Annotated in this window: 99 protein-coding genes, 2 pseudogenes and 1 riboswitch (2 of these 102 cut by a window edge); of the genes and pseudogenes, 62 read left to right on the top strand and 39 right to left on the bottom strand. The window is 62.4% G+C overall.

Annotated elements, in window-relative coordinates; genetic code table 11:
- The 13 genes from bamA to pdxY form a co-directional block, all read left to right on the top strand.
- Window positions 1-86 carry the end of an outer membrane protein assembly factor BamA gene (gene bamA, locus AACQ95_RS17700; RefSeq protein WP_043134488.1) on the top strand. 2,338 nt of this gene lie to the left of the window's left edge, so only the last 86 of its 2,424 coding nucleotides appear in the window; its start codon lies off the left edge, out of view; it ends in the stop codon at window positions 84-86.
- A gap of 148 nt (window positions 87-234) precedes the next feature.
- Window positions 235-747, top strand: coding sequence for an OmpH family outer membrane protein (locus AACQ95_RS17705; RefSeq protein ID WP_042867201.1), 513 nt, complete (start codon window positions 235-237; stop codon window positions 745-747).
- Window positions 748-750: 3 nt separating this feature from the next.
- Complete coding sequence (gene lpxD / locus AACQ95_RS17710; protein WP_241279210.1) at window positions 751-1,770, top strand: UDP-3-O-(3-hydroxymyristoyl)glucosamine N-acyltransferase; 1,020 nt, start codon at window positions 751-753, stop codon at window positions 1,768-1,770.
- Window positions 1,771-1,794: 24 nt separating this feature from the next.
- Window positions 1,795-2,256, top strand: a complete 462-nt coding sequence (fabZ, locus tag AACQ95_RS17715) for a 3-hydroxyacyl-ACP dehydratase FabZ (protein WP_042038166.1) — start codon at window positions 1,795-1,797, stop codon at window positions 2,254-2,256.
- Window positions 2,257-2,261: 5 nt separating this feature from the next.
- A complete protein-coding gene (gene lpxA, locus AACQ95_RS17720) occupies window positions 2,262-3,053 on the top strand; it encodes an acyl-ACP--UDP-N-acetylglucosamine O-acyltransferase (protein WP_241279211.1) in 792 nt (263 codons plus the stop codon).
- Complete coding sequence (lpxB, locus tag AACQ95_RS17725) at window positions 3,046-4,185, top strand: lipid-A-disaccharide synthase (RefSeq protein WP_241279212.1); 1,140 nt, start codon at window positions 3,046-3,048, stop codon at window positions 4,183-4,185. The genes lpxA and lpxB overlap by 8 nt, the downstream gene beginning before the upstream one ends.
- Before the next feature lie 81 nt (window positions 4,186-4,266).
- Window positions 4,267-4,857: a ribonuclease HII gene (rnhB, locus tag AACQ95_RS17730; RefSeq protein WP_156994823.1), complete on the top strand. Its 591-nt coding sequence runs from the start codon at window positions 4,267-4,269 to the stop codon at window positions 4,855-4,857.
- A gap of 62 nt (window positions 4,858-4,919) precedes the next feature.
- Window positions 4,920-8,399 carry a DNA polymerase III subunit alpha gene (dnaE, locus tag AACQ95_RS17735; RefSeq protein WP_241279284.1) on the top strand — a complete coding sequence of 1,160 codons (3,480 nt, stop codon included), beginning with the start codon at window positions 4,920-4,922 and terminating at the stop codon, window positions 8,397-8,399.
- 16 nt (window positions 8,400-8,415) lie between these two features.
- Window positions 8,416-9,366: an acetyl-CoA carboxylase carboxyl transferase subunit alpha gene (gene accA / locus AACQ95_RS17740; RefSeq protein ID WP_241279213.1), complete on the top strand. Its 951-nt coding sequence runs from the start codon at window positions 8,416-8,418 to the stop codon at window positions 9,364-9,366.
- Window positions 9,367-9,726: 360 nt separating this feature from the next.
- Complete coding sequence (gene cadC / locus AACQ95_RS17745; protein WP_241279214.1) at window positions 9,727-11,271, top strand: lysine decarboxylation/transport transcriptional activator CadC; 1,545 nt, start codon at window positions 9,727-9,729, stop codon at window positions 11,269-11,271.
- A 745-nt stretch (window positions 11,272-12,016) separates the two neighbouring features.
- Window positions 12,017-13,351: a cadaverine/lysine antiporter gene (cadB, locus tag AACQ95_RS17750; protein WP_043554782.1), complete on the top strand. Its 1,335-nt coding sequence runs from the start codon at window positions 12,017-12,019 to the stop codon at window positions 13,349-13,351.
- A gap of 76 nt (window positions 13,352-13,427) precedes the next feature.
- Window positions 13,428-15,560, top strand: coding sequence for a lysine decarboxylase CadA (locus AACQ95_RS17755; RefSeq protein WP_241279215.1), 2,133 nt, complete (start codon window positions 13,428-13,430; stop codon window positions 15,558-15,560).
- Window positions 15,561-15,635: 75 nt separating this feature from the next.
- Window positions 15,636-16,496 carry a pyridoxal kinase PdxY gene (gene pdxY, locus AACQ95_RS17760; RefSeq protein WP_241279216.1) on the top strand — a complete coding sequence of 287 codons (861 nt, stop codon included), beginning with the start codon at window positions 15,636-15,638 and terminating at the stop codon, window positions 16,494-16,496.
- A gap of 13 nt (window positions 16,497-16,509) precedes the next feature.
- On the opposite strand, the gene AACQ95_RS17765 is transcribed toward pdxY, so the two are convergent.
- Window positions 16,510-17,931, bottom strand: a complete 1,422-nt coding sequence (locus AACQ95_RS17765; RefSeq protein WP_241279217.1) for an MATE family efflux transporter — start codon at window positions 17,929-17,931, stop codon at window positions 16,510-16,512.
- Window positions 17,932-18,037: 106 nt separating this feature from the next.
- On the bottom strand, window positions 18,038-18,946 hold the full coding sequence (locus tag AACQ95_RS17770) for a LysR family transcriptional regulator (RefSeq protein WP_241279218.1): 909 nt from the start codon (window positions 18,944-18,946) through the stop codon (window positions 18,038-18,040).
- A 504-nt stretch (window positions 18,947-19,450) separates the two neighbouring features.
- On the opposite strand from AACQ95_RS17770, the gene AACQ95_RS17775 reads away from it, so the two are divergent.
- Together AACQ95_RS17775 and yjeH are read left to right on the top strand one after the other, a co-directional pair.
- A complete protein-coding gene (locus AACQ95_RS17775; RefSeq protein ID WP_043134499.1) occupies window positions 19,451-20,746 on the top strand; it encodes an HAAAP family serine/threonine permease in 1,296 nt (431 codons plus the stop codon).
- Window positions 20,747-20,884: 138 nt separating this feature from the next.
- Window positions 20,885-22,165, top strand: coding sequence for an L-methionine/branched-chain amino acid transporter (gene yjeH, locus AACQ95_RS17780; RefSeq protein WP_241279219.1), 1,281 nt, complete (start codon window positions 20,885-20,887; stop codon window positions 22,163-22,165).
- 61 nt (window positions 22,166-22,226) lie between these two features.
- On the opposite strand, the gene AACQ95_RS17785 is transcribed toward yjeH, so the two are convergent.
- From AACQ95_RS17785 to AACQ95_RS17800, 4 genes are all read right to left on the bottom strand, one after another.
- Window positions 22,227-22,763 (bottom strand): GNAT family N-acetyltransferase, encoded by a 537-nt coding sequence (locus AACQ95_RS17785; RefSeq protein ID WP_241279220.1) that lies wholly within the window; start codon window positions 22,761-22,763, stop codon window positions 22,227-22,229.
- Between the two features lie 81 nt (window positions 22,764-22,844).
- On the bottom strand, window positions 22,845-24,578 hold the full coding sequence (locus AACQ95_RS17790) for an ABC-F family ATP-binding cassette domain-containing protein (RefSeq protein WP_241279221.1): 1,734 nt from the start codon (window positions 24,576-24,578) through the stop codon (window positions 22,845-22,847).
- A 382-nt stretch (window positions 24,579-24,960) separates the two neighbouring features.
- Window positions 24,961-25,398: a PliI family lysozyme inhibitor of I-type lysozyme gene (locus AACQ95_RS17795; protein WP_241279222.1), complete on the bottom strand. Its 438-nt coding sequence runs from the start codon at window positions 25,396-25,398 to the stop codon at window positions 24,961-24,963.
- A gap of 124 nt (window positions 25,399-25,522) precedes the next feature.
- The gene (locus tag AACQ95_RS17800; protein ID WP_241279223.1) at window positions 25,523-27,553 is read right to left on the bottom strand and encodes a M13 family metallopeptidase; all 2,031 of its coding nucleotides are present in this window, start codon (window positions 27,551-27,553) and stop codon (window positions 25,523-25,525) included.
- A gap of 129 nt (window positions 27,554-27,682) precedes the next feature.
- On the opposite strand from AACQ95_RS17800, the gene tilS reads away from it, so the two are divergent.
- Window positions 27,683-29,023 carry a tRNA lysidine(34) synthetase TilS gene (gene tilS, locus AACQ95_RS17805; protein WP_241279224.1) on the top strand — a complete coding sequence of 447 codons (1,341 nt, stop codon included), beginning with the start codon at window positions 27,683-27,685 and terminating at the stop codon, window positions 29,021-29,023.
- A gap of 67 nt (window positions 29,024-29,090) precedes the next feature.
- Here the strand turns inward: tilS and AACQ95_RS17810 are convergent, their stop codons facing one another.
- Window positions 29,091-30,011, bottom strand: a complete 921-nt coding sequence (locus AACQ95_RS17810) for a GGDEF domain-containing protein (RefSeq protein ID WP_172955400.1) — start codon at window positions 30,009-30,011, stop codon at window positions 29,091-29,093.
- A gap of 100 nt (window positions 30,012-30,111) precedes the next feature.
- On the opposite strand from AACQ95_RS17810, the gene AACQ95_RS17815 reads away from it, so the two are divergent.
- On the top strand, window positions 30,112-32,064 hold the full coding sequence (locus AACQ95_RS17815; protein WP_043554795.1) for a cation:proton antiporter domain-containing protein: 1,953 nt from the start codon (window positions 30,112-30,114) through the stop codon (window positions 32,062-32,064).
- A gap of 28 nt (window positions 32,065-32,092) precedes the next feature.
- Here AACQ95_RS17815 and AACQ95_RS17820 read toward each other — a convergent pair whose 3' ends face one another.
- From AACQ95_RS17820 to AACQ95_RS17845, 5 genes and pseudogenes are all read right to left on the bottom strand, one after another.
- Window positions 32,093-33,238: a patatin-like phospholipase family protein gene (locus tag AACQ95_RS17820; protein WP_241279225.1), complete on the bottom strand. Its 1,146-nt coding sequence runs from the start codon at window positions 33,236-33,238 to the stop codon at window positions 32,093-32,095.
- 168 nt (window positions 33,239-33,406) lie between these two features.
- Entirely contained in the window at window positions 33,407-34,276 is an 870-nt protein-coding gene (locus AACQ95_RS17825; RefSeq protein WP_241279226.1) for an alpha/beta hydrolase, read from the bottom strand.
- Between the two features lie 69 nt (window positions 34,277-34,345).
- A complete protein-coding gene (locus AACQ95_RS17830; protein WP_241279227.1) occupies window positions 34,346-34,927 on the bottom strand; it encodes a TetR/AcrR family transcriptional regulator in 582 nt (193 codons plus the stop codon).
- A gap of 198 nt (window positions 34,928-35,125) precedes the next feature.
- A pseudogene (locus tag AACQ95_RS17840) lies at window positions 35,126-35,209 on the bottom strand (DNA-binding response regulator); the annotation flags it as partial.
- A 26-nt stretch (window positions 35,210-35,235) separates the two neighbouring features.
- The gene (locus tag AACQ95_RS17845) at window positions 35,236-35,880 is read right to left on the bottom strand and encodes a response regulator transcription factor (protein ID WP_042867224.1); all 645 of its coding nucleotides are present in this window, start codon (window positions 35,878-35,880) and stop codon (window positions 35,236-35,238) included.
- Between the two features lie 158 nt (window positions 35,881-36,038).
- Here AACQ95_RS17845 and AACQ95_RS17850 point away from each other — a divergent pair, with 158 nt between their 5' ends.
- The gene (locus AACQ95_RS17850) at window positions 36,039-36,665 is read left to right on the top strand and encodes a glutathione S-transferase (RefSeq protein ID WP_103471381.1); all 627 of its coding nucleotides are present in this window, start codon (window positions 36,039-36,041) and stop codon (window positions 36,663-36,665) included.
- An 85-nt stretch (window positions 36,666-36,750) separates the two neighbouring features.
- On the opposite strand, the gene AACQ95_RS17855 is transcribed toward AACQ95_RS17850, so the two are convergent.
- From AACQ95_RS17855 to AACQ95_RS17875, 5 genes are all read right to left on the bottom strand, one after another.
- On the bottom strand, window positions 36,751-38,862 hold the full coding sequence (locus AACQ95_RS17855) for an alpha-amylase (RefSeq protein WP_241279228.1): 2,112 nt from the start codon (window positions 38,860-38,862) through the stop codon (window positions 36,751-36,753).
- Between the two features lie 208 nt (window positions 38,863-39,070).
- On the bottom strand, window positions 39,071-40,231 hold the full coding sequence (locus AACQ95_RS17860; RefSeq protein WP_043134523.1) for a membrane protein: 1,161 nt from the start codon (window positions 40,229-40,231) through the stop codon (window positions 39,071-39,073).
- Window positions 40,231-40,602 carry a GtrA family protein gene (locus tag AACQ95_RS17865; RefSeq protein ID WP_042867228.1) on the bottom strand — a complete coding sequence of 124 codons (372 nt, stop codon included), beginning with the start codon at window positions 40,600-40,602 and terminating at the stop codon, window positions 40,231-40,233. Before AACQ95_RS17865 ends, AACQ95_RS17860 begins: the two co-directional genes overlap by 1 nt.
- Window positions 40,599-41,663: a glycosyltransferase family 2 protein gene (locus tag AACQ95_RS17870; RefSeq protein WP_241279229.1), complete on the bottom strand. Its 1,065-nt coding sequence runs from the start codon at window positions 41,661-41,663 to the stop codon at window positions 40,599-40,601. The genes AACQ95_RS17865 and AACQ95_RS17870 overlap by 4 nt, the downstream gene beginning before the upstream one ends.
- A 56-nt stretch (window positions 41,664-41,719) precedes the next feature.
- Entirely contained in the window at window positions 41,720-42,265 is a 546-nt protein-coding gene (locus AACQ95_RS17875; protein ID WP_241279230.1) for a hypothetical protein, read from the bottom strand.
- 327 nt (window positions 42,266-42,592) lie between these two features.
- Between AACQ95_RS17875 and AACQ95_RS17880 the strand changes: the two genes are divergently transcribed.
- From AACQ95_RS17880 to AACQ95_RS17895, 4 genes are all read left to right on the top strand, one after another.
- Window positions 42,593-43,366: a substrate-binding periplasmic protein gene (locus AACQ95_RS17880; RefSeq protein ID WP_043554804.1), complete on the top strand. Its 774-nt coding sequence runs from the start codon at window positions 42,593-42,595 to the stop codon at window positions 43,364-43,366.
- Window positions 43,367-43,447: 81 nt separating this feature from the next.
- On the top strand, window positions 43,448-44,932 hold the full coding sequence (locus tag AACQ95_RS17885) for a L,D-transpeptidase family protein (RefSeq protein ID WP_043134529.1): 1,485 nt from the start codon (window positions 43,448-43,450) through the stop codon (window positions 44,930-44,932).
- Between the two features lie 150 nt (window positions 44,933-45,082).
- The gene (locus AACQ95_RS17890) at window positions 45,083-45,628 is read left to right on the top strand and encodes a DUF882 domain-containing protein (RefSeq protein WP_043554807.1); all 546 of its coding nucleotides are present in this window, start codon (window positions 45,083-45,085) and stop codon (window positions 45,626-45,628) included.
- 100 nt (window positions 45,629-45,728) lie between these two features.
- Window positions 45,729-45,980, top strand: a complete 252-nt coding sequence (locus AACQ95_RS17895; RefSeq protein ID WP_043134531.1) for a hypothetical protein — start codon at window positions 45,729-45,731, stop codon at window positions 45,978-45,980.
- A gap of 91 nt (window positions 45,981-46,071) precedes the next feature.
- On the opposite strand, the gene AACQ95_RS17900 is transcribed toward AACQ95_RS17895, so the two are convergent.
- Both AACQ95_RS17900 and cysZ read right to left on the bottom strand, forming a co-directional pair.
- Window positions 46,072-46,686, bottom strand: a complete 615-nt coding sequence (locus AACQ95_RS17900) for a trimeric intracellular cation channel family protein (RefSeq protein ID WP_042038201.1) — start codon at window positions 46,684-46,686, stop codon at window positions 46,072-46,074.
- Window positions 46,687-46,829: 143 nt separating this feature from the next.
- Window positions 46,830-47,594 carry a sulfate transporter CysZ gene (cysZ, locus tag AACQ95_RS17905; RefSeq protein WP_043134533.1) on the bottom strand — a complete coding sequence of 255 codons (765 nt, stop codon included), beginning with the start codon at window positions 47,592-47,594 and terminating at the stop codon, window positions 46,830-46,832.
- A 109-nt stretch (window positions 47,595-47,703) separates the two neighbouring features.
- Between cysZ and AACQ95_RS17910 the strand changes: the two genes are divergently transcribed.
- The 3 genes from AACQ95_RS17910 to ligA all read left to right on the top strand — a co-directional run bounded on the left by AACQ95_RS17910 (window position 47,704) and on the right by ligA (window position 54,326).
- Window positions 47,704-51,078, top strand: a complete 3,375-nt coding sequence (locus AACQ95_RS17910) for an AAA family ATPase (RefSeq protein ID WP_241279231.1) — start codon at window positions 47,704-47,706, stop codon at window positions 51,076-51,078.
- Window positions 51,079-51,093: 15 nt separating this feature from the next.
- A complete protein-coding gene (gene zipA / locus AACQ95_RS17915) occupies window positions 51,094-52,218 on the top strand; it encodes a cell division protein ZipA (protein WP_103471377.1) in 1,125 nt (374 codons plus the stop codon).
- A 101-nt stretch (window positions 52,219-52,319) separates the two neighbouring features.
- On the top strand, window positions 52,320-54,326 hold the full coding sequence (ligA, locus tag AACQ95_RS17920; RefSeq protein ID WP_241279232.1) for an NAD-dependent DNA ligase LigA: 2,007 nt from the start codon (window positions 52,320-52,322) through the stop codon (window positions 54,324-54,326).
- 87 nt (window positions 54,327-54,413) lie between these two features.
- On the opposite strand, the gene AACQ95_RS17925 is transcribed toward ligA, so the two are convergent.
- Window positions 54,414-55,385, bottom strand: coding sequence for an ABC transporter substrate-binding protein (locus AACQ95_RS17925; RefSeq protein WP_098984738.1), 972 nt, complete (start codon window positions 55,383-55,385; stop codon window positions 54,414-54,416).
- A gap of 443 nt (window positions 55,386-55,828) precedes the next feature.
- Here AACQ95_RS17925 and nrdD point away from each other — a divergent pair, with 443 nt between their 5' ends.
- The 4 genes from nrdD to AACQ95_RS17945 all read left to right on the top strand — a co-directional run bounded on the left by nrdD (window position 55,829) and on the right by AACQ95_RS17945 (window position 59,023).
- A complete protein-coding gene (nrdD, locus tag AACQ95_RS17930) occupies window positions 55,829-57,946 on the top strand; it encodes an anaerobic ribonucleoside-triphosphate reductase (RefSeq protein ID WP_241279233.1) in 2,118 nt (705 codons plus the stop codon).
- 91 nt (window positions 57,947-58,037) lie between these two features.
- Complete coding sequence (gene nrdG / locus AACQ95_RS17935; protein WP_043554814.1) at window positions 58,038-58,550, top strand: anaerobic ribonucleoside-triphosphate reductase-activating protein; 513 nt, start codon at window positions 58,038-58,040, stop codon at window positions 58,548-58,550.
- 91 nt (window positions 58,551-58,641) lie between these two features.
- On the top strand, window positions 58,642-58,812 hold the full coding sequence (locus AACQ95_RS17940) for a YqaE/Pmp3 family membrane protein (protein ID WP_042867241.1): 171 nt from the start codon (window positions 58,642-58,644) through the stop codon (window positions 58,810-58,812).
- Window positions 58,813-58,897: 85 nt separating this feature from the next.
- The gene (locus AACQ95_RS17945; protein WP_277604392.1) at window positions 58,898-59,023 is read left to right on the top strand and encodes a hypothetical protein; all 126 of its coding nucleotides are present in this window, start codon (window positions 58,898-58,900) and stop codon (window positions 59,021-59,023) included.
- Window positions 59,024-59,053: 30 nt separating this feature from the next.
- On the opposite strand, the gene AACQ95_RS17950 is transcribed toward AACQ95_RS17945, so the two are convergent.
- The 6 genes from AACQ95_RS17950 to slyA all read right to left on the bottom strand — a co-directional run bounded on the left by AACQ95_RS17950 (window position 59,054) and on the right by slyA (window position 64,236).
- Window positions 59,054-59,413 carry an MliC family protein gene (locus AACQ95_RS17950; protein ID WP_241279234.1) on the bottom strand — a complete coding sequence of 120 codons (360 nt, stop codon included), beginning with the start codon at window positions 59,411-59,413 and terminating at the stop codon, window positions 59,054-59,056.
- A gap of 109 nt (window positions 59,414-59,522) precedes the next feature.
- Window positions 59,523-60,395: a beta-1,6-N-acetylglucosaminyltransferase gene (locus AACQ95_RS17955; RefSeq protein WP_241279235.1), complete on the bottom strand. Its 873-nt coding sequence runs from the start codon at window positions 60,393-60,395 to the stop codon at window positions 59,523-59,525.
- 363 nt (window positions 60,396-60,758) lie between these two features.
- Window positions 60,759-61,517: a substrate-binding periplasmic protein gene (locus AACQ95_RS17960; RefSeq protein WP_103471370.1), complete on the bottom strand. Its 759-nt coding sequence runs from the start codon at window positions 61,515-61,517 to the stop codon at window positions 60,759-60,761.
- A 149-nt stretch (window positions 61,518-61,666) separates the two neighbouring features.
- Window positions 61,667-62,695 (bottom strand): DUF2955 domain-containing protein, encoded by a 1,029-nt coding sequence (locus AACQ95_RS17965; protein ID WP_043554816.1) that lies wholly within the window; start codon window positions 62,693-62,695, stop codon window positions 61,667-61,669.
- Between the two features lie 10 nt (window positions 62,696-62,705).
- Window positions 62,706-63,761 (bottom strand): HlyD family secretion protein, encoded by a 1,056-nt coding sequence (locus AACQ95_RS17970; protein WP_043554817.1) that lies wholly within the window; start codon window positions 63,759-63,761, stop codon window positions 62,706-62,708.
- Window position 63,762: 1 nt separating this feature from the next.
- The gene (gene slyA, locus AACQ95_RS17975) at window positions 63,763-64,236 is read right to left on the bottom strand and encodes a transcriptional regulator SlyA (protein ID WP_043134552.1); all 474 of its coding nucleotides are present in this window, start codon (window positions 64,234-64,236) and stop codon (window positions 63,763-63,765) included.
- Between the two features lie 317 nt (window positions 64,237-64,553).
- Between slyA and AACQ95_RS17980 the strand changes: the two genes are divergently transcribed.
- The 5 genes from AACQ95_RS17980 to AACQ95_RS18000 all read left to right on the top strand — a co-directional run bounded on the left by AACQ95_RS17980 (window position 64,554) and on the right by AACQ95_RS18000 (window position 70,439).
- Window positions 64,554-64,745 carry a hypothetical protein gene (locus tag AACQ95_RS17980; protein WP_084214009.1) on the top strand — a complete coding sequence of 64 codons (192 nt, stop codon included), beginning with the start codon at window positions 64,554-64,556 and terminating at the stop codon, window positions 64,743-64,745.
- A 543-nt stretch (window positions 64,746-65,288) separates the two neighbouring features.
- Window positions 65,289-66,596, top strand: coding sequence for a 2-hydroxycarboxylate transporter family protein (locus AACQ95_RS17985; protein ID WP_241279236.1), 1,308 nt, complete (start codon window positions 65,289-65,291; stop codon window positions 66,594-66,596).
- Window positions 66,597-66,606: 10 nt separating this feature from the next.
- Window positions 66,607-68,157 (top strand): oxaloacetate-decarboxylating malate dehydrogenase, encoded by a 1,551-nt coding sequence (maeA, locus tag AACQ95_RS17990; RefSeq protein ID WP_241279237.1) that lies wholly within the window; start codon window positions 66,607-66,609, stop codon window positions 68,155-68,157.
- A gap of 17 nt (window positions 68,158-68,174) precedes the next feature.
- Window positions 68,175-69,743, top strand: coding sequence for an ATP-binding protein (locus tag AACQ95_RS17995; protein ID WP_043554821.1), 1,569 nt, complete (start codon window positions 68,175-68,177; stop codon window positions 69,741-69,743).
- 3 nt (window positions 69,744-69,746) lie between these two features.
- Entirely contained in the window at window positions 69,747-70,439 is a 693-nt protein-coding gene (locus tag AACQ95_RS18000; RefSeq protein WP_005316875.1) for a response regulator, read from the top strand.
- 106 nt (window positions 70,440-70,545) lie between these two features.
- On the opposite strand, the gene AACQ95_RS18005 is transcribed toward AACQ95_RS18000, so the two are convergent.
- Window positions 70,546-71,454: a LysR family transcriptional regulator gene (locus AACQ95_RS18005; RefSeq protein WP_241279238.1), complete on the bottom strand. Its 909-nt coding sequence runs from the start codon at window positions 71,452-71,454 to the stop codon at window positions 70,546-70,548.
- Window positions 71,455-71,551: 97 nt separating this feature from the next.
- Between AACQ95_RS18005 and AACQ95_RS18010 the strand changes: the two genes are divergently transcribed.
- Entirely contained in the window at window positions 71,552-72,535 is a 984-nt protein-coding gene (locus AACQ95_RS18010) for an aldo/keto reductase (RefSeq protein WP_241279239.1), read from the top strand.
- 165 nt (window positions 72,536-72,700) lie between these two features.
- Here the strand turns inward: AACQ95_RS18010 and AACQ95_RS18015 are convergent, their stop codons facing one another.
- Window positions 72,701-73,600, bottom strand: coding sequence for a DMT family transporter (locus tag AACQ95_RS18015; RefSeq protein WP_241279240.1), 900 nt, complete (start codon window positions 73,598-73,600; stop codon window positions 72,701-72,703).
- A 103-nt stretch (window positions 73,601-73,703) separates the two neighbouring features.
- Here AACQ95_RS18015 and AACQ95_RS18020 point away from each other — a divergent pair, with 103 nt between their 5' ends.
- Complete coding sequence (locus tag AACQ95_RS18020; RefSeq protein ID WP_241279241.1) at window positions 73,704-74,510, top strand: AraC family transcriptional regulator; 807 nt, start codon at window positions 73,704-73,706, stop codon at window positions 74,508-74,510.
- Window positions 74,511-74,573: 63 nt separating this feature from the next.
- On the opposite strand, the gene exaC is transcribed toward AACQ95_RS18020, so the two are convergent.
- Window positions 74,574-76,091, bottom strand: a complete 1,518-nt coding sequence (gene exaC / locus AACQ95_RS18025) for an acetaldehyde dehydrogenase ExaC (protein ID WP_241279242.1) — start codon at window positions 76,089-76,091, stop codon at window positions 74,574-74,576.
- Window positions 76,092-76,397: 306 nt separating this feature from the next.
- Between exaC and AACQ95_RS18030 the strand changes: the two genes are divergently transcribed.
- The 19 genes and pseudogenes from AACQ95_RS18030 to AACQ95_RS18120 all read left to right on the top strand — a co-directional run bounded on the left by AACQ95_RS18030 (window position 76,398) and on the right by AACQ95_RS18120 (window position 95,158).
- Window positions 76,398-78,056 (top strand): sigma-54-dependent Fis family transcriptional regulator, encoded by a 1,659-nt coding sequence (locus tag AACQ95_RS18030; protein WP_241279243.1) that lies wholly within the window; start codon window positions 76,398-76,400, stop codon window positions 78,054-78,056.
- A gap of 342 nt (window positions 78,057-78,398) precedes the next feature.
- Window positions 78,399-79,709: a GGDEF domain-containing protein gene (locus tag AACQ95_RS18035; RefSeq protein WP_241279244.1), complete on the top strand. Its 1,311-nt coding sequence runs from the start codon at window positions 78,399-78,401 to the stop codon at window positions 79,707-79,709.
- 148 nt (window positions 79,710-79,857) lie between these two features.
- A complete protein-coding gene (locus AACQ95_RS18040; protein ID WP_241279245.1) occupies window positions 79,858-80,268 on the top strand; it encodes a VOC family protein in 411 nt (136 codons plus the stop codon).
- A gap of 102 nt (window positions 80,269-80,370) precedes the next feature.
- On the top strand, window positions 80,371-81,060 hold the full coding sequence (gene phoB, locus AACQ95_RS18045) for a phosphate regulon transcriptional regulator PhoB (protein ID WP_043134568.1): 690 nt from the start codon (window positions 80,371-80,373) through the stop codon (window positions 81,058-81,060).
- 8 nt (window positions 81,061-81,068) lie between these two features.
- Window positions 81,069-82,364 (top strand): phosphate regulon sensor histidine kinase PhoR, encoded by a 1,296-nt coding sequence (gene phoR, locus AACQ95_RS18050; RefSeq protein ID WP_043554831.1) that lies wholly within the window; start codon window positions 81,069-81,071, stop codon window positions 82,362-82,364.
- A 377-nt stretch (window positions 82,365-82,741) separates the two neighbouring features.
- Window positions 82,742-83,716, top strand: coding sequence for a PstS family phosphate ABC transporter substrate-binding protein (locus tag AACQ95_RS18055; protein WP_017408555.1), 975 nt, complete (start codon window positions 82,742-82,744; stop codon window positions 83,714-83,716).
- 163 nt (window positions 83,717-83,879) lie between these two features.
- Window positions 83,880-84,686 (top strand): M48 family metallopeptidase, encoded by an 807-nt coding sequence (locus AACQ95_RS18060; protein ID WP_103471359.1) that lies wholly within the window; start codon window positions 83,880-83,882, stop codon window positions 84,684-84,686.
- A complete protein-coding gene (locus AACQ95_RS18065) occupies window positions 84,674-85,180 on the top strand; it encodes a GNAT family N-acetyltransferase (RefSeq protein ID WP_241279246.1) in 507 nt (168 codons plus the stop codon). Before AACQ95_RS18060 ends, AACQ95_RS18065 begins: the two co-directional genes overlap by 13 nt.
- Before the next feature lie 110 nt (window positions 85,181-85,290).
- Window positions 85,291-86,193, top strand: coding sequence for an ROK family protein (locus tag AACQ95_RS18070; RefSeq protein ID WP_042867273.1), 903 nt, complete (start codon window positions 85,291-85,293; stop codon window positions 86,191-86,193).
- A 41-nt stretch (window positions 86,194-86,234) separates the two neighbouring features.
- Complete coding sequence (locus AACQ95_RS18075) at window positions 86,235-86,960, top strand: copper homeostasis protein CutC (RefSeq protein ID WP_241279247.1); 726 nt, start codon at window positions 86,235-86,237, stop codon at window positions 86,958-86,960.
- Between the two features lie 150 nt (window positions 86,961-87,110).
- A pseudogene (locus AACQ95_RS18080) lies at window positions 87,111-87,246 on the top strand (copper homeostasis protein CutC); the annotation flags it as partial.
- A 181-nt stretch (window positions 87,247-87,427) separates the two neighbouring features.
- Complete coding sequence (locus AACQ95_RS18085) at window positions 87,428-88,039, top strand: FKBP-type peptidyl-prolyl cis-trans isomerase (protein ID WP_043134579.1); 612 nt, start codon at window positions 87,428-87,430, stop codon at window positions 88,037-88,039.
- A 161-nt stretch (window positions 88,040-88,200) separates the two neighbouring features.
- Entirely contained in the window at window positions 88,201-89,082 is an 882-nt protein-coding gene (locus AACQ95_RS18090; RefSeq protein ID WP_103471354.1) for an ABC transporter ATP-binding protein, read from the top strand.
- A gap of 70 nt (window positions 89,083-89,152) precedes the next feature.
- Window positions 89,153-90,166, top strand: a complete 1,014-nt coding sequence (locus AACQ95_RS18095) for an ABC transporter permease (RefSeq protein ID WP_241279248.1) — start codon at window positions 89,153-89,155, stop codon at window positions 90,164-90,166.
- A complete protein-coding gene (locus tag AACQ95_RS18100) occupies window positions 90,163-90,477 on the top strand; it encodes a DUF2845 domain-containing protein (protein ID WP_043134583.1) in 315 nt (104 codons plus the stop codon). The genes AACQ95_RS18095 and AACQ95_RS18100 overlap by 4 nt, the downstream gene beginning before the upstream one ends.
- A gap of 437 nt (window positions 90,478-90,914) precedes the next feature.
- A complete protein-coding gene (locus AACQ95_RS18105; RefSeq protein WP_043134584.1) occupies window positions 90,915-91,934 on the top strand; it encodes an amino acid ABC transporter substrate-binding protein in 1,020 nt (339 codons plus the stop codon).
- 68 nt (window positions 91,935-92,002) lie between these two features.
- The gene (locus AACQ95_RS18110) at window positions 92,003-93,190 is read left to right on the top strand and encodes an amino acid ABC transporter permease (protein WP_241279249.1); all 1,188 of its coding nucleotides are present in this window, start codon (window positions 92,003-92,005) and stop codon (window positions 93,188-93,190) included.
- Between the two features lie 9 nt (window positions 93,191-93,199).
- A complete protein-coding gene (locus AACQ95_RS18115; RefSeq protein WP_043134586.1) occupies window positions 93,200-94,294 on the top strand; it encodes an amino acid ABC transporter permease in 1,095 nt (364 codons plus the stop codon).
- Between the two features lie 120 nt (window positions 94,295-94,414).
- Window positions 94,415-95,158, top strand: coding sequence for an amino acid ABC transporter ATP-binding protein (locus AACQ95_RS18120; protein WP_043134587.1), 744 nt, complete (start codon window positions 94,415-94,417; stop codon window positions 95,156-95,158).
- 108 nt (window positions 95,159-95,266) lie between these two features.
- Here the strand turns inward: AACQ95_RS18120 and AACQ95_RS18125 are convergent, their stop codons facing one another.
- Window positions 95,267-95,482 (bottom strand): DUF1107 domain-containing protein, encoded by a 216-nt coding sequence (locus AACQ95_RS18125; protein ID WP_098984719.1) that lies wholly within the window; start codon window positions 95,480-95,482, stop codon window positions 95,267-95,269.
- A 207-nt stretch (window positions 95,483-95,689) separates the two neighbouring features.
- Here AACQ95_RS18125 and yfcD point away from each other — a divergent pair, with 207 nt between their 5' ends.
- Window positions 95,690-96,172, top strand: a complete 483-nt coding sequence (yfcD, locus tag AACQ95_RS18130) for an NUDIX hydrolase YfcD (RefSeq protein WP_172955396.1) — start codon at window positions 95,690-95,692, stop codon at window positions 96,170-96,172.
- Window positions 96,173-96,238: 66 nt separating this feature from the next.
- Here yfcD and AACQ95_RS18135 read toward each other — a convergent pair whose 3' ends face one another.
- Window positions 96,239-97,165 (bottom strand): phenylacetate--CoA ligase family protein, encoded by a 927-nt coding sequence (locus tag AACQ95_RS18135; protein ID WP_043134591.1) that lies wholly within the window; start codon window positions 97,163-97,165, stop codon window positions 96,239-96,241.
- A 125-nt stretch (window positions 97,166-97,290) separates the two neighbouring features.
- Here AACQ95_RS18135 and AACQ95_RS18140 point away from each other — a divergent pair, with 125 nt between their 5' ends.
- Complete coding sequence (locus AACQ95_RS18140; protein WP_098984717.1) at window positions 97,291-97,764, top strand: peroxiredoxin; 474 nt, start codon at window positions 97,291-97,293, stop codon at window positions 97,762-97,764.
- A gap of 125 nt (window positions 97,765-97,889) precedes the next feature.
- Window positions 97,890-98,858 (top strand): calcium/sodium antiporter, encoded by a 969-nt coding sequence (locus tag AACQ95_RS18145; RefSeq protein WP_241279250.1) that lies wholly within the window; start codon window positions 97,890-97,892, stop codon window positions 98,856-98,858.
- A gap of 70 nt (window positions 98,859-98,928) precedes the next feature.
- On the opposite strand, the gene AACQ95_RS18150 is transcribed toward AACQ95_RS18145, so the two are convergent.
- Window positions 98,929-100,080 (bottom strand): type III PLP-dependent enzyme, encoded by a 1,152-nt coding sequence (locus AACQ95_RS18150; protein ID WP_043134595.1) that lies wholly within the window; start codon window positions 100,078-100,080, stop codon window positions 98,929-98,931.
- Between the two features lie 508 nt (window positions 100,081-100,588).
- A riboswitch (glycine riboswitch) is annotated at window positions 100,589-100,704 on the top strand.
- 250 nt (window positions 100,705-100,954) lie between these two features.
- On the opposite strand from AACQ95_RS18150, the gene AACQ95_RS18155 reads away from it, so the two are divergent.
- Window positions 100,955-102,331, top strand: a complete 1,377-nt coding sequence (locus tag AACQ95_RS18155) for an alanine/glycine:cation symporter family protein (RefSeq protein ID WP_241279251.1) — start codon at window positions 100,955-100,957, stop codon at window positions 102,329-102,331.
- Between the two features lie 78 nt (window positions 102,332-102,409).
- Here AACQ95_RS18155 and AACQ95_RS18160 read toward each other — a convergent pair whose 3' ends face one another.
- Window positions 102,410-103,126, bottom strand: coding sequence for a lipoyl protein ligase domain-containing protein (locus tag AACQ95_RS18160; protein ID WP_241279252.1), 717 nt, complete (start codon window positions 103,124-103,126; stop codon window positions 102,410-102,412).
- A gap of 88 nt (window positions 103,127-103,214) precedes the next feature.
- Window positions 103,215-104,612, bottom strand: coding sequence for a nucleobase:cation symporter-2 family protein (locus AACQ95_RS18165; RefSeq protein WP_241279253.1), 1,398 nt, complete (start codon window positions 104,610-104,612; stop codon window positions 103,215-103,217).
- 246 nt (window positions 104,613-104,858) lie between these two features.
- Here AACQ95_RS18165 and AACQ95_RS18170 point away from each other — a divergent pair, with 246 nt between their 5' ends.
- Window positions 104,859-105,998 (top strand): GGDEF domain-containing protein, encoded by a 1,140-nt coding sequence (locus AACQ95_RS18170; RefSeq protein WP_241279254.1) that lies wholly within the window; start codon window positions 104,859-104,861, stop codon window positions 105,996-105,998.
- A gap of 34 nt (window positions 105,999-106,032) precedes the next feature.
- On the opposite strand, the gene AACQ95_RS18175 is transcribed toward AACQ95_RS18170, so the two are convergent.
- Entirely contained in the window at window positions 106,033-106,281 is a 249-nt protein-coding gene (locus AACQ95_RS18175) for a DUF2498 family protein (protein WP_241279255.1), read from the bottom strand.
- Window positions 106,282-106,431: 150 nt separating this feature from the next.
- Window positions 106,432-107,811: an MATE family efflux transporter gene (locus AACQ95_RS18180; protein ID WP_241279256.1), complete on the bottom strand. Its 1,380-nt coding sequence runs from the start codon at window positions 107,809-107,811 to the stop codon at window positions 106,432-106,434.
- A 120-nt stretch (window positions 107,812-107,931) separates the two neighbouring features.
- On the opposite strand from AACQ95_RS18180, the gene AACQ95_RS18185 reads away from it, so the two are divergent.
- Both AACQ95_RS18185 and AACQ95_RS18190 read left to right on the top strand, forming a co-directional pair.
- Window positions 107,932-108,789 carry a helix-turn-helix transcriptional regulator gene (locus tag AACQ95_RS18185; RefSeq protein WP_241279257.1) on the top strand — a complete coding sequence of 286 codons (858 nt, stop codon included), beginning with the start codon at window positions 107,932-107,934 and terminating at the stop codon, window positions 108,787-108,789.
- Window positions 108,790-108,857: 68 nt separating this feature from the next.
- Window positions 108,858-110,552, top strand: a complete 1,695-nt coding sequence (locus AACQ95_RS18190; RefSeq protein WP_241279258.1) for an NAD-dependent malic enzyme — start codon at window positions 108,858-108,860, stop codon at window positions 110,550-110,552.
- A 122-nt stretch (window positions 110,553-110,674) separates the two neighbouring features.
- Here the strand turns inward: AACQ95_RS18190 and AACQ95_RS18195 are convergent, their stop codons facing one another.
- The 3 genes from AACQ95_RS18195 to AACQ95_RS18205 all read right to left on the bottom strand — a co-directional run.
- On the bottom strand, window positions 110,675-111,733 hold the full coding sequence (locus tag AACQ95_RS18195) for an OmpA family protein (RefSeq protein ID WP_241279259.1): 1,059 nt from the start codon (window positions 111,731-111,733) through the stop codon (window positions 110,675-110,677).
- Window positions 111,734-111,946: 213 nt separating this feature from the next.
- Window positions 111,947-112,948: a porin OmpAII gene (gene ompAII, locus AACQ95_RS18200; protein WP_043134609.1), complete on the bottom strand. Its 1,002-nt coding sequence runs from the start codon at window positions 112,946-112,948 to the stop codon at window positions 111,947-111,949.
- Window positions 112,949-113,379: 431 nt separating this feature from the next.
- Window positions 113,380-113,482, bottom strand: the 3' portion of a protein-coding gene (locus AACQ95_RS18205; RefSeq protein ID WP_241279260.1) for an OmpA family protein. The gene runs 920 nt beyond the window's last position; the window shows 103 of its 1,023 coding nt (coding positions 921-1,023); the start codon falls outside the window, past its right edge — the gene reads right to left on this strand; it ends in the stop codon at window positions 113,380-113,382.

The raw sequence follows: 113,482 nt of genomic DNA on the forward strand, positions 1-113,482 counted from the left end.
TGGTGTTCGCGATTGCCCGTCCGCTCAAGCAGTACGAGGGCGATCGCACCGAGTTCTTCTCATTCAACATCGGCCGCACCTTCTAAGGACGGACGCACCCCCACCCAGGCGGTGGGGGTATTCAATGATGGGACGCGCAGCTTGCGTGCCTCACCAGGTAACAAGTCGGTCCGGGTACCACTTGCATAATCAGGTAAATCAGGTAGCCCTCACATGAGGGAACAAGGAGTAAGTGTGAATAAAGCGTTGAAAGTAGCTGGTTTGAGTTTTGCACTGATGGCTGCCGGCATGGGCTCCGCCTTGGCCGAGACCAAGATCGCCGTGGTCGACATGGGCGAAGTATTCCAAAAGCTGCCCCAGCGTGAAGCAGTCTCCAAGAAGCTGAAAGGTGAATTCGAGCCGCGCATGCGTGAGCTGCAGAAGCTGGAATCCGACGGTCAGGCGCTGGTCGAGAAGTTCAAGAAGGATGAAGCCTTCATGAGCGCCGAGCAGAAGAAGCAGAACCAGGAGAAACTGGCCAAGCTGCAGATGGAGTTCAACCAGAAGCGTCAGGCGTTCGAACAGGACAACGGTCGCCGTCAGTCCGAAGAGCGCGGCAAGATCCTGACCAAGGTACAGGCTGCCATCGATTCCATCGCCAAGAGCAATGGTTATGATCTGGTGCTGGAGCGCAATGCCGCCCCGTATGCCGCCAGCAAGCTGGACATCTCTGCCCAGGTTATTTCTCAGGTAAGCAAGAGCAACTAATTGATGGCATTCACTCTCGCACAGCTGGCCCAGCAACTGGGGGCCCAGGTCCATGGCGACGGAACCCTGGAAATCCGCAAGGTAGCGACACTGGAAAAGGCCGGGAAGGGGGATATCACCTTCCTGTCCAATAAAAAGTACCGGCATTATCTGGAGCAGAGCGAGGCCACGGCCGTGCTCATTACAGAAGCGGATTTGCCTTTTTGTCCCACCAATGCCCTGGTGATCAAAGACCCCTATGTGGGGTTCGCCCGGGTAGCCCAACTGCTGGACACCACGCCGCAACCGGCCACGGATATCCATCCGAGCGCCGTCATCGCGGCCGACGTGCAACTGGGCGAGAGAGTGGCCATCGGGGCCAATGCGGTGATCGAATCCGGCGTCGTGCTGGGGGATGACGTGCGCATAGGTCCAGGCTGTTTTGTTGGCAAGAATACCCGACTGGGAGCTCGCTCCCGGTTGTGGGCCAACGTCACCCTGTATCACAACATCACCATGGGCACCGACTGTCTGGTTCAAGCCGGCACAGTGATCGGCGCCGATGGGTTCGGTTATGCCAACGAGCGTGGCGAGTGGATCAAGATCCCCCAGCTCGGTGGCGTGACCATAGGCAACCGGGTCGAGATCGGAGCCTGCACCACCATAGACCGGGGTGCGCTGGAAGATACCCGCATCGCGGATAACGTCATCATCGACAACCAGTGCCAGATCGCCCACAACGTCGAGATCGGTTACGGCACCGCCGTGGCCGGTGCGACCGTGATGGCTGGTAGTCTCAAGGTCGGCAAATACTGTATCATTGGCGGCGCCTCCGTCTTTAACGGGCACATGGAGATCTGCGATCAGGCCACCATTACCGGCATGGCCATGGTGATGCGACCCATTACCGAGCCCGGTGTCTACTCTTCCGGCATCCCCCTGCAAACCAATAAAGAGTGGCGCAAGACCGCCGCCCGGGTGATGCGTATCGAAGAGATGCACAAGCGGTTGAGCAAGCTTGAGAAGAAGCTGGATCAAGAATAATCACGATTGGTATAGGGTACTGTTTTGACTACTGAAAAGAAGAGCCTGGGTATCCAGGAAATCATGGATCTGCTGCCCCACCGTTATCCCTTCCTGATGGTGGACAAGGTGGAAAGCTACGAGATCAGCGACGAGCGCAAGACCCTGCGCGCCATCAAGAACGTCTCGTTCAACGAGCCGATCTTCCAGGGGCACTTCCCGGCCAAGCCGGTGTTCCCTGGCGTACTGATCCTGGAAGCCATGGCGCAGGCCACCGGTATCCTGGCGTTCACCATGGTGGGCAAGCCGTCCCCCAACGAACTCTATTACTTTGCCTCAATCGATAACGCTCGTTTCAAGCGTCCGGTCGGCCCCGGCGATCAGCTGGTGCTCGACGTGGTGTTCCTGAAAGAGCGTCGCGGTATCGCCAAGTTCACCGGTGTCGCCACCGTCGATGGTGAAGTGGTCTGTACCGCCGAGCTGATGTGCGCCAAACGCGAGGTTTAATACACGTGATCGACCAGACTGCCATCATTCACGATACCGCCATCGTCCATGAGTCTGCCGTGATCGGTAAAGGGGCTGAAATCGGCCCCTTTTCTGTCATCGGCGCCGAGGTTGAAATCGGCGAAAACACCTGGATAGGCTCCCATGTGGTGATCAAGGGCCCGACCAAGATAGGTCGCGGCAACAAGATCTTCCAGCACACCTCCATAGGTGAGGATTGCCAGGACAAGAAGTACGCCGGCGAGCGCACCTTCCTCGAGATTGGCGACAACAACGTCTTTCGCGAGAACTGCACAGTGCACCGCGGCACCATCCAGGATCAGTCCCTGACCAGGGTGGGCAGCGGCAACCTGTTCATGGTCAACGTGCACGTGGCCCATGACTGCATCATCGGTGACAACTGCATCTTCGCCAACAACGCGACCCTGGCGGGCCACGTGGTGATCGGCGATTTCGTGATCTTTGGCGGTCTCTCCGCGATCCACCAGTTTGGTCGGGTCGGCTCCCACGCCTTCGTCGGTGGCTGCGCCGCCCTCAACAAGGATGTGCCGCCCTACGTGATGGCGGCCGGCAACTATGCCAAGCCGTTCGGGGTCAACTCCGAAGGCCTGCGTCGTCGCGGCTATAGCCCTGAGGCCATCTCGGCCGTCAAGCGTGCCTACAAGGAGATCTTCCGCTCCGGCAAGACCATCGAAGAGGTATTGCCCGTACTGATCGAGATGGCGGCCAGCGAACCGGCCGTTCAGCTCTACGTGGATTTCCTCAAGGATAACGAGCGCGGGATCATCCGTGCCTGATCCCGTTCGCATCGGTATCGTCGCCGGAGAGACCTCCGGCGACATCCTGGCCGCCGGGCTGGTGCGTGAACTGCAGCGCCGCTATCCGGACGCGCAGTTTGAAGGGATCGCCGGGCCGCGGATGCAGGCTCTGGGCGTCAAGGCCCTGTTCGAGATGGAAGAGCTTTCCGTCATGGGGATCACAGAGGTGCTTGGCCGTCTGCCCCGCATCCTCAAGGTCCGCCGCGAACTGCTGCGCCATTTTATCGCCAATCCGCCCGACATCTTCGTCGGGGTGGATGCACCGGATTTCAATATCGGGGTGGAGCTGAAACTGCGCCGCGCCGGTATCAAGACGGTTCACTACGTCAGCCCCTCGGTCTGGGCCTGGCGTCAGAACCGCATTCACAAGATCAAGGCCGCCACCGACATGGTGCTCGCCTTCCTGCCGTTCGAGAAAGCCTTCTACGACCGTTTCGATGCCCCTTGCCGCTTTGTTGGCCACACCATGGCGGACGATATTCCGCTGGTGCCGGATCAGGCCGCGGTGCGCCAGGCGCTGGGCATTGACCCGGGCCGGCGCTGGCTGGCGGTGCTGCCGGGCAGTCGCAGCGCCGAGGTGGGCTTCATGTCACCGGTATTTCTCGAGGCCTGCAAGCGGCTGACGGTGCGTTACCCGGATCTCGGCTTCATAGTGCCGCTGGTCAACGACAAACGGCGCGAGCAGTTCATGGCCATCAAGGCCGAGCTGGCGCCGGATCTCGACATGGTGCTGCTGGAGGGGCAGGGGCGCGAGGCGATGATAGCCGCCGATGCCGTGCTGCTCGCCTCCGGTACCGCCGCGCTGGAAGCCATGCTGGTGAAAAAGCCCATGGTGGTGGGTTACAAGCTCAAACCCTTCAGTTACTGGCTGGCCCAGCGGCTGGTGAAGACCGCCTATGTGTCCCTGCCCAACCTGCTGGCCGACCAGATGCTGGTGCCCGAGCTTATCCAGCACGAGTGCACCCCGGACAATCTGGTGGAAGAGGTCAGCAAGCTGCTGGAACACGACAACCGCGAGCTCATCGCCACCTTCACCCGGCTGCACCAGCGCATTCGCTGCAACGCCGATGTGCAGGCCGCCGATGCGGTGGCCGACCTGCTCGGCAGATAATATTTCCGGGCGGCCGATTGGGCTGTGCTAATCGACCCCATGTCAGGCCCTGCGGGGCCTGTTTTGATTCAAGGCTGCAAGATGATGATCGATATTCCCGAAGACAGGCTGGTTGCCGGTGTGGACGAGGTGGGGCGTGGCCCCTTGGTGGGTGACGTGGTCACGGCCGCCGTGATCCTGGATCCCGCCAACCCCATTGTCGGGCTGGCAGACTCCAAGAAGCTCTCCGAGAAGAAACGGCTGGCGCTGTTTGACGAGATCAAGGCCAAGGCGCTGGCCTGGGCCATAGGTCGTGCCACGCCCGAGGAGATAGACGAGCTCAACATACTGCACGCCACCATGCTGGCGATGCAGCGCGCCGTGGCGGGCTTGTCCATCACCCCAGATCTGGTCTTTATCGATGGCAACCGCTGCCCAAGCTTGCCGATGGAGGCGCGCGCCGTGGTCAAGGGGGATAGCCTGGTGGCCGCCATCAGCGCCGCCTCGATTCTGGCCAAGGTGACCCGCGACGCGGAGATGACCGAGCTGGACAGCCGTCATCCCGAGTATGGTTTCGCCCGTCACAAGGGCTATCCGACCCCTGAGCACCTTGCCATCCTTGCCGAGCGCGGCCCCCTGCCCGAGTATCGGCAGAGTTTCAAACCGGTGCGCCGTGCACTGGGGATCGAGTAAACCATGCAGAGCTGCCGGCATCACGACATGCACGCCACTCTGTGCAACGAGAGGGTATGACGATGGCTGAACCCCGTTTTATCCACCTGCGGGTCCACTCCGACTTCTCCATGGTCGATGGCCTGCAGAAGATTGCCCCCATAGTCGGGGCGGCAGCGGCCAACAACATGCCGGCGCTGGCGCTGACCGACCAGATGAACATGTGCGGCCTGGTGCGCTTCTATGGCGCCGCCCACGGCAAGGGCATCAAGCCCATCGTCGGGGCCGACTTCTGGGTGCAGAGCGAGGAACTCGGTGACGAGCAGTTCCGCCTCACTCTGCTGGCCATGGACAACGACGGCTACCAGAACATCACGCTGCTCATCTCCCGCGGCTATCAGCGTGGCCACGTGCAGGGGCGCCCGGTCATCGACCGGGCCTGGCTCGCCGATCACGCCAAGGGCGTGATAGTGCTTTCGGGCGGGCGTGAGGGGGATGTGGGCAAGTTCCTGCTCAAGGGCAACCGGCAGATGACGGAGTCGTGCCTCGCCTTCTACCGGACCCACTTCCCCGACGCCTACTACCTGGATCTGCTGCGCACCGGCCGACCCGACGAAGAGGTCTATCTGCACATGGCGGTGGCCATCGCCACCGAGTTCGCGCTGCCGGTGGTGGCGACCAACGAGGTGGTGTTCCTCAACGCCGAAGACTTCGACGCCCACGAGATCCGGGTTGCCATCCACGATGGCTACACCCTGATGGACAAGCGTCGCCCGCGCCGTTACAGCCCGCAGCAGTACCTGCGCAGCCAGGAGGAGATGGCCGAGCTGTTTGCCGACATCCCGGAGGCGCTGGAGAACACTGTGGAGATCGCCAAGCGCTGCAACGTGACTGTGCGGCTGGGTGAATACTTTCTGCCGAACTTCCCGACCGGCGACATGACCACCGAAGACTTCCTGGTAATGAAGTCCAAGGAGGGTCTGGAGGACAGGCTCGCCTTCCTGTTCCCTGATCCCGAGGTTCGCGTCGCCAAGCGCGGCGAGTACGACGAGCGCCTCGACATAGAGCTCAAGGTGATCAACCAGATGGGCTTCCCGGGTTACTTCCTCATAGTGATGGAGTTTATCCAGTGGTCCAAGGACAACGGCATCCCCGTCGGGCCGGGCCGGGGCTCGGGGGCAGGCTCGCTCGTGGCCTATGCGCTCAAGATCACCGATCTCGATCCGCTGGAATTTGACCTGCTGTTCGAACGCTTCCTCAACCCCGAGCGGGTCTCCATGCCCGACTTCGACGTCGACTTCTGCATGGACAGACGGGACGAGGTGATAGAGCACGTCTCCGAGATGTATGGCCGGGATGCGGTGTCGCAGATCATCACCTTCGGCAGCATGGCGGCCAAGGCGGTGGTGCGGGACGTGGGCCGGGTGCTTGGCCACGCCTATGGCTTTGTCGATCGCATCTCCAAGCTGATACCGCCGGATCCGGGCATGACGCTCGCCAAGGCGTTCGAGGCCGAGCCCAAGCTGCCCGAGCTCTACGAGCAGGACGAGGAGGTCAAGGACCTCATCGACATGGCGCGCCGGCTGGAAGGGGTGGTGCGCAACGCCGGCAAGCACGCCGGTGGCGTGGTGATAGCGCCCACCAAGATCACCGACTTCGCGCCGCTCTATTGCGATGACTCCGGCAATCACCCTGTCACCCAGTTCGACAAGAACGACGTGGAATACGCCGGCTTGGTGAAGTTCGACTTCCTGGGGCTGCGCACCCTGACCATCATCGACTGGGCGCTCGGCATGATAAACCCGCGCCTGGCCAAGGAGGGCAAGCCGCCGGTCGACATCGCCGCCATCCCGATCCACGACAAGAAGTCGTTCGATCTGCTGCAGCGGTTCGAGACCACGGCGGTATTCCAGCTCGAATCCCGCGGCATGAAGGACCTCATCAAACGGCTGCAGCCTGACTGCTTCGAGGACATGATAGCCCTGGTGGCCCTGTTCCGGCCGGGCCCGCTCCAGTCGGGTATGGTGGACAACTTCATCGAGCGCAAGCACGGCAAGGAGGCCATCTCCTACCCGGACGAGAAGTGGCAGCACGAGAGCCTCAAGCCAATCCTTGAGCCTACCTACGGCATCATCCTCTATCAGGAGCAGGTGATGCAGATAGCCCAGGTGCTGGCGGGCTATACGCTCGGTGGGGCGGACATGCTGCGCCGGGCCATGGGCAAGAAGAACCCGGCCGAGATGGCCAAGCAGCGCTCCGGCTTCGAGGAAGGCGCCGTCAAGAACGGCGTCGACGGCGAACTGGCGGTGAAGATCTTCGATCTGGTGGAGAAGTTTGCGGGCTACGGCTTCAACAAATCCCACTCCGCCGCCTATGCGCTGGTCTCCTATCAGACGCTCTGGCTCAAGACCCACTTCCCGGCCGAGTTCATGGCGGCGGTCATGACCGCCGACATGGACAACACCGACAAGATAGTGACCCTGGTGGACGAGTGCCAGCGGATGGGGCTCACCGTCATACCGCCGGACGTGAATACAGGTCGTTACCGCTTCAGCGTCAACGAAGATGGCCACATCGTCTACGGTATCGGGGCCGTGAAGGGGGTGGGGGAAGGCCCCATCGACGCCATTCTCAGCGCCCGGGATCAGGATGGGCCCTTCCGCGATCTGTTCGACTTCTGCAACCGGGTCGACATCAAGAAGATCAACAAGCGGGTGATGGAAAAGCTCGTTCTCTCCGGCGCCATGGACAGGCTCGGCCCGCACCGCGCCGCCCTGATGGCGACGCTGGAGGAGGCGATGCGCGCCGCCGAGCAGCACGCCAAGGCGCAGGCGGTAGGCCAGGTCGACATGTTTGGGGTCCTGACCCAGGAGATTGACGACGTCAAGAAAGCGTTCGCCAACGTGCCGCACTGGCCTGACAAGATCTGGCTGGAAGGGGAGCGCGAGACGCTCGGCCTGTACCTGACCGGCCACCCCATCAACCAGTACAGCGGCGAATTGCGTCGCTACACCTCGGGTCGCCTGTGCGATCTGCACCCCACCTCCCGCGATACCGTGACCACGGCGGCGGGGCTGGTGATCGCGGCCCGCAGCATGGTGACCAAGCGCGGCAACAAGATGGGGATCTTCACCCTGGACGACAGATCCGGCCGTCTGGATGTGACCTTGTTCAGTGAGGCGCTGGAAAAATATGAAGAATTGATGCAAAAAGACCGTATTTTGGTGGTTTCTGGACAGGTCAGCTTTGATGACTTCTCCGGTGGCCTTAAAATGTCGGCCCGTGAATTACTGGATATCAACGATGCGAGGGAGCGTTTTGCCAGGGCAATCCGCATCTCCCTCGATGAACAGCGGATTGATGATCGCTTTTTCCCGCGTTTGTGCGAGATTTTGGAACCCGCCCGTGCCGGAGTCTGTCCGGTTCAGGTAAACTATCGTCGCCCCGGCTCCCGGGTGCGATTGACGCTCGGTACCGAGTGGCGGGTGACGCCCACCGATCAACTGATAGATGACTTGCGAGTCCTGCTTGGACGAGAGCGGGTTGAATTGGTTTTTGATTAGAGGATCTATAGGCCCTATGAGTCTTTTTCTGGATTTTGAACAGCCAATTGCCGAGTTGCAGGCGCAGATTGATGAACTCCGTCATGTGAGTGAGCACAACAGTGCTGTCGATCTCAATGAAGACATTCGCCGGCTGGAGAAGAAAAACGAAGAGCTGACCAAGAAGATCTTCGGCGATCTGGGGGCCTGGCAGGTATCCCAGATGGCGCGTCATCCTCAGCGTCCTTACACCCTCGATTATATCGAGCACATCTTCACCGATTTCGACGAGCTGGCTGGCGATCGCGCCTATGCGGATGACAAGGCCATCGTCGGCGGCATCGCCCGTCTCGACGGCGAGCCCGTGATGATCATCGGTCACCAGAAGGGTCGCGAGACCAAGGAGAAGATCAAGCGCAACTTCGGCATGCCGCGCCCGGAAGGGTACCGCAAGGCCCTGCGCCTGATGGAGATGGCCGAGCGCTTCAAGATGCCGATCATCACCTTCATCGACACCCCGGGTGCCTACCCTGGCGTAGGTGCCGAGGAGCGTGGCCAGTCCGAGGCCATCGCCCGCAACCTGAAGGTCATGGCCGGTCTGACCGTGCCGGTGGTCTGCACCGTCATCGGTGAAGGTGGCTCGGGCGGCGCCCTGGCCATAGGCGTCGGGGATCGCGTCAACATGCTGCAGTACTCCACCTACTCCGTCATCTCGCCGGAAGGGTGTGCTTCCATCCTGTGGAAGAGCGCCGACAAGGCGCCGGTCGCGGCCGATGCCATGGGCATCACGGCCCAGCGCCTGAAGGAGCTGAAACTCATCGACAACATAGTCGAGGAGCCGCTCGGTGGCGCTCACCGCGATGTGGAGAAGATGGCCAAGGGCCTCAAGGCTCGCATCAAGCAGGATCTGAACGCCTTGCGTCCGCTCGAGACCGATCAGCTGCTGGAGCAGCGCTACCAGCGCCTGATGGGCTACGGCTACTGCTAAGCACCGGCTTCATTCCGACATGCCAGAAGGCCCCCGCATTGCGGGGGCCTTCTTTTTTGGTCCGGGATAAATACTCTTCATATGGATACCAGTTGGCACGATGTTTGCCGAAAACCCCCGTGTCGGATCAACTGAGCGGCGGTTAGTGGCCAAAAAAAGTGGGATCCCGCTCCCGTTTTGCTTAAAGTGACAGCTTCCGATCGGCCCGATTGGAATACCCGCAAGGATGCCCTTCAGACGTAAACTGGATTGACCCTCAGGCATGTTCACTGTTTCGGCGACACTGTTTTCCCGGTTCCGCCTGCCTCTGGTCTTGCGTCACTCTCATCGTGCATCGTCTTCATCTGCAGCGAGTGAATCATGAGCGAATCGGTTTTTGAGATCCATGACTGGACCCTGAGCGTTGACGACAACATGCTGTGTCGCCCCGATCGCGAGGTCTACCTCGAGCCCAGGCTGGTCAATCTGTTGCGGTTTCTGGCGAGCAATGCCGGCACAGTGTTCGCTCGCGACTCCCTGATCAACGAGGTGTGGGACGGGGCCGAAGTGACCGATCAGGTGGTCACCCAGTCCATCTTCGAGCTGCGCAAGATCCTCAAAGATGGTCGCTTTGATGCAACCGACTACATCATCACAGTGCCCAAGCGTGGCTACAAGCTGGTGGCGCCGGTACGGCCATTGCAACCTTTGCAGGTGGTTTCCGTGGTGATGGCGGATGCCCGGTCAGCTCCGACGGCCAACTCGACCCTCTCCGACCTGAGCCCGCCTGCCGATGACGAGGATGAGGAAGCGATCAGTGGTGTGGCCCCCTTCCCGGCCGGTCCCCTGACCCGCGCCATCTCGACCCGGGCCCAGGACGGCCGCAGCCGCTGGAAGATGATCAGTTTCGACATCTTCGTGGCCGTCATCCTGGTCACCATCGTCAGCCTGCTCAGCTACCAGCACACCAGTCCCCAGGTGCACTCGATGCTGGATCCAAACCTGCTGGTGTTTCGCTTTCACTCCGGCATGGAGGGTGACAACGAGAACGTGCGCCTGGCCGACGGCATCACCCGTGCCCTGATGGGAGAGGTGGCGGCCGCCACGCCGCTGCGGGTGCAGTACGGCGCCAATACCCTGATGGGGGGCATATTGCCCGGCAAGGAGCTGAGCGTACGGGTTTCCCGTCAGCCCGGCGGCACCTATCTGGATCTGGAATACCGCAACATCAACACCAACCGTGTGCTGTTCAGCCACCAGTATCAGCTCAGTCGCCACAACGTCCATGCCGTGCTGCAGGCGAGCAGCCAGGATCTGCTGCGCGCCCTCGATCAGCCGGACGCCTTGCCCGGGATGGGCTGGCCCACCGACGATGCCGCCCTGATGGCCATGATGGAGGCGCACTACTACACCAACAGCCAGGATACGGTGGCGCTCAAGCGCGGCATCGATCTGCTCGACAAGTCCCTCGCAAGCCAACCGGATCAGCCGCTGCTGCTGGCGGAGCGCTATCTGGCGGGGGAGGCGCTGGCAACCCTGGCCGGTCAGTCCGAGAGTGAGCGGTTGCAGGGGATAGGCACCCATCTGGCCAGTCTGGTGCAGGACGGCGGCCTGCTGCCGGCGCGGGTATGGGAGGCGCTGACCCTGCAGGCCATACTGGACGGTCAGCAGCAGCAGGCGAATCGCCTGCTGGCGCAGGCAGCCAGCCGGGGCCGCTCAGTGCTCTATCACATACTGCTCGGCAAGCTGGCTGAGCTGGATGGCCGCCCCGAGGCGGCGGGGGATGCCTACAGTCAGGCCTTCCTGATGGAGGCGACCGAGCAGACCTATCTGCTCTGCCAGCGACTCGGTTTTTACAGCAACATGGAAACCCTGACTCCCGCCCTGTTCAACGCGCTGGGTCAGAGCAAGGTGAAGCTGTTCTGAGGCGTGGCAACATGCCGCTTCGCTGATCGCAGAGGTTGCGCTCAGCCAGACAGGTTGCCTTGGGGCAGCCTGTTGCTTATGTGCCGTCTGGTGTGCAGCAGCCCGGCAATGACCAGCCTTGGGTGACCTGGCTGTCAGCCGCTTTCTTTATTCATGTCCCTATTCCTATCCCTGCCACTGACTCAGGGCCATGGCATCTTTGTCTACCCCTCAGGGTTCTGCCGTCGCCCTGCGCAGATGGCCGATTCAGGGCCCACTCCCTTCTTCACTCCGCTCGCGGCTGTGCCGTCCTGATGCTTGCCCTCCCTTCGGATTACCCAGTCAAGGGCGGCCATTGCCGGGGGCGTCCGCTCTGCATGGCGAGTCGGGTCTGGGAGGATTGCGAGGTTTCAACCGATGGCCTGGCCACGGGATCAGGGCAAAGGGGGGTTGAATGGGGCACCTCGTGGCTTCAAGGGCATCATGAAAAATATCAAGGTGTATCGACTGAGGCCTGACGGACTTCTCAAGCGGGGGGCTGGATATCAAGGATTTATCAAGGTGGCTTGTGGGTTGATATTCAACATTATGTTTTTAATGGGTTTTTATTGATTGATGTCGTGGGGCGAAAAAAGTTCACTCATGTTTTTATCCCTTAGCGGGTCTTTATGTTTTCCGGGGCACGGAGGCCTAGTCTGTGGCCATTCGTTGGCGGGACGCTCCGCCAAGCGTGTGTTTGATGACCTTTTATCGACCCGGAGATCTTATGTCCCTAGATACGAGCAAGAAGATTGGCCTCATCGCCTGTACAGGTGTGGTGGCCGGCAACATGATGGGGAGCGGCATAGCGCTGCTGCCCTCGGCCCTGGCCACTATAGGTTCCATCTCTGTATTCAGCTGGGCCATCTGTCTGGTTGGCGCCATGGGCCTTGCCTTCGTGTTTGCCCGCCTCGCTACCAAGAATCCGCAAGAGGGTGGCCCCATCGCTTACGCCGGCGAGATCTCTCCTGTGTTCGGCTTCCAGACCGGTGTGCTCTATTACCATGCCAACTGGATTGGCAACCTGGCCATCGCCATTACCGGCGTCTCCTACCTGTCGGTCTTCTTCCCCATCCTCAACAACCCGATCCCGGCAGCCCTGGCTACCATAGCGGCGGTCTGGATCTTCACCTTCGTCAACCTGCTTGGCGGCAGCTGGGTGAGCCGCCTCTGTACCCTGGGCCTGGTGCTGATCCTGCTGCCTGTGGTCGGTACCGCCGTGATGGGCTGGGGACATTTTGATACCAGCGTCTACAGCCAGAACTGGAACACCACCAGCGGCAGCGACCTGCATGCGGTCATCAGCGCCGTGCTGATCTGCCTCTGGTCCTTCGTGGGTGTTGAATCCGCCGCCGTCTCTTCCGGCATGGTGAAGAACCCGAAACGTACCGTGCCGCTCGCCACCATGCTGGGGACCGGTATTGCCGGCGTCATCTACATACTCTCCACCCAGGTGATCAGCGGCATGTTCCCGGCCGGTGAAGTGGCAGCCTCCGGCGCCCCCTTTGCCATGGCCTCTTCCGCCATCTTCGGCAACTGGTCTGCGCCGTTCGTCTCCGCCTTCACCGCCCTGGCCTGCTTCACTTCGCTGGGCTCCTGGATGATGCTGGTGGGCGAGGCGGGCAAGCGCGCCGCCCACGATGGCAACTTCCCGAAAATCTACGGCGAGCTGGACAAAAACGGCGTCGCCAAGAAGGGGTTGATCCTCGGCTCCCTCAAGATGACTGCGCTGATGATCGGCCTGACCGCCTTCACCTCCCAGTCCGCTCACGCCGCCGACCTGTTCAACGTGCTGACTACCGATGCTGTGCTGTTGACCATGCTGCCTTACTTCTACTCCAGCATTAACCTCATTCGTTTCGAGGGCATGACCTCCCGCAGCATAGGCACCATGATCTTCTCCGGCGTCGCCTGCGTCTTCTGTCTGGTGGCCCTGATGGGCGCCCAGGGCTCCAACCTCACCGCCACCTTCGTGGTGTCGCTCATCATCCTGATGTTCTACGCCAAAAAACAGGGCCTGCGTCAACACGACGCCCTGCTCAAAGAGCAAGCCAGCCACTGATTCCGTTTCCCTTTTCCGAGCGCTCTTCACTCACCATCCCTGATGGAGAGCGCCCCTCTACGTGTGGAGTATTACGATGAATATCATTGCCATCCTCAACCACCTGGGCGTGTTCTTCAAAGAAGAACCCATTCGCCAGCTGCAAGCCTCCCTCGAGCGTAAAGGCTTTCAGGTTGTATACCCGGTCGACGTGGCCGACCTGCTGAAGCTGATCGAGAAGAACCCCCGCGTCTGCGGCGCCATCTTCGACTGGGACAAATATTCCCTCGGCCTGTGCAAGGAGATCCACGATCGCAACGAGAAGCTGCCGATCTTCGCCTTCGCCAACGACCAGTCCACCCTGGACATTCACCTGACCGACCTGCGTCTGAACGTGCACTTCTTCGAGTACCGTCTCGGCATGGCGGACGACATCGCCCTCAAGATGGGTCAGGCTACTCAGGAGTATCAGGACGCCATACTGCCGCCCTTCACCAAGGCGCTGTTCAAGTACGTGGAAGAGGGTAAATACACCTTCTGTACCCCGGGTCACATGGGCGGTACCGCCTTCCAGATGAGCCCGGCCGGCAGCATCTTCTATGACTTCTACGGCCCCAACGCCTTCAAGGCGGACGTCTCCATCTCAATGCCGGAGCTGGGCTCCCTGCTGGATCACTCGGGTCCGCACAAGGAAGCCGAGGAGTATATCGCCCGCACCTTCAACGCCGATCGCTCCTATATAGTCACCAACGGCACCTCCACCGCCAACAAGATAGTCGGCATGTATTCCGCGCCGGCCGGCAGCACAGTGCTGGTGGATCGCAACTGTCACAAGTCCCTGACTCACCTGATGATGATGAGTGACGTGACGCCGCTCTATTTCCGTCCGACCCGCAACGCCTACGGCATTCTGGGTGGCATACCGCAGAGCGAATTCAGCCGCGAGACCATAGCCGCCAAGGTTGCCGCCACCCCGGGTGCCCAGGCTCCCCGTTATGCGGTGATCACCAACTCCACCTATGATGGCCTGCTCTACAACACCGGCTTCATCAAGGAGGCGCTGGACACCCCTTACATCCACTTCGACAGCGCCTGGGTGCCTTACACCAATTTCAGCCCCATCTACGAAGGCAAGTGCGGCATGAGCGGCGACGCCATGCCGGGCAAGGTGTTCTACGAAACCCAGTCCACCCACAAGCTGCTGGCGGCCTTCTCCCAGGCCTCGATGATCCACATCAAGGGTGACGTGGAAGAGGAGACCTTCAACGAAGCCTTCATGATGCACACCTCCACCTCGCCGCAGTACGGCATAGTGGCGTCCACCGAGATCTCCGCCGCCATGATGCGGGGCAACACCGGCAAGCGGCTGATCAAGGACTCCATCGATCGCGCCGTCTCCTTCCGCAAAGAGATCAAGCGTCTGCGTGATCAGAGCGAAGGCTGGTTCTTCGACGTATGGCAGCCTGACAACATAGACACAGTCGAGTGCTGGAAGCTGGATCCGAAAGACGACTGGCACGGTTTCAACGGCATCGACGATGACCACATGTACCTCGACCCCATCAAGGTCACCCTGCTGACCCCGGGCATGGGTCGTGATGGCAAGCTGCTGGACAACGGCATTCCTGCCTCCCTGGTCTCCAAGTTCCTGGACGAGCGCGGCATAGTGGTGGAGAAGACAGGCCCCTACAACCTGCTGTTCCTGTTCTCCATCGGCATCGATCAGTCCAAGGCGATGCAGCTGCTGCGCGCCCTGACCGAGTTCAAGCGCGGCTATGACCTGAACCTGACCATCAAGAGCATATTGCCGAGCCTCTACCGTGAAGACCCGAGCTTCTACGAAGGCATGCGCATCCAGGAGCTGGCCCAGAGCATCCACGATCTGACCTGCAAATACCGTCTGCCGGAGCTGATGTTCAAGGCGTTCGACGTGCTGCCTGAGATGAAGATGACGCCGCACGCCGCCTGGCAGCAGGAGCTGGCCGGCAATCTGGAAGAGGTGCCGTTGCGTGACATGGTGGACCGCATCAGCGCCAACATGATACTGCCCTACCCGCCGGGAGTACCGCTGGTACTGCCAGGCGAGATGGTGACCAGCGATTCGCTGCCGGTGCTCGAGTTCCTCGAGATGCTGTGCGAGATCGGGGCTCACTACCCGGGCTTCGAGACCGATATCCACGGCCTCTATCGTCAGGCCGATGGCAGCTACACCGTCAAGGTGCTGCGTTAATCGAGAGTGACAACAACGGGCCGAGAGGCCCGTTTTTCCCTGTGTTTTTTATCCATTTTTGCGTGAGTCGCCATCATGAAGCGAATTCTCTCCATTCAATCCCACGTGGTGTTCGGCTGCGCCGGCAACGGTGCCGCCGTATTTCCCATGCGCCGCATGGGCATGGAGGTGTGGCCCGTCAATACGGTGCAGTTCTCCAACCACACCCAGTACAGCGAAGGTTGGCAGGGGATGGTGATGCCCGGCGGCCATATCCGCCAGCTGATGACGGGGCTTGCCGACATAGGCGTGCTGGGGCAGTGCGATGCGCTCTTGAGCGGCTATCTCGGCTCGGCCGAACAGGGGGAGGAGATACTGGCGGCGGTGGCCCACCTCAAGGCGCTCAATCCAAACGCCCTCTATTTCTGTGATCCCGTGATGGGTCACCCCGACAAGGGTTGCATAGTGGCACCCGGTGTCAGCGAATTCTTTAAAACCCGGGCCTTGCCCCAGGCCGACATGCTGGCCCCCAATCTGCTGGAGCTGGAACAGCTCACCGGCCGCGAGATAAGCAATGTGCCCGAGGTGCTGGCGGCCTGTCAGCAGTTGCGCGAGCAGAGGATCAAGCTGGTGATGGTCAAGTATCTGGGGCGGGCCGGGTTAAGCCTGGACAGGTTCGAGATGGTGCTGGTGTGCGATGCGGGCGCGTTTCACATCTCGCGCCCGCTCTATGCATTTCATCGCCAGCCCATAGGGGTGGGGGATCTGCTCAGTGCCACCATGCTGGCCAATCTGCTGGCGGGACATGATCCCGTGCTGGCGTTTGAGCGCACCAACGCCAGCGTGGATGCGGTGCTGGCCCAGACCTGGCTGGCGGGCGCCTACGAGCTGCAACTGGTGGCAGCCCAGCAGGCGATGGCAGAGCCCGGGGTGCGCACCCGCGCCACCCGGCTTTGAGTCTGCGTAATGGCTAGCCGGCGCGGCGGGCCAGCTGGACTCCCTGACGGGCGCCGATCGGCTTGGCGTGGTGCGGACGCTGGGGTGTGCACGCCAGCTTGAGACGACGCCACTCCCGCCACAGCAGCCAGCACAGCGGCAGGGTCAGCAGCAAGACTGTGGTGGGCTGGGCCATCAGCACCCCCTCGCGGCCCCACCAGAGCGGCAGCAGGAAGATGAGCGGCAGCAGCAGCAGTGTCTTGGCCGCCGAGATGATCAGCGCCTGCTTGGTGCGGGCCATGGATTGCAGCAACACTATGCCGAACATGATGATCCCCTCCAGCGGAATGGCGCCGAGGTTGAGGGTCAGGCTGCTGACGGCCGCGGCAAGCAGCTCGGCATCCTGATTGCCGATGTAGAGCATGGCCACCTGGCGCGGCAGCAGCTGGATCAGCAGCCAGACCGCCATGCCATAGATGAGCGTGATCTTGAGCCCCATCTCCATCAGGAATTTCAGATCCCGATGGCGTTTGGCCCCTGTCGCCTGGCTGATGAGTGGCTGGATGCCGAAGGCCAGACCCTGCAGGATCACGATGAACACGGCCTCGGTGTAACCAGCCACGGTGAAGCCGGCCAGATCCTTGATTGCGCCATACGCCATCAGCTGGCTGTTGTGCAGCAGCAGCAGCAGCCCCAGATTGAACTGGGCGATCAGGCTCGGCAGACCGGTGAACAGCAGGTTGGGCATGGCCGGAAAACTGGGCACCATGTGGCGCCATGATAGGCGCAGTTTGGCATGACTGGTAAAGAAATAACCCAGGCCCAGCAGGCTGACGATCCCCTCGGTGATGAGCGTCGCCTGGGCCGAGCCCACCAGCCCCAGCCCCAGCCGGCCGACCATGAGGTAGTTGAGTACTATGTTGAGGATGGCGCCACTGCTGACCAGGATCATGGCCAGCCTTGGCTTGCCATCGTTGCGCAGCAGGTAGGGTACCGCCAGGTTGCAGGCCAGCAGCAGAGTGCCGCCGCCGATCCAGGTGAGGTAGTCACTGGCCTGTTTCCAGGTCTCTGTGCCTTGCTCAATCCCCAATGCCAGCAGTATGTCGATGTGCCAGTAGTAAAGCAGCAAGGGCGCAAGGGCCCCGAGCAGTCCGAGCAGCCAGAACGCATTGACCAGCGCCTGTCGGGCCAGCCGGATATTCTTTGCCCCCTGATGCAGGGAGATGGCGGTGGCCGCCCCCATGCTGATCATGGCGGCGAGCCCGATCAGCACCATGATGACGGGATAGACCAGGTTGATGCCGGCGAGGCCGGCGGCGCCCACGTAGTGGCCGACGAAGATGCCATCGACTAGGTAGTAGGCACCGGAGACCAGCATGGCCATGATGGAGGGGAGGGCATAGCCCCAGAAACGGCGAGTCATCGCCCGTTGGCGCAACATGAAGTAAGCAGACATATCTGTTCTCTTGGGGAGTTCGATTATCGAGCAGACAGTCTAGATTAATATCTTTTTGTTGATAATCCGGTTTCCATTTGATGAATTGCTGAGTCACGCTCAGTAATCATCGAGTTTGATAGTGTGCCTTGAGCATGTCTATCAGGGCGCGCAGGCCGCTGCCCAGCTGGTGCCGGCTGGGATAAAAGAGTGAAAATCCCACGAAGGTGGGGCACCACTGCTCCAGCACGCTCACCAGTGTTCCCTGTGCCAGCTGCTTGCTCACCTCCTCCTCCAGGCAATACGCCAATCCCAGCCCCGCCTCTGCCGCTCCCAGATAGAGTGCCGGCGTGCTGGTGGTGAGGGGCCCGGTCACCTCTATCTCCAGCATGGAACCCTCTTCCCCGGCAAACGCCCAGCGGTAGTGGTGAGAAGGGGTCAACCGGTAACCTATGCAGGCATGGCGCGACAATTCGCGAGGGTGTTGCGGGGTGCCGTGCCTGGCCAGATAGGCGGGGGCTGCCACCACCAGATAGCGCTGGGGCGGCCCGAGCGGCACACCTATCATCTCCTTGGGCAGCAGATCGCCATAAAAGAGGGCTGCGTCATAGCCATCCTCGATGAGGCGCGGCATCAGCTCCTGCTCCACCACCTCCACCTGCATGCGCGGGTAGCGCACCATGTAGTCGATCAACACCGGGGCCAGCAGCTCGTCGATGGCGCCCCGTGGCGCACTGATCTTCAGCCGTCCCACCGGCTCGTCGCTGTGGTGCGCCAGTTCGTCGAGGGCGCTCTGCAGGTGGTTCAGGGTGGGCAGCAACTGTTCGAGCAGGCGCTGGCCCGCATCGGTCGGCACCACGGCGCGGGTGCTGCGATTGAGCAATCTGACACCCATACGGGTCTCCAACCCTTTCAGGCTGTGGCTCAGTGCGGAAGCCGACACCCCGAGCTCGAGGGCGGCCTTGCTGAAACTCTGGTGACGGGCGACGGCGGCAAATACTGCCAGTTCGGCGAGGTCGGTACGGGTGATGGCCATATTAATTCAACGGGGAAATGTTGATGAACAGGGTACGACAGGGCACAGCGGCGCACAACTTGAGCAACAAACAGGCAAATGTAAGCAGTTTGTTGTACCCCAAAGGATATAGATACGGGTGAAACTACCTGAAATTGTTAATGGTTGTTCACAAAATTGGGCTGGCAACGTGATCTCTGACGCCAGAAAGGCGATTCCAGTCAAACTTTGGTTGATTAATTCAAAAAAACACTGTGCTCGGTAAGGGGATTTAATTAGAGTCAGCTCATCAGAACAAAGGTGCGTTAATGAGTTGTAACGGTTGACGTGCTTGCGGCCCTCGGGCTGATGACCCACAGACCTGTTTGTTGCAGTTTGGTTGCCACATGGAGTGGCGAGCAAGTTGCCGAGTCGGTGGGATGAGAATAACAGGGATGGACTGCAGGAGTTCCAGGGAGATGGAACGGGGCATTGCGCCCGGTTGACTAGATTTTTTCTATTTTCCTTGATGACAGGAACACCCCTATGTCTGACATGAACATTGCAGTTGAAGGCAGCTTAGCCAGTAACGCGTCTTCCCGTGGCATCAACAAGGCCGACCTGGTCTGGATGCTGGGCCTGTACGGTACCGCCATCGGTGCCGGCGTCCTCTTCCTGCCGATCAACGCCGGTGTAGGTGGACTGTGGCCGCTGCTGGCCATGGCCATCCTGGCCCTGCCGTTGACCTTCTTCGCACACCGCGGCCTGACCCGCTTCGTGCTGTCCGGCTCCACCCGCGACGGTGACATCACCGAAGTCGTGGAAGAGCACTTCGGCAAGACCGCAGGCAAGTTCATCACCCTGCTCTACTTCTTTGCCATCTACCCGATCCTGCTGATGTACTCGGTTGCCATCACCAACACGGTCGAGAGCCTGATGGTTCACCAGCTGGGCATGACTGCACCTCCCCGTGCCATCCTGTCGCTGGCGCTGATCCTGGGTCTGATGGCGATCGTTCGCCTCGGCGGCCAGTTCATCGTCAAGGCGATGAGCGTGCTGGTGTTCCCGTTCGTGCTGACCCTGATGGGCCTGGCGCTCTACCTGATCCCGCATTGGAACGGTGCCATCATCACAGAAGCGCCGGCACTGTCTGACGCCTTCAACGGTGACTTCATCAAGACCCTGTGGCTGGCAATTCCGGTAATGGTGTTCTCCTTCAACCACTCCCCGATCATCTCCTCCTTCGCGGTGGACAACAAGGGTCGTTACGGTGAAGGCGCCGAGAAGAAGTGCGGCAACATACTGCTGGGTGCCCACGTCATGATGGTCATGACCGTCATGTTCTTCGTGTTCAGCTGCGTACTGAGCCTCTCCCCGGCTGACCTGGCTGCCGCCAAAGAACAGAACATCACCATTCTGTCCTACCTGGCCAACCACTTCGACAACGCCTTCATCGCCACTGCGGCTCCGCTGATCGCCATGGTCGCCATCAGCAAGTCCTTCCTGGGTCACTACTTGGGTGCACAGGAAGGCATGAACGGTCTGATGGCCAAGGCGCTGCGTGAAAAAGGCAAGAAGGTTGATGCCAAGCAGCTGAACAAGGTGACCGCGGTCTTCATGATCCTGACCACCTGGGCGATTGCCACCATCAACCCGAGCATCCTCGGCATGATCGAAGATTTGGGCGGCCCCATCATCGCCATGCTGCTGTTCCTGATGCCGATGTACGCCATCACCAAGGTACCTGCCATGCGCAAATACGCTGGCAACATCAGCAACGGCTTCGTGACCCTGATTGGCCTGATCGCCATGTCCGGCATCATCTACAAGCTGATTGCCTGATAACTCCGGTTAGTCTGTTGAAAGAAGAAGCCGCCTCGCAAGAGGCGGCTTTTTTTGTTTGAGCAACGGATAGCCCTTAACAAGCAAGGAACTGCGGCCTAACATGGCGGGGTGTTTTTCCAGTCAGGACAAAAGGATATGTCTGCGTTGAAAAAAGAGCTGGGGCTCTGGCAGGGAATGGGGCTGCTCGCCACCTCACTGCTGGGGACCGGTATCTTCGTGGTGCCGGCGACCGCGGCGTCGCTGGCGGGGGGAGCCTCGCTCTGGGCCTGGGTGTTGCTAATCGTGCTGGTGCTGCCCATCGCCTTCACCTTCGCCCGGCTCGGCCGCCGTTATCCCCATGCGGGCGGGGCACCGCACCTCATCGGGCTCGCCTTTGGCAACGGCGCCGAGCGTTTCTCCGCCTTCCTGTTCCTGGCTGTGCTGCCGGTGGGCTTGCCCGCCGCCCTCACTATAGCCGCCGGCTTCTGGCACGCGCTGTTCGATCTGGGGGAGTGGACCCTGTGGGCCATCCAGCTGCTGACCCTGCTCGGGGTGTTTCTGCTCGGGCTGCGGGGAGCGCGCTCTTCCGGCAACCTGCAGTTGTTGATTGCCCTGGCCATATTGGGGCTGACCCTGCTCATCTGGTTCAAGGGGGATCTCAGCTGGCGCGACGCGGCCCAGCCACTACCGACGGCAGCTGAGTGGCCTGCCATGGGCACGGCGCTGGCGGTGATGTTCTGGTGCTTCGTGGGGCTGGAAGCCTTCGCCCACATGGGGGAGGAGTTCAAGCGGCCACAGCGGGACTATCCGCTGGCCCTGCTCGGTGGCGTGCTGCTGGCGGGGCTGATTTACTGGGTCCACTCGCTGGTGGTGCTCAAATATGGTCTCTATGGCGACGAGGCGACCAATGCCACCGCCATCCCGGCCCTGCTCTCCCTGCTGTTCGGCCCCACCGCCAAGTGGCTGGTGGCCATTTTGGGCTACCTCTCCTGCTTTGCCAGCATCAACATCTACCTGCAGGGTTTCGCGCGCCTCATCTGGAGCATGGCGCGGGAGGGCAAACTGCCGGTCTCCCTCTCTCGCCTCTCGGCCCGGGGGGCGCCGCTCAATGCCCTGTGCTGGGTGCTCGCCATCTGCCTCGTCTCCATCACCTTGATCCTCTGGCTGCGACTGCCGCTCGATGAGCTGATCCGCTACGCCAACGGCAACTTCGTGCTGGTCTATCTGCTCTGCATGGCGGCGGGCTGGCGCCTGCTCGGCGGCATGGGCAAGGGGCTGGCGGCCTTGAGCGTGCTGCTCTGCCTCGCCGTGCTGGTGGCGCTCGCCTCCCAGGTGCTCTATGCGGTGCTGCTCACTCTGGGGTATGGCTGCTTCTCGTTGTGGCGGCGCAGACGTCGCTGCACTCTGGCCACCGACAACATCTGCGCCATCAAGTAACCGACCCGATAAAAAGCCCCGCAGTGCGGGGCTTTTTGCTGGCTATCAGATGCGGTTGTGCTCAAGGGTCTGGCAGGTCGCTGCGCAGCAGGGCGTAGTGCTGCAGGGAGATAAACTGCTCCCCCTTCCACTCGCATTCCCGAGCCGTCCCCTCGTAGCGAAAGCCGGCCCGCTCGAGCAGGCGAGCGGAGGGGAGGTTTGGCTCCTCTACCACCGCCAGCAAGCGGTGCAGCTCTGTGGTGCGGTAGACGAGGGCCAGAAACTGCCGCAATGCCGCCTGCATGATCCCCTGGCCCCAGTACTCGGGATAGAGCCAGTAGCCGAGCTCGGCCCGTTTGTGCTGCGGGTCGGCATCGTTGTAGCCGATGGCCCCCAAGGGATCGCCGGTTTGCTGGCAGCGGATCAGGAACCAGGCCCCGCTCTGGCACTGCGCTATCTCGGCGTACCAGCGCATCTGGGCCTGGCACGCCTCCATGGTGTCATAGCTGATGCCGTAGCAGGCGATGACCTTGGGATCCGACAGACCGCGGTAGATGTGAGGCAAGTCGGCATCCGTGACAGGGTCGAGCCTGATCCCGGGTTGTCGTGGTGAAGGCATAATGTGCTCCTTGCGGCCAGCCGTGGCCGGCCGCGTGAGTTGAGTGCAAAGGCGGAATAAAAGCGCGGATCGCTGCTTGTCTCAGGGTTCGGAAAGACCCAGCAAGTCGGCAAGCCTGCCCAGCTCATCGCGCCAGCCCTGTTGCAGGCGCGGGGTTTGATGCTTGGGCTTGCGGGCGAGATCGGCGGCAAGCAGGGCATCCAGCTCGTACCAGCGCGCCAGTTGAGCCTCGTCATCGTGCTCCGGCATGGGATCTTCCCCCCTGGCGTCATTGGCCTGGGCGTCGGCGGCGGGCCGATCGGGCGCATCGCCGAGCAGTTCGGCATAGGCCCGCTCGGCGCTGTGGGCCTCGTGGATCCGGCCCTGCCTGATCACCCAGAAGCGGTTGCAGCTGCGCTCGATCAGATCCCGGTCGTGGGAGACAAGCAGCACGCCGCCGGCAAAGCCGGTCAGTGCCTCGGCCAGCTCCTCCTTTCCTGCCAGATCCAGATGGTTGGTGGGTTCATCGAGCCAGAGCAGATGGTGACTCGCCAGCGACAGGGCGAGAAACAACAGTCTGGCCCGCTCGCCCCCGCTCAGGGTCGCGACGCGCTGGCCGTGGCGGGAGTAGGGGAAGCCCGCGCGGATCAGCGCCTGGCGCAGCGTTACCTCCGGCAAAGGTGCCAGCGGATAGAGGGCATCGGTCAGGGTGGCGGCGTCGTCCAGTTGCTGCAGGGACTGATCGTAGTAGGCGATGCTGGCGCCAGGGTGGCGATACCAGCCCTCAGCCGGTCGTTGGTCGCACACCTCGCCCCAGCACTGGCGCAGCAGGGAGGACTTGCCCGTGCCGTTGGCGCCGAGCAGGGCGACCCTGTCGCCGGCGCGCAGCCAGAGATCCTCGGCCCGCAGCAGCGGCGGCAGGCCGGGGGCGGGGCGCACGTCGAGGGCGTCGAGTCGCAGCAGGGCATCGGCGGGCAGTGCCTGCCCGTGCAGCTCGAGGCGCCAGGGCGCGTCCACCCCGACCACGCTCTGCTCCTCCTGCAGCCTGGCCACCCGTTTCTCCATGGACTTGGCCTGGCGCACCAGCTTCTCGTTGTCATGCTCCCGCCCCCAGATGGCGAGGCGCTTGCTGCTGGCGCTCAGGCGGTCGATCTCTTTTTGCTCGTCGGCCCGGCGCAGGCGGGTTTGCTCGTCCTCTTCGGCCAGGGCCGCCCTGGCCTGACTGCAGGGCAGGGCGAAGCGATGAAGCCGCCTATCCCGCAGGATCAGCGTCTCGCGGGTCACCCGATCGAGCAGGCGACCATCGTGGGAGACCAGCACGAAGGCGCCACGCCACGCCAGCAGGAAGCGTTCCAGCCAGAGCAGGGCGGGCAGATCCAGGTGGTTGCTGGGTTCGTCCAGCAGCAGCAGGTTTGGCTGGTGCAGCAGGGCGCGGCCTATCTGCAAACGGGTGTGCTGGCCGCCGCTCAGCGCGCTGACCGGGAGGTCGGCCTGCTCGGCCAGTTGCAGCTCGGTCAGCATCTTGTCCACCTGCCAGGCCTGGTCAGCCTCGTTGGCCAGCGCATCGAGCAGCACGGCGCGGGTGCTGAGCGCTTGCAGTTGCGCGGGCAGGTGCTGGGCCACGAATTCACAGCGGCAGGGGGTGGCCTTGTGTATGCGGCCGTCATGGGGCTGGCGCTGACCGGCCAGCAGGGCGAGCAGCGTGCTCTTGCCACAGCCATTGGCGCCTATGAGGCCAATGCGATCACCGCTGCGGATGCTGAGGTCCAGGTTGTCAAATAATGGAAGGTGCCCCGCACTCATTTGCAGGGAATGGGTACTCATCAGGGTTGTCATGCTCTTGCTCTCTTAAATGGCGGGATCGAAGATCCCTGTCATCAGGAGCGCTGGCGACAACGGCAGAGTCGAGAAAGGTCTCGGTTTGGAAGGGAGTCGGCTTTGCTCGAACCCGCTATCGCAGCGCGATGGTATGCAGGCAAGAGCACGCGAATGTGCCGAACAGGCGGGCCGAGAACATCGGACACGCTTGGATAACCATTTTTTACCTCCTTATTTTTCGCAATGGCAAGGTGGGGCGATTATAAACGCAGAAAAAATAGCCGTCCATCGGGGCGCAGGCCCCTAGCCGGGCGGCAAGGAGGCGGGAAAGGGCGTCAGCGTCTGTCACCGACAAGGCAGCAGCCCCGCATTGCGGGGCTGCCTCATGGCGTGTGATTAATTAATCGCGGGGGGTCTTGAGCGCCTGGATCACATCTTCCGTGGGAGCCAGCTCTTCCACGTGGTTGAAGCTGTCGAGCCCCTCTTGCGGATGTATGGTGAAGGCGTCGGCGCTCAGGTAGCTGCCGCTGCCGGCGCTCTCCACGATGACGATGAGCTCGGGCTGCTTGTCACCGTTGAGATCCTGCAGTTTGAGCTCCTTGATGGTGCCATCGCGCGCCAGCACCTTGCCGTCGATGAACTGATCGAGGGGGAACTGGGGGTTGGCACCTGAGTAGAGGCGCACGTCGTAGCTGCCGATGGAGGCGGGTTCACCCCGTCCCTCGCTGACGGTGATCACCTGGCCGGAGGGCAGCGTCAGCTGTTTGAAGAATCCCTCCGCCGCCTGGCCAGTCAGTGGCAGGGTGAGCAGGCCGAGTGTCATGAATAAGGCTTTCATCGTTGTGACCCTTGTTGCTGCGGTGACGGGTGGCACGCCTGCCCGTCACGGATGTGAATGTGTGGGCCGGGTTCGGGGCATGCCTCTGCCCGGCTCTCTTTCTCTTCCTCGCCGGAGGCGGTCATTACCAGATCTTGACCCGTTTGGCCGGGGCCAGATAGAGCTTGTCACCCGGCTGTATGTTGAACGCCTCGTAGAAGGCGGGGATGTTAGGCACCACGCCGTTGACCCTGTACTCGGGCGGAGAGTGGGGATCCGAGGCGAGCAGCATCTGCATCAGCTCGGGGCGATACATGCCCTTCCACACCTGGGCCCAGCCGAGGAAGAAGCGCTGCTCGCCGGTGAAGCCGTCCAGCACGGGGGCTTCCTCGCCCTTGAGCGACAGCTCGTAGGCCTTGTGGGCTATGGTGAGGCCACCCAGATCGCCTATGTTCTCCCCCAGGGTGAACTGGCCGTTGACAAACTGGCCATTGATGGGCTCGAAGCGGTTGTACTGGGCCACCAGCCGGCTGGTACGGAAGCGGAACTCCTTGAGATCCTGCGGCGTCCACCAATCGCGCATCAGGCCGTCGCCGTCGGACTTGGCTCCCTGATCATCGAAACCGTGGCCCATCTCGTGGCCGATCACTCCGCCGATGGCGCCGTAGTTGACCGCATCATCCGCCGTCAGGTCGAAGAAGGGGGGCTGCAGTATGGCGGCCGGGAAGACGATCTCGTTGTTGCTCGGGTTGTAGTAGGCGTTCACCGTCTGCGGCGACATGTGCCACTCGTCTCTGTCTACCGGCTTGCCGAGGCGTGCCAGGTTGTCGGCATACTCGAAGGCGTGAGCCCGCTGCAGGTTGCCCAGCAGATCGCCCTGGCGGATCTCGATGGCGCTGTAATCCTTCCACTTGTCCGGGTAGCCGATCTTGGGCCTGAACTTGGCCAGCTTCTCCAGTGCCTGGGTCTTGGTGGCCGGCGACATCCAGTCCAGCTCCTGAATGCTCTGGCCGTAGGCGGTGCGCAGGTTCTCCACCAGCTGCTCCATGCGGGCCTTGGCCTGGGGCGGGAAGTAGCGCTCCACGTAGAGCTGGCCTACTGCCTCGCCCAGGTGATCGTCCAGCACGCCGAGGGCGCGCTCCCAGGGGGCGCGTTGCTTGGGTGTGCCGCTCAGGGTGGTGCCAAAGAAGGCGAAGTTCTGGGCGTCGGTCTGGCTGTCGAGATAGGGGGCGTAATCCGTGATGAGCTGCCACTTGAGGTAGGCTTGCCAGTCGCCGATCGGGGTCTGCTGCATCAGGCCATCGAGGGCGGCGAGATAACTCGGCTGGCCTATGACCAGGCTGCTCTGACCGGCGAGGCCGGCCTGATCCAGGTAGCCATCCCAGTCGATATGCGGAGCGAGGCGCTTGAGCTCGCTCTGGGGCGCCTTGTTGTAGTTCTTCTCCCGATCCCGCAGGGCCACGTTGTCCCACTGGATCTGGGCGAGTTTGGTCTCAAGGGCCAGGATGCGCTGGGCCTTGGCCTTGGCATCCGCCTCACCGAAACGGGTCAGCATGCCGGCGATGTGCTGCTCGTATTTCTGCCGCAGCGCCTGGCTGTTGGGGTCGGTTTTGAGGTAGTAATCCCGATCCGGCAGGCTGAGCCCGGATTGATAGAGGTAGACCGCATAGCTGTCCGGCGCCTTGGCATCGGCGTCGATCCAGAAGCCGAACGGGGCGCCACCGCCAGTGCGACCGCTCTGGGCAAAGGCCCGGGCCAGCCCGCTCCGATCGCGGATCTGATCGATCTCGCTCAGCAGGGGCAACAGCGGCGTGGTGCCCTTGGCATCCCGGCTGCCCTGATCCAGATAGCTCTGGTAGAGATCGTGGATCTGCTGGGCCGGGGTGCCTGCCGCCGCCTTGCCGTCGAGCCCCTCGACCAGCACCCGCACGTCCGCCAGTGACTTGTCCCGCAGCAGGTAAAAGGCACCGTCGGCGGGCCTGTCGTCCGGGATCTTGGCGGTGGCCAGCCAGTGGCCGTTCACGTAGCGGAAGAAGTCGTCACCGGGTTTGACCCGGGTGTCCATGTTGGCCAGCGCGAGGCCGGAGTGTTTGTCTGCTGTGTCCGACGCCTGACTACAACCGGCCAGCAGGGCCAGTCCGATGAGGCCGGCCAGCATGCTTTTTTTATTGTTCATCTTGTTGGATTCCAATTCGGGTTATTCAGCTTCCTGGCCCAAACAGGGCAGTTCTTCACTCTAACAGTCGGGTTGCAGCTTGATAAGCCCGACTCTGCTAAGATCGGCCTGGTCGTTTTGGGGAAGCCTATGATTTCTCGTATTTATTCTCGTTTTTGTCAGACCCTGCCAGCGCCGGAAGGTTCCCGGGGCCTGTTGGTTGCCTTCAGTGGCGGGCTCGATTCCACCGTATTGCTGGTGCTGGCGGCGCAGTTTGTCCGCGAGCAGGGGCTGGTGCTGCGCGCCCTGCACGTGCATCACGGCCTGAGCCCTCACGCCGATGCCTGGGTAACCCATTGTGAAGCCGTGTGTCAGCAACTGGCGGTGCCGCTCATGGTCGAGCGGGTACAACTGGTGCGTGGCAATGGCGAGAGCCTGGAGGCCCAGGCCAGGGAGGCCCGCTATCAGCGGCTGGCCGCCAGCCTGGGGGCCGGGGAGTGGCTGCTCACCGCCCATCATCAGGACGATCAGCTGGAGACACTGCTGCTGGCCCTCAAGCGTGGCGCCGGCGTGCGCGGCCTGGCGGGCATACTGCCGAGTCAGCCGTTTGCGGCCGGCCTGCTGCTGCGCCCCTTGCTTGAGATCAGCCGGGCCGAGTTGGCCGAGGTGGCCCAATCGCTTCCTTACGGCTGGGTGGAGGATGAGAGCAATCAGGATGTGAGCTATGACCGCAACTTCCTGCGCCAGACGCTTATCCCGCAGCTCAAGGCGCGCTGGCCCGCCATGGCCCGCACCGCCGCCCGCAGCATGGCGCTGTGCGCCGAGCAGGAGACGCTGCTGACCGAGCTGGCCGAAGCGGACTGGCGGCTGGCCGGTGAAGGGAGTGCCCTGAATATCGAGCCGTTGCACGGGCTCTCGGCGACCCGGCGCAACAACCTGCTGCGCTACTGGATCCGTCGGCTGGGGGGCGAGATGCCCTCCCGGGATCAGCTGGCTCTGCTGTGGCAGGAGGTGGCGCTGGCGCGAGAAGACGCCAATCCGCAGTTCAGCTTGAAGAGTCTGGATTGTCGCCGCTTTCAGGGCCGGCTCCATCTGGTCAAGCCTGGGCTGGCGCCCTGTCACGAGCAGCTGATGGTGGCGGTTGGCGAGTCGGTCGCCTTGCCGGACGGGCTGGGACAGGTGCAGCTAGCGCTGCGCCAAGGCGGTGAGGGGTTGAGGCTGCCCACCGCGCGGGAGCCAATGTCGGTGCGTTTTCAGGTGACGCCCGGGGTCATGCTCAAACCCGTGGGGCGCAGCGGCAGTCGGCGCTTCAAGAAGTTGCTGCAAGAGTATGGGGTGCCCTCCTGGCAGCGGGGGCGCATCCCCATCCTCTATTACGGCGAGCAGGTGGCGGCGGTGGCCGGACTCTTTATCTGTGACGGATTCATGACGCGAGCCGCCGGTCTGGAGTGGCACTGGCTGCCAGCGGCGGACAGCTGGATCCCTGAGTGAATCGGGTTCGCCATCAAGACAAAAAAGCCGGCATTGCCGGCTTTTTTGCACTCGTCCTCTGACGGCTTCAATCCAGCAGGCCGGCCTTGCCCGCTTTTTTGCGGGCGTAGAGGTGAGCGTCCGCCGCCTCGTACAGGCTGTGGACCGCCACCCCGGACTGCCAGCTGGCGGCCCCCAGGCTGCAGCCGACCGAGAAGGTGCTGAGCTCCTTGTGGGTCATCAGCATGTGCTGCAGCCGCAGCCAGACGGGGCGCCAGGCCTCGGGCTCGGCGGGTTGCAGCAGCAGCGCAAATTCGTCACCACCGAGGCGAAACGCCTGATCCGTGCTGCGGATGCAGCTCTTGAGCAATTGGGCGAAGCGGCTCAGCACCAGATCGCCGATCGGGTGGCCCCAGGTGTCGTTGATCTGCTTGAAGTGGTCCAGATCCAGCAGTACCAGCACCAGGCCGTGAGACTCCCGGCTGTGCTGCTCCACCGCGCGGCCTATGGCCTCATCGAAGTAGGAGCGGTTGCCGAGCCCGGTCAGGTGATCGAGTCGCACCTGTTGCTCCAGTTGCGCCAGCCGCAGATAGAGGGGCAGGGGCATGCAGAGCAGTTGATGGTACTGCTGCAGGATCCGCTGCTGGCTGCCGCTCAGGGTGTGTTCCAGGGTGTAGTGCAGCTGGCCGAACAGCTGGCCATGCTGGCCGCGCAGTTCGAACGGGTAGCTGTGCAGCGTCAGGCTGGCCTGGGGCGGTTGCTGGATCAGCCGAAGTGGCTGGGCGTGATCGAAGTAGAGGCTGTGTATTCGGACAATTCTTGCCGCACGATCGGCAAAGGTTGCCAGCAGGCTGTCGAGATCCGTCTGTACCAGCAAGAGCTCGAGCAGCTGGTTGCGATCCTGGCTGGCCAGCGGCGTGAGCCGCTCCATCTGGCGAACCCACTGCTCTATGCCATGCCCCAAGCCATTCAATGACGATGCGTTTTCCACGGTACAGCCCTCATACATCCTACTTCCTGCCACTTCCTTGCAATCCTTGTGCCCAAAATATGTTCGATGTGAACAAGGGCGGCTGGCTAGGCTTAAGTGGATAAAAAGGGAGGGAAAATTGTATACAGATGTCTTGATCCTGCTGTTTGCCGCCGTCTTGCTGGTGGCGATTTTCCGGCGCCTCGGCCAGCCGGTGATCCTCGCCTACCTGCTCGCCGGGGTAGTGCTCGGCCCCTATGGCGCCGCCGTGATCACGGGGCAGGCGATCATGCAGACCATAGCCGAGCTCGGCATCGTCTTTTTGATGTTCTCGCTCGGGCTGGAGTTCTCGCTGCCGCGGCTGATCGCCATGCGGATGCTGGTGCTGGGGGTGGGCGGTTTGCAGGTGTTGTTCACCTCCTCGCTGTTCTTCTGGCTCGCATGGTGGTGGGGGCTGAGCCTGCCGCAGGCGCTGGTGGTCGCGGGCACCCTGGCGCTCTCCTCCACCGCAGTGGTGATCAAGCAGCTGGGGGAGCAAAAACAGCTGCACACCCGCCGGGCCCAGCTCGGGGTGAGCGTGCTGCTGTTTCAGGATCTGGCGGTGGTGCCACTCTTGGTGATGATCCCCATACTGGCGAGGCCCGAGATCCAGGGCGGCGCCCTGCTGGCGGAGATCGCCTGGGCCACCCTCAAGGGGCTGTTCGCCCTGTTCAGCCTGCTGGCGGTGGGCAAGTGGCTGCTGCCGCTGCTGTTTCACGAGGTGGCGCGGGCCCGCTCCGACGAGCTGTTCGTGCTGAGCGCCCTGCTGGTGGCGCTGCTGGCCGCCTCGCTGACCCAGTGGATGGGGCTCTCCATGGCGCTGGGGGCGTTTCTGGCGGGCATGATGCTGGGCGAATCCCACTATCGCCACCAGCTGGAGGTGGACATACGGCCGTTTCGGGACGTGTTGATGGGGCTCTTCTTCATCACCATCGGCATGACCATGGACTGGCAACTGGTGGCACGGGCCTGGTGGCAGGTGATCCTCAGCGTGCTCGGCCTCATCTTGATCAAATCCCTGCTGGTGCTGCTGGCCGGACGCCTGATGGGGGAGCGCAAGCGCGATGCAATGGCGACGGGGATCATGCTGAGCCAGGTCGGCGAGTTTGGCTTCGTGCTGCTGGCGCTGGCCAATCACCACGGCCTGCTCGACCATCAGCTGATCTCCCTGCTCATCGGCATAGGGGTGACCTCCATTGCCATGACCCCCTGGCTGGTGCAGCGGGCCCAGGGTCTGGCCCGCTCGCTCATCGACTCGACCCTGCTCTCCCGCTCCGAGGTGGCGCAGTCCGGCCTCAGCAAGCATCAACACGTCATCATCGCCGGTTTCGGCCGGGCCGGGCAGACCTGCGCCCGCTTCCTCAAGCTGGAGGACATCCCCTTCCTCGCGCTGGATCTCGATCCCGAGCGGGTGAGCGAGGCCAAGTCGGCGGGGGAGCAGGTGGCGTTTGGCGATGCGAGCCGGCGCGATATCCTGCTGGCCGCCGGCCTGTTGCGGGCCCGGCTGGTGATAATCACCTTCGACGATCGCAAGCGGGTCGAGGCCATGCTGGCGCTGATCAGGGAGTTGGCGGTGGATGTCAGGGTGCTGGTGCGCACCCGGGATGACAGCTTTCTGGAGGCCTTCAAGCAGGCGGGGGCCCACGAGGTGATCCCCGAATCCCAGGAGGGGGCCCTGATGCTGGTCTCGCATCTGCTGCTCAACTGCAACGTCCCCATAGGCCGGGTGATCCGGCGCATGGAGCACGAGCGCAGCAGCCAGTATCGCTTCCTGCACGGCTTCTACTGGGGGGATCAGAGCGCCGGCAATCTGGAGACGGACCAGCTGCTCGAGCGACTGCATCCCGTGTTGCTGCACGATCAGGCTTGGGCTGTAGGGCGCACTGTGCAGGCGCTGGCACTGGAGGAGGTGCGGATCAAGGAGGTGCAGCGCGGCGAGCAGAGCCTGGAGCCCAGACCCGAGCTGACGCTGGCGGCGGGGGATCGGCTGGTGCTGTTTGGCAATGCGGTGGCGATGGAGCAGGCCGAGCAGCGGCTGCTGGAGGGGCGTTAGCTCGGCTGTCCCCCGGGTTGGCTGCGGCTCATGCCTCCTCCCGCGCCATCTGCTCTATGCCCAGAAACTGTTCGACCCGTTGGCGCTCGTTGAGGGTGTCCCGGTAGCCCAGCTTGATCAGCTGCTGGCAATAGCCGGGGTAGAACATCAGGAAACTGGCCAGGCTGCTGGTCTCATCCCCCGTGACCCCCAGCACCCGCAGCAGGCGGCGCAGGTGCACCGGCAGCTTGCGCAAATAGTTCAGCGCCATGATGTCGAGATCCTCGCTCGGCTTTAGCACGCAGGTCTCCACCCGCTTCAATTTCAAACGGTTGCGCTCCCGCTCCGGAATGAGATCCAGGGTCTGGTTGATGCGCCACAGCCGCTCAAGATCCGAGTTGAGGGTGTCGGTGAAGACGGTGTCCAGCAGGTGGCTGGCGATGTTGGAGCTGGTCAGGTGACCGTGATGAAAGGTCAGCGCCGAGTGGGCCGGTGGATCCAGAGTGATCAGCAGGATCCGCTCCGCCCCCAGATGGATGGCGGGGCTGAGCGGGCTGAGCTGGTGGATGGAGCCATCGCCGTAGAATTTGTCGCCTATATGGGTCGCGGGAAAGACAAACGGCAGCGCCGAGGAGGCCAGCAGGTGATCCGAGGTGAGCAGGGTACGCACCCCGCGCCGTCTGGCCCGCTCCCATGGCAGGTGTTCGGCCCGCCCCTGGAAGAAGGTGGTGGAGAGGCCGTCATCGTAATCGGACGCCGTGATGGCGAGCGCCTCCAGGCTGCCGTAGAGGATGTTGTCATCGATGCGGTGGTAGTCGATGAGCTGATCCAGCAGGCGGCGCAGCGGCGCGTTGTCGAACAGGTGAAAGGCGTGGTTGGTGTGGGGATTGATGAGGCCGGCCGAGCCCTCGTACATCAGCCGCCACAGCAATCTGCCGGGATGAAAGTCGAAGATGTGATGGGTCTCGAAGCGGCGCCAGACCCACTCCAGCTTGCGCACCCCCAGATGAAAACAGGAGGCGTAGCAGGCCAGTGCGGTGACATTGATGGCGCCGGCCGAAGTACCGCACAGTATGGGAAAGGGAATGCCGAGATTGCGGGGATAGAACTCGGCGATGGCCTTGAGGGCCCCGACCTGATAGGCGGCGCGAGCACCACCACCGGTTAACAGAAGAGCTGTGTTGGGTCTGGCCATGACGCTACCCCTTATGTTGTTGGCGGCAGCGGTACACCCTGCTCATGATACTGCGCCTTATGCTTGCCACTGGGGGTGTTGCCACCGAGCAATTTAACTATAAGGCGCTGTATCGAATATAAAAACAGGGTTGCTCACCATTTTTTTGCAGGCTGGTTTCGACCCCTGTCATCCGGCCGTCTGCGGCGTGTTCAGCCGATCGAAGGCGGCAAACACGGGGGCGCTGGCGAGGATGCGACCGTGACCCAGTCCCCGGGTGCTCACCAGCCGGGTGCGACCGTCCCGGCTTGCTCGCAGGGAGTCGTCGTGGGGGGCAAACCTGTCCTCCTCGTCGTGCACTATGATGGCGGCCCCCGCGCGGCTGGCGAGGCGCCCCAGCGGATCGACAGTGCTGAGGGGGTGCTGGTACTCCTGCTCTATCTCTTTCACCACGGCATCGAACAGCCGGATGGAGTAGCCGGAGCGCGCCACCATGCCGTAGAGCTGGGGCACATAGTCGAGCACGGGCGAGATGAGCAGCAGTGGCAGCCGGTCCAGGCCTGGCACCCGGCTGGAGAGGGTGACGGCGCCCCCCATGCTGTGGGCTATGAGCCCCTGGATGGGGCCAGACTCGTCGCTCAGTTTGGCCACCAGCTCGTCGAAGGCGCGCACGAAGCGGGGCAGGTGGCCGGTATGGCCGGCGCTGTGGCCGTGAGCCGGATGATCATAGGCGATGGCGGTAAAGCCCTGGGCGGCGATGTGACTCATCAACGGATAGAACTGGCTGGCGCTGCCGGACCAGCCGTGCATCAGCAGCCAGACAGGTCCCTGGCCGAGCCGGTAGCTCATCAGCACACCTTCGCTGGTGTGAACGGCCTGTTTGACCAGGCCCGCAGGCGCCGCCTCATCTCGCTGGTTGCGCTGGGGGGTGAGCAACAGCTTGCTGGCGGTGCGTCTGGCGTGGGCCGGGGCGAGTCTGTGGTGCAACCGGGTGCCGAGCCCCAGCAGCCACTTGCTCGGGCTGAAGCGGCGGGTGTTGAAGTAGATCTTGCTGCTCATGATGATCCTGTCTGTTTTGTGTTCGAACGGTCGTGCTTTTTTGTGGGTTTTTAAAAAGGCAGTTGAAAATCAGCGCCAGCTGGTCAGCAGAGCCTCCACTTCGGGCCAGAAGTGGCGGGCCGGATCCTGACACAAGTCCAGCGCGTTGAACACCTGATCCCCCAGATAGAGGCCATACAGCCGGTAGACGGCGCGCCAGGGATCCATGTCGCCGCGCCACTCCCCCTGCGCCTGACCCTGCACCACCTGGCGGGCCAGGTAGTCGAGCCAGAAGCGTACCAGCTGGCGTGCAGCCTGCTGCACCTCGCCCTCCTGGGCCGAGGTCCAGGCATCGAGGAACATGCAGCGGCCGGCGAAGCTCTGGTTCCAGGCCAGCCAGGCTTGCAGCAGGGCGATCAGCTTCTCCTGCTGGTTGCTGTGCTGCTGCTGGCGCACCGGCTGGATCACCCGTTCCCGGAACACCTCGGCGGCGTACTCCAGCACGGCGATCTGCAGGTTGTCGCGGGATTGGAAGTGAGCAAAGAGGCCGCTCTTGGACATCTCGCAGGCGCAGGCAAGGGAGCCTATGGTGAGGCTCTCCAGCCCCTGCTGGCTCGCCTGCTCAAACGCAGTCTGCAAAATGTTGTCGCGGGTCAACCGGCCCTTGCTCATCGCACTCTCCTTGTTGGCCCTGCAGCATAAAGTACGACCGTGCTATTTGTCGAGCGAGAAACTGGCATGGAGGCAGCAGGTCAGACTCAGTCGTCCTTGATACTCATCTGCTGCAGAGCTATGACCGCCTGGGTACTATTCTTGACGCCGAGCTTGCGGAAGGCGGGGGTGATAGGGGCCTTGATGGTGATAAAGGGGTCAGTCGTCCTTGATATCCATCTGCTGCAGGGCTATGACCGCCTGGGTACGATTTTTGACGTCGAGCTTGCGAAAGACGGGAGTGGATATGGGTCTTTGTTGGCAGCCGCTCAGTCGTCCTTGATATCCATCTGCTGCAGGGCTATCACCGCCTGGGTGCGATTCTTGACGCCGAGCTTGCGGAAGATGGCGGTGATATGGGCCTTGATGGTGGCCTCGGAGACGTTGAGCTCCCAGGCGATCTGCTTGTTGAGGCTGCCATCGCGCAGCATCACCAGCACCTTGTACTGCTGGGGGGTGAGGCTGGCGAGCTTGCTGGCGAAATCTGGGCCATCTTCGGACTCTGGATGCAGCGAGATGCCGGCCGGCACCCAGTTATCCCCCCCGATCACCGTATTGAGGGCGTTGACCAGCTCCTTCATGGGCACGGATTTGGGGATGAAGCCCAGCGCCCCGAGCCGCAACACCTGCTGGATGATGGCGGGATCCTCCGAGGCGGAGACCACGACTATGGGCAGATCCGGGTGCTGGCCACGCAGGTGGGCGAGGCCGGAGAAGCCGTTGGCGCCCGGCATCTTGAGATCGAGCAGCAACAGGTCCACCTCTGGGTGTTCCCCCAGCAGGCTGGTCAGGCTGTCGATGGAGTCCGCCTCCAGCAGCTGGGCGTCGTTGATGGCCATGTGCACCGCTTGGTAGAGGGCGCCCCGAAACAGGGGGTGGTCATCTGCGATGACGATGGTAAATTGGCTATCCATTGCTCACATTGTTGCTAACTGATTGTTTTGGAAAATCAAACTAGCATCGCTCCCCGAGGGGGTCAAACCCGCAGGCGTGCAAATGTGAAGCGACCGTCGGATGTCGTGCCATTGGGGCAGATGGGATGGTCATGAGCAACCCATGCAGGAGGCAATAGATGGGATCCTTGGTATTGACGGTGGGCACTGGCTCCACCTGGGCGATGCGCGCCGCGCTGGTGCTCGCCATGAGCGGACTGGAGTGGCAGGAGCAGGTGTTCGATCTGGAAGATGCCAAGGCGTTGGCGCGGCTCAAGCGCGTGGGGCCTGCCGGCCTGGTGCCCTGGCTGGATCACGATGGCGTGCGGATACACGACTCGCTGGCCATCGCCGAATACCTGCATGAGCTCTGTCCAGAGCGCCAGCTCTATCCCGCTTCCCGCGCCGAACGGGCACTGGCCCGCAGCCTGTGCGCCGAACTGCACTCGGGCTTTGGCCAGATCCGCAGCCAGCTGCCCTTCTTCCTGGGGGCGCCGACCCGCAGCGAGCCGCCAGTGGAGGCCATCGGCGAGCTGGCGCGCTTGCAGACCATCTGGTCCCAGGCGAGGGGGCCTTTCTACTTCGGCGAGGCGGGTATCATAGATGCTTTCTACGGGGTGATGGCTTATCGGCTGGCTAGCTACGGCATCCAGCTGCCCGGTCAGGCCGGCGTCTATCAACAGGCCTTGCTGGCCTGGCCCCTGTGGCAGGCGTTGCTGGTCAAGGTGCGGCTGCAGTGGCCGGTGGCGGCCCGTCAGCCGGCGTAAGACGACCCTGCGGAATGTTCGATGCCTGACATGAAGAGGGGAGCCACTGGCTCCCCTCTCTCTTGTGGTTAATCTGGCCCAGACGTTATTTCTGCCGACCGGCAAACACCACCACCACCTTGTCGTTCCCCTTCTCCCGCACAAAGCTGTAGGGCGCATCGGACAGCTTCTTGTGGCTGCCAGCCGCCACCGCCGGGTGAGCGGCGCGGAACTGGCCGAGTCGCTGCCAGTGCTTGACCAGCTCGGCCTTGTCACCACTGGCCAGCTCCTGCCAGTTCATGTCAGATCGCACGCTCTGATCGAACACGCCGCCATCCTTGGCCAGACCCCGGCCCGACTCGTCCCCGTAGTAGAGCTGGATGCCGCCCGGCAGCAGCATGAAGCTGTTGGCGACTCTGCGCTGCAGCGGTACGTCCTGATAGTCGCCGAAGAACAGCTTGGTGTCGTGAGAGCTGATGTAGCTCAGCACGTTGAACTCGGGATCCTGGTTGATGCGGCTGGCGTAGCTGGCATAGGTGGGATCGCTGCCCGCCATGCACTGGGCCTGGGGCAGGGCGAACTCACGCTGATAGTCGAAGTTGATCAGCGAATCGAAGCCATTCTGGTACCAGAAATCCTTGGCGACCCCGTGATCCCACACCTCGCCGACCATGTAGAAGGGCAGGTCATCGAGCGCCTTGGTCGGGTTGGCCTGCTTCCACTCCTTGAGCGCCGCCGTGCCCGCCTGCTTGAGCCTGGCCCAGACGGCGGGCTCCAGGTGCTTGACTGTGTCGGCCCGAAAACCGTCTATGCCGAAGCGGCGCACCCAGTCGGTGTGCCAGGCGATGAGGTAGTCGCTCACGCTGGCATTGGGCAGTGGCTTGGCCCTGGTGTCCTGCTTCCCGGCGAGCAGCGGCGGCAGCCCCACAGATTTGGTTGATTCGGTCAGAAAATCGGGCAACCCCGCCACAGTGCCGGTCACGTCGTCAGTGCCCGGTTGCGGGTAACCGGGCAGGCCGGCCCGCACCCAGTCCGGGCCCCACCATTTGCTCCAATCGCTCGATTGGTAGTCGATAAACTGGTTGTAGCCATGCCAGTTGAGGCCGCCGCTCGGGCGCCACTCGTTCCAGCGGGTCGGCAATTTACCCGTGTTCTGGGTCAGGCTCTCGAGCCCCAGATCCTGCAGGTCGGCCAGGGTGGCGTAGCCGGCGTGGTTCATCACCACGTCCAGGATGATCCGCATGCCGCGCTTGTGGGCCTCGTCCACCAGGGTTTTCAGGCTCTCCTCGTCGCCATAGTTGGGATCGATTTTGGTGAAGTCCAGCGCCCAGTAGCCGTGGTAGGCGTAGAAGGGGAAGTTGCCCTGCTCGCCGCCGCCGATGAAACCGTGCACCTGCTCCACCATGGGGGTGATCCAGATGGCGTTCATGCCGAGGCTCTTGATGTAGTCGAGCTTCTCGGTCAAGCCCTTGAAGTCGCCGCCGTGCCAGGTGGCCACCTCGTCCTGGCCATCTTTCTGGCGGCCGAAACTGTGGTCGTTGGCCGGGTCGCCGTTGTTGAAGCGGTCGGTCAGCAGGAAATAGACGCTGGCCTGATCCCAGCTGAAGGGGGCCGGCTTGGCCGCCTTGACCGGCTCGAGCAGCAGCAGGCCACCGCTCTCTTTGGTCGGGGTCAGGGTCAGCTTGCCCCCCTTGACCAGAGCCTCCTGTCTGGAATAAGCATCCCGCAGCCGGGTGCCGTCGGGCCAGACCCCCTTGAGCGAGACGGTGACGGGGCCGCCATCCCACTGGATACAGGGCTCCTCGGGGGGCTGGCGCTTGAACTCACTCTTTTTGGTGGCTCGCAAGACCTTGAGGCTGGGGGTAGCCGGGTTGAAGGTGAACTGATAGTCCCCCGCCAGCATCACCCGCAGGGTAAAACTTTGGTCCTTGGTGCATTTGTCCATGGGTTGCGCCGTGCCGAAGGGGAGCAGCTTGCTCTCGCTCGGGCCGAAGCTGGTGCCACAGCTGCTGCCTGGGTCGCTGATGCGGATCTGGTGGCTGCCCTTGGCGAGGGTATGGGTCAGCTCCACCGGGCCCTTGTCCAGTCGAAGCGGCGTGGCGACCGCTTTGCCATCCACATAGAGATGCACCTCGGGGGCGGCCAGCACCTGGCCGGTCAACAGGGGGCTGGCCAGCAGGGCGAGCCAGAGGGGAGAGAAGCGGGGAGCGCGACGCATAAGCCATTCCTTGAGCAGGGTAAGCGGACCAGATTCCGTCAATGGGGCTCATTCTAGGGGGCATGGTGGCGGGCATGGACAGGCAAAGCGCCGATTTGTGACCTCAGTTCAAATGGTTACGTTTTCAGAAATGGGAAAGTGTGACACCGGAACGCCAGCCATAAAAAAAGCCGGTCAGTCGACCGGCTTTTTGGGGCAAGTGATTACATCAAACGGTGAAGAACTTGAAGTTGACGAAGGCCACCGCGATGAAGGAGGCCACCATGCCGCTGACGCAGAGCACGGCCGGGCGAATGGCAGGCCAGCGATGGGTCAGCAGGACAATGGCCAGCATGGTCGGATAGAGGCCGAACATGTAGCGCGGCATGGCGTTGAGGCCTGTCATCAGCGGTATGGTGCAGCAGATGAACATCAGGGTCGCCTCGGCCCAGCGCTTCTGGCTGAACAGATAGAGGTTCAGGGCCCAGCCGAACATCACCATGATGGAGAGGTAGGACTTGCGACCACCCAGCTCGAAGCCGCTCAGCCACCAGTCCAGCGGACTGTCCATGTAACGGCCCCAGGCCACCTGGATGTGCTTGAAGGCCAGCGCATCGCCGGTGAGGTGATAGAGGTAGACCATATAGGCAAACAGGCCGAGCGGGATCATCCAGAGGGTGAACACCACCTTGAAGGCCCGCTCGGTGAAGCGGAAGAACTCGCGCCAGCCGTAGGCCTGCAGGGCCAGGATCAGCACGGGGAACACCATCATGACCCCCAGGTTGCGGGTGCCCGAGATGAAGACGCCGAGCAGGGCCACCATCAGCCACTGTTCCCGATAAGCGAACAGGAACATCCCCAGCATCAGCGCCATGAACATCGACTCGGTATAACCGGAGACGAAATAGGCGGAGAAGGGGGAGAAGGCGAGCAGCCAGACGCCGAAGCGGGCTGTCTCGTCACCCAGCTTGAGCTGACGCAGCACCAGCAGCATCAACGGCAGGCTGGCGAAGAAGGCGATGTTGGCCACCAGCATCAGGCCGATAAGACTCTCGACCTTGAGCAGGTTGGAGAGCGCGCCCGACAGCATGGGGTAGAGCGGCATGAAGGCCCAGTTGGCCGCGTTGCCCTTGCTGAGCCAGCGGGGGTAGAGATCGTAGCCGTTCTCTATGATGCGCTGGAACCAGACGCAGTCGAACTGGCAGTAGGCCTGCAGCGGACCTATGTCGGTGGCGCCGTAGAGCTGAACGCCAAAATAGCCCATGCCATAGAGCGCTACTCGGCTCAGTACGAAGGCGGCTATGATCATCAGCCAGTCGCGGCTGCTGATGCGCAGTGACGGGCGGTAGGGGCCCACGTTGTCAGGGGTCATAGTTGTCATGTCATTCATCAGGCAAATACCCAGATCCTGGAGAGGAGGTAGGTGAGCACGGTGACTGTCAGGGTGGCGATCACCACAGGCAGCAGACCGGAAAGACCCGCAAACAGCAGACCGCTCAATATCAGGTTTCTCACCGCCAGCGAGAAGAGTGCGACCAGCAAAAATTTGCCGATGGCACCCTGTTTCTGGAAGGTGATGTAACGATGGCCAAAGAATGAGAACCAGAAGGCAATCATGAAGGCGATGGTGGTAACCCAGTGCTCAGAGATGGCAGGCCAGGTGTGGAACAGCGCGATAGAGGTGCCAAGGTCGACGAGGGTTGCCCCCCCGCCGACCAGACCGAACCGAAACAGGCGCCAGAATTCCTCGCGGGAGATCATTGAGGCGCTTGCTCCTGCTGGTCGTCAGCGGCCTTCACTGTGGCCGCCTTCTTGCCTGCGCTCTTCTTGCTGCCGGTGGCCGCGCCGTCCTGCGGTTGTGCTTCATCCTGCTTGGCATACTGGCCGTACACCCCTTCGATGAGGTAGACGGGGCGCTGCTTCACTTCCACGAACATGCGGCCTATGTACTCGCCTATGATGCCAAGCGACAGCAGCTGGATGCCGCCGAGGAAGAGCACCACCGACATCAGGGAGGCGTAACCCGGCACGTCTACGCCGAAGAAGACCACCTGGGTAACTATCTTGAGGATGTAGAGGAAGGCGACGAAGGAGACGCCGACACCGACGTAGCTCCACACCCGCAGCGGCCAGCTGGAGAAGCTGAGCAGACCGTCGAGGGCGAAGTTCCACAGCTTCCAGTAGTTGAACTTGGTTTCACCGGCGTGACGGGCGGGGCGCTCGTAAGGCACGCCGACGGCACGGAAGCCGGCCCAGGCAAACAGCCCCTTCATGAAGCGGTTGCGTTCCGGCAGTTGCTTGATCGCCTCGACCACCCGGCGGTCGATCAGGCGGAAGTCACCGGCGTTCTCCGGCAGCTTGGTGCTGGTGGAGAGGGCGTTGAAGAAACGGTAGAAGCCACCGGCGGTGAGGCGCTTCATCGGTGTATCGGCGCTGCGATCCACCCGGATGCCGTAGACGGTGTCATAGTCACCTGTCTGCCAGAGCTTGACGAATTCGAGGATCAGGGCAGGGGGATCCTGCAGATCCACGTCCATCGGCACTATGGCATCGCCCTTGGCATGATGCAGGCCGGCGGTCATGGCCGCTTCCTTGCCGAAGTTGCGCGCCAGGTTGACCAGGGTCACCCGGGGATCGCGGGTAATGGCCTGCTCTATCACCTCACGGGTGCGGTCACGGCTGCCGTCGTTGACGAACACTATCTCCAGCCGATCCTTGAGGGGCGCCAGTTCGTTATCTATCGCGTTGATGAAGGCATCTATGCTCTCTTCCTCGTTGTAGACGGGAACGATCAGAGAGAGTCGAAAATCGGCATGCGACATGAAAACTTCCTTATTTGGAAAATTATTTTATAAAACAGCGTATTGGATAATACGTCTTACTGGGCGACTGTCAGACGTACCGACTGGACATTGAGAGGTGTCGGTGCGGACAGCGCCAGGAAGTTGGGACGCTTGGGATCCGATGTCAGCGATTCGCCCGGCAGATTGAGCCGGATCTCGTTGATACCGGCCTTGGCCAGCTTGATGGTGGTGGTAAAGTCATGACCCAGTGCCACCTTGAGCAGTGCGCCGGCTTGCGGGCTGTTGACCCGGGCCTGTACGGTCAGCTGTTCGGGTTGTGCCTGTTGCCTTGGCAGCACGAAGTAGAGGCCACCCTGGCCACTGAGTTCGGTGCCGTCCGCGCTCGGCTTCTTGGCCCAGCCTTCGCTGGAGAGGAAGCGGCTCGGCTTGGTCAGATTGAGCTCGTTGCCGGGCTGGTAGGTCATGCTGGAGTTGTGCTCCCAGAAGCGGGTCTTGCCTTCCAGATAATAGAGCTTGTAGGCCAGGCTCACGTTGGGGTGAGCAGCCAGATAGAGGGTGTAAAGGTAGAAACCACTCAGGGCCATGATGGCCGTCAGAAAACCGAACTTTTTGTACGTCATATCACTCTCTACGCCTCACGATTGGTAGGCTGATTTCGCGCATATGCTAATCCAATTGCAAAAAAAGCATAGTGGATCACAAAAATATATTTGGTCACATATTAACCCCTTTCCAGTCAGTGCTCCAAATGTTCCTGCTTTGCCCTTTTTATCGCCTGATCCGGCCTCATGCCGCGCGGGGGCTGGGCTCATTTCCGGGCTGAGTCCCTGCTGCCGCGATGGGCCCGTTCAGACACTGTGCTGGCAGTCGCGATCGCTGTGGCAGGATCTGTCGCCATTTTACCAAGGCCGATTTATGATGACCTATCGCCAAGTCAAGGATGACCCATGAAGCTGAAACTCTGTTGCTGGATGCTCTGGTTGCTGACCCCGCTGGTGTCGGCAAACAGCCTGTGTCCCTCTCCATTGCGGGTCGGTTACGACAACTGGCCCCCCTATCACTATTACGCCAGTGCGACGGCGACCGCGCCCAAGGTGCTGCAGGGTTTTGCGGTCGAGGCGCTCAACGCCATGCTCAAGCGTCTGGACTGCCGGGCGACCTATGTCGAGCTGCCCTGGAAGCGGGTGTTGCACGGCCTGGAACAAGGCTCGCTCGATATCGCCATGGAGGCCTATTTCAACGACGAGCGTGGCCGCTACGCCTGGTTCTCCGATGCCTACAACCCGGGGCGCAGCGTGCTCTGGATCCGCAAGTCATCCTCCTATTCCGAATCTGATCTGGCGACCTGGCTGGCCAATGGCCACACCCTGGGGGTCACCAAGGACTACTACTATGGTGCCGAAACCGCCGAACTGGTGCGCCGTTATGCGGCCCAGGTCAGCGTGGTCAACGATCGGCAAAACTATGGCAAGCTGGTGCTCGGCAGGATCGATGGTTTCCTCGGGGATATTCTGGCGACCCCCTGGGGTCTGAAAGAAGAGGGGCTGGCCGATCTGATCGTGCCTCACACCATGCCCGTCTATGAGGCACCGACCTTCTTCATGTTCAGCAAGAAGCGGCTGTCACCCGCGTTTGTCAAGGCGTTCAATCGGGAGTTGGCTGAATTTAAAGCAACAAATGAGTATGACATTATCTGGCGGCGCTACGCGCCCGCCAGCTAGTAAAGTCGTTGGCATTCACGCATCATGAGCGCCTTGACCGCCGGGTCTGACAGGCTGAAGTGAACCGATCTTGAGGTAAGCATGGGGAAGAAGTATTGGCTGGCATTGGCAAACCTGATCTGGCTGGGCTGTTGGCCTGCGGCCATGGCGCAGGCCAGCGAGGGTCAGGTGGTGGTGACCAATGCTGCGGTGCAGCACGACTGGTACCAGAACAGCACGGCGGAGCAGGCTCGCCACGAGTTGGAGCAGCAGTTGCAGGAGGCCGTGCTGGCCCAGCTGCACCCGGATTTCTTCAGCCTCTGGAAGAAGCTGCAGGCCAAGCCCGCCGATCAGCGCGGCGCCATTTATGACGAGGTGTTTGGCAAGCTGGCCCGCTTCCAGCAAGCCTGGCGTGCCATGGATCTGGTCTCCCGCGAGCAGATGCAGACCCTCAAACTCAACCTGAACAAGCCGCTGGCCCACGAGCCTGCTGGCGACAACCTGCTGGAGCAGGTCAAGCAGCTCAGACCCCAGGTTGCCGAGTACGACGGGGTGCGCGAGGAAGTGCGCAAGCTGCTGGCCATGCCCATGGCCAAACGCTGGCCGACCCTCACCATGCCGACCCTGCGGGCGGGTGAGACCTCGGCCGAACTGGGGCAGATCCGCACCATACTCAACGAACTGGGCGATGTGGCTCCTCGCCATGACGACGCCACCTACGACGCCGACACCCAGCAGGCCATCAAGCAGTTCCAGCGTCGCCACGGCCTGACCGCCGACGGCATCATAGGTCGGCAGACCCGCAGCTGGCTCAATACCGGGCCCGAGGTGCGCGCCAGCCTGCTGCTGCGCAACCTGTGGCGTCGCGATCTGGTGGATCAGCTCTCCGGTGCCCGCTACGTGCTGGTCAACATTCCCGACTATCGACTGAGCGTGGTGGAGTCCGGCAACGAGGTATTCACCAGCCGGGTCATCGTCGGCAAGGAGCAGCGGGCGACCCCCATTCTGGCCAGCGAGATCCGCTCCATCGTGCTCAACCCGGCCTGGCATGTGCCGCGCTCCATCCTGAGCAAGGACATTCTGCCCAAGCTGAGCCGGGATCCGGCCTACCTCAACCGCGAGCAGTTTGAGGTGATCGACGGCGAAGGCAATCCGGTGCAGTTTACCGAGGAGGCGTGGCAGCAGGCGCTGGCGACAGGCTTCCCCTATCGCCTGCGGCAGAAGCCGGGGGATCACAATGCGCTGGGCCGCTACAAGTTCTACCTGCCCAACAACGAGGCCATCTACCTGCACTCCACGCCGCGCAAGGCGCTGTTCGAGCAGGGGGCGCGCGCCTTCAGCTCGGGTTGCATCCGGGTGGAGCATGCGGACGATCTGGCCGAGCTGCTGCTGGCGGACTCCCGCTACCAGCCGGACAAGGTGGCCAGCATATTGAAAGAGACCCAGACCAAGTGGCTGCCGCTGACCACCCCGATCCCTGTGTTTACCGTCTATTGGAGCAGCTGGATCGACGAAGAGGGTCGCCAGCAACTGCGCAACGACATCTATGGATTTGATCGAGTCAGCTTCCAGAGTCGCTTGCTGTGATCCTCGCCACAGAGTGAAAAGCCCGGCCCGTGCCGGGCTTTTCTATTGAGCCCCGGTGGTTTGACATGAGGGGGCCCGGCAGGTAGTTTCGAGCCCCTGTATCAAATTCATTCACCTGTTTCACTTCAATCTGCGATGGACGGACAACGGATGCTTGAACAAGAGATAAGCCGACGTCGCCTGCTGCTGGGGGCCGGCTGCCTGCTGGGGGGAGCCATGCTGTCATCCCCGGCCATGGCGAGTCGCAGTACGGCGGGACGTGAACTCAGTTTCTTCAATCTCAATACCGGCGAGCGAGTGAGCGCCAGCTATTGGGAGGATGGTCGTTACCTGAAAGACGGGCTGGCCGAGCTCAACCATATTTTCCGCGACTACCGTCGCAACGAAGTGTTCAGCATAGACAGGAAGCTGTTCGATCAGCTCTATCTGTTGCAGCACAAGCTGGGCCGTCACGGCGAGATCCAGCTCATCTCGGGTTATCGTTCCCCCGTGACCAACCGCCAGAAGCGCAGCAGGAGCCGCGGTGTGGCCAAGCACAGCTACCACACCCTGGGACAGGCGGTGGATGTGCGGATCCCGGGCGTGCAGCTGGCACACCTGCGCAAGGCGGCGCTCAATCTCAAGGTGGGCGGGGTCGGCTACTATCCGAGCGACAACTTCGTGCACCTCGATACCGGGCCTGTGCGCAGCTGGTAGTCGTGGGCGGCCTCAACTTGGGGTATGGGCGCGCGGATGACGGCTGGCAAACAGGGTGGTCGAGCTGGTAGGCTCTGGACACCATCCAGAGGAGAACCAGATGAAACATATTTTGCTCGGGGGCCTGATCGCCCTGTTGTTGACCGGTTGCAGCAAGCTCAATCGCGAGAACTACGACAAGTTGCAGATGGGGATCAGCTATACGCAAGCAAGCAGCATACTCGGCAAGGCGGAGCGCTGCGACGATACGCTCGGCACCACCAGCTGCATCTGGGGCAACGAGGGCAAGAACATCAAGATCCGTTTCATCGCCGACAAGGCGACCTTCTTCAGCTCGGAAGGGATCAACTGAGGCAAGCTCCCGGTTATCAATGCAAAAAAGCGCCTGTCAGGCGCTTTTTTGTTGTCGGCGATCCGTACCGCCTCGCCAGAACCTGGCGCGCTCAGTGCGTCGCGTACTGGTAATGGAAGGTGGGCAGCCCCCACTTGAAACGCACTGCCAAGAGGCGCAGCACGAAGCCGATGCCGATGGCACCGAAGGCGGCCCAGTCGTTGGGCAGGCCCTGATCCAGCGCCAGGCAGTAGAGGGCGGCCGTCACCAGCGAGATGGCGGCGTAAAGCTCGCGGCGAAACACCAGCGGAATGCGCTGGCAGAGCAGGTCCCGCAGCACGCCACCAAAGGCACCCGTCACCACCGCCATGATGCAGGCGATGCCGGCCCCATGACCCATCTCAAGCGCACGGGCCGCCCCGAAGATGGAGAAGACCACCAGTCCCAGCGCATCGAGCGCCATGAACAGCTTGCCGAGGTAGCGCATCAGCGGCGCCGAGATGACAGCCGCCATGGCCGCGCCGGCCACCAGCAACACATATTCCGGATGCTCGATCCAGAGCAGCGGATAGTGGCCAAGCAGCACGTCCCGTATGGTACCGCCGCCTATGGCCGTCGCCGAGGCAATGATCACCACGCCAAACAGATCCATCCGTCGCCGACCCGCTGCCAGCGCGCCAGTCATCCCTTCGGCCACCAGGCCCAACAAGAAGAGTGCATGTAACATGAGATATCCCAGGGTGCGAGAAAGGCCCGCATCCTATCAACTCAGGCTATAGGCGACAAGCAATGAAGGCTATGCATTATTTTTTATAATGCAAAAAAGAAAACGGGCACCGCCAGGGTGCCCGTTTGCCGCGCGGTAAGGGATCAGCGTTTGAGCTGTTCGGCGCGGTAGTGATCCACCCACATGGCGGTGGCGCCGCAGATGGCCACCGGCATCACGAACAGATTCACCACCGGGATGGCGGAGAAGAGGGTGACCAGGGCGCCAAAGCTCAGGCACTTGCCGCGGCGCTGCTTGAGGGCATCGCGCATGGTGATGAAGCTGATCTTGTGGTTGTCGAACGGATAGTCGATGTACTGGATGGCCATCATCCAGGCGCTGAACAGGAACCAGAGCACGGGGGCGAGTGTCTGCCCGACCACAGGGATGAGGAACAGGATCAGGCAGCCGATGGCCTTGGGCAGGTAATATTTCAACTTGGTCCATTCGCGGCCGAAGGTGCGGGGCACATCTTTGACTATGTCCAACATGCCGGTGTCGCTGACCACCTCGCCGGTGAGGGTCTGTTCCACCTTCTCCGCCAGCAGGCCGTTGAAGGGGGCCGCTATCCAGTTCGCCACCGAGCTGAACAGGAAGGAGAAGACCACCAGTATGGTCACCAGGGCGATGGGCCAGAGCAGGTAGTCCAGCCAGTCGAGCCAGCTGGGGATCTGCTGGTGCAGCCAGCCGAACAGGCCGTCCAGTTGCAGCAAGAGGGCGTAGAAGGCCCCCGCAAACAGCACGAAGTTGACCAGCAGGGGGATCAGCACGAAGGTGCGGATGCCGGGCTGGCGGATGAGCGAAAAGCCGCGCAGGAAGTAGTCCGCACCGCTGATTGAGTCTTTGACCATAGGGGGTGATTGGCTCATCTGAGCTCCATCTGTTCATGGGAAACTGCCAGCATATTACAAACAAGGTTTGGATTTGGTAAAGTCGCCTGCCCGCCTCCTCTTTATTTCGTTACCCACATAGGCCCCCATGCGTCTGAAATTGATCAAACTCGCCGGTTTCAAGTCGTTTGTCGAGCCGACCCGCATCGAGTTCTCGGCCGACATGACAGCCGTGGTGGGGCCCAATGGCTGCGGCAAGTCCAACGTCATCGACGCCGTGCGCTGGGTGCTGGGGGAGAGCTCGGCCCGCCATCTGCGGGGCGAGAACATGACGGACGTCATCTTCAACGGCTCCATCAACCGCAGCCCCCACGGCCGCGCCTCGGTGGAGCTGGTGTTCGACAACCCCCACAACCGGGTCCCCGGTGAATTTGGCCGCTTTACCGAAATTTCGGTGCGCCGCGAGGTGCTGCGCGACGGCTCCAACCATTACCAGATCAACGGCCAGAAGTGCCGCCGCAAGGATGTCACCGACCTCTTCCTCGGCACAGGGCTGGGCCCGCGCAGCTACGCCATCATAGAGCAGGGCACCGTCAGCCGGCTGGTGGAGTCACGCCCCGCCGATCTCAAGCTCTTTATGGAAGAGGCCGCCGGTGTCTCCCGCTACAAGGAGCGGCGCCGCGAAACCGAGCAGCGCATCCGCCATACCCAGGAGAACCTGGAGCGGCTCGGCGACATTCGCGGCGAGCTGGGATCGCGCCTCGAGCATTTGAAAGCCCAGGCCGAAACCGCCGAGCGTTACAAGCAACTCAAGGGCCGCAGTCGCGCCGCCAAGGCCGAGCTCATCGGCTCCGAGCTGTGGGCGCTGGAGACCCGCCTCGGCGAGGCCAAGGCCGAGCTGGCCCAGGCCGAGCAGGCATTGGCGGCGCTGGATGCCAAGCGCACCGCCGACGAGGGGCGCCACGTCACCCTGTCGGTGGCCCGCCAGGAGGCCCAGGCCGAGCAGGCGAGCCGCCAGCAGCAGATTTTTCTCGGTGGTCAGGCCATCGCCCGCCTCGAACAACAGCAACTGCACCAGACCGAGCTTGGCCGCGACTGGCAGGCCCGGCGTCAGGGGCTCGGCGAGCGTATCGAGGCGACCAAGGCCCAGCTGGCCAGCCAGCAGGAGCAGCTGACCGACGGCATCCTCAGAGAGGAGGTTGAGTCGGCGCGCCTCGAACAGTGTGAGCAGTTGCTCACCGACCAGCAGGGGGCGCGCCTGGCTGCCGGCGAGCAGCTGGAGCAGGCCCGCCAGCGACATCAGCAGTGGCAGCAGCAGCTCGGCCAGTTGCAGGGGCGGCTCAACCAGACCCGGGCACAGGTGAACGGTCTGCAGGAGCTGCAGGCCAAGACCCGGCTGGCCCGCCTCAAGCTGGAGGATGAACAGGCCGGCCCCCTCGGTGGGGAAGGGGAGAGTTTGCAACCCGGACTCGATGCCCTGACGGCCGAGCTGGCGGTCTCCCGCGCCCGGCTCGCCGAGCTCGATGAACAGTGGCAGGCCAGCGTGGCTCGCCATGAAGAGTGCAAGTCAGAGCAGGGCCAGCAGAGCAGTCTGCTGCGGGAACTTGAGGCCCGCCTCACCACGCTTGACCAAATTCTGGGGGAGCAGATGGTGGGCGCCACCCTGGCGGACAGTCTGCAGGTGGCGCCCGAGTGGGCCCAGGCGCTGGACAAGGTGCTGGGACGCTGGCTCACCGCCCAGCCAGGGGACGAGTGCAACCTTGAGCAGAGCGGACTCTGGATTGGCCCGGCCCTGCCCGCGGTTGCCGATACCCTGGCAGCCCGGCTCGAGGGGGATCACATCCCCGCCTTTCTCAACGCCATCTGGCTGGCGGAGAGCCGGGAGGCGGCATTGGCCCGCCAGTCAGGCCTCCTGGCCGGTGAGTCGGTACTGACCCCGGCGGGAGACTGGTTTGGTCCCAACTGGGCCGACCTCGGTCAGGGTGGGGCGCTCGGCACCCTGGCGCTGCTTGGTGAACGTGAGCGGTTACACAGAGAGCTGACGGCCGGCCGGCAGGCGCTTGGCCGGTTGGATGAGCAACTGGGCGCGGCCGATGCCGAGCGTGCCCGGCTGCACAGTGCCCATGAGCTGGCCCAGCGCACCCTGCGCGAGCAGGAGCAAAAATGGCAACAACTGCGCGAAGCCTGGAGCCTGCAACAGGGCCAGCGCCAGGAGCGGCTACAGCGGCTCGGCCAGCTTGGCGAAGAGCTGATCAGGCTCGACCAGGAGCAGGCCGAGGAGGCGCAGCGACTTGCCGCGGCCCTGCAGCAGCTCGAGCTTGATGAAGCGCGGCTCGGCGAACTGCAGGAGCAGGGTGATCCGCTGGCTCAGGCGCTGCAACTTGCCCAGGAGCGAGTCACCAGTGTCGAGCGGGCGGTGGAAGAGGCTCGCCTGCGCCGGGAGCAGCAGCAGGCCGGCTGCCAGCGTTTGCAGCTGGAACTGCAGAATCAGCGCCAGCTCATCACGCTGCGTGAGCAGGAGCTGGCCCGCCTCGGACTGGAATTGGCCGAACTCAAGGCGCCGGGAGCTGTGCCGGGTCAGGATCTGTCGCCCCTGCTGGCCGAGCAGCGCAACCTTGAGGCGCTGCAACTTGCCTGCCATCAACGGCTGGCAGAGTTGGAGCGCCAGCTGACCGAGCTGGAGCAGGCCCGCAGCGCCGATCACAAGCAGCTGGTGACCCTGCAGGAGAAGCTGGCCCAGCTCAGATTGGAGCGCGAGCGCAACCTGACCCGCCGGCAGGGGCTGCACGAGCAGTTCGAAGAGCTGGGTGTGCGGCTGGTGGATCTCGATCAGGCGGTGCTGATCGCCGCCGATCGCGGCAAATTGCGCCAGGAGATCCAGACGCTGGAGGCTCAGGTGGAGGCGCTTGGCGCCATCAACCTGGCGGCGCTGGAGGAGTATGAAGAGGCGAAAACCCGTTCAAGCTACCTGGAAAACCAGTGCCAGGATCTGGAACAGGCGCTGGAAACCTTGAGCCAAGCCATTAAAAGAATTGATAAAGAAACACAAATACGCTTCCGAGACACTTTCGATAAGGTCAACGAAGATTTAAAATCCCTCTTTCCAAAAGTGTTTGGGGGCGGCAGTGCCTGGCTTGAGCTGACCTCGGATGATCTTTTGGAGGCCGGAGTGAGCATCATGGCAAGACCTCCGGGTAAGAAGAATGCTACCATTGCCCTGCTTTCCGGGGGGGAGAAGGCGTTAACCGCACTTGCGCTGGTTTTTGCCATCTTCAGACTCAACCCAGCACCATTTTGTCTGCTGGATGAGGTGGATGCACCGCTCGATGAAGTGAACGTCGGTCGCTTCTGTTCTCTTGTCAAAGAGATGTCGAGCACAGTACAGTTCGTTTACATCAGTCATAATAAGGTCTCCATGGAGATGGCTGAGCAGCTGGTTGGCGTCACGATGCAAGAGCCCGGGGTTTCTCGCATTGTGTCGGTCGATATCGGTGAAGCCGTCGCTTTGGCTGAGCAAAACTAGAAAGAGAAGCAGCTAATGCAGGAATTGCGTTACATCTTGGTTGCCCTGGGCGGTATTGCTATTGCGGCATTGCTCATTCACGGGTTGTGGAGCAACAGAAAGAATCGTCAGGCACCGATCAAAGAGAAACCTCTGGGCCGGATGGAATCCAAATCACGGACTCGTGACAATGACGCCTTCGACAGCGATGGCATAGGTCAGGTGCGTGTGGTCAGCGGCAGCCGTCGTGCCGAGCCCAAGCTCCACAGCGACGAGGCTCGCCAGCCGGATGTCAGCCGTCGTGCGCCCGTCCCCGCCTTCGATGATGAGGATGATGACGCCGAGCTGCCACCGCCCGTGGTGCGCAAGCCTGCCGCTCGTCCGGTTGCCCCGCCCCCCGTCTATGAAGAGGACGAGGAGGAGTTCGAGGAGCCCCTGGTCGAGACAGCAGAGGAAGCGCCTGCCGCGCCGGTGCGCAAGCCTGCCCAGGTGATCCGTCGTACCCCGGTACACCGTTCCCGTCCCCAGCGCGAGCCGCTGCTGCAACCGCTGGATGATGAACCCCTGGTCGAACCGGCTTATGCCACAGCCCCGACATTCGGTGTGCGCGAACCGGTTCAAGCGCCGGCACCCGAATACAAGCAGGCCCGTTATGCAGTCCCCGAGCCTGCCTACGAGGAGCCCGTGTATGAAGAGCCCGTCCGCGAGCCGCTGCTCGATACCCCGCCGGTCGAGAAGATCTGGCAGGATGTCTATGTCATCAACCTGATGGCGCGCCCCGGTCACGATCTGCAAGGGGCCACCCTGCTGGCCTCCCTGATGGCGTTGGGCTTCAAGTTTGGCGAGATGGACATCTTCCATCGCCACGAGGATCTCAACGGCAAGGGTGAAGTGCTCTTCTCCATGATCAACATGGTCAAGCCGGGCACCTTCAATCCCTACCGGATGGAACAGTTCGACACCCCGGGTGTCTCCCTGTTCATGCAGTTGCCGCTGCGCAGCAATGCCGCCTTTGCCTTCGAGCACATGCTGCAGGCTGCCGACCAGCTGGCCAGCGATCTGGATGCCATGCTGACTGACATGGATCGCAGCCCGCTGAGCGACGAGACCATAGCCCGTTACCGGCACGAACTGGCTGCCTACGAGGCCAGTCGCGACTAAGACTCCACGCGGGTCGAGTACATCAAGAGTGCGGTACCCAGGTGCCGCATTTTTGTTTGTGCGGTTAACTTATTATTCCAACCACAGTCCGAGACTTCTCCATGAGCGAAACCCTCTCCCGCCACCGTCAACTGTGTGAGCTGCTGATTGAATACGGTCATCAGTACTATGTGCTGGACGAGCCGACCGTGCCGGACGCCGAATACGATCGGCTGATGCGCGAACTGATCGCGTTGGAAGCCGACCATCCCGAGCTGAAGACCTCCGCCTCCCCCAGCGTGCGGGTCGGTGGTCAGCCGCTGACCGCCTTCAAGCAGGTACGCCACGAGATCCCCATGCTGAGTCTGGACAACGTGTTCAGCAGCGAGGAGCTGCAGGCCTTCGAGCAGCGCATGCGCGATCGTCTCAAGCGGGAGGTGAGCTTTACCTTCTGCTGCGAGCCCAAGCTGGACGGTCTGGCGGTGAGCCTGCTCTATGTGGATGGTCAGCTGGTGCAGGCTGCCACCCGGGGCGATGGCACCACGGGTGAGGAGATCACCGAGAACGTGCGCACCATCAAGGCGATCCCACTCGTCCTGCGGGGCACGGGCTGGCCCGCCCGCTTGGAGGTGAGGGGGGAGGTCTTCATGCCCAAGGCCGGCTTCGAGGCGATGAATGCCAAGGCGCTGGCGGCAGGGGAGAAGGTGTTCGTCAACCCGCGCAACGCCGCAGCAGGCAGCCTGCGCCAGCTCGATTCGCGCATCACCGCCAGCCGGCCCTTGAACTTCTATGCCTATGGCGTCGGGGTGGGCGGCGATCAGCTGGGGGATTCTCACTTTGGTCGCCTGTGTCAGCTCAAGGCGTGGGGCCTGCCCATGAGTCAGGAGGTGAAACTCAAGGAGGGGGCGGCCGGTTGCCAGGCCTTCCACGATGACATCCTGACCCGCCGTGGCGAGCTGGCCTACGAGATCGACGGCGTTGTCTACAAGGTCGATGCCATCCCCCTGCAGGAGGAGCTGGGCTTTGTGGCGCGGGCCCCGCGCTGGGCCACGGCCCACAAGTTCCCGGCCCAGGAGGAGATGACACTGCTGGAGAACGTCGAGTTTCAGGTCGGCCGCACCGGCGCCGTGACCCCGGTCGCCAAGCTCAAGCCGGTGTTTGTCGGCGGCGTCACCGTCTCCAACGCCACCCTGCACAACGCCGACGAGATTGAGCGCCTTGGCGTCATGATCGGCGATACAGTGATAGTGCGCCGGGCCGGGGACGTGATCCCGCAGATAGTCGCCGTGGTGGAGGCGCAGCGTCCCGTTGATGCCCGCGAGATCCTCTTCCCCACCCAGTGTCCTGTCTGTGGCTCCGCGGTGGAGCGGCTGGAGGGGGAGGTGGTGACCCGCTGCTCCGGCGGTCTGTTCTGCGAGGCGCAGCGCAAGGAGGCGATCAAGCACTTCGCCGCACGCCGCGCCATGGACGTGGACGGCCTGGGTGACAAGATAGTCGAGCAGCTGGTGGACAAGGGGCTGGTGAAGACCCCGGCCGATCTGTTCAGCCTCAACGCCATCCAGCTGGCCGGGCTGGAGCGAATGGGACAGAAGTCAGCGCTCAATCTGGTGGCGGCCATCGATGCGGCGCGCAGCACTACCCTGCCGCGCTTCCTGTTTGCGCTGGGCATTCGCGAGGTGGGGGAGGCGACCGCGCTGAACCTTGCCAACCACTTCCTCACCCTGGAGGCCCTGCGCGCCGCCTCGGTGGAGCAGCTGCTCGAAGTGGCCGACGTGGGGGACGTGGTGGCCAAGCACGTCTACTACTTCCTGCGTCAACCTCACAATGTGGAGGTGCTGGAAGCCCTGCTGGCGGCCGGTATCCACTGGCCGGCCATCGAGAAGAAGGAGGCAAGCGATCAGCCCTTTGCCGGCAAGACCTTCGTGCTGACCGGCACCCTCACCCAGCTGTCACGCAACGACGCCAAGGCGGCGCTGCAGGCGTTGGGGGCCAAGGTGGCGGGATCTGTGTCGGCCAAGACGGATGTGCTGGTGGCGGGGGAAGCGGCCGGCTCCAAGCTGACCAAGGCGCAGGAGCTCGGCATCACCATCTGGACCGAAGAAGAGCTGCAACAGGCGTTGCAAGGCTGAGTCGCCCCCGTCCAGCTTGCTCGCAGCGCAACCCGATAAGAGAGAACCCGGCCTGGCCGGGTTCTCTCTTTGTTTTTGGGCGGTGAATCACTCACGCCAGAGGATCTTGTAGCGCCACTTGTCTGGCAGGGTGAGCTGCCAGCGGGCCAGCTCCTGCTTGCTGAACACATATTCACCGCGCAGGGCGGCGCGCGGTGCCAGGGTTTTGGGCTGGGCCCCCGCCAGTATGGCGTTGACCAGCTCGGCCGCCTTGGCCCCCTGATCGCGTCCATCCAGCACCAGGCCGCCGATGGCCTTGCCCGGGCCCACGGTGAACTCCCAGAAGCAGAACAGGGGCACAGGGCTGTGGGCGCTGGTCCACTCCAGCACAGTCTGTTCGCTCACGTGCTTGCCATCATCGTCCACCAGCGTGTGGTAGAGGCCGATAAAGATGGCTTCGTAGCCATTTTTTTTGGCGTTGAGCACCGCCTCCTGCCACAGGCTGTAGTCACCTATGAGCTGACTGTTGACCCGGGTCTGGCCGACCCGCAGATCGGTCTGGGTCTTGAACTCGTCCTCGATGGCGGTGAGCGCCACGTTGCTGGAATCAAACAGTACCAGCGCCTTCTCGATACCCCCCATCAGCTGGCTCATCTCGCTGATGTTGCGTTTGAGCAGGGGGCGCTCAAGCACGCCTGTGATCTTGGGGTGACCGACCAGCCCCTTGTGGCGCGGGTTCTCGTTCATGCCGAGAAACACCACGGGAGTGCCGAGGGAGGCAATCTCGTTGGCCAGATAGTTGATGGCGTTGTCGTCGCCGAGCACCACCAGGTCCGGCTTGACCTGCTGGTAAAAGGCCAGCGCCTGTTCGGCAATCTTGTCGAAATCGCCATTGGGGTGGCGCTTGGTGTCCATGTAGAAGTGGCTGATGTGATTCTTGCCGCTCAGATGGGCTTGCAGGCTGGCGTTGTAGCTCTGATCCCACAGGTATTCGGGGTGATAGCTGCTGATCACCAGGATCTCGGCCGCCCACAACCGGCAGGGCAGGAGGCACAGCAGCAGTAGCAGGGTCTTGGCCATGTGGGGTCCCGTCGATAGCAATGATATTCCACTCATTATGCCTGTTTTGCGCCAGACGTGCCCTCGTCAGCCACTGTCGCAGGAGGGGATTTTTTTCTGTCACGGCCCCGTCGAACGCCAGCCCGCACCAGGCTTGGGAATGGCCTTGTATGGGGCTGTTTTTCACTGGTCGGGAACTGCGCCACTCGCCTCAAAACCTGTTCTGGATCAAGAAATGAGGCCGCGCTTTGGTGCCTAATAGACACCACATATAGGGACGCATTCATATAAAACACCTATATGTTGTGTTATTAAGCTGTGTACAAGCTGTTCTCTTCTCATCGTCAGCCCAGGCTTGTCAAGCCTCGGCTGAATTTATTTGCGCCCAGGACGAGGCGTGGAGAAGGGCACCAAACAAGGGTAAGCCGAAGGCGATAGCCTGGCCTTTTAAACGGGGAAAACGCATGAAACCGGTTGTGATCAAACGTGATGGATGTCGCGCACCATTCAATGCCCAGCTGATTGCCGAGGCAGTGGGCCGAGCGGCAGAGGCGGTCAGTCAGGCCAATCCGACCCTGGGTGAGCGCGTTGCCGCTGCCGTCACTCAGGAGCTGGAAGGGCGTGGCGAGGTGGATATCCACGAGATCCAGAACCGGGTCGAGAACCACCTGATGGCTTCCGACGACAAGGCCATCGCCCGTGCCTATATCGAATATCGTCACGACCGGGATCAGGCCCGCGAGGCCCGCGGCCGACTGGCCCAGGAGATCCGTGGCCTGGTGGAGCAGACCAACGCGGCCCTGCTCAACGAGAACGCCAACAAGGATTCCAAGGTGATCCCGACCCAGCGCGATCTGCTGGCCGGTATCGTCGCCAAGCATTACGCCACCAGCCACATGCTGCCCCGCGACGTGGTGCAGGCGCACGAGAGCGGCGATCTGCACTTCCACGATCTCGACTACTCTCCCTTCTTCCCCATGTTCAACTGCATGCTGATCGACCTGAAGGGGATGCTGACCCACGGCTTCAAGATGGGCAATGCGGAGATAGACACCCCCAAATCCATCAGCACGGCCACTGCCGTGACCGCCCAGATCATCGCCCAGGTGGCGAGCCACATCTATGGCGGCACCACCATCAACCGCATCGACGAGGTGCTGGCCCCCTATGTGACCATCAGCTGGCAGAAGCACAGGGAAGTGGCCGAGGAGTGGGGCATCAGCGATGTGGACGCCTACGCCATGGCCCGCACCGAGAAGGAGTGCTACGACGCCTTCCAGTCGCTGGAGTACGAGGTCAATACCCTGCACACCGCCAACGGCCAGACCCCCTTCGTCACCTTCGGCTTCGGCCTTGGCGACAGCTGGGAGTCCCGCATGATCCAGGGGGCCATCCTCAGCAACCGCATCGCCGGCCTTGGCAAGAACAGAAAGACCGCCGTGTTCCCGAAACTGGTGTTCGCCATCAAGGATGGCCTCAACCACAAGCAGGGCGATCCCAACTACGACATCAAGCAGCTGGCGCTGGAGTGTGCTTCCAAGCGCATGTATCCGGACATCCTCAACTACGACCAGGTGGTCAAGGTGACCGGCTCCTTCAAGACCCCCATGGGCTGTCGCTCCTTCCTCGGGGCTTATGAGGAGCATGGCGAGCTGGTCCACGAGGGGCGCAACAATATCGGGGTGGTGAGCCTCAACCTGCCGCGCATCGCCCTCAAGTCTCGCGACGAGGCGGATTTCTGGGACAAGCTGGATGCCGCCCTGCGAGTGGCCAAGACGGCGCTCATGTATCGCATCGAGCGGCTCGACGGTGTCAAGGCGCGGGTCGCCCCCATCCTCTACATGGAAGGGGCCTGCGGGGTGCGGCTCAAGGCCGACGACAACGTCAGCGAGATCTTCAAGCACGGTCGCGCCTCCATTTCGCTCGGCTACATCGGAGTGCACGAGACCATCAACGCCCTGTTTGGCACCGATGTCCATCTGTTCGACAGCGACACCCTGCGCCAGAAGGCCATCGCCATCATAGCGCGGCTCAAGGCGGCGACCGACGAGTGGAAAGAGGAAACCGGCTACGGCTTCAGCCTCTACTCCACCCCGAGCGAGAATCTCTGCACCCGTTTCTGCCGCATAGACGCCAAGGAGTTTGGCGTGGTGGCCGGTGTGACCGACAAGGGTTACTACACCAACAGCTTCCACCTCGACGTGGAGAAGCAGGTGAACCCGTACGACAAGCTGGATTTCGAGGCGCCCTATCCGCCCATCGCCAGCGGCGGTTTCATCTGCTACGGCGAGTACCCCAATATCCAGCACAACCTGGAAGCGCTCGAAAACGTCTGGGACTACAGCTATGACAAGGTGCCCTATTACGGCACCAACACCCCGATTGACGAGTGCTACGACTGCGGTTTCACCGGCGAGTTCGAGTGCACCTCCAAGGGCTTCACCTGCCCGCGCTGCGGCAATCACGATCCGGCCAAGGTATCGGTGACCCGCCGGGTGTGCGGTTACCTCGGCAGCCCGGATGCGCGCCCCTTCAACGCGGGCAAGCAGGAAGAGGTGAAACGCCGCGTCAAACATATGTAAGCCGGGCGGCTGAGCGGTGAGATGGCTCCCGATGATGAGGGAGCCATTTTTATTGGCGAACCCGGCCCATGACGGGTTGAGGAGAGACGAGATGCACTACCACCAATACTACCCGGTCGATGTGATCAACGGCCCCGGCACCCGCGCCACCCTGTTTGTGTCGGGCTGCGAGCACCAGTGCCCGGGCTGCTACAACCAGAGCACCTGGCGGCTCGATGGCGGCAAGCCGTTTGATGAGGCGATGAGCGATCGCATCATTGGCGATCTCAACGACACGCGCATCAAGCGGCGGGGTCTGTCGCTCTCCGGCGGCGATCCACTGCATCCGGCCAACGTGCCCCAGGTGCTGGCGCTGGTGAAACGGGTGCGGGCCGAGTGCCCCGGCAAGGACATCTGGTGCTGGACCGGTTATCTGCTTGGCGAGCTCTCGCCGGCCCAGTGCGAGCTGGTGGCCTTGCTGGATGTGCTGGTGGATGGCAAGTTCGAGAAGGGGCTGGCGGATCCCGGTCTGCTCTGGCGCGGCAGCAGCAATCAGGTGATTCATGACCTCAAGGCCTGGCGCGAGCAGCAGGAGACGCGGATCCCCTGTTTCACTCAGCCGTGAGCGGCCCTTTGTTTCGTTTGCAGTTGAGGCCAAGGCTGTTTATGGTGAGCCCATCCCGAACCGTGAAACATCTTTGACGAGGAAGTGAGAGATGAACAATCTGCTCAAAATCTTGCTGGCCATTTTTCTGCCCCCCGTGTGCGCCTTTATCCAGGTAGGCTTCAGCCTGCACTTTTTCATCAACATAGTGCTGACCCTGCTCGGCGGCCTGCCCGGCATGGTGCATGCGCTCTGGCTGGTGGTGAGCGACAAGCGCGGCTGACGTTGATAAAAGCCAACCCGATGGGGTTGGCTTTTTTTATGCTGCTCAAACGGTGTCGACTTGTGATGGCAGCAGGCCGGCAACCATGCCGGAGGATGGCGCAACGTCATCCTGGACCGATTTCACCCAGACGCGCTATCGGGTGTATGAGCAGAAGCTCCACACCATACGGGTGCGTGTAGTGAGTCGCTTCGATGGCGGGGTCAAATAACAAAAATCCCGGCCAGGCCGGGATTTCTCATTATTGCTGTTTGCAGTCGTTGTAGACGCTCTGCCACTCGCCATCCTTGTCGCGCATCTCGACGAATCCTTCCTCCCCCTTGTTCCACCAGACGGCCTCATGCTCATCGGTATAGCGGGCGCCGGAGGCGGAGACCGTCTGCGGCAGGGTGTAATCCTTGCCATCGGGCAGTGCCAGCTTGACGAAGTTCAGGCTCTGGTCGGAGAGGGCGAAGTAACTCACCTGCACCTTCTTGCCCTGCTCACACTGATAGGTGACGGGATCGCCGCCGGTCACGCTCAAGGTGGTGGCCCCGCGTTCGCAACCGCTCAGCAGGGTCAGGGCCGTGATGCCCAGCAACAGAATATTGGTGTGTTTCATCTTGAACTCTCCATCGGTGTCATCCGGGCTTGAGCCTACCAGCTTGTGCCCAAGTCGCAATCATCCCGGAGGCGGATTGCGTCGGTAAGTGTCCGGGTGAATCGCATGGTCATACCAACGCAGCCTGCCGGATGACGGGTGTGTCGAGGGGGCATCTCATGGCGCGCTCCAGGATATCCAGGATGTCGCTGTCTATGGTCTCGTCAAACTTGCGGGCGAACAGGTGCTCGCTTTGCTGCAGGGCCTCGGCGTCGTGCACCGTGTAGTCGCGCGGGCGCAGCTTGATGTCCCCCATGGGGATCCAGTCGATGGCTCGCTTGTCATCGTTGACTATCTGGCCCTGATAGCTGGTGTTCATGATCACCGTCTGGAAGAAGCCCTCGTCGGCGATCAGGGTGTGGCGGTAGAAATCCTTGAAACGGTCGACCTCCGGGCTGTGGCTGACGAATTCGCAGAAGGCCCGGCTCAGGATCATCCACTGATTGCCAATGTAGGGGGTCACACCCGCCAGATAGGGACGGGTCTTCACCGGCTCGCACACCAGCTCAGTCGCGGTTTCGGTCACATAGTGATCGATGCGGTGCAGTGTGTCCGGTCTGTGCTGGCGCTGATCCGCGACCTTGAGGAAATCCTTGCCCTTGTGATCGCGCAGGAAGTCGTGAATGTCGTGCTGGGAGCGCAGCGGGAAGTCCTGGGCGCTCAGATTGATGAAGAACTCCCACTCCTTGTTTTGCTCCAGCAGCGCCGCTATGCCGCGCAGCTCCGCATCCACCAGGCTGTAACCGCCCCAGAGCGCATTCTTGCTGGGGAGCATGGTGGCGTTGGGGTAATCGGCCAGAAAGCGGGCTATCTCCTGCTGCAGATCCGGGCCCGAGCGCTTGTCCACGTGGATCAGGTAGTGGTTGCTGTCGTGGTAAATCGCCTTGAACAGGCGCTTGAACTGACCGGGATAGCGATGAACCAGAATGAGGTAGGCAATCATGTCGATGTGTCCTGTGTGGGCGGCAGGGCTGCGCCAAACAGAAAATCGCCTCAGGCCGCTGGCTTGAAGCTTGTTCTCGTCGGGATGGCCGCTGTCGCAGTAAAAAAGAGTGGATAGCAGATAACAACAGTGAGAACAGGCTGCGACGGGGAGGGATGCGCCTTATGGCATCGGGTCAATACAGCTGGTCTGGCGACGTCGGGTTGAGGGTGAGAGGTGGGCAAGGGCTGCCCTGGCTGGCGACTCTTTTGCATGACAAGCCTGTCATCAGGTGCAGAGCGCAATCGGCCGACGAGTGAGGGGCCACAGTAGCACGGTTCGGGCCAGCGTCGTCATATATCGCAGGTGGCGCAGCAAAACTGTTCAATGGAGTCCAAGCCTGGCTTCGAAGTCCCGTACCAGCGCCTCGTAGGTGCCATTGTTTTTGATCTTCTGCAGCCCCTCCTCGAAGCGCCTGGCCATGGCCTCTCCCTGGGGATGGGCGCGGGAGAAGGCGAGCCAGAAGCCGTCGGTGGAGAGCTTGCCCACCTTGACCACCCGGCCGGTCAGCTGCTTCTGCTGGATCTTGAGGTAGCCCGGCATCTCGTTCATCAGTATGTAGTCGACCCGGCCGCGCACCAGCATCTCGATGATCTGGGTGTCCGACTTGGCCTGAAAGCGGGTGATCCTGGGGTTTTCCATGAAATCGGTGGGATAGGTGTAGCCGAGGGTGATGCCCACCGTTTTCTGTTCCAGCGAGGTGAGTTTGAGATCCCGACGAGGCTCGCTGGCCAAGGCGAAGATGGCGAGATCCTCCTCGAACATGGGGGTCTCGTGCCAATAGTACTGGTAGCGGTTCTCCTCCGTGATGGTGGCATCGAAACAGCCAAGCACCTTGTCGCTTTTGGCCTCGTGCATGCAGCGGGCGAAGGGGATGGTGCGAAACTCGACGGCTATGCCCTCCACGGCGAAGATGGCTTTCACCAGATCCGGTGCCAGCCCCTCTGGCTGGCCAGTCTCCTTGTTCAGCGCGCAATAAGGGGCCCAGTCGTCCTCGGCGGCGATCAGCACAGGGGCGGCCCAGGCGCTGCTTATGCCCAGCGAGAGGGCGACTGCCAGCCAGCCATTGTGAACTCGTGCCATTGTGCCTCTCCGCCTTGTGACCACCCTAGCAAGCATAGTTGCTGTTGTTGTCCGACCAGCGCGGCTGGCCTGCAAAATGCGGACAAAAAAACGCCCCGGTAGGCATAGCGGGGCGAAAAACAGCACATCCTTGAGCTAACAACAGGGAGTCAATAACCGAACCGAGTCGCCTCGAAGCGGTTAAGCAGTCGGTGGATGAGATAACAGGCCAGCAGGGTAGCGACGATGGCAAACAGTATGCTGCTCACCCGATAGAGGGCGCTGAACACCAGATCGTTGCCCGGGGTCAGGTACTGGCCAAACAGTATGCCGAGGGTGGTGAGGGCGCCGAAGCCAACTCCGGAACCGCTCGCCTCCTTCACATGGGCGTGGCTGAACAGCATGGCGCCGAGCCAGAGCATGGGGGCGACCAGCAGGAGCAAGCCGGACCAGTCGTAGAGCACCAGCTGGCTGAGCAGGCCGAAGGTCACACCGAGCAGTGTGCCCATGGCCCGCTTGCGGGCATAGCTCAGCGCGCCGTTCCAGTGCATGGGAAACAGCAGCAGCAGGGTGGTGGCCTGGGCAGACATGGAGTCCCGCAAGTCGAAGATCTGGAACACCATGAAGGAGAGGGTGGCTATGCTGGCGCCGAGCAGGGCCTCGTGCCGCATCCTGTGTGGTGCCTTGGGGGTCGCCGCCGGCTTGGGCCGCTCCTCCACATCCGGGATCAGCGCCGTCATCAGGTAGGCGATGAGCACCGACAGTGTGCTGGCCCACAGGTTGCTGAAGATGAGGTCGTTGAGATCGGTCTGTGGATAGCTGGCAAAGTGCAGCATTATGCTCAGGCTCAACACGCCATTGGCACCGAACAGAAACAAACTGCCCCGCGACATGGCGGCGAAGCGGTAGAGAAACAGCAAAAAGGCGATGGGGATCATCAGGCCGGGATGGCCGCCAAACAGCCCTCCCAGCAGGCCCACTTCCACACCGCAGATGACGGCGGCCGCGATCAGCTGACGGGCGGCATGGCCGTTCATCACTGGCACCATGCCCAGCAGCAATACCGGGGTTACGGTATAGAAGACCCCATAGTTCCAGCCGAAGGTTTTACAGAGCAAGAACCCCAGGGTGCAGCCAAAGGCGATGCGCAGACATTGGCGCAGCTCGTTGGCGGTGAGGGGCCTGTGCCACAGGTTCATGGTTGCCACCTTAGTAGATGTAGTGCAGCAGGCTGAGCAGGCGGATCTGGCCGCGGGCAAACAGGGCGCTCAGCGCGTTGTCCGGCAGCAGCTGGACTGTGGCGCGGGCACCGGCCGGCAGGTGGCCTGGCAACTGCTCCAGCGTCAGGTGCAGGCGCAGCCGCTGGGCATCGCGCACCCAGCGATCCGATTCGGTGGGGCTGGCCAGCAGACCGTTGGCATCGAACTGACCGGCGCTGACACCGGCATCCAGGCTGGTGACCCGGGCCGGATAGAGCTTGCCCGGCTCGCCATCGAAGGCGACCAGCGCCTGGCTGTCCTGAGCCACGTGACGCAGGCTCTTCTCGCGAAAATCGGCGATCACGTCCACCTGCTCGGAGACCAGTGCCAGCAGCGGGGCTCCCGCCGCCGCGAAGCTGCCCGGCTTGAGTTGCAGGTTGGTGATGATGCCATCCTGGCTGGCGTGTACCTGGCTGTAGGCGAGGTTGAGCTCGGCCTGGGCGAGGTGGTTGCGCGCCTGACGCAGCAAGAGGTTGTCATCGCCGGACAAACCGCGGTTCACCCTGGCCTGGGTCATGCGAGCCTTGCTGGCCATCAGGTTGGCCTGGGCGGTGCGAAATGCGCTGTCGGCATCATCTTTTTGCTGTTCCGACACCATGTGACGGCGATAGAGGGCGTCGATGCGTTCGGCTTCCCGCAGCTTCTGGGAGGCCTGACTCTGCAACGAGTTGAAGTCGGCGGTCGCGGCGTTCAGGGTGGCGTCGAGCTGACGGTTCTGCTGCTCGGCCTGATCCAGCGCGAGCCGGGCCTGTTCGACGGCCAGTGCAAAGGGGGCTGGATCGAGCGTGAACAGCAGATCCCCCTGTTTGACATGCTGGTTGTTGCCGACGGCGACCTGCGCCACCTTGCCACTGACCTGGGGGGCCATCTTGGTCACGACACGGGTGGCCATGGCTTGCGGGGTGAGCGGCATCTTGAGGTCGGCCAGCAGGAAGTAGCCAAATACCAGTATGAAGGACCCCATGGCCCATTTTATCCAGCGTTTGAATTGTTGATCCGGGGTCATCTTATTCTCTCTCTTCACTCTGTGAACCTATCTTGCCGAGGGCGTTGGCGGAGATCCGGTGCACTATGTCTTCAAATTGCGTCAGCTCTTTCTGGCTGATGCCGGCGAGCAGATCCCGACGCACCCCTATGATGCGATCCTCGATCTGGTCGAGCAGCGCCTTGCCCTCTGGTGTCAGGGTGACGATGCGGGCCCGTTTGTCCTGGCTGCAACTGTGGCGCTCAATCAGCCCCTGCTCTTCCAGCAGACCCAGGGTGCGCATCAGGGAGGGCAGCTCTATCTCCAGCGCCTCGGCGAGCGTCTTCTGGCTGAGGTGACCACCGAGCTGACTGAGTTTCCACAGTGCGGTCCAGCGTGGATGGGTCAGGCCCAGGGGCGCCAGCTCGAGATCGGCCACGGTACGCCACAGTCGATGCAGACGCCCGACGCGCTCGGCGAGGGACAACTCGCGCAACATTTCCAGATCCTTCATCATTCGTGCTCTCCACTTACTTAGCCTGCTAAGCATTGTAGTTATTTAGCAGGCTAAGTAAATAGTGTGATCGGGATCTTGTTTGGAAAAACTTCAGACAGGTTTCTTATGGCGCTTTTTTGATGAGTATTGAGCCTCATAAGAGGCTTTTTGGGTTGGAAATGAGCGAAAAGTGCGTGAAATCCCATGGCATACCCTGGCGGGATAAATAAACGTGGGCTGGTTGGTGGGATGAAAATAAGGAAAGGGTCGCGCCTGCTATTATTTTTGGTCAACAAGGTGTCATATAAATTCGGCAGCCTGTTTTTTATCCACTAATATTGATGGGTCAGCTAAACAGGGAGACGATAGCTGTGGAACGATATGAATCGGGTGACCCCCATTTTTCAATCGAGAGCCTGCTGGCCGATGGAGAATATGTTGCCGACGCGCATTATGGCCTCAGTCTGGAAGCGAGCGATATCTGTCATGAATTTGACCCTGCCAATATTCCACTGTTATTAGCCGAATAGCGAAAACAAGCAGGCTGAAATGAGGCACTGGCTATTCAGGTATGCCCGATCCTTGGGGCATGCCCTGTCCCGTCTGCCTCATTGATCGCACTGGAAGGCACAGTTGTCGCGTCGCGCCTGCGATGCAACCCACATGGCATCCCTCTCGGAACCCTCTCTTGCCGGTGGAGCCCGGGACCAGATGATCCGCCTGGCGCTATGCCAGCCTTGTTGCCGCTTTGATATGAAGACGCAGCCTATATATGGGGCTGTCATCATCCGAGCGCGATCCGGTTATTTCTTGCCTGTTGGTGAGTGAAATTTAATCAATGTTTAATGTTTATCCCGCCAGGTCGTGATGTCATGCCGACATCACCCTTTATTTCTGTATCTGGCTAGCGCAGTTCAGGGCTCGTGAATAACGCTGGCGGGGGCAGTTTATGGCTGTTTTTGGGTCATAGCGTTTAAGATTTTAATGTTTTTATATGCCTTTGCAATCGGGCTAACCGACAGGGAAGGGGAGGATCACTAGAGTAGCGCCACACCACACGCTGGAGCATAACAATGAAAAACCTCTCTACCTCACAAACCAGGGTCGCGCTGTTTGGCGACCGACAGATTGCCGGCATGCCCATGATGATCTTCCTCGGGCTTGCCACTTGCGTGCTCTTCTCGGGCTGGAATGGATCCTTGCCGCTTGGCATGGTCGGTGCGCTGGCGCTGATGTTCGTGCTCGGCACCCTGCTGACCGAGCTGGGGGAGTGCATCACCCCCATACGTGAATACCTGGGGGGCGGCACCATACTCGCCATCTTCGGCGGCGCCGCCCTGTTTGAATACCGGATCCTGCCAATCGAGGCGGGTCAGGTGATCATCGGCTTCATGAAGGAGGGGGGCTTTCTCAACTTCTTCATCGCCAGCCTGGTGACCGGCTCCGTGTTCGGCATGAGCAGTGCCCTGCTGAAAAATGCCGCCATGCGTTACCTGCCGGTGATCCTGGGGGGCGTGACCCTGGCGCTGCTCAGCGTCGGCCTGGTCGGCTCCCTGATGGGTTATGGCTTCAAGAATGCGGTGCTGCTCATCGGCCTGCCCATCATGGGCGGCGGCATGGGCGCCGGCGCCGTGCCGCTGGTGGAGATCCTCTCGGGCCCGATGCAGATGTCCAGCGCCGATCTGCTGTCACGCATGGTGCCCGCCGTGGTGATCGCCAACACCCTGGCCATTCTGGTGGGCACCCTGCTGGCCCGTCTCGGCCGTCGTTACCCCTCCCTGACCGGCAACGGCCAGCTGATGATCAAGGAGAGCAGCCAGAAGGTGGCCGAAGAGCAGGTTCAGGCACCGACCCTGGAGAGTCTCGGCATGGGGCTCTTCATCAGCTCCAGCATGTTCGTGCTGGGCTCCCTGCTCGGCAACTTCATTCCCATGCACCCCTTCGCGCTCATGATACTGGCGGTGGCCATCATCAAGGTGAGCGGCCTGCTGCCGCGCCGTTACGAGCAGGCGGCCGCCGACTGGTACCAGTTCGTGGTCGGCAATCTGACGCCCTCCCTGCTGGTGGGGATAGGGGTTGCCTACACCAGCATCCCCGAGCTCATCAGCGCCTTCTCCATCAGCTACTTCGTGCTGGTGCTGGTGACCGTGGTCGGTGGTGCCCTGGGGGCGGCCCTGGTAGGGCGCATGATAGGTTTCTATCCCATAGAGGCGGCCATCACCGGCGGTCTGTGCATGGCCAACATGGGAGGCACGGGCGATGTGGCCGTGCTGTCGGCGGCCCAGCGCATGAAGCTGATGCCGTTTGCCCAGATATCTTCCCGTCTCGGGGGCGCCGTCATGTTGATCCTGGCCACCCTGCTCATCTCGCTGCTGGCATAAGGAATCGACAATGAACGACATCATGATGGGCACCAGCCTGCCCTATGCCGAACGCAAGCGACAGGGATTGATGGGGCGCATGCCCCACAAGGAGGAGTCCCTGGCCCAGCAACGGCGCCGCATATACCGCCTTGTCTCTGCCATGCAGAGCCCGTTCGATCAGCACCTGCTGCTGCGCCAGCTGCAGGAAGACAACCCTGTACTGTTTTACGATCTGGTGCGCCACCACCTGCCCGAGCTGTTGCCCATCATCTACACCCCTGTGGTGGGGGAGGCGTGTCAGCGTCACAGCGACCTCTATCTGCGCAGCCACGGTCTCTATCTCTCCTGGCACGACAGGGACGATCTGGACGCCATCTTCGCCGCGGTAGAACAGGAGGTGGATGTCATCGTCATCTCCGACGGTGAGCGGGTGCTGGGGCTCGGCGATCTCGGCATCGGCGGCATGGGGATCTGCATCGGCAAGCTGGCGCTCTACTCGGCCGCTGGCGGCATCAACCCGGCGCGCACCCTGCCGCTGTGTGTCGATGTGGGCACCAACAACCCCGAGCTGCTGGAGGATGACTCCTACCTCGGCTGGCAGGCCAACCGGGTGGATGGCGAGTCCTATTACCACTTCATGGATCGGGTGGTGGCGGCCATTCGCAAGCGCTGGCCCCAAGTGGTGCTGCAGTTTGAAGACTTCGCCGGCAAGCATGCCGCCAACCTCTTGGCCCGCTATAGAGACGAGCTGTGCATGTTCAACGACGACATCCAGGGCACGGCGGCGGTCGCCTCGGCCTGCGTGCTGGCGGGGCTGCAGCAGGCGGGCAGCCGGCTGGCCGACACCCCTGTGCTGATCGTCGGCGCCGGCTCGGCGGGTTGCGGCATCGCCGCCATGCTGGCCCAACTGGCGGGCGGCCCGGAGCGGGTACAGTTATTTGATCAGGATGGCCTGGTCTGCCTGGATCGCACCAACCTGACGCCGTCCCAGCGGCCGTTTGCCCGTCCGCCACAAGAGGCCTGCGCCGAGCTGCCTGCGCTCATTGAGCGGCTGCGCCCCGGGGTGCTGATCGGGGTGAGCGGCCAGGGCGGTCTGTTCGACGAGGCCGTGCTGACGGCCATGGGCGCCGCCTGCGAGCGGCCGGTGATCCTGCCGCTCTCCAACCCCACCCGAAGTGCCGAAGCGACGCCGGAGCAGGTGTGGCAGGCGACCGGTGGGCGCGCTCTGCTCGCCACCGGCAGCCCCTTTGCCCCTGTGACGGTGGCGGGGGAGGCGCGGGTGGTCTCCCAGTGCAACAACGTCTACGTGTTCCCGGGCATTGGTCTCGGGGCCTGCGCGGTCAAGGCGCAGCGCATCAGCGATGGCATGCTGCAGGCGGCGGTGCGGGCTGTGGGCGCCTATCTGCTGGCCGAGGGGCGCCTGTTGCCCCCCATAGAGCAGGTGGGGGAGGTGGCCCGCGCGGTCGCCAGGGCGGTGGCCCTCACCGCCCTCGAGGAGGGTTTGGCCGATTTTAGCGGTGATCCTGCGCCACTGATTGACCAGACCTGGTGGCGCCCGCACTATTGGTCCGCTTCCTGATGTTGCAAGGCTAATCGATGAAACTGCGCCACCAACTGGTCACCCTCTCCCTCGGGCTTTCCCTGCTGCTGATCCTGATCCTGGGCGGCCTGCTCGCCCTCTTTATCCGCCACCTGCTGGAGAGCAACCTGCAGGAGAAAGGCAGCGATCTGGCGCGGGTGCTGGCGGCGGACAGCCGGGTGGTGCAGGCCCTGCAGCTGGGCAGGGATCCCGGCCTGCGCGACTATGTGCAGGGGATCTGCAGCCGCACCGACGCCGCCTACATGGTGGTGACCGACGAGCATGGCCGTCGCCTCAGCCATCCCAGGCCCGAGCTGGTGGGGCAGAAATTCCGTGGTGAGGACATCTGGCCGGCCCTCAATGAGCGGGGCAGTTATTGCTCCAGGGACGAGGGCACCCTGGGGCCGGCCATTCGCTGCTTCGCCCCCGTGATAGGGGCGGACGGGCGCGCCATGGGGGTGGTGGCGGTCGGCTACCTGATGCGGACTGTGGAGGGCATCTATCTGGAGCGGATCACCCTGCTCGTCAGCGCCATCGGCGCCGTGCTGGGCTGTGGCCTGCTGCTGGCGCTCTGGCTGCAACACCTGCTGCGGCGCACCCTGCTGGATCTGGAGCCCGAGGCCATCGTCAACCGCTTCGTGCTGCAGGAGCTGGTGCTTGAGCACATCTCCGAGGGGGTGATCGCCATCGACAGCGGGGGCAACATTCGCATGCTCAACAGCGCCGCCTGCTATCAGCTGCGCCTGCCGGGCACAGGGCGGCACTCCTTGCTGGGCCAGTCGCTGGCCGAGCTGTCGCCGCCGCTGGCCCCGGCCCTGACTCAGCTTGAGACCGAGCTCGGCTTCACTGTGCACGGGGAGTCGTTCGTGGGGCGCTGGCAGGCGGTGGAGGGCAAGGTGCCCGGGCGCCTGCTCATCTTCAGCCGACCCGAGGTGACCGGCAGCCTCGGCATGCAGGTGACCCATCTGCGCCAGTATGCCGAGATGCTGCGGATGCAGACCCACGAGTTCGCCAACAAGCTCAGCAGCCTCTCCGGCCTGCTGCAGCTCGGCCACGTGGATCAGGCTGTGGAGCTCATTCAGCAGGAGAGCGAGGCTTGCCAGACCATGCTGCAGGGTCTGCTGCGGGCCATCGAGGACAAACCGGTGGCCGGGCTCATCCTTGGCAAGTTCAGCCGGGCGCGGGAGCTGGGGGTGGAGCTGGTGCTGGATCCCGACTCGGCGCTGGCTGAGTATCCGGCGGCCGTGTCGGCGGATCTCATCACCCTCATCGGCAACCTGCTGGACAACGGCATTCGCGCCGCCTGGGCGCGGCGCAAGCTGTGTCCGCCGCGGGTGCTGATTTCCCTCAACGACTTTGGTCGCCGGCTGGTGATTGAAGTGGAGGACAGCGGCGAGGGGGTGGACGAGGCGCTGGCGGATCATCTGTTTGATTACGGTATCAGCCGCCAGACCGGCGATCACGGGGTCGGCCTCTTCCTGGTCAAGGAGACGGTGGCCAGGCGAGGGGGTGTGATAGAATGGCGACGCACCGCCGAACAGACAACTTTGTTCGGTATCTACTTGAATAAAAACCAATTGGTGTGATCTATGGAGCCCATTTTCACTCTGGTGATCGAGGATGACGAACGGATTGGATCCATTCTGGCCGAGCTGGTCTCCTCCACCCCCGGATTTTCCCTGCTGGGTCGGGCCGAGAGCCTGACCCAGGCCGATCTCATGATGCGTGCGACCGAGCCACAGCTGCTGCTGGTGGACATCTCATTGCCCGACGGCTCGGGCCTCGAGTGGGTGAACCGGCTGCGCAGCCACAACCGCGAGGCCTATGTCATCATGGTGACCGCCTCCTGCGACGTTGAGACCATACAGCAGGCCCTCAACCTGGGGGTGCAGGATTACATCATCAAGCCGCTGCGACTGTTTCGCATCCAGCAGAGCCTGGACGAGATTCTCACCCTGCACAGGCGCATCTGCGAGCGCGGCTCCCTGGAGCAGAGCGATCTGGATCGGCTGATGGGCAAGGGGCGCCCCCAGGCCAGGGAGGTGCGCGATACCCCAAAGGGGATCGACGCCATCACCTTGCGTCAGGTGCTGGAGCTGCTGGCCGGCGAGCCGGATACCGCGTTTTCCACCGATACGGTGGCGCTGCGCCTCTCCTTGAGCCGTACCACGGCGCGCCGTTATCTGGAGTATCTGGAGTCGGAGGACAGGGTCGATGTGGATCTCAACTACGGTCAGCGTGGCCGGCCCGAGCGGCGCTACCACTGGCGCCGGGGCAACTGAGCCCGCATTTTTTGCGCGAAGATGCAATGCAAGAAGGGAGCCTGGGCTCCCTTCTTGCTGTCTGCCCGTTGCGGCATGGGTTGCAGCCCTTGCTACCCCGCCTGATTCACAGTGCGCCCAGCGGGAAAGGGTGGAGGGCTGACTCGGCCTCCTCGAACAGCTGGATCAGGTGATCCGCGACGGCCCGCACCCGTCTGGAGTGGGCGAGATCTGTGTGGATCACCAGCCAGATCGGCTGATCCACCCCCAGCTCGGGCAGGAGGCAGACGAGATCCGTCTCTTTGGCCAGATAATGGGGCAGCACCGCCAGCCCGAGGCCGGCGGTGGCGGCGGCCAGCTGGGCCGACAGCGTGTTGGTCTCCACCCTGCAGGGGCGGCCACGCAGCATGCGAGCCATCCATTTGGCGGCGGGCAAATGGCCGTGGGCTTCCCCCCAGCCGATGAAGGCATCCTCATCCAAGCTGGCCGCATCTGTCCCCGGCTGGCGGGTATCGACATAGCTGCGAGCCCCATAGAGGCCGAAGCCCAGGGTGCCCAGCCGTTTGATGGTGACGTTGCCGGCGTCAGGTTTGACCATGCGCACGGCCAGATCGGCATCGCGCCTGTGCAGGTTCACCGTTTGCACGCCTGTGACCAGCTCCACCCGCAGGTCGGGATGAATGGCAAACAGCCTGGCCAGGGAGGGAATGATGAGCGGGTTGGCCAGATTGTCTGCGGTGGCGAGGCGCACGGAGCCGGCCACCTGCCCCTGTTGCTGCCCGGCGTCGCCAAAGGCATGCCCGGCATGTTCCAGCGCCTCGGCCCGCGCCAGCAGGGCCTCCCCATCGTCGGTCAGCCGATAGCCGTGCTGATGACGACTGAACAGCGGCAGGCCCAGTGCCGACTCCAGGCGATCCAGCCGTCGAGAGACGGTGGCAATGCCCAGCTCAAGGGTGAGGGCGGCGCCACTCAAGGTGCCGCTGCGGGCGATGGCCAGAAAGACCCGGGCATCATCCCATAGCAAGAGAGAGTTCATGTATCTTCCATAATCGGAAAGCTGACTGCCAATCCAGTCTATACCGAAACCCTATTCGGAAGACCATACTGACCCCCATCTTGTAAGGAGGACATGTATGCAACGACGAACACTGGGAACCGATCTGGACGTATCCGCCATGGGCCTCGGCTGCATGGGCATGAGTGAATTTTATGGCCCGCGGGATGATGAGCAGGCTCTGCGGGTGCTGGCCCGGGCCATCGAGATGGGGATCGATTTTCTCGACACCGCCGACATGTATGGCCCGCACCACAATGAAGCCTTGATCGGCCGCTTCCTGGCGACCCACGGCGCCGGGGTCAAGGTTACCACCAAGTTCGGCATAGTGCGCCAGAGTGGCGAGTACAGGCGCACCCTGGACAACAGCGCCCAGTATGCACGGCAGAGCTGTGAAGCTTCGCTGCGCCGGCTCGGGGTCGAGCAGATAGACCTCTACTATGTGCATCGCATCGACCCGGCGCACCCCATCGAAGAGACGATGGCGGGGCTGGCGCCACTGGTGCAGGAGGGCAAGATTGCCCGTATCGGTCTGTGCGAGGTCAGCGCGGCCACCTTGAGGCGCGCCCATGCCGTGCATCCGGTGGCGGCGGTGCAGACGGAATATTCGCTCTGGACGCGGGATGTCGAAGCCCAGGTGCTGCCGACCTGCCGCGAGCTGGGCATAGGGCTGGTGGCCTATTCCCCCTTGGGGCGGGGCTTTCTGACCGGACGTTTCCAGCAGGATACGGCGTTTGAAGAGGGTGACTTTCGGGCCAGCCTGCCGCGCTTTCAGCAGGAAAACATCGCCACCAACCGCTCGCTGGTGGAGGTGATCATGGCCCTGGCGGCACGCAAGCAGTGCACGACGGCGCAGATCGCCCTGGCCTGGCTGCTGGCGCAAGGGGATGACATAGTGCCCATTCCCGGCACAAGGCGGATCCCCCATCTGCAGGATAATCTGGGCGCCCTGTCGGTACACCTGGCAACAGAGGATCTCGCCGCGCTGGACAGCGCCATCACGGCCTTGCCGGTGGCGGGGGAGCGCTATACCCGGGAAGGCATGAAGGGGGTGAACGCATGAGCGGGTACAGCCCGATCGGCGTGAACTAGCCTTTGCGCTGCGGGCCCGGCTCGCTCCGCCGGCGCCGGGGCAACCGAGCGGGTGGTTTTTAGCGCTAAGATGCAAACAAGAAGGGAGCCTGGGCTCCCTTCTTGTCTTGTGTTGCACACACTTTACCGTGCCGCTTTATGCCTCCCCTGCGAGGGCGGGGCATACCCTGGGTTTGAACTGGGAGAGCATGACGCCGGTCAGGATCAGGCCGCCGCCGAGCAGGTGATGGCCGTGGATGGGCTCCCCCAGGGTGATGACGGCGATCAGCGCCGTGCACAGCGGCATCAGGTTCATGAACACTGAGGTGCGCTCCGCCCCCATGCAGGCGAGGCCGCGCATCCAGCAATAGGCCGCCAGCAGGGAAGAGGCTATGCCGGCAAACAGCACCAGGCCCCAGCCCTCGGCGGGGACCGCCAGGGAGTCTGCGCTGAGGGCGACCGGGATCAGCAAGAGCACAGCCAGCAGGATCTGCATGTAGAGGTTGAGCCAGGGGCCGAACGGCAGTTGCCAGCGGCGGATCAAGAGGCCATAGAGGGCATAGCTGGCTGAGCCGAGCAGCATGAGCCCGTCCCCCTGATTGATGCCGTTGTGCAGCAGGGCCAGCGGCTGGCCCTGGCTCAGCAGCCAGAGCACCCCGAACAGCGAGATGCTCATGCCGAGCAGGGCCTGCTTGCCCGGCCGCTGGCCGAAGAAGAGCGCGCTCTGCAGCAGGGTCAGCAACGGGATGAGTGAGCCGATGACCCCCATGTTGGTGGCCGAGGTGGTGTGGGCGGCGTAATAGGCGAGGCACTGGTAGAGCACCATGCCAAGGGCCGCCAGCACCAGCAGCTTGCCGAGCCAGGGGCGAATTTCGCCACGGCGGCGCCACAGCTGCGGCAGGCAGAAGGGGGTCAGCGCCAGGGCGGCGATCACCCAGCGGTAAAAGGAGATGGCGGCGGGATCCAGCACATCGGCGGCGGCCTTGGACACCACTGTATTGGTGGCCCAGATCAACACGGCCATCAGCGGGAACATAAGCGGGAAGAAGATACGCATCAAAGGCTCCTTATTATCGAGATGGCCAGTCTACCCTTGTCTTTCTGTTATCAAGTAACGTAAAAATGACAAATTATCCCGTGCAAAGGACAATCCGCCCGTTATGGCCATACGTCACTACCATCCGACGGATCTGCATCTGCCCGAGCCCAATCCCCTCTATCTGCGCTATCAGCAAATCCAGGCCGAGAGTGCCTGTGCGTCCCACAGCCACCCCTGGGGCCAGCTCAGCATGATAAGCCTGGGGGTGTTGGAAATCGTGCTGGAGGATCACCGGCTGGTGGCGCCCGCCGACTACCTCATCTGGGTGCCCGCGAACCTGGAGCACGCCTCCTACAACCAGCAGGCCCTCGACTATACCTCCATTTATGTCAATCACGCCCTGGCGGCCAGATTGCCGGCCGAGCCCTGCCTGCTGCAGATAACGCCGCTCATCCGGGCCATGCTGGCGGATTTTTGCGAGCGCAAGCTGGGCCACATGCAGGATGAGTGGGACGTGCGCCAGGCCGAGCTGCTGGTGGAGAAGCTGACCCGCACCCGCTGCCAGGACAGCTACCTGCCCATGAGCCAGGACAAGCTGCTGGCCCCCATGCTGGCGGCGCTTCACAGCGATCCCGCCGATCCGCGCACCCTGGCCCAGTGGGCCGAACAGTTGCACAGCACGGAGCGCACCCTGGCCCGGCGCTGCGTGCGGGAATTGGGGATGAACTTCGGCCAATGGCGGGCCCGGCTCAAGCTGCTCAAGGCGCTGGCCTGGCTCAAGGGGGAATTGCCGGTGCAGGAGATTGGCTGGCGGCTCGGTTACGGCTCCACCTCGGCCTTCATCGCCATGTTCAATCGTGAACTGGGCTGCTCCCCCCAGCGTTATCGCCAGCAGCTGGGCATCGGTGCCGGGCAGGCGGCGCTCTAGCAGCGACCACTCTAAGCAATGAAAAGGGCGCCCGCAGGCGCCCTTGTTGATGACAGGATGGGCTTAGAAGAAGCCGAGGGGATTGATGTCATGGCTTACCAGCAGATTCTTGGTGTTCTGGTAGTGATCCAGCATCATCTTGTGGGTCTCGCGGCCTATGCCTGACTTCTTGTAGCCGCCAAAGGCCGCGTGGGCCGGGTAGGCGTGGTAGCAGTTGACCCAGACCCGGCCGGCCTGGATGCCGCGCCCCATGCGCCAGGCCAGGTTGCTGTCGCGGGTCCACAGGCCCGCCCCCAGCCCGTACTGGGTGTCGTTGGCAATGGCCAGCGCATCCGCCTCGTCCTTGAAGGTGGTGACCCCGAGCGCCGGCCCGAAGATCTCCTCCTGGAACACCCGCATCTTGTTCTGGCCGTGGAATATGGTGGGCTGGATGTAGAAGCCCCCCTCCAGCCCATTCACCTTGGCTGGACCGCCGCCGATCAGCATTTTGGCCCCCTCGCCACGGCCTATCTCCATGTAGCTCAGTATCTTGTCGAACTGCTCGCGGGACGCCTGGGCACCGACCTGAGTGGCGGTGTCGAGGGGGTTGCCCTGCACGATTGTGCGGGCGCGGGCCAGCACCCTGTCCATAAAGTCGTCGTAGATCTTCTCGTGTACCAGCGCGCGGGAGGGGCAGGTGCACACCTCGCCCTGGTTGAAGAAGGTCATCAGCATGCCTTCCACCGCCTTGTCGATGTACTGGCTCTCATGCTGCATCACATCGGCAAAATAGATGTTGGGGGACTTGCCGCCCAGCTCGACGGTGGAGGGGATCAGCTTGTCGGCGGCGCAGCGCAGTATATGGGCGCCGACTTCAGTTGAACCGGTAAACGCCAGCTTCTGGATCCTGTCGCTGGTAGCGAGCGCCTGGCCCGCCTCGGCGCCGAAGCCGTTGACCACGTTGACCACGCCGGGGGGCAGTATGTCCTTGATGAGATCCATCATCAGCATGATGGTGACCGGGGTCTGCTCGGCGGGCTTGAGCACGCTGCAGCAGCCGGCCGCCAGCACAGGGGCCAGCTTCCAGGCCGCCATCAGCAGCGGGAAGTTCCAGGGGATGATCTGGCCGACCACCCCGATGGGCTCCTTGAAGTGGTAGCTGACGGTGTGCTGATCCAGCTCGGCGGCCGAGCCCTCCTGGGCACGGATGCAGCCGGCGAAGTAGCGGAAGTGATCCACCACCAGCGGCAGGTCGGCGGCCAGGGTCTCGCGCACCGCCTTGCCGTTCTCCCAGGTCTCGGCGATGGCGAGCACTTCGATGTTCTGCTCGATGCGATCGGCGATGCGCAGCAGCAGGTTGCTGCGCTCGGTGACGCTGGTCTTGCTCCAGCTGGCGAACGCCTTGTGGGCGGCATCCAGCGCTAGCTCTATGTCGGCGGCGTCTGATCGGGCCACCTCGCAGAACACCTTGCCGTCCACCGGCGAGATGTTTTCGAAGTAGCGGCCGGCGCGCGGCGCCACCCAGTCGCCACCGATGAAGTTGTCGTAACGGGACTTGAAGCTGACCAGGGCACCTGCCTGACCGGGAGCGGTATAAATCATCTCATCATCCTTATGTGTGTGAAGGTCCTGCCCGGCTGTACGTGCTGGCTGGCCGGGGTGGTACGCAGGGGGTATCGCAAGGGCCATGCCAAAGGGTCTGACCAGTGGGCAAAAGGTTACAAAAACGTTACCAAACGGGGTGCGGCAGCATATCTTGGTTAACCAATGACCACGGCGAAGGTGAGGAAACTGTGCCGATTCTGGACAGTGACCGTGACAGTCGTGCCGTTTGTGAACAGGAGGCGTGATGAGCGAGTTACCCACATTTGCCGGCACCATGCGTGCCGTTTGTGAACAGGAGGCATGATGAACGAGCTACCTCAATCCAGTCTCAGCCCCAGTCAGATCCAGCGTTCCTGGCAGCGCTGCCTGCATCAGGGCCTGCATCGCCAGCAGAGCGCCGAGCTGGATCTGTTGCCCCAGGGGGAGCTGTCGGCCCGCCAGGAGCAGCACAGGACGCTGATTGCCTGCTTCCAGCGTTTCGTGCTGCCGCTGTTTGCCCAGTTGCTGGCGGGCAGGCCCTGTCGCCTGCTGCTGTGTGACGGCGAGGGGGCCATACTGGCCGCCAGCGGTGACGATGGTTTTGCCCACCACGCCGAGCGCATTTTTTTGCGCAGCGGCGCCCGCTGGGGGGAGGCGAGCAAGGGCACCAACGCCATCGGCACAGCGCTGGCCGAGCAGAGCGAGGTGCAGGTGCTGGGGTCCGAGCACTTCTTCGCCCAGCACAGCTTCCTCAGTTGCAGCGCCAGCCCCCTGCTCGGGCCCGACGGGCAATTGCTCGGGGTACTCGACATCTCCACAGACGCGGCCCACCACGACGGCGACATGCTGGGCACGGTTCGGCTGCTGGCCATGACGCTGGAAAACGCGCTGCTGGCGCGCCAGCCAGGCTGGCTGGTGGATCTCGATCCCCAGAGTCTCTGGTCCGCCCGTCTGCTGCTGGGGGAGGCGGGCGAGCTGCTCGGTGCCAACCGGGCCGGACGGCTCTGGCTCGGCCAGCACCCCTTCGATGGCCGGCAGTTGCTGCGTGAACGCCGTGGCCTGCGGCTGGTGCCAGAGCCGGTTGCGGCGCCCCGGCAAATCGAGCAACCAGGGTCGGCACAGGTGCCGCTCAAGATGCTGGAGCGGGGTATCTCGTTGCTCATCGAGGGAGAGACAGGCAGCGGCAAGGAGCACCTGGTGCGCGCCCTGCACCGCCAGTCGAGTCGGCAGGATAGGCCCCTGGTGTGCGTCAACTGCGGCGCCCTGCCGGCCGATCTGGTGGAGGCCGAGCTGTTTGGCTACGTGGGCGGTGCCTTCAGCGGCGCCCGCAGCCAGGGCAGTCAGGGCTATCTGCGCGCCGCCCACGGCGGCATCCTGATGCTGGATGAAATCGGCGAGTTGCCGCTGCTGGCCCAGACCCGGCTGTTGCGGGTGTTGCAGGAGCGCAGCGTGACCCCGGTCGGCAGCCACAGACCCGAGCCTGTTGATTTCTGGCTGGTCAGCGCCAGCCACCGGGATCTGGCGGCCATGGTGCAGGCCGGCACGTTTCGCGAGGATCTCTATTACCGGATCTGCGGCTGGCGCCAGCAGCTGACACCGCTGCGGGCATGGCCAAGGGGCGAACGCCTGGGATTGATCCAGCGGCTGCTGGCGGAGATGGACTCGGCGCTGCGCCTGACGGGTGATGCTGAGCAGCAACTGCTGGCTCACCCGCTGCCCGGCAACGTGCGCCAGCTCAAGCAGGCGCTGGAGGTGGCCTGCGTGCTGGCGGAGGGGCAGGGCTGGATTGAATCCGCCCACCTGCATCTGCCCGCCGCATCGGCCGCGCCCTCGTCACAGGCGAGTGCCCACACCTTGCGCCAGCAGAACCGACTGCGGGTGCAGCAGACCCTGGCGGATTGCGGGGGCAACGTGAGCGAGGCGGCGCGCCAGCTCGGCATCAGCCGCACCACCCTCTACCGGACACTGCGCGAGGGACCATGAGGGTGTTGTTGCTCACCATTTCCCTTGTGTAAGATGGGCCCATCAGGGCCCTTTTTATTTATTTCTCGTTATTTTTCCATGGCATGGAGTGCTCTATCCTGTGTTCACATCTGATTGGCAAGCGCGCGTCTCTCCGGGGGGCCGACCTGGTACCTCCCGGTTGACGCAGGACGGCCGCACCCGGGTGGCGCGCCTGATCCCGGGGCGAGTCTGGCCCTGTCCGCCGGTATCCGGCTGAGAAAATACCCTATGGCGCCCGTGTCGGCGTGTGTAATAACCAGGGATCCTGGCGTGCCGGATCCCCTGATATAGAGTCAGAGCCCCTAGTCGGGCGGAGCCTATATGACCCCTTCCTATTCTCGTCTGGCCAATGTGCTGTTCTGGGTATTGCTGGGATTGAGCCTGCTGGCGATCCTGCTGTTTGAATTCGGGCCCGATCGGCGGCTGGACATGGTGAGCAATGCCCGCCTGTCCGTCACGGCGCAGGATGACAGGGTCCACGGCGGCCAGTCTGTCACCACACTGCTGTCGGCCGGGGGCGGCTCGGCGCACCATGATGCGGTGGCGGAGAAACCCGCCATCGATTGCCAGCTGCGCGCCGGGTATGCCTTTCCGTTCTGCGAGCTGGTGCTGACCCTGACCGAGCCAGAGCGGGGGATCGATCTCTCCCGCTTCGACTGGGTGCGCATCCGGCTCAGGGTCGAGGGGGAGGGGCCCCAGATCTGGCGGCTCTACCTGCGCAACTATCACCCCGCTTATTCCAGGGCCGGGGATGCGTCGTCCCACAAGTTCAACGAGGTGATCTTCCGCCCCGATGATTACGGCCGGGTGCAGGATGTGCCGCTCAAGGTGTTCACCCCGGCCACCTGGTGGGTGCAGCAGTACAAGATACCGCTGGCGCAACAGGGGCCTGATCTGAGGCATGTCTATGCCGTCGAGCTGGCCTCCGGCATCGGTATGCAGCCCGGCCACTACCGGCTGGTGCTGGAACAGATGGAGTTTCATGGTCGCTGGGTGCAGCCGGGTTCCTTCTATCGTCCCCTGCTGTTGAGCTGGCTGGGCTATTGCCTGTTGCTGTTTCTGGTACAACACCTGCTGATGCGGGATCGATTGCGCAAGGCCCGTGCGGCCAGGCTGGCGGCGGAGGCGCTCAGCCAGAGTCTGAGCGAAAAGACCCGGCGCACCGAGGAGGAGGCCAGGTACGATCCCCTGACCGGCGCCCTCAACCGGCTCGGCGGCAACAAGCTGCTGGCCGAGCTCGGCGATATGCCCCTCTCTTTCATCTACATCGACATAGACCACTTCAAGCGGGTCAACGACGGCCACGGTCATCCGGTGGGGGACGAGGTGCTCAAGCACATGGTGAGCGAGGTGCTGCGCCACTGCGATAGCCTGTGCCGGCTGGTTCGCTGGGGCGGGGAGGAGTTCGTGCTGGTCTGCCTGCACTACGAGCAGGCCCGCGCAGAGGGGCTGGCAGAGCGGCTGCGAGTCGCCCTGGTGGCTTATCCGCACTGGCCGCTGGCGCTGCCCATCACGGCCTCGTTCGGGGTGGCGGAGCGGCGCGGAGATCCGCTGGAGCAGGCCCTCAAGCGGGCCGACGAGGCGCTCTACCAGGCCAAAAAACGGGGTCGCAACAGGGTCGAGGTGGAATAGGAGGTGGAATAGAACGCAGGTCTGGTGGCAGGGGAAGGGCTGCTCCTTCGAGCGGGGCATTGCTGCTGGAGCCCAAGACTCCAAGCCGCTATGATGCGCGCCAGCCGGGGCGTTAGCCCCCTTCATCCATCTGTTGAGGAGTATTTCCATGTCACAACACATAGGCGCCCTGGCCCTGCTGGTGGCCGACTATGACGAGGCCATCGCCTTCTTTACCCGGGGGTTGGGTTTTACATTGCTGGAAGACACTCACCTCGATGAACCGGGTAAACCGGGCAAGCGTTGGGTGCGGGTTGCGCCTGCCGGCGCGCCCGGCTCGGCGCTCTTGCTAGCTCGCGCCGCCACGCCCGAGCAGCAGGCATCCATCGGTCAACAGGGCGGTGGCCGGGTATTTCTGTTCCTCGAAACCGACGATTTCTGGGCCGATTACCAGCGCATGCTGGACTACGGTGTTCATTTTTGTGAACAGCCACGTAGCGAGCCATACGGCATGGTGGTGGTGTTCGAGGATATCAGTGGCAACCGCTGGGACCTGCTGCAACTCGCTGCTGCCAACTGAATCTGAAAACGTTTATCATCCCGCCTGTCATAAAGTCATAAAAGTGTCACAGAAAGTTCTAATAATTGGCGCACCCATCTTCACACAGGAGAGAGAAGGGATATGGCTAAGCGAATTCTGGTGGTCGAGGACGAAGCACCGATCCGCGAAATGCTCTGCTTCGTGCTCGAGCAAAAGGGATATGAGACGGTTGAAGCTGAAGATTACGCCGATGGACTGGCGAAGGTGCGCGAGCCTTACCCCGAACTCATCGTGCTGGACTGGATGATGCCCGGTGGCAGTGGCATCCAGTTCATCAAGCAACTCAAGCAGGATGAGGTGACCCGCCAGATCCCGGTGGTGATGCTGACCGCCCGCGGCGAGGAGGAGGACAAGGTGCGTGGTCTGGAGGCGGGGGCCGATGACTACATCACCAAGCCGTTCTCCCCCAAGGAGCTGACCGCCCGCCTGCACGCCGTGATGCGCCGCGTCTCCCCCACCTCGGTGGACGAGGTGATCGAGGTGCAGGGGCTCAAGCTGGACCCGGTTTCCCACAGAGTCAGCGCCGAAGACAAGGCGCTGGACATGGGGCCGACCGAGTTCAAGCTGCTGCACTTCTTCATGACCCACCCCGAGCGGGTCTACAGCCGCGAGCAGCTGCTCAACAATGTCTGGGGTACCAATGTGTACGTCGAGGACAGAACCGTGGATGTGCATATTCGTCGCTTGCGCAAGGCCATTGAAGAGACGGGTCACGATCGATTGATTCAGACGGTGCGCGGCGCAGGCTATCGCTTCTCAACCCGTCTGTAGAGGACGTTATGTTGCAACCTTACGCCTGGCGGCGACAGTTGTGGCGGATGGCGTTTTTTTATACGCCCTTCGTCTTGGTCGGCTGGTTGACGAATACCCTCACTCTTTGCCTGCTGGTGGCGACCGTGCTGCATCTGGGCTGGCACTATCGCTTCCAGAAGCGGCTGTCGGACTGGCTGTGGCACGATCGCAGCCTGGTGCCCCCCAACGGCAGCGGCAGCTGGGAGTACATCTTCAACGGCATCTACAAGTTGCAGCAGCGCCACCGTGCCCGGCGCCGCGAGCTGGCGGGCCTCATCCGCCGCTTTCGGGAAGGGGCCGAAGCCCTGCCCGATGCCGCCGTGGTGTTTCGCACCGACGGCAGCATCCTCTGGTGCAACCGGCTGGCGGAGCAGCTGCTCGGTTTTCGCTGGCCGGAAGACGCCGGTCAGCACATAGGCAACCTCATTCGCAATCCCGCCTTCGGGGCTTATCTGAACAAGGGGCAGTATGACGAACCGTTCGAGATGACCTCGCCCATCAACGAGGAGAAGTTTCTCGAGTTTCGGATCATGCCCTACGCCGAGGATCAGGCCATGCTGGTGGTGCGGGACGTGACCCGGCTGCGCAGCCTGGAGAAGACCCGCAAGCACTTCGTCTCCAACGTCTCCCACGAACTGCGCACGCCGCTCACCGTGCTCAAGGGCTATCTGGAGATGACCGAAGAACCGCCGCCCCCCGCCCTGTGGGCCAAGGCGCACAGGGTGATGATGGAGCAGACCATCCGCATGGACAATCTGGTCAATCAGCTGCTCACCCTGTCGCGGATCGAGGCGGCCCCCTCGGTGGATCTTTCCCACCTGGTGGACATGCCCGCCATGCTGGGGCTGCTGGAGCAGGAGGCGCGGGCGCTGTCGGGGGAGCGGGCGCACCAGATCGAATTCAGCGTGCAACCCAATCTGTTCGTGCGCGGGGATCAGGATCAGCTGCGCAGCGCCGTCTCCAACCTGGTCTACAACGCCATTCACTACACCCCGGCGGAGCGCAAGATCAGCGTGGAGTGGCGCAAGCAGGGGGCCATGGCGCTGTTTGTGGTGCAGGACGAGGGGGAGGGGATCCCGCCCGAGCATCTGGCGCGGCTCACCGAGCGCTTCTATCGGGTGGACCGGGCCCGCTCGCGCCACACGGGTGGCTCCGGGCTGGGGCTCGCCATCGTCAAGCACGCCTTGAGTCATCACGATGCCCAGCTCGATATCGAGAGCCGGGTCGGCCTCGGCAGCCGTTTCAGCTTCCTCATTCCGGCCCGCATGGTGGTGTTGAAATAGTCTTTTTCGGCAATGGGTTAGCAGTGCAGAGAGGGCGGCGACAGCGGCCCTCTTTTCATTTGCTCACAAGCCTCGCCATGTCATTAAAGTGTCACATTAAATCCATAAATTTGTCACTGCCAGGTCAGATACTGGCGCCGTCTTGAGAACGGACCTGTCGCCGACTTGGCGCAGGCAGAGTACGAAACGCGACCAGCCGATCGCTGTGCTCGGGATGCTACCACTTTCGGCCTCAGATTGACGATTGCCTTCTGCCACCGCTGGACTGGGGGAAGAGGGCATGAAATGACACTCAGCGAATCGCTCGGCGTGACCGACGGTGCGCCAAGTTAACCCGTGTTTTGATGGACTGCGTTCTGCAACCTTGGAGAGATTGGATGAAACTCAACAAACTGGCTGGTGTAATCGGATTCACCGCAGCTACCCTGTTTTCCGTCAGCACCCTGGCTGCCGGTGTGGATAAAAACCTGCCGGATTACACTCCGACCAGCGGCATCTCGGGCAACCTGTCCTCTGTCGGCTCGGACACCCTGGCCAACATGATGACCCTGTGGGCCGAAGAATTTAAGCGCATGTACCCCAACGTCAACGTGCAGATCCAGGCCGCCGGCTCCTCTACCGCCCCGACCGCACTGACCGAAGGTGTCGCCCAGTTTGGCCCCATGAGCCGCGCCATGAAGTCCGGCGAGGAAGAGGCGTTCGAGAAGCGCTACGGCTACAAGCCGACCGCCATCCGCGTCGCGGTCGATGCCCTGGCCGTGTTCGTCAACAAGGACAACCCCATCAAGGGGCTGACCATGCCGCAACTGGATGCCATCTTCTCCAGCACCCTCAAGTGCGGCGAAGCCAAGGCCGCCACCAAGTGGGCCGATCTCGGTCTGGACGGCAACTGGTCCTCCAAGGATCTGCAGCTGTTCGGTCGCAACTCTGTGTCCGGTACCTACGGTTACTTCAAGGAGCACGCCCTGTGCAACGGTGACTTCAAGAGCGGCGTGAACGAGCAGCCGGGTTCTGCCTCAGTGGTGCAGTCCGTCTCCTCTTCCCTGAACGGCATCGGCTACTCGGGCATCGGCTACGTCACCTCAGGTGTGCGCGCCGTACCGCTCTCCAAGGATGGCAAGACCTTCATCGAAGCGAGCGCCGACAACGCCATCACCGGCAAGTACCCGCTGTCGCGCTTCCTGTACGTTTACGTGAACAAGCACCCGAACAAGCCGCTCTCCCCGATGGAGCAAGAGTTCCTGAAGATGGTGCTCTCCAAGGCGGGCCAGAACATAGTGGCCAAAGATGGCTACGTACCTGTACCGGCCAAGGTGGTCGAAGCCGACCTGAAGAAACTGGGCATAATGTAAGCCGGTTTCCTCTGCAACACGGGCCCCGCGGGGCCCGTTTTCTTTTTGAGTGGATCCACAATGACGACATGTGACCGCTTTCGCCGAACAGCGTGATCTGTCGACTTGCGCCGGACGCCCGCATTTCCGAAAATAGGGCATCTTTATGGTGAAGGACACCTCCATGACATCTCCCCTGTTCAAGCTCGGCCTGGCGGCACTCTGTTCCACCCTGCTGGCCAGCTGTGCCCAGTCTCCTACCGGCCGCAGCCAGATGCTGCTGTTCTCGCCCCAGCAGATGAGCCAGCTGGGGGCCGACTCCTTCGAGCAGATGAAGAAGCAGGAGAAGGTGAGCAAGGATGCCAGGATCAATGCCTATGTCTCCTGTGTCGCCAAGGCGGTGACCGCCCAGGTGCCGAGCCAGTATGGCATCACCAGCTGGGAAGTGGTGGTGTTTGACTCCAAGCAGGTCAACGCCTTCGCCCTGCCCGGCGGCAAGATCGGGGTCTACAGCGGCCTGCTCAAGGTCGCCAAGAATCAGGATCAGCTCGCCACCGTCATAGGTCACGAGCTGACCCACGTGCTGGCCCAGCACTCCAACGAACGACTCTCCCGCAGCCAGCTGACCGGTCTTGGTCTGGCGGCGGCCGACATCGCCATGGGCAGCAGCGAGTATCGCGGCGCCACCATGGCGGCGCTGGGGCTCGGGGTCGAGGTGGGGGTCATGCTGCCCTATGGCCGCGAGCAGGAGAGCGAGGCGGACAGGCTGGGCTTGGATCTGATGGCCCGCGCCGGCTTCAATCCCGCCGAGGCCGTTCCCCTGTGGCAGAACATGAGTGCCGCCGCAGGTGGCAAGGCGCCGCCGCAACTGCTCTCCACCCACCCCAGCAACGAGACCCGGATCGCCGAGCTGCAGGCCCAGCAGGCTGAAGCTATGCCGCTCTACGAACAGGCCCGCGCCTCCGGTCTGGTGCCCCAATGCAAGGCATGAGCCTGCGCATGGCGCGGACCGATGACGCGCCTGCCATGACGGTGATGCAGCGGGCCAGCTGGCTCGCGGCCTATGGCGAGGTGCTCGGTGCCGACATGCTGGCCCAGCTTTCGGTGACCGAGCACCTGCAGATCTGGCAGAGCCGGCTCGTCGAATCCGGCCCCAGGCCCATGCTGCTGTGCCAGGACGAGGTGGTCATAGGCCTGCTCTACTGGCAGCTCGTGCTGGATGGCACAGAGTCGAACGCCCTGATCCGCGCCTTTTACCTTCATCCCGATCACTGGCGCCAGGGCCATGGCAAGCGGCTATGGCAGGCGGTGGCCATGCAGATGCGTCGTGCCGGCTGCGACAGCGTCAGATTGTGGCTGCTCGATGGCAACCGGATCGGCGAGGGTTTTTACCTGAGGCGCGGCTTCGTCTTCGACGGTCAGGCGCGCACCCTGATGAGCCTTGGCCAGGCTTGCCTGCAACGGCAAATGTTCCGTTTGCTTTGATCTCGCTCCCATTTTTCGCCCCCGGTCACTTTATTTTTTTTGCGAATTAATACAATGTGCTGCTCTGGACAGACTGAGGTGAGGTGACTCACCGACAAGGGAGTGTGGGCATGTATTACGGCTTTGATATTGGTGGCACCAAGATAGCGTTCGCCGTGTATGACGGCGCCTTGAACCTCTGCCATGAGGAGCGCATGAGCACGCCCGGCAACGATTACGAGGGGCTGCAGCAGCTCATCCGTGACCGGGTCGAGCAGGCGGACGCCCGTTTCGGCGCGAGAGGCGCTGTGGGCATCGGCTTTCCCGGCATCCTCAATCGGCACGATCACAGCATAGTGGCGGCGAACCTGCCCTCCATCAATGGCCGCCATCTGGGCGCCGATCTGGCCGAGCTGCTGGGTCGCCCGGTCAAGGTGGACAACGATGCCAACTGCTTCCTCTGGTCGGAAGTGCACCAGGGCGCGGCAGCTGGGGCCGACAGCGCGCTGGGGGTCACCATAGGTACCGGCATCGGCGGCGCCGTCTATCTGGCGGGCAAGCTGATCCAGGGCCGCAACTGGCTGGCGGGGGAGATAGGTCACTATCCGCTGCCGGCCACCATGCTGATGAAGTATCCCGACTTGCCTCGCCCCCGTTGTGGCTGCGGTCGCCTGGTCTGTTTTGAAACCTATGCATCCGGCACCGGGCTGGAGCGGCTCTATCACCATTTTCATGGCCAGCGTGCCAGCGGTCACCAGATAGTGGGGCGCTTCGAGGCCCATGAGCCCCATGCGGTAGCCACGGTCGACTGCTGGCTCGAGATCATGGCCGCGGGGCTCGCGACCGCCATCTCCGTGGTTGATCCCGAGGTGGTGGTGCTGGGAGGCGGCCTGAGCGGCCTGCCTGCCCTGTACCAACAGCTGCCGCTGCGCCTGCCCGGCCATCTGCTGCCCGGTGTCGCCCTGCCCGAGATCCGCCAGGCCCGCTTCGGTGGCGCCGGCGGGGTGCGCGGCGCGGCCTTGCTCAATTTATGAGATCAGATGTGCTGTCTGATCTCTCCAATAAAGGAGTCATCATGACCCGTCTTGAAATTTGTATCGACAACCTGGAATCCCTGTTCACCGCCCAGCAAGCCGGCGCGGATCGCATCGAGCTCTGCTCTGCGCTGGGGCTGGGTGGCCTGACCCCTTCTTATGGCTTCATGCAGCTGGTCGCGCGCCACGCCAGCGTCCCCGTCTACGCCATGATCCGCCCCCGCGCCGGGGATTTTTGCTTCAGCGCCGCCGAGTTTGAACTTATGTTGCTGGATATCGCCGCCGCCCGTGCAGCCGGGTTGCAGGGGGTGGTGATCGGCCTGCTGGATCAAGAGGGGCGGGTGCCCGCCGACCTGCTGCGCCAGCTGGTGGACGCGGCCGGGCCGCTCGGCGTTACCTTCCATCGCGCCATCGACCTCTCATCCGACTGGCGGCTGGATCTGGAGACCATAGTCGCGGCCGGCTGCGAGCGCATCCTGAGCTCGGGTCATGCGCCGACCGCGCTGGCGGGGCTGGAGACACTGCAGGCCATGCAGCAGGCCCTGGCGGGCCGTGCCAGCCTGATGCCGGGTGCCGGGGTCAATGCCGACAACGTGCGCACCATACTGGAGTTCACCGGGGTGAGCGAGGTGCACATGTCCGGCATGGGCTGGCGTGGCGGCATGGTGCCCCATGGCGTTAACATGGGCACCTCGGACGATGGTCGCGTCAATATCACCGACGGTGCCAAGGTAGCGGCGGTGCGGGCTTTGCTGGATCGCTCCTGAGCAAGGGAAGCGGTGCGGCGGCATGGTGTCTCTCCATACGGGGTCAACATGGACACCTCTGATGACGGCGGGGTCAATATCACCGACGGCGCCAAGGTAGCGGCGGTGCGGGCTTTGCTGGATCGCTCCTGAGCAAGGGAAGCGGTGCGGCGGCATGGTGTCTCTCCATACGGGGTCAACATGGGCACCATCGGACGATGGTCGTGTCAATATCACCGACGGGACCAAGGTAGCGGCGGTGCGGGCCCTGCTGGATCGCGCTGATACCACAGCAAGTGAGGTTTGAGTCCAGAGGTTCAGTACGCCATTGTGGCTGACAGGATCGCCGCCGATGGGCGGCGATCCTGCTCTTCTTGTGTGAAGTTCCTCCCACGGGCGGGGAAATCAGGGTCGCCGCCGGCAGCACCTCGCCAAAAAGTCTGATATTATCCCGCCTCTTTATTACTTGGATCTGGAGCAACATCTCAATGTCCCAATACGACTCTATCGAACAGAAGGCCAGCTATGGCATCGGCCGCAACATGGGTGATCAGCTGGCGCAGCAAGCCTTCGCCGGTCTGGATATCCCGGCCCTGCAACAAGGTCTGGCAGATGCCCTGAATGGTCTGGAGTTCGCGGTCAGCCGTGACGATATCAATGATGCCTTCCAGGTGATCACAGCTCGCATGCAGGAAGAGCAGGAAGCCGTTGCCAAGGCTGCCGCCGCCGATGGCGAAACCTTCCTGGCCGACAACGCCAAGCGTGCCGACGTCAAGGTGACCGATTCCGGTCTGCAATACGAAGTCATGGTAGAAGGCAACGGCGCCGTGCCGGTGGCCGGTCAGTCCGTGCGCGTGCACTACCACGGTACCTTCACCCACGGTGGCGTGTTCGACAGCTCGGTCGCCCGTGGCGAGCCGGCCGAATTCCCGGTGACTGGCGTCATTGCCGGCTGGGTTGAAGCGCTGCAGCTGATGCCGGTTGGCTCCAAGTGGAAGCTCTACATTCCGCAGGATCTGGCCTATGGTGCCCGTGGTGCCGGTTCCATCCCGCCCTACTCAGCGCTGGTATTCGAAGTGGAGCTGCTGGACATTCTGTGATCCGGCTGGCTTGACCACGCAAAGTAAACGGCGACCCCAGGGTCGCCGTTTCTGTTTGAGGCGCCCCCGTCTGGCGAGCCCTCGTCGATAGACAATGTGCCTTTGCGGGGGATTTGGATATAGTCAGGGCTTGGCGTTCCCGGTCACTCTGGAAAACACGCATGGCTGCCATCATAGAAGTCATTGATCTCATCAAGCACTTTCCCGGCGTCAAGGCGGTGGACGGGCTCAGCTTCGCCATTCCCGCCGGTTGCTGTTTCGGCCTGCTCGGCCCGAACGGAGCAGGCAAGACCACCACCATAGAGCTGCTGGAGGGGATCCTGACCCCGGACCGCGGCCAGATCCTGTTTCACGGCGCCCCCCGCGGCCCCGATTACCGCTCCCGCATCGGCATCCAGTTTCAGCACACGGCGCTGCAGGATTTTCTGACGGTGCGCGATACCCTGCGCCTGTTTGCCAGCCTCTATCCCAATCCCTTGCCTCAGGCGCAGCTCATCGAACTGTGCGCCCTTGGCGAGTTCATCGACAGAGACAGCCGCAAGCTCTCCGGCGGCCAGCGTCAGCGCCTGCTGCTGGCGCTGGCCCTGCTCGGCGACCCCGAGCTGCTGTTTCTGGATGAGCCTACCACTGGGCTGGATCCCCAGGCGCGCCACCACTTCTGGCAGCGCATCGAGGCGATCAAGGCCCAGGGCAAGACGGTGGTGCTCACCACCCATTACATGGACGAGGCGCAGCAACTGTGCGATCGCATCGCCATCGTCGATCACGGCCATCTGCTCAGTCTGGATACCCCGGCCGCCCTGCTGGCCCGCCACTTCGATGGGGTGCTGGTGCGTCTGCCGGATCATCCGGTCCTCGCCAGCCTGGGCTATCCGCTCTTGCCTCACGGTGATCAGGTTGAGCTGACGTGCCCAGATGTGGCGCTCCTGTTGCCGCAACTGCTGAACCTGGGGGTGCCGCTGACCGGCATGCAGGTGCGATCCCCCAACCTGGAAGATCTCTTCTTGCACCTGACCGGCCATAGCCTGAGGAGTGGCGCATGAACGCAGTCATGACGTGCCGTGTCGCGGCGCGCTGCTATCCGCGTGCCTTGCGGTGGCCGAGGAGCGGAACATGAAGGGGGCCAGCAAGCGGATCGGTGCGCTCTTTTATGCCCGCAACCTGGAGTTTGTGCGCGACAGGGCGGCCCTGGTGTGGAACCTGGCCTTCCCGCTGCTGCTGGTGGTAGGTTTCTCCCTCATCTTCTCCGGCCCGCCCAAGCCGCTGGTGCAGATGGGCGTGGTAGGTGAACTGCCCGTGACCTACGCCCCCCTGAAGGCCATTCCGCTGCTCAAGCTCATCCCCTATGACGACGAGCGCAAGGGTCAGCTCAAGGTACGCCATCATCAGCTGGATCTGCTGCTCTCGCCCGGATCGGACCGTTACTGGGTCAACCCGGACGCCGGTCAGGGCGCCATGGCCGAATACCTGTTGCGCCAGGCGATCTCCCGGCCGCTGGTGAAGGAGACCCTGAGCGGGCAGGCGATCCGCTACGGGGACTGGCTGCTGCCCGGGGTGATCGGCATGAACCTGATGTTTTCCGGCCTGTTCGGCGTCGGCTTCGTCATAGTCCGCTATCGCAAGAACGGTGTGCTCAAGCGGCTGAGGGCCACGCCGCTCTCTGCCGCCGAGTTTCTCTGCGCCCAGTTGCTGTCGCGTATTGTGATCACCCTGGTGGTGAGCCTGCTGGTGTTTCTGGTAGCGTACTGGCTGCTTGGCGTGCCCCTGCTCGGCTCCGGCTGGTTGCTGCTGCTGATCGCCCTGGCGGGCGGGGCGGCCATGGCGTCGCTGGGCTTGCTCATCGCCGCCCGCATCCAGAACGAGGAGCTGGCGAGCGGCCTGCTCAACGTCATCAGCATGCCCATGATGTTCCTCTCCGGGGTCTGGTTCTCGCTGGAAGGGGCGCCGGTCTGGCTGCAACAGCTGGCGGCCTGGCTGCCACTCAGCCAGATCATCACGGCGGCCCGCGCCGTCATGCTGGAGGGAGCCGGCTGGGCTGAGGTGGCCGCGCCGCTGGGCTGGATCCTGTTGTTTACCCTCTGTTGTCTCACCCTGGGCAGTGCCCTGTTTAAATGGAATAGCCAATGAAGCGACATCTGAATCTGGGGGCCGTCCTGGCCCTGCTGTTACTGAGCATACCGGCTAGCGCCGATGCGATGCGTTGCAAGAATGCCCTCATCACCGAAGGGGACAGTACCGCCGAGATGCTGCTCAAGTGTGGTGAGCCCATGTTGCGCGAGGAGCTCAGCCGCAACGAGGAGAACCAGTTTGGCAATCTGGTGCAGGTCAAATATGGCGAGCGCTGGACCTACAACTTCGGCAAGAACGAGTTCATGCGCTTCGTCACGGTGCGCAACGGCATAGTCACCGACATCGAGAATGGCCCGCGCGGCGAATGAATCCGCTTGTCCCCTCAGGTTTTCACCCCTTGTTCGACCGGTCAGGGGCGCTTCGATGAAGGGGGTCTGGCCGTGATGCCAGCGCCAGGATCGGGCTGTCCAGGAGCGGGCAGCCCGATCAAAACCCGATATTAATGAAATAGTTAACAACCTATACGCTGCCCCATGCTTGTGCAGGCCCATTTTGCCTAAAAAATAATCCACCCGGTATGGGCGGGTCATTTCAGTATGCTATTTTGTCGATAAGGGTCTATTTTTTATTCATAAGGTGTATATCGACCCATTCAAACATTTTGTGCTGCTGCACCAGAAACGGGCTTGGTTGCACCGATTGACAGGTTTTTGGCTGGCTGGATAAGCTGCGAAAAAGCAGGAAAAGCTGTGGCATCTTGCAGGGTTTGGGTGCCAATTTGAATCAAACCACAGGGAAGAGTGACATGAAGCAGATACACAAGGCGGGTATGGTGATAGTGCTGTCGCTGGCGGCAGCGAATGCCTGGGCAGACGGCACCCTGGATGCGGTCAAGAAGAAGGGGTTCGTGCAGTGCGGGGTCGGCGATGGGCTGCCCGGTTTCTCCAACCCGGATGCCAAGGGCACCTGGACGGGTCTGGACGTGGACGTCTGCCGCGCCGTGGCTGCCGCCGTGCTGGGGGATGCCGGCAAGGTCAAATATGTCTCTCTCACCGCCAAGGAGCGCTTCACCGCCTTGCAATCGGGGGAAGTGGATCTGCTGTCGCGCAACACCACCTGGACTTTGACCCGGGACGGTTCGCTTGGCCTGACCTTCGCCGGGGTGAACTACTACGACGGCCAGGGCTTCCTGGTCAACAAGTCCCTCGGGGTCAAGAGCGCCAAGGAGCTGGATGGTGCCGCGGTCTGCATCCAGTCAGGTACCACGACCGAGCTCAATCTGGCGGACTATTTCCGTGCCAACGGCGGCATGAAATATACCCCTGTGGTGTTCGATACCTCGGATCAGACCGTCAAGGGGTTCGAAGCGGGTCGCTGCGACGTGCTGACCTCGGATCAGTCCCAGCTCTACTCTCTCAAGATCAAGCTGACCAAACCGGATGAGGCCGTGGTGCTGCCTGAAGTCATCTCCAAGGAGCCGCTGGGCCCGGCGGTGCGGCAGGGGGATGATCAGTGGTTCAAGGTGGTGCGCTGGAGTCTCTACGCCATGCTCAATGCCGAGGAAGCTGGCGTGACCAGCGCCAATGTGGACGAGATGCTCAAATCCACCAATCCGGACATACGCCGTCTGCTGGGGCTGGAAGAGCCCAAGGGCAGTGTGCTGGGGCTGGATGACAAGTGGGCCTACAACATAGTCAAGCAGGTCGGCAACTATGGCGAGTCGTTCGATCGCAACGTGGGGAGCGGTTCGCCCCTCAAGATAGATCGCGGCATCAACGCACTCTGGAACAAGGGTGGCCTGATGTACGCCCCCCCTATTCGCTGAGTCAATGATCGCCCGGGGGGCCTGGCCCCCCATTTTCCCCTTGCCCTGGCTTTGTCGGAGTCATCCTCATGGCGCTGCACGCATCAAACCACAGGAAGGAACAGGGCCGCTGGTGGTATGACGCCAAGGTGCGGGCGCTGATCTTCCAGTGCCTGACCATAGCGGCCGTTATGGCGTTCCTGTTCTACATCATCAACAATGCCCTGACCAATCTGGCGACCCGTGGCATCACCACAGGCTTCGATTTTCTGGGCAACACGGCCGGGTTCGGCATACTGCAGAGCCTGATCCCCTACGACGAAACCTATACCTTCGGCCGCACCTTCGTGGTCGGCCTGCTCAATACCCTGCTGGTGTCGATGCTCGGCATTCTGTTTGCCACCCTGCTCGGCTTCGTGCTCGGGATCGCTCGCCTGTCGAGTAACTGGCTGGTGGCCAAGATTGCCACCGTCTATATCGAAACCTTTCGCAATATTCCGCTGCTGCTGCAGATCTTCTTCTGGTACTTCTCTGTGCTGCGCACCCTGCCATCGCCGCACCAGAGTGTGGAGCTGGGTGAGCTTGCCTTCCTCAATGTGCGCGGTCTTTATCTCCCCAGGCCCCTGTTCGAGGACGGCTTCGGCTATGTGTTGTGGGCCCTGCTGCTGGCCTTGTTGCTGAGCTGGGGTCTGCGGCGCTGGTCGCGTCGGCGCCAGGAGTTGATCGGCAAGATATTCCCGGTCTGGCGCTGCTCGGCAGGGCTGGTGATCCTGCTGCCCTGCATTACCTTCCTGCTGGCGGGGAGTCCGCTCTCCTGGAGCATACCTGTCCTGCAGGGGTTCAACTTCCGGGGCGGATTGACAGTGCTGCCGGAACTGGCGGCCCTGCTGCTGGCGCTGACCATCTACACGGCGGCCTTCATCGCCGAGATAGTGCGCTCCGGCATTCTGGCCATCAGCAAGGGCCAGACGGAGGCTGCGTCCGCGCTGGGGTTGTCAGCCAGCAAGACCCTGCGGCTGGTGGTCATTCCACAGGCGATGCGGGTCATCATTCCGCCGCTGACCAGTCAGTACCTGAACCTCACCAAGAACTCCTCGCTGGCCACCGCCATCGGCTATCCGGATCTGGTCTCTGTGTTCATGGGCACCACCCTCAACCAGACAGGGCAGGCCATCGAGGTGATCGCCATGACCATGGGCGTCTATCTCATCATCAGCATCTCGACGTCAGTCCTGATGAACATCTACAACCGCAGAATGACGCTGGTCGAGCGCTAGGGAGTCGCCATGTTCGTGAACGAGTTGCAAGAAGCGCTGCCGCCGCCCAACCGCCGCCGGGGCGTCCTCGCCTGGCTCAGGCAGAACCTGTTCCCCAACTGGTGGAACGGCCTGCTGACCCTGGTGCTGGCCTATCTGTTGCTGCCGGCTCTCTGGTCGGCGTTGGACTGGGCGCTGTTCTCGGCCAGCTGGCAGGGGAGCAGCCGCGCCGACTGCGTGCAGGGCGGTGCTTGCTGGATCTTCATCGAGAGCCGGCTGGGGCAGTATCTCTACGGTTTCTACCCCGGGGATCAGTATTGGCGCATCAACCTGGCCTTCGTCGGGCTGGCCGTACTGCTGGCCTTGCTGATCTGGCCGCGCACCCCGCGCAAGGGCTGGTTGGCGCTCTTTACCCTGCTGGTGTTTCCCGTCATCGCCTTCCTGCTGATCCACGGCGGGGCCGGTCTCGAGGTGGTGGAAACCAACCGCTGGGGCGGCTTGATGCTGACCCTGGTGCTGGCGGTGGTGGGCATAGCGGTCGCCCTGCCATTCGGCATCCTGCTGGCGCTGGGGCGTCGCTCCCACATGCCGGTCATCGCCAGCCTCTCCACCGTCTATATCGAGTTCTGGCGCGCCGTGCCGCTCATTACCGTGCTCTTCATGGCGTCCGTCATGCTGCCGCTGTTCATGACCAGCGAGGTGGAGCTGGACAAGCTGCTGAGGGCGCTCATCGGCATCATATTATTCCAGGCCGCCTATGTGGCGGAGGTGGTGCGAGGGGGGCTGCAGGCGATCCCCAAGGGGCAGTACGAGGCGGGTGAGGCGCTGGGACTCTCCTACTGGAAGGTGATGGGCCTCATCATCATGCCGCAGGCCCTCAAGATCACCATTCCCTCCCTGGTGAATACCTTTATCTCCTTGTTCAAGGACACCAGTCTGGTGCTGATCATAGGCCTGTTCGATCTGCTCGCCATCTCCAAGGTGGCGCTGGCGGATCCGGCCTGGCTGGGCTTTTCCACCGAGGCTTATGTGTTTATTGCCATGATCTTCTGGATGTTCTGTTTCGGCATGTCCCGTTACTCCATCTATCTGGAGCACAAGCTCAACACGGGTCACAAGCATTAGGAGTGGTTTCAAGATGACAACGGATACCCTGGCGGCACTCAAGGACGCCAATCACCCGCAGCATGACGCCTTGCCTATGCTGCAGATGGAACAACCACCCATAGCGGGAGTGACTTCAAAATGACAATGGATCCTGTGGTTGCCCTCAAGGACGTCAACAAATGGTACGGCGATTTTCACGTGCTGCGTAACATCAACCTGCAGGTCGGCAAGGGGGAGAAGATAGTCATCTGCGGCCCTTCCGGTTCGGGCAAGTCCACCATGATCCGCTGTATCAACCGGCTGGAGGAGCACCAGAGCGGTGACATCCTGGTCAAGGGCACGGCGCTCACCTCGGATCTCAAGAACATAGAGATGGTGCGCAAAGAGGTGGGCATGGTGTTCCAGCACTTCAACCTCTTCCCCCACCTGACTGTGCTGGAGAACTGTTGCCTGGCGCCCATCTGGGTCAAACAGCTGCCACGCAGGGAAGCCGAGGAGATCGCCATGACCTTCCTGCGCCGGGTCAGGATCCCGGAGCAGGCCCTCAAGTACCCGGGTCAGCTCTCCGGCGGCCAGCAGCAGCGGGTGGCCATAGCCCGCAGCCTCTGCATGAACCCTCAGGTCATGCTGTTTGACGAGCCGACCTCGGCGCTGGATCCCGAAATGGTGCGCGAGGTGCTGGATGTGATGGTGGAGCTGGCCCATGAGGGCATGACAATGCTCTGCGTCACCCACGAGATGGGGTTTGCCAAGCAGGTGGCGGATCGGGTGATCTTCATGGACCGCGGCCAGATCATTGAGGAGAACGTGCCGGATCAGTTCTTCGACCATCCCCAGTCGGAGCGCACCAAGCTGTTCCTCTCCCAGATCCTGCAGCATTGAGTACAGACCCGGCGTGATAATGTCCGATAAAAAATGGCCCGCACGCTCGGTGAGCGGCGGGCAAAGACGTGTATGGAAGCAGACTACAAACAGAAAGGACTATGGAAGTTACCCCAACAGCAGGTTGACGTGACGCAGGCCGCGAACCTCCAGATTGATCTGCCGGGCCAGACTCAGGGTCTGACGGCAGGTCAGGCTCTCCAGATTGATCTCTCCGCCGCTGAATTCGAACCGCCCCAGCGCCTCCACCATGAAGCTGCCGTGATGGAAGCTCTTGATGTGGCGGGCAATCTGGCGGGGAGACAAGTTCTTGAACACCTTCATCACAAAACACCTGTTGCTTGGACAGGGCACACTATGCCGTCGCCGGATGACACTGATGTGACAGTTGGTGGAGGTTTGTATGAATCCTTAATTCGGCATCGCCGCATGGGAAAATCTGCTGGTACGGGTTGAAAAAGTGCTGCCATGACAAGCCCTTGCCCCGATATACTGCGGGCAGTTGAACGACATGAGCGAAAGGGCCTGCACGTGGAATGGGTGGATGTGGTGGATGCGGATAACCGGGTGATCGGCGTTGCCGAGCGGGCCAGGGTGCGGCGGGAGAACCTCTGTCACCGGGCAAGCTATATCCTGGTGCTCGACGAGGAGGAGCGCATCCTGGTGCAGCGTCGCACCCTCAGCAAGGATTTCTGCCCCGGCATGCTGGATGCCTGCGCCGGCGGCGTGGTGACCACGGGCGAGCAGATGGAACCCGCTGCCCGCCGCGAGCTGGCCGAGGAGCTGGGCATTCAGGGCATTCCCCTGCAGGACTTAGGGTCCTTTTATGCCGAGGGGGAAGGCTACCGGGTCTGGGGTGGCCTCTACAGCTGTCATTATCAGGGGCCGCTGCGCTTGCAGGCCGAAGAGGTGAGCGAGGTGCACTGGATGAGCCAGGCCGAGATCGCCGCCCGCGCCGCCGAATTCACCCCAGACTCCCTGCTCGCCATCGCCACCTGGCAGGCGAGACGCTGACACTTCTCAGATGTTCTCCTCGCCAGAGACAAGACGGGCAGCCTGATGGCTGCCCGTTTTGCATTGTCACACCAGCTTGAGGCGCCGGTTGGTGCGCCCGCACGAACTGGCCCCCGCCAGCCAATGACCCTGCCATTCGGTGACGAGGCGCAGCAGGGGATACTCCAGATCGAGCCGGGTCACCACCAGCTGGCCGACGGTGTCGCCTATGACGGGCTCTGCGCTGGCGAGATCGATGATCTCTATGATGCAGCTCTCGTTGACGATGAAGCCGTGACCGGGCTGGCTCTCGTAGGCGATCACCCCCACATCCTGCAACAGCAGACAGTTGAGCGCCCGTATGCCGTGAACGGCCTGCAGCGGCGCCGTGTCGGGGTGAGAGGCTTCACACAGCAGGGCGCAGTGCAGGCTGTCGCTCGGGATCCCGGCCAGCTCCGCCGCCTCCAGCAGATCCAGCAGCGCCGCCAGCGGCCCGACAAAGCCGGTCGGCTGGTAGCGTTGCAGCGCCTCCAGCTGGCGCCGGGTATCGTGGGGGCCGCAAGGTACCACGGGTGCCCCCAGCTGGCGGGCACCGTTGTCGAAGATGAAGGCGGTGGGACTGATGTGGTAGTCGTGGCCGTTGAGCAGTACCTCCCCGGCCTTGAAACCGGCGGCAAACAGAGCCCGTGTCGCCCCCCACCAGTCGGCGCCCGCATATTCGGGAATGGCCAGCTGGCCCGGGCAGGCGAAGACCCGTAGCGCCTGGCTGGCGGGGCGGCCGGTGAGACCGGCGAAGGGAGGATGGGCCTGCTGGGCGGCAAACAGCTCGGCGGCGTCGAGCAGGGGCAGTGTGGTCAGCTCGCCCAGATCCTGCAGGCGACGCTGGCGATAGGCGCTGGAGTAACCGGCGCAATACTGGCTGACATGGGTGAGCAGGTGATTGAGTTGATCCAGTTGTTGCTGCTCTCGCAAGGCGGAGGGGCGAATTTCCAGTCCATCGTAATAGTTCTGCATGAGGCCTCCTTGGTCGGCTGATCCTGCTCAAGGTTAGTTCAAATGGCGGCGCTGATGGGGGTGTGTTTCGCAGGCATGGGCTGGGGTAGACTGTCGCTCCCTACCTCTACCACGGACGAGAGATCATGATAGCGATTGGCCAATCCCTGCCTTTGGGCGAATTCACCTTCATCACCCAGGAAGGCAAGCAGGTGCAGGATAGCCAGGCCCTGTTTGCGGGCAAGAAGGTGGTGCTGTTTGCCGTGCCGGGCGCCTTTACCCCCACCTGCTCCAACGCCCACCTGCCCGGTTATGTGGTGCTGGCCGACCAGTTCAGGGCCAAGGGCGTCGATGCCCTCTATTGTCTGTCGGTCAACGATGCCTTCGTGATGAAGGCCTGGCAGACGGCCCAGAATGCTGACGCCATCACTATGCTGGCCGATGGCGACGGTAGCTGGACCCGGGCGCTTGGCCTTGCCAAGGAGACGGGGGCCTTCGGCGGTATCCGCGCCCAGCGCTTTGCCCTCATCGCCAACGATGGCGTGGTCGAGCAGCTGTTCGTGGAGGCGCCGGGCAAGTTCGAGGTCTCGGATGCCGGGAGCCTGCTGGCGGCGCTGTAAAATATCAATCGGCGTTTGATTTTCCCTTGAAATGGGAAGTCGGCCCGCTACACTGGGCCCACTTCTGGACAGAGCCAGGCACAGTGCCTGGCTCTGTCGTTTGCAGGCGATGGGATGGAGACGTTATGACCCTGGCTGTTGTTGCCCTGATTGCCGGACTGGCGCTGCTGGTCTGGAGTGCGGATAAATTTGTGGACGGCGCCGCCGCGACCGCCCGTTATGCCGGCATGCCGCCGCTGCTGATCGGCATGGTCATCATCGGCTTTGGCACCTCGGCCCCCGAGATGGTGGTCTCCGCGCTGGCGGCTTCCCAGGGCAACCCCGGGCTCGCGCTCGGCAACGCCTATGGCTCCAACATCACCAACATCGCCTTGATCCTGGGTCTGACCGCCCTGATCAGCCCTATCGCTGTGGCCTCCCAGGTGGTGCGCAAGGAGATCCCGATCCTGCTCGGCATCACCCTGCTCTCCGGCGCCTTGCTGCTCGATGGTCGGCTCGATGGCACGGATGCCCTGATCCTGGGGGCTACCTTTCTGGGATTGATGGGCTGGTCCATCTGGGCCGGCATGAGGGGCAAGGGGGATGCGCTCGACACGGACACCGAGGATGACATCAGCAGCGAAGGCATGTCCCTCAAGCGCGCCATCCTCTGGCTCATCGTCGGCCTGGTGCTGCTGATCGGCGCCTCCCGCCTGCTGGTGTGGGGCGCAGTGACCATAGCCCAGGCACTCGGCATCAGCGATCTGGTGATTGGTCTCACCATAGTGGCTGTCGGCACTTCGCTGCCTGAGCTCGCCTCGTCCCTCATCGCCATTCGCAAGAATGAGCACGATCTGGCCCTTGGCAACGTGCTCGGCTCCAACCTGTTCAATACCCTGGCGGTGGTGGGGATAGCCGCGGGCATACACCCGCTCGATGTGGCGCCCGAGGTGCTCAGCCGTGACTGGAGCATCATGATGGGGCTGACCCTGTTGCTGCTGGTGATGTGTCTGGGCCGCAAGGGGCAGGGGCGGATCAACCGGCTGGAAGGGAGCCTGCTGCTCGCCTGCTTCGTGGCCTACACAGGCTGGCTGCTGGCCAGTCAGTTTATCTGACCGATACGGGTGAAATGAAAGAGGGGAAGCTTGGGCTTCCCCTCTTTGTTATCTGCGTCGCCTTGGCGCGTCAGGCGACCGCCACCAGCTTCTGCCCTTGTTGGCTGCTGTCCAGAATGAGGATGCTCGCCTTGGGGAAGAAGTTGAAAGTCGAGGCCGAGGCCCAGGTGTAGGCTCCCATCACCCGGCCCACTACCAGCTCGCCGATGGCGAGATCCGGCAGCATTATGCCCTCGCGGATCACGTCCACGCTGTCGCAGGTGGGGCCGGAGAGCACAGAGTTGTGCAGCTCGCCACGGGCCAGCGGCGTGCTCACCGGGTAGGTGACGTGGTCATAGAGCTGGCCGTTGTAGCTGCCGTAGAGACCGTCATCCAGGTAGTACCAGATCTTGTCACCACGGTGGGCCTTGCCCATCACGCTGGAGACTGAGGTCATGGCCGGTGCGCTGATGAAGCGGCCCGGCTCGGCAATCTTTTGCACCGTGGCTGGCAGCTTGGCCAGCGCCTCGCGGATCGGGGCGCAGAAGCCGTCTATGTCGAACTCGCCCCCCTCATAATCCACCGGGAAACCGCCGCCGATATCCAGCACCCAGGGCTTGAGCCCCAGCTCCCAGGCCTGCTCCATGATCTCGCGGCAGGCATCGATGGCCTGCACATGGCGACGGGCGTGGGGCACCTGGGAGCCGACGTGGAACGACAGCCCCATCACCTTGATGCCCTTGGCGTGGGCCAGTTGCAACAGCGGCAGCGCCTGCTCCGGGGTGCAGCCGAACTTTTTGGAGAGGTCGACCTTGGTCTCCGGGTTCGGGAAGCTGACCCGCAGCAGCAGCTTGACTTCGTCCTTGTAGGGAATGAACTTTTCCAGCTCCAGCGGGTTGTCGTAGACAAACACTGTGCAGCCGAACTCGAGCGCATAGCGGATGTCGCTGTCGCGCTTGATGGGATGGGTATGAATACAGCGTCCCGGGCGAACCCCCTGGCTGCGCACCAGATCCACTTCGCCATTGGTGGCCAGATCGAAACAGGCCCCCTCTTCCTTCAAGACAGAGACCACTGCCTCGTGGGGCAGGGGTTTGAGTGCATAGTGCAATCGCACATCGGGCAGGGCGGCCGCCAGGGCCCGATACTGTTTGCGGACGGCTGCCTTGTCGAGCAGCAGCAGGGGGGAGCCGAATTGTTCAACCAGCTGACGGTAGTCTTGTGCGATCAGGGTCTCGTTCATTCTCTTTTGAAAGTCCTTAGGGGGCAGATTTGCCCTAGCCTTGGTTTGTTGAGACGGCAGCGGCCGGCTCAGGCGAGTGGTCCGGAGGGACCAACCAGACACAATGCATAACTCCATCGCAAAGTGCTTAGTTATGCGCGGGATTATCGGCCTATTGCGTTTCTGTGCAAGCATTTTGATTGGATATGTTGGCAAGTTTTTCTGGTCGAGACGAAAGATCATCTTGATATGCGGCCTGGTGGCGCAGCCTTATCGAGGGTCGCCCAACATGGCGTCGTTAAGCTATTGATAGTTAACGAACAAATAACATATCTCCCCGTGGTGGCCGAGGCGGGAAAAAAGTGGCGCAGCGGGTCGGCCGAGTGGGAGACAGCTCACATTTTTTGGATTAACATGCCCGCTTCCTAATCCAAACTAGTTCGGATGAAGGTAGCAGGAGAGCGATGGGGGACCATCCACCGAAGAAGTGAATCTTTCAGGTACCGGGCAACCGGTGTGGACTGCTACTGGACGATACTCTGGAGAGACCCGTTGAATCGGGCGCCGAAGGAGCAAGGCACCATGACGACCCGCAAGGGCAGGCTGGCGCCGGAAACTCTCAGGCAAAAGGACAGAGGGGATGGGATGGTTGTACCTGAGCTTGGAACTGTTCACTCTCTGTCACGAGAGGTCGTCAGCAAGGTAAAGAGCAGCGCAGGAACCTGAGCGTATAGATATACGTGAGGATTCCTGGCAGCACATGAGCCTTGATCACGGCCTCGCAGCAAGAGCGTGAACAAATTCTTGGCCTGCATCCGATCGCCTCTGGCCGATCGCGACACCTATGGGAAGATCATCCTTCTCCTCCTTAATTTTTGTTTTTTAAGGAGGATGCATGTCATCAATTCAATCGGCGTTAACCGCCATCGATAGCTTTATCTGGGGTCCGCCCCTGCTTGCCCTGCTGGTCGGGACAGGTTTCTATCTCACCCTGCGTCTGGGTCTGCTTCAGGTCGTACGCTTGCCGCTCGCCCTCAGGCTGGTGTTTGGCCGCGATCAGGGACAAGGCAAGCAGGGGGATGTCTCCAGCTTCGGCGCGCTCTGCACCGCGCTCTCCGCCACCATAGGCACCGGCAACATAGTCGGGGTCGCCACCGCCATCAAGCTCGGCGGCCCGGGTGCCCTGTTCTGGATGTGGATGGCGGCCCTGTTCGGCATGGCCACCAAGTACGCCGAGTGCCTGCTGGCGGTCAAATACCGCGAGCAGGATGCCAACGGCCAGATGGCGGGCGGCCCCATGTACTATCTGGAGAAGGGGCTCGGCTCCAAGCCGCTGGCCAAGCTGTTCGCCCTGTTCGGCATAGGGGTGGCCTTCTTCGGCATCGGTACCTTCCCCCAGGTCAACGCCATCTCAGACGCCATGAGCCTCTCCTTCTCTGTGCCCCGCGAGGCAACCGCCGTGGTGCTGACCCTGATAGTGGCGCTGGTGACCCTGGGGGGCATCCAGTCCATCTCCAGCGTGTCGAGCAAGGTGGTGCCCTTCATGGCCATCTTCTACATACTCGCCTGTGGCGGTGTGCTGGTGAACAACGCCGGCGCCCTGCCCGAGGCGATGGGGCTGGTGATAGGCAGCGCCTTTACCGGCCACGCCGCGACCGGCGGCTTCGTCGGCGCCGGCATCATGCTGGCCATTCAGTCCGGGGTGGCGCGCGGGGTCTTCTCCAACGAGTCAGGGCTGGGCTCTGCCCCCATAGCGGCGGCGGCGGCCAAGACGGATTCCTGCGTGGAGCAGGGGCTGGTTTCCATGACGGGCACCTTCATCGACACCATCATCATCTGCACCATGACGGGCCTGACCCTGGTGGTGACAGGGGTGTGGAGCGGGGACTTGAGCGGCGCCGCCATGACCAGCCAGGCCTTTGCCCAGGGGCTGGATGCTCACATAGGCCAGTATCTGGTGAGCATAGGGCTGCTGTTCTTCGCCTTCACCACCATCCTCGGCTGGAACTACTACGGCGAGCGCTGCACCGAGTACCTGTTCGGGGTCAAGGCGATCAAGCCCTATCGCCTCATCTATCTGGTGCTGGTGGCGAGCGGCGCCTTCCTCCATCTGGACATGATTTGGCTGCTGGCCGATATCGTCAACGGTCTGATGGCGGTGCCGAACCTTATCGGCCTCATCGGTCTGCGCCACGTGGTGATCGCCGAGACCCGGGCCTATTTCAGCCGGGATCTGGATGGCGAAGCCGAGCCGGAGCCGCAGACGGCCTGACCTTATCCGCGTTGAAAAAAGCAAAGCCACGACTGCTGTCGTGGCTTTTTTTATGGTGCGTCAGGCTCTCATCCTTGCTCAGAGGGAGGGCATCTGACTCTCAGTCAGCAGTCGCGCCAGCCGCCCTCGCACGCTATCCACCAGGGCCTCCTCACTCCCCTGCCAATGGATCTGTTGTGCCAGCGTGGTGGAGGTGCCGGGTGCAAAACGCAACTCCCCGCCCGCCAGCTCGTAGAAACGGCTCGCCATCCGGGTGCCCTCGTCCACATCCCCCGCCACCAGCAGCATGGCCTGCGCCAGCACGGCGCCGTGGTGATCCTGGCCCGGTGCCAGCCAGCGCTGGGCTGTGCCAGTGATCTTGCGACCCCCGATCACCAGATTGTACTGGCCGTCGCAGAAGGAGCCGGGCACGAAGTCATAGTTTCCCTCAAGGCCGAACTCCGCCAGCAGGGTCAGCAGGGGGGCGCCCAGCAGATGGTAGTAGTGGCCAAGATCCGTGGTGGTGCGGGGCAGCATGAGCGACAGATTGAGGATGCCGGCGCCGTGGGGCACGGCTGTGCCGCCGCTGTCGCGCACATAAACCGGCCAGCCTTCGGCGGCAAGCTGCTCGCAGGCCGCCTGATAGCGTGGCAGGCGCACGTCCTTGCGGGTAACGATAAGGCATTGGGGCGCCTGCCAGAGGTGGGCGCTGGGCTGGCCGTCACGGGCACACTCCCGCAGCCAGCGTTGCTCTTGCGCCAGTATCTGTGCGGGGGAATTGGTGTCGGGGAGGGGAGAGAGCAGGGTATAGGGCATGACGGCATCCTTGGAAAAAGGCTGCCCAGCACACTACCCGCGGCGGGGGTGGAGGTAAAGCCCCGCATGGCGGGGCTTCGGGGACTGACTAGGCGTGGGTCTGGCCGCGCTTGGGCAGCAGCAGGTTCATGACGATGGCGGTGAGGCCGCCGGTGGCGACGCCGTAGGAGAGCACGCTTCGGGCCAGGTCCGGCAGGTGTTGCAGCACTTCCGGCACCTGGGCGACCCCCAGTCCCATGGCCAGCGACACCGCCAGTATCATGAGGGCACGCCTGTCCAGCTCCTCGCGGGAGATGATGCGCACCCCGGCCGCGGCGATTGTGCCGAACATGACTATGGTGGCACCGCCCAGCACGGGCTCGGGTATTTGCTGCACCAGGCTCGCGACCGCCGGGAACAGGCCGAGCAGGGCCAGCATGGCGGCGATGAAGAGGCCTACGTGGCGGCTGGCCACCCCGGTCAGCTGGATGACGCCGTTGTTCTGGGCGAAGGTGGACATGGGGAAGGTGGAGAAGAGCGCCGCCAGCATGGAGTTGGCGCCGTCGGCCAGCACGCCGCCCTTGATCCGCGCCATGTAGACGGGCCCTTCCAGCGGCTCGCCCGAGATGTCCGAGGTGGCGGTCATGTCGCCGATGGCTTCCAGCGCCGTCACCACGAAGATGATGGCGAGCGGCACGAACAGCTGCCAGTCAAAGCCGAGGCCGTAGTGCAGGGGAATGGGCACCATCACCAGAGGACCGTCGAAGGTGGGGGCCGTGACCTTGCCCAGCAGCAGTGCCACGGCATAGCCCGCCAGCATGGCGATCATGATGGCGGAGAGGCGCAGCCAGGGGTTGCGGCTGCGTTGCAGCAGCACGATAAGGCCGAGCACCAGCAGGGAGAGGAAGAGGTTGCTGTGGCTGGCGAAGCTGCCATCCGAGAGGGCGGCATAGCCACCCCCCATGCTGATGAGGCCCACCTTGATCAGGGTCAGACCTATCAGCAGCACCACTATGCCGGTCACCAGCGGGGTGATCACCCGTTTGACCAGATGCAGGAAGCGGCTCATCACCACCATGGTGAGGGCGGCCACCAGCATGGTGCCGAACAGGGTGCCCAGCAGATCCTCGGTGGGCATGGCGGCCTGCTTGAGGGCTAGGCCGGAGGCTATGATGGGACCGAGGAAGTTGAAGCTGGTGCCCTGCACCGACAGCAAGCCGGAGCCGATGGGGCCGAAGCGGCGGGTCTGGATGAAGGAGGCGATGCCGGACATGACCAGCGACATGGAGACGATATAGCGGGTGTCGGCGGCAGGGAGGCCGAGGGCATTGGCGATGATGAGGGGCGGGGTAATGATGGCGACAAACATGGCGAGCATATGCTGCAGGGCGGCGAACAGGGTCTGGGGCAGGGGCGGGACATCGTCAATGCCGTAGACCAGTTCGCTGTGGGCTCGCCTGGGAGGATGGGCCTCTGGGGTTGCGCGGACGGCGGCAGCCTGTTCCATAAATACCTCGAATGTGTGGGGGAGGGGGGAGAAAATTGGGCGCTATTTTAGTGATTGAGATCGGGCTGACCAGCGCTAATTCGGGCTGAAACCGGTTTATTTTTCCATGGGTTGAAACGTTTGCGCGTGGCGATTATGATCCGCCGGTTTGTGTGACGGCGCTCGCCCTGAAATGGCGCCGGTTGCATAGGATTTTGAGCCCGTGCGGCGTAGAATGAGCCCTCTGTCGCGATTTGGAGGCTCTGGATGCTGAAGTTGTCGGAGTTCTGGAGTGCCCGTGCCCACTCCGAAGATTTTACCCTGACCCGCATGGGCTTCATGACGGTGCGTCTGCGCCTGCTCACCTGCCTGCTGATGGCGGGACTGCCCGCCTGGGCCCTGGTGGACTGGCTGACCCTGCCCTCCGCCCAGTTCGATGAACTGCTTCAGGCCAGGATCTTCTGCCTGCTGGCCCTCTCTCCGCTCATCCCCTTCTCCTATCTCATCCATTTCAGGCGCGAGCGCATGAAGCTGGCGCTGGGCTATCTGATGGCGGTGATGATGCTGTTCTCCCTCATCTGCCTGCACAGTTTCGGCGCGGATCAGGAGCTGCAGGCGGGCTACATGGCCTTCCCCTATCTGCTCATCAGCCTGTTTGCCATCTTCCCCATTCCACTCTCCCTCGGCCTGCAACTGGCGGGGGGCATCCTGGTCACCATGCTGGCGGGCAACTGGCTCCTGGTGGGGCAACCGCTCTGGAGCGTGCAGACCCTCAACCAGATCTGGCTGCTGGCGCTGTTTGCCCTGGCCAGCAGCTGGGTGCAGTGCGGTCAGCTCAACATGCTGCTGCAGCTCTACCGGGAGTCCACCACGGACGAGTTGACCGGCATGATGAACCGCCGCCTGCTGATGAAGCGGCTGGAGAAGGCCAGGATGAACATGATCCGCAAGCAGGCGCCCTTTGCCGTGCTGTTGCTGGATCTGGATCGCTTCAAGCGCATCAACGACACCTTCGGCCATCTGGCGGGGGATGCGGTACTCAAGGAGGTGGCGGCGACCCTGGCGGAGCAGCTGGAGCCTGGCATGGTGCTGGGACGTTATGGTGGCGAGGAGTTTGCCATCCTGCTGCCCAACTGCGACGATCTGATCCAGGCGAAGCGGGTGGCGGAGCGGCTGCGGGTGGCGGTGGAGGCGCGGCTGGTGAAGAGCCCTACCTCGGATGAGCTGCTGGAGGTGACTGTGAGTATCGGCCTGACCCTGGCTCAGCGCGGCGAGGGAGTCGAGGATCTGCTCAATCGGGCGGACGAGTGCCTCTACATGGCCAAGATGGCCGGGCGCAACTGCGTGGTGGGGGAGCTGGCCGGCAAGCCGGCAGTACCGGCCGCCATACAGACAGATGCCGCCTGAGGGCGGCATCTGTTGGTCACGGGCAAGGGAGGGATCAGCTCAGCTGGTACTTGCCGGAGAGCTGCTGGGCCAGCAGCTTGAACATGTTGAACACCGCCATTGTCTTGCCGGTCGGGGTGCCGTCTTCGGCCAGGAAGAACTCCCCCTTGAACACCAGAATATCCCCCTTCTGCTCCACCGAGTCGGCGCGCATGCCGTGGATGAAGTCTTCGTGGCTCGTGATGATGCCGTTGGCCATCTCCAGCAGGGCAGCCTCGGTGATCAGCTCTTTTTGTGGTTGCATGCTCGTCTCCTGAAACGACTAGGGGACAGGGGCATTGGACACTTGCACATGGCGGCGCCCTGTCTCTGATTGAAGAGGGGGGCAGCATACTGCAAACGGGGATTTTCTGTCATTGATATGACCCCGCATTTTGCCGCTTCCTGCGTCCCCTTATCCTATCACCAGATTTCTGAGCCAGCGGCGCTGGCGGATCCTGCGCTGCACCAGCAGCACCTTGCACAGCTCCTCCAGCAGCACCACGGCCACCACCCAGGAGAGAGGCCAGCCGAGCAGGCTGACCGCCACCCAGGCGAGCGGCAGGCCGATACACCACATGGCGATGATGTCGATGAAGATGCTGTAGTTCACGTCGCCGCCGGAGCGCAGCACCCCGATAATCCCCACCATGTTGAACACCTTGAGCAGCATGCCCAGACACATGATGGCGAGCACCTGACCCGCCTCTCCCATCAGCTCACCCGGCAGGTTGCCGACCCACTGCAGCAGCTGGGTCTGCATCAGCCAGACCGCAATCCCCACCAGCAGGGCGCCGATGGGCGCCAGCAGCAGGAACAGCTGGGAGTGCTGCCAGGCTATGTCGTACTCCTCGGCCCCGAGCCGGTGGCCGAGCAGGGTGGAGCAGGCCACCGCCAGCCCGAAGAAGAGGGAGATGAGGATGCTCTCGAGCGTCCCCAGCGTGGTCATGATGGCCAGCGAATCCGTGCCCAGATGGGCGTAGAGAAAGCCGTAGAGCAGCATGCCGAAGGCCCAGAGCCCGTCGTGGAACAAGAGCGGCAGGGCGATCAGGGTGAAGCGCACCACCTCCTTGCGCCGGAAGGCGTCCCACCAGTCCTGTCTGCGCGGGATGAGGCGGGGTTCCTGCCGCCACACATAGGCAAGCAGCAGCGCCGTCTGCAGCAGCCGTGAAATCGTGGTGCCCCAGGCCGAGCCCGCGACCCCCATGGCCTCGAAGCCGAAATTGCCGAAGATGAGGGCATAGTTGAGGATGACGTTGGCTATGATGGCCATGATGCCGATCCGGGTGGGCGCCGCCGCGTTGCCCACCGAACGCAGCGCCGCCTCCAGCGGCACGACTATGGCAGTGCAGAGGATGGTAGCGCCTGTGATCATCAGAAACTGGTCGGCGAGGGCGCGCAACTCGGGTTCCTGGCTGGCAAAGCCGAGCACGCTGCCCGGCGCGAGCAGATAGATGAGGGCAAACGGCAGGCTCACCAGCAGGGCCCCCACCAGCGCCAGCGCCAGGGCGCGGCGCACCCCGGCCAGCTCGCCGCGCCCGTAATATTGCGCCGCCAACACAGAGACCCCGCCCGAGAGTCCCGCTATCACCAGCAGATTGAAGAAGAAGACCCGGTTACCCAAGCCGACCGCCGCCACAGCCGTGGTGCCAAGCTGGCTCACCATCATGATGTCGATGAGGCCGAGCAGGGAGAACATCATGGATTGCAGCGAGACCGGCAGGGCCAGCCGCCACAGTCGCGTCATGAACTCACGATCGGTGGTTTGTTTTAAAATCGCTTGCCAATAATTCATTTATGTTAACCGGGTATGTGAAAAGCAAGGTTTGTCATGGGTATGATAGGGGCAGTGGCGAGCGGCTTCACTGTGAGCCCCTCTCTGCTTTCTTGTTCAAAACTATCCTGTTGAGGCGTTATGGCATTTGTCAGCGAGTGTCTGGAAATAGCCCCGGCCTGCGAGGAGCGGATGCTGGGCCGTGAGGGACTGCCCCTGCTCGGCGAGGCGGGCATCTTTCTGACCGGCCTTTCGAACATCCACGATCACTATCTCATTCGTCGCAACCGGCCCGAGTTTCACATCCTGATGGTGAGTCACGACGAGGGGGGCGCCCTGCTGACCGACGAGGGGGAGCAGCCCATCCCGGCCGGCTCGCTCATCTTCCTGCCCGCCGCCGTGCCGGGTGGCCTGCGGCTCATTGGCGAGCGCTGGCAGACCAGCTGGATCCTGCTGGACGACGTGCCGCGCTGGCACCATCTGCACCGGCTCGGCCACCGCATCTGGCAGGGGGAGGAGGGGGATCAGCTCTATCACCTGCTCAGCCTGATGCAGGGAGAGGGAGTGCGTTCGCCCCTGCAACCCCAGCTGCTCAGCCTGTTGCTGGCGCTGCTTGAGCGAACCCTGCAAGGGGAGGTGCGCGGTACTCCTGAGCTGAGGTTGCAGGCGCTGTTTCGGCGGGTGGAGGCACGCCTCGACGAGCCCTGGAGCGTGGCGCTGCTGGCCCGGCAGATGGCCTGCTCCGTGCCCCATCTGCATCGGCTCTGCCAGCAGGTGTTCGGCATGGGGCCCATGGCCTGGCTCACCGGGCTTCGGATGAACAAGGCGCGTCAGCTGCTGCTCTACACCAACTGGCCGCTCGGCGAGCTGGCCAGCCGGGTCGGCTACAGCGATGGCGCCAACTTTGCCAACCGCTTTCGCCGCCTCACTGGTCAGACCCCCGGGGCCTTTCGTCGCCAGGGTCGCAAACCTTTTGCAACGGATGTGCAAACTCTTTGAAATTAATGGCGCAAGCCCATAGGATCGGCGGGTTCCTTTGTCCAGGCCATCGTTTAGGTACCCGATCCATGTTTGAAGATAATAACCAGAAACGCCCCCTCTACATTCCCTACGCCGGTCCCGCCCTGCTGGAGACCCCGCTGCTCAACAAGGGCAGCGCCTTCACCAGCGAAGAGCGCAGCAACTTCAACCTCGAGGGTCTGCTGCCCCAGAATATCGAAACCATCGAAGAGCAGGCCGAGCGGGCCTACCGTCAGTTCATGGCGTTTGGCAACGACATGGACAAGCACATCTATCTGCGCAACATCCAGGATACCAACGAGACGCTGTTCTACCGTCTGCTGCACAACCACCTGACCGAGATGCTGCCGGTCATCTACACCCCGACTGTCGGCAAGGCGTGCGAGGAGTTCTCCAACATCTACCGCCGCGCCCGTGGCCTCTTCATCTCCTATCCGGACAAGGACAGGATCGATGACATGCTGCAAAACGCCACCAAGCAGAACGTCAAGGTGATAGTGGTCACCGACGGCGAGCGCATTCTGGGTCTTGGCGATCAGGGCATCGGCGGCATGGGCATTCCCATCGGCAAGCTGTCGCTTTACACCGCCTGTGGCGGCATCTCGCCGGCCTACTGCCTGCCGGTGGTGCTGGACGTGGGCACCAACAACCAGCAGCTGCTGAATGACCCCTTCTACATGGGCTGGCGCAATCCGCGCATCTCGGGTGAAGAGTATGCCGAGTTCGTCGACGCCTTCATTCAGGCGGTCAAGCGCCGCTGGCCGGAGATACTGCTGCAGTTCGAGGACTTCGCCCAGAACAACGCCATGCCGTTGCTCAACCGCTACAAGAATGAGCTCTGCTGCTTCAATGACGACATTCAGGGCACAGCCGCTGTCACCTTGGGCAGCCTGATCGCCGCCTGCAAGGCCTCCGGCGCCAAGCTCTCCGAGAAGCGGGTCGCCTTCCTCGGGGCGGGCAGCGCGGGCTGTGGCATCGCCGAGCAGATAGTGGCGCAGATGAAGGCCGAAGGGCTGACCGATGCCCAGGCCCGTGGCCGGGTCTTCATGGTGGACAGATTCGGTCTCATCACCGACAAGATCCCCAACCAGCTCGACTTCCAGCGCCGCCTCTCCCAGCCGGTGGAGCGGATCAAAGACTGGCCGGTGGGGGACAACATCTCCCTGCTGGAGGTGATGGAGCACGGTCGCCCGGATATCCTGATCGGGGTCTCCGGCCAGCCGGGCCTGTTCACCGAAGAGGTGGTCAAGACCATGCACAAGCACTGTGCCCGTCCCATCATATTCCCGCTCTCCAACCCCACCTCGCGGGTCGAGGCGACTCCGGCTGATTTGATCCGCTGGACCGACGGTCAGGCACTGGTAGCCACCGGCAGCCCGTTTGCACCTGTGGAGTACAAGGGCAAGCGTTACGTCATCGCCCAGTGCAACAACTCCTTCATCTTCCCGGGGATAGGCCTTGGCGTCATCGCCGCCGGCGCCACCCGGGTGACCGATGCCATGCTGATGTCGGCCAGCCGGGCGCTGGCGGAGTGTTCGCCGCTGGTGAAGGGGGTCGAGGGCTCGCTGCTGCCGGATCTGGCGGATATCCATCAGGTCTCCCGCTACATCGCCAAGATGGTGGCCAAGACCGCCATGCTGCAGGGCAAGGCGGTACAGACCCCGGACGAGGTGATAGAGCAGGCCATAGAAGCGAACTTCTGGCGACCAGAATACCGCCGCTATCGCCGCACCTCCTTCTGATCCTTCGCGCAGGGGAAAAGCAAAAGGGATGCCTCGGCATCCCTTTTTTGTGCACCTTGCACAGGTTTCCCCTTCCGGTGCTTCTCACACGTCTGGCTGCTATCTTCGTTGTTTGGCGCGGCTTATTGCACTACCGGCTCAGCGGCAGGGGCCTCGGGGGCGCCCTGGGTGCCGGTGACCCTGACCTCTACCCGGCGATCCGGCCCGAGGCAGTCGATGAGCGCAGCCCTGGCCTTGATCGCATCACACTGGCTGCCGGTGACGGGGTTGCTCTCGCCATTGCCCTGGATGCTTACCTTGTCGGCGGGCAGACCCTTGCCAATCAGGACGTTGGCGACCGTGCTTGCGCGGGCCTCCGACAGCGCCTGGTTGTTGGCATCCGAACCGATGCGATCGGTATAGCCCATCACCACGGCGCTGCCATCCTTGGGCTGCACGTCGACTATCTGCTGATAGAGTGACTCCAGCGCCTGCATCCCTTCGGGTTTCAGATCCGCCTTGCCAAACGCAAACAGCACGTCCGAGCTCAGGTTGAAGGTTTGATCCACCGGCTCGGGGGCGGGCGGGGGCGGTGGGACGACAGCAGGGGCAGCGACAGGTTCGACCGGTTTGCTGCGGTTGGGGTGGATCACCAGCTCCAGGGTGGCTGTGCTGATATCGCTGACCCAGCGCTGGGTGCCACTGTTGAGCTTGTCGTTGTCGGGATCGTCGCCGACCCGGACCATGTAGCGGTAGCGCGCCTGGATGTCGACCCAGTCGTGCAGCTTGGCGGTCAGGCCAAGGCCGGCCAGCGGTGCCAGGTTGTTGTCGCCGCCGTTGACGGACTTGACGTGGTAGATATAACCGCCCCCCTCGGCAAATACCGAGAAGATGTCGCCAAGCGGCAAACGGCCTATCACCGACAGTGTGGCCCCCTGGCTGCTGAAGTCATTGCCCTGCACGTCCCAGTCGCCGGTCGACAGGTAGCCGAGCTCGGCGCCCAGATTCTCGGTGAAGTTGTAGCCGCCGAACAGGGAGAGTGCGGTGGCGTCCTTGCTCGCATCCTTGCCAAAATCACCCAGGTCGTGGGCGATGGCCCAGCCGCCACCGACCCCGGCATACCAGTCGTTGTCCGGCGCCGCCTGCGCGCCCGTGGCCGCCAATGCCAATGCAATCCAAACAGGTTTCAGTCTTATGTTCATCGCGTATCCTCGTCGATGTTTGGTGTCGTAGGGCTCCAGCCCTGTTGTGTACAACCACCACTATTTATAGGCGATACAGGGTTTTTAACCACTTAGGTGGTACTTGGAATTGCAACGAGCGGGACGAGGTCACAAAACGGGGCGGATGAGCGGTGATCCCGAGGCAATAAAAAAGGAGGCCATCAGGCCTCCTTCCTATGCCACCTGAGTGACTTACTGTTTCACTTCCTGTACGCCGGTGACGCGCACTTCAACGCGACGATCCGGGGCCAGGCAGGCGATCAGCTGTGCCTTGGCCTTGATGCCGTTGCACTGGGTGCCGGTGACCGGGCTGGCTTCGCCACGACCTTCGATGGCGACCTTGCCGGCAGGCAGACCCTTGCCGACCAGGAAGTCGGCCACGGTGCGGGCGCGGGCTTCGGACAGCTTCAGGTTGTAGGCGTCAGAACCGATGCGATCTGTGTAGCCGACGACCACGGCGCTGCCATCTTTCGGCTGCACGTCGACGATCTGCTGATACAGGGTATTGAGCGCGGCAACCCCTTCCGGTTTCAGAGTGGATTTGCCGAAGGCAAACAGCACGTCCGAGCTCAGGGCGAAGTTCTTGTCGACTACCACGGGCTCAGGAACCGGCTCGGGCGCCGGTGCCGGGACAGGGGCAACATAAGAGGTGCGGTTCGGGTGCATCACCAGTTCCAGGGTGGCCACGCTCATGTTGGTTTCCCAGGTCTTCTGCTCATCACCCAGGTTCCACATGTAGCGGTAGCGGGCTTGCACATCGATGAGGTCGGAGAGCTTGGCGGTCAGGCCCAGACCGGCCAGCGGCGCAGTGCCATTGTCGCTGTTGCCGTTGCCGTTGACGTGGTTGAAGTAGGCGCCGCCTTCTGCAAACACGGAGAAGATGTCGTTCAGCGGCAGACGGGCAAGACCGGACAGGGTGGCACCCTGGGTCTTGAAGTCAACGCCATCGACGCCACCCTTGCCGGCGTAGAGGTAGCCCAGTTCGGCACCGAAGTTTTCGGTGAAGTTGTAGCCGCCAAACAGGGAGAGCGCGGTGGCGTCCTTGTCAGCGTCTTTGCCAAAGTCGTTCAGGTCGTGGCCATAAGCCCAACCTGCGCCGATACCTGTGTACCAGTCGTTGGCTGCCTGAGCGGTGGAAGTTCCCATGGCCGCGATGGCCAGAGCAATCAGGGCGGGTGCCATTTTCATTTTCATCGTTTTATCCTCGTTGAGTTTGCCGTGCTAGGGCGTACTGCGCACTCTTCAGTTATACCGGTCACAAGTGACAATTCAGCTGCGACCTCCATGGTGAACCACGGCTGGCTTGAATGAAAAAAGAGATGGTTCCTGGATACTCATGAAGTCTTGGCTTCATGGACAACTAACCGGACAAGAAGCACTTTTAATAGTTCATCCAATACCTTACAAGCGGGGTTACTGTATTCTTTTGACTCGCCTTGATCAAGTTTCTGTACAGATATCCAGCGGTAGTGCGGGTTGGAGCGAAAAAGCAGGCCGTGCGGCGGGGGAGAGGGTTTGACAGAAAGTGTCGCGTCTTGCTGCGTTTACCATCAATCAATGGCAAGCGGGAAAACAAAAGGGGATGCCGTGGCATCCCCTTTTCGCATCATCTGAACAGAGTCAGATTATTGCTGAACTTCTTGTACGCCAGAGACGCGAACTTCTACGCGACGATCCGGGGCCAGGCAGGAGATCAGCTGAGCTTTAGCCTTGACGGCGTTGCACTTG

It is taken from the genome of Aeromonas sp. MR19, assembly GCF_963899305.1.
In the GTDB taxonomy this organism is placed as follows: domain Bacteria; phylum Pseudomonadota; class Gammaproteobacteria; order Enterobacterales; family Aeromonadaceae; genus Aeromonas; species Aeromonas bestiarum.

Excerpts from the sequence above, each read along its gene's own strand:
- lpxD (WP_241279210.1), top strand. The coding sequence starts at position 751 with ATGGCATTCACTCTCGCACAGCTGGCCCAGCAACTGGGGGCCCAGGTC.
- rnhB (WP_156994823.1), top strand. The coding sequence starts at position 4,267 with ATGATGATCGATATTCCCGAAGACAGGCTGGTTGCCGGTGTGGACGAG.
- dnaE (WP_241279284.1), top strand. The coding sequence starts at position 4,920 with ATGGCTGAACCCCGTTTTATCCACCTGCGGGTCCACTCCGACTTCTCC.
- accA (WP_241279213.1), top strand. The coding sequence starts at position 8,416 with ATGAGTCTTTTTCTGGATTTTGAACAGCCAATTGCCGAGTTGCAGGCG.
- cadC (WP_241279214.1), top strand. The coding sequence starts at position 9,727 with ATGAGCGAATCGGTTTTTGAGATCCATGACTGGACCCTGAGCGTTGAC.
- cadB (WP_043554782.1), top strand. The coding sequence starts at position 12,017 with ATGTCCCTAGATACGAGCAAGAAGATTGGCCTCATCGCCTGTACAGGT.
- AACQ95_RS17755 (WP_241279215.1), top strand. The coding sequence starts at position 13,428 with ATGAATATCATTGCCATCCTCAACCACCTGGGCGTGTTCTTCAAAGAA.
- pdxY (WP_241279216.1), top strand. The coding sequence starts at position 15,636 with ATGAAGCGAATTCTCTCCATTCAATCCCACGTGGTGTTCGGCTGCGCC.
- AACQ95_RS17765 (WP_241279217.1), bottom strand. The coding sequence starts at position 17,931 with ATGTCTGCTTACTTCATGTTGCGCCAACGGGCGATGACTCGCCGTTTC.
- AACQ95_RS17770 (WP_241279218.1), bottom strand. The coding sequence starts at position 18,946 with ATGGCCATCACCCGTACCGACCTCGCCGAACTGGCAGTATTTGCCGCC.
- AACQ95_RS17775 (WP_043134499.1), top strand. The coding sequence starts at position 19,451 with ATGTCTGACATGAACATTGCAGTTGAAGGCAGCTTAGCCAGTAACGCG.
- yjeH (WP_241279219.1), top strand. The coding sequence starts at position 20,885 with ATGTCTGCGTTGAAAAAAGAGCTGGGGCTCTGGCAGGGAATGGGGCTG.
- AACQ95_RS17785 (WP_241279220.1), bottom strand. The coding sequence starts at position 22,763 with ATGCCTTCACCACGACAACCCGGGATCAGGCTCGACCCTGTCACGGAT.
- AACQ95_RS17790 (WP_241279221.1), bottom strand. The coding sequence starts at position 24,578 with ATGACAACCCTGATGAGTACCCATTCCCTGCAAATGAGTGCGGGGCAC.
- AACQ95_RS17795 (WP_241279222.1), bottom strand. The coding sequence starts at position 25,398 with ATGAAAGCCTTATTCATGACACTCGGCCTGCTCACCCTGCCACTGACT.
- AACQ95_RS17800 (WP_241279223.1), bottom strand. The coding sequence starts at position 27,553 with ATGAACAATAAAAAAAGCATGCTGGCCGGCCTCATCGGACTGGCCCTG.
- tilS (WP_241279224.1), top strand. The coding sequence starts at position 27,683 with ATGATTTCTCGTATTTATTCTCGTTTTTGTCAGACCCTGCCAGCGCCG.
- AACQ95_RS17810 (WP_172955400.1), bottom strand. The coding sequence starts at position 30,011 with ATGTATGAGGGCTGTACCGTGGAAAACGCATCGTCATTGAATGGCTTG.
- AACQ95_RS17820 (WP_241279225.1), bottom strand. The coding sequence starts at position 33,238 with ATGGCCAGACCCAACACAGCTCTTCTGTTAACCGGTGGTGGTGCTCGC.
- AACQ95_RS17825 (WP_241279226.1), bottom strand. The coding sequence starts at position 34,276 with ATGAGCAGCAAGATCTACTTCAACACCCGCCGCTTCAGCCCGAGCAAG.
- AACQ95_RS17830 (WP_241279227.1), bottom strand. The coding sequence starts at position 34,927 with ATGAGCAAGGGCCGGTTGACCCGCGACAACATTTTGCAGACTGCGTTT.
- AACQ95_RS17845 (WP_042867224.1), bottom strand. The coding sequence starts at position 35,880 with ATGGATAGCCAATTTACCATCGTCATCGCAGATGACCACCCCCTGTTT.
- AACQ95_RS17850 (WP_103471381.1), top strand. The coding sequence starts at position 36,039 with ATGGGATCCTTGGTATTGACGGTGGGCACTGGCTCCACCTGGGCGATG.
- AACQ95_RS17855 (WP_241279228.1), bottom strand. The coding sequence starts at position 38,862 with ATGCGTCGCGCTCCCCGCTTCTCTCCCCTCTGGCTCGCCCTGCTGGCC.
- AACQ95_RS17860 (WP_043134523.1), bottom strand. The coding sequence starts at position 40,231 with ATGAATGACATGACAACTATGACCCCTGACAACGTGGGCCCCTACCGC.
- AACQ95_RS17865 (WP_042867228.1), bottom strand. The coding sequence starts at position 40,602 with ATGATCTCCCGCGAGGAATTCTGGCGCCTGTTTCGGTTCGGTCTGGTC.
- AACQ95_RS17870 (WP_241279229.1), bottom strand. The coding sequence starts at position 41,663 with ATGTCGCATGCCGATTTTCGACTCTCTCTGATCGTTCCCGTCTACAAC.
- AACQ95_RS17875 (WP_241279230.1), bottom strand. The coding sequence starts at position 42,265 with ATGACGTACAAAAAGTTCGGTTTTCTGACGGCCATCATGGCCCTGAGT.
- AACQ95_RS17880 (WP_043554804.1), top strand. The coding sequence starts at position 42,593 with ATGAAGCTGAAACTCTGTTGCTGGATGCTCTGGTTGCTGACCCCGCTG.
- AACQ95_RS17885 (WP_043134529.1), top strand. The coding sequence starts at position 43,448 with ATGGGGAAGAAGTATTGGCTGGCATTGGCAAACCTGATCTGGCTGGGC.
- AACQ95_RS17890 (WP_043554807.1), top strand. The coding sequence starts at position 45,083 with ATGCTTGAACAAGAGATAAGCCGACGTCGCCTGCTGCTGGGGGCCGGC.
- AACQ95_RS17895 (WP_043134531.1), top strand. The coding sequence starts at position 45,729 with ATGAAACATATTTTGCTCGGGGGCCTGATCGCCCTGTTGTTGACCGGT.
- AACQ95_RS17900 (WP_042038201.1), bottom strand. The coding sequence starts at position 46,686 with ATGTTACATGCACTCTTCTTGTTGGGCCTGGTGGCCGAAGGGATGACT.
- cysZ (WP_043134533.1), bottom strand. The coding sequence starts at position 47,594 with ATGAGCCAATCACCCCCTATGGTCAAAGACTCAATCAGCGGTGCGGAC.
- AACQ95_RS17910 (WP_241279231.1), top strand. The coding sequence starts at position 47,704 with ATGCGTCTGAAATTGATCAAACTCGCCGGTTTCAAGTCGTTTGTCGAG.
- zipA (WP_103471377.1), top strand. The coding sequence starts at position 51,094 with ATGCAGGAATTGCGTTACATCTTGGTTGCCCTGGGCGGTATTGCTATT.
- ligA (WP_241279232.1), top strand. The coding sequence starts at position 52,320 with ATGAGCGAAACCCTCTCCCGCCACCGTCAACTGTGTGAGCTGCTGATT.
- AACQ95_RS17925 (WP_098984738.1), bottom strand. The coding sequence starts at position 55,385 with ATGGCCAAGACCCTGCTACTGCTGCTGTGCCTCCTGCCCTGCCGGTTG.
- nrdD (WP_241279233.1), top strand. The coding sequence starts at position 55,829 with ATGAAACCGGTTGTGATCAAACGTGATGGATGTCGCGCACCATTCAAT.
- nrdG (WP_043554814.1), top strand. The coding sequence starts at position 58,038 with ATGCACTACCACCAATACTACCCGGTCGATGTGATCAACGGCCCCGGC.
- AACQ95_RS17940 (WP_042867241.1), top strand. The coding sequence starts at position 58,642 with ATGAACAATCTGCTCAAAATCTTGCTGGCCATTTTTCTGCCCCCCGTG.
- AACQ95_RS17945 (WP_277604392.1), top strand. The coding sequence starts at position 58,898 with ATGCCGGAGGATGGCGCAACGTCATCCTGGACCGATTTCACCCAGACG.
- AACQ95_RS17950 (WP_241279234.1), bottom strand. The coding sequence starts at position 59,413 with ATGAAACACACCAATATTCTGTTGCTGGGCATCACGGCCCTGACCCTG.
- AACQ95_RS17955 (WP_241279235.1), bottom strand. The coding sequence starts at position 60,395 with ATGATTGCCTACCTCATTCTGGTTCATCGCTATCCCGGTCAGTTCAAG.
- AACQ95_RS17960 (WP_103471370.1), bottom strand. The coding sequence starts at position 61,517 with ATGGCACGAGTTCACAATGGCTGGCTGGCAGTCGCCCTCTCGCTGGGC.
- AACQ95_RS17965 (WP_043554816.1), bottom strand. The coding sequence starts at position 62,695 with ATGAACCTGTGGCACAGGCCCCTCACCGCCAACGAGCTGCGCCAATGT.
- AACQ95_RS17970 (WP_043554817.1), bottom strand. The coding sequence starts at position 63,761 with ATGACCCCGGATCAACAATTCAAACGCTGGATAAAATGGGCCATGGGG.
- slyA (WP_043134552.1), bottom strand. The coding sequence starts at position 64,236 with ATGATGAAGGATCTGGAAATGTTGCGCGAGTTGTCCCTCGCCGAGCGC.
- AACQ95_RS17985 (WP_241279236.1), top strand. The coding sequence starts at position 65,289 with ATGAAAAACCTCTCTACCTCACAAACCAGGGTCGCGCTGTTTGGCGAC.
- maeA (WP_241279237.1), top strand. The coding sequence starts at position 66,607 with ATGAACGACATCATGATGGGCACCAGCCTGCCCTATGCCGAACGCAAG.
- AACQ95_RS17995 (WP_043554821.1), top strand. The coding sequence starts at position 68,175 with ATGAAACTGCGCCACCAACTGGTCACCCTCTCCCTCGGGCTTTCCCTG.
- AACQ95_RS18000 (WP_005316875.1), top strand. The coding sequence starts at position 69,747 with ATGGAGCCCATTTTCACTCTGGTGATCGAGGATGACGAACGGATTGGA.
- AACQ95_RS18005 (WP_241279238.1), bottom strand. The coding sequence starts at position 71,454 with ATGAACTCTCTCTTGCTATGGGATGATGCCCGGGTCTTTCTGGCCATC.
- AACQ95_RS18010 (WP_241279239.1), top strand. The coding sequence starts at position 71,552 with ATGCAACGACGAACACTGGGAACCGATCTGGACGTATCCGCCATGGGC.
- AACQ95_RS18015 (WP_241279240.1), bottom strand. The coding sequence starts at position 73,600 with ATGCGTATCTTCTTCCCGCTTATGTTCCCGCTGATGGCCGTGTTGATC.
- AACQ95_RS18020 (WP_241279241.1), top strand. The coding sequence starts at position 73,704 with ATGGCCATACGTCACTACCATCCGACGGATCTGCATCTGCCCGAGCCC.
- exaC (WP_241279242.1), bottom strand. The coding sequence starts at position 76,091 with ATGATTTATACCGCTCCCGGTCAGGCAGGTGCCCTGGTCAGCTTCAAG.
- AACQ95_RS18030 (WP_241279243.1), top strand. The coding sequence starts at position 76,398 with ATGAACGAGCTACCTCAATCCAGTCTCAGCCCCAGTCAGATCCAGCGT.
- AACQ95_RS18035 (WP_241279244.1), top strand. The coding sequence starts at position 78,399 with ATGACCCCTTCCTATTCTCGTCTGGCCAATGTGCTGTTCTGGGTATTG.
- AACQ95_RS18040 (WP_241279245.1), top strand. The coding sequence starts at position 79,858 with ATGTCACAACACATAGGCGCCCTGGCCCTGCTGGTGGCCGACTATGAC.
- phoB (WP_043134568.1), top strand. The coding sequence starts at position 80,371 with ATGGCTAAGCGAATTCTGGTGGTCGAGGACGAAGCACCGATCCGCGAA.
- phoR (WP_043554831.1), top strand. The coding sequence starts at position 81,069 with ATGTTGCAACCTTACGCCTGGCGGCGACAGTTGTGGCGGATGGCGTTT.
- AACQ95_RS18055 (WP_017408555.1), top strand. The coding sequence starts at position 82,742 with ATGAAACTCAACAAACTGGCTGGTGTAATCGGATTCACCGCAGCTACC.
- AACQ95_RS18060 (WP_103471359.1), top strand. The coding sequence starts at position 83,880 with ATGACATCTCCCCTGTTCAAGCTCGGCCTGGCGGCACTCTGTTCCACC.
- AACQ95_RS18065 (WP_241279246.1), top strand. The coding sequence starts at position 84,674 with ATGCAAGGCATGAGCCTGCGCATGGCGCGGACCGATGACGCGCCTGCC.
- AACQ95_RS18070 (WP_042867273.1), top strand. The coding sequence starts at position 85,291 with ATGTATTACGGCTTTGATATTGGTGGCACCAAGATAGCGTTCGCCGTG.
- AACQ95_RS18075 (WP_241279247.1), top strand. The coding sequence starts at position 86,235 with ATGACCCGTCTTGAAATTTGTATCGACAACCTGGAATCCCTGTTCACC.
- AACQ95_RS18085 (WP_043134579.1), top strand. The coding sequence starts at position 87,428 with ATGTCCCAATACGACTCTATCGAACAGAAGGCCAGCTATGGCATCGGC.
- AACQ95_RS18090 (WP_103471354.1), top strand. The coding sequence starts at position 88,201 with ATGGCTGCCATCATAGAAGTCATTGATCTCATCAAGCACTTTCCCGGC.
- AACQ95_RS18095 (WP_241279248.1), top strand. The coding sequence starts at position 89,153 with ATGAAGGGGGCCAGCAAGCGGATCGGTGCGCTCTTTTATGCCCGCAAC.
- AACQ95_RS18100 (WP_043134583.1), top strand. The coding sequence starts at position 90,163 with ATGAAGCGACATCTGAATCTGGGGGCCGTCCTGGCCCTGCTGTTACTG.
- AACQ95_RS18105 (WP_043134584.1), top strand. The coding sequence starts at position 90,915 with ATGAAGCAGATACACAAGGCGGGTATGGTGATAGTGCTGTCGCTGGCG.
- AACQ95_RS18110 (WP_241279249.1), top strand. The coding sequence starts at position 92,003 with ATGGCGCTGCACGCATCAAACCACAGGAAGGAACAGGGCCGCTGGTGG.
- AACQ95_RS18115 (WP_043134586.1), top strand. The coding sequence starts at position 93,200 with ATGTTCGTGAACGAGTTGCAAGAAGCGCTGCCGCCGCCCAACCGCCGC.
- AACQ95_RS18120 (WP_043134587.1), top strand. The coding sequence starts at position 94,415 with ATGACAATGGATCCTGTGGTTGCCCTCAAGGACGTCAACAAATGGTAC.
- AACQ95_RS18125 (WP_098984719.1), bottom strand. The coding sequence starts at position 95,482 with ATGAAGGTGTTCAAGAACTTGTCTCCCCGCCAGATTGCCCGCCACATC.
- AACQ95_RS18135 (WP_043134591.1), bottom strand. The coding sequence starts at position 97,165 with ATGCAGAACTATTACGATGGACTGGAAATTCGCCCCTCCGCCTTGCGA.
- AACQ95_RS18140 (WP_098984717.1), top strand. The coding sequence starts at position 97,291 with ATGATAGCGATTGGCCAATCCCTGCCTTTGGGCGAATTCACCTTCATC.
- AACQ95_RS18145 (WP_241279250.1), top strand. The coding sequence starts at position 97,890 with ATGACCCTGGCTGTTGTTGCCCTGATTGCCGGACTGGCGCTGCTGGTC.
- AACQ95_RS18150 (WP_043134595.1), bottom strand. The coding sequence starts at position 100,080 with ATGAACGAGACCCTGATCGCACAAGACTACCGTCAGCTGGTTGAACAA.
- AACQ95_RS18155 (WP_241279251.1), top strand. The coding sequence starts at position 100,955 with ATGTCATCAATTCAATCGGCGTTAACCGCCATCGATAGCTTTATCTGG.
- AACQ95_RS18160 (WP_241279252.1), bottom strand. The coding sequence starts at position 103,126 with ATGCCCTATACCCTGCTCTCTCCCCTCCCCGACACCAATTCCCCCGCA.
- AACQ95_RS18165 (WP_241279253.1), bottom strand. The coding sequence starts at position 104,612 with ATGGAACAGGCTGCCGCCGTCCGCGCAACCCCAGAGGCCCATCCTCCC.
- AACQ95_RS18170 (WP_241279254.1), top strand. The coding sequence starts at position 104,859 with ATGCTGAAGTTGTCGGAGTTCTGGAGTGCCCGTGCCCACTCCGAAGAT.
- AACQ95_RS18175 (WP_241279255.1), bottom strand. The coding sequence starts at position 106,281 with ATGCAACCACAAAAAGAGCTGATCACCGAGGCTGCCCTGCTGGAGATG.
- AACQ95_RS18180 (WP_241279256.1), bottom strand. The coding sequence starts at position 107,811 with ATGAATTATTGGCAAGCGATTTTAAAACAAACCACCGATCGTGAGTTC.
- AACQ95_RS18185 (WP_241279257.1), top strand. The coding sequence starts at position 107,932 with ATGGCATTTGTCAGCGAGTGTCTGGAAATAGCCCCGGCCTGCGAGGAG.
- AACQ95_RS18190 (WP_241279258.1), top strand. The coding sequence starts at position 108,858 with ATGTTTGAAGATAATAACCAGAAACGCCCCCTCTACATTCCCTACGCC.
- AACQ95_RS18195 (WP_241279259.1), bottom strand. The coding sequence starts at position 111,733 with ATGAACATAAGACTGAAACCTGTTTGGATTGCATTGGCATTGGCGGCC.
- ompAII (WP_043134609.1), bottom strand. The coding sequence starts at position 112,948 with ATGAAAATGAAAATGGCACCCGCCCTGATTGCTCTGGCCATCGCGGCC.